Below are 113921 nucleotides of genomic sequence, written 5' to 3'. Positions count from 1 at the left end.
TGCTAGCCCATGACGGACCTCAATATCATACGTATTAAAACCATGGGTTGGTTGTGTAGGGTTTGTACAGCTACGTCGGTTAGAAATCCGAATGGAGGTAAATTTTTGATTTTATTTGGAGTAATATTGTCGAAGCGTTCGATTACAGCACGGGGTCTCGGAACGCGATACGGCACATCCCGCGGTGGGTAAACGCCGCTTACCTGCGTGGGCAAACTACTAATATCCGCGCCGGCGAACCGCCGGTATGGCAGGCTTCGAGCCCGCAACGCGTACCGACGGCGGACGTTTCGGGGGCGATCCATGACCGAGCCCGTGACGACGGACGCCCTCGAGGAGTATCTGGTCGGACGGTTCGGAACCGAGACGGTGGCCGTACGCGACCTGGTCAAACACCCCGAGGGGTGGTCCCGGAACACCTACTCCTTTACCGCGACGTGGGACGACGAGGGGGAGACCACGAACCGGTTCGTCCTGCGGTCGGAGGCCGAGGGCGGCGTGCTCGACACCGACCTCGAGAAGGAGTACCGGGTCATGGACGCGGCCCAGGAGACGGACGCTCCCGTTCCGCGGACGCACTGGTACGAGGCCGACCCGGACGTCATCGGGGCGCCGTTCTTCGTCGTCGATCACGTCTCCGGGGAGGCGCCGAATACGTGGCGCGGCTCCGACCGGGCGATGCTCGAGGACGCCTGGGAGACACGCAACGGGCTCCCCGAGGGGTTCGTCGACGCCGCCGCGGAGGTCCACTCGATGTCACCGGAGGACGTCCCGTTCATGGAGAACCCTGGCGTCGACGGCGTCGTCGAGCGGGAACTCGACCGCTGGGTCGGCAAGTACGAAAGCCACGACCTCCGTTCGGAGCCGATCGTCGACGAGGCGATCCGGTGGTTCCGGGAGAATCCTCCCGAAATCGACGAACTCACCGTCGTTCACGGCGACTTCCGCATCGGCAACATGCTCATCGACGACGGGGAGATAACGGCGCTTCTGGACTGGGAGATGGCCCGACTCGGGGACCCGATGTACGACCTCGGCTACTCGAGTATGCCGTATCTGGCGGGGAAGCTGATCGACGAACCGACGGAACTGGTCTGTGCCGTCGCCGACCGGGAGTGGTACTACGACCGGTACGAGGAGCTGACCGGGCGGACGGTCGACCGCTACGCCGTCGAGTACTGGCAGGCGTTCGCCATCTTCGTGATGATCACCATCCTGCTCACCGGGGTCGACCGGTACGACCGCGGCGAGAGCGACGACGTCCGGCAGGTGTGGCTCCAGTACCCGATCCCCGGACTCCTCGAGGACCTCCTCGAAATACTTCGGAACCACGTCGAGACCGCCTGAACGCCACCCCGAGCGACTACTCCGTTCGACCCAGAACGTGGAGTTGGCTCTCGACGCGGTGCTCGAACAGCTCGTAGAGGCGGGCCCGCGCCTCCGGCGTCTCCGCCCCGAAGGTCCCGTCGTCGACGGCGCGCTGCAGTTCGCCGAGCGTCTCCCGGACGGCGGTCTCGACATCGTCGGCGTTCCCGATGACGGGCTCGACCGCCTCGACCCGTTCGCGCTGGTCGGCCACGAAGGCGTCGGCGGCCGCCCCGCCGACCCCTTCGAGTTCGTCGAGCGCGTCGAGCAGCGCCCGGCGCCGTTCGAGGATCGACTCGTCGCGGTGCTCGACCTCGCGCGCGAGGAACCCGAGCGTACTCGACATCGACCCGACCTGAGCGCGGACGAACGTCGACTCCTCGCCGATGGCGTCGACGACCGTGTCGGCGGTGAACTCCGAGAGCCGACCGAGGACGGTCGACGGTGGAACGTATGGCATCCCGTCACGATACTGCGCCGAGAACGCCTTATAGGTTTCCCAGGGCGCCCGTCTCGCGGGTGCCCGACACCGCCCCTCGGTCGGCCGACGGCGGCGCAGTCCCGCCATTCGCCCCGACCCAACCATTATTACGCTGTGTCTCGAACCTCGCCGGTAATGGTTCGCATAGGCTACGCGTCCGGGTACTGGGGCGACGATCCGCAGGCCTTGGAGCGGCTGCTCGAGAACCCGCCCTCGCTCGACTACGTGGCGATGGACTACCTCGCGGAGACGACGATGGCGATCCTCAAACGGCAGTACGACGAGGACGACTCGCTGGGGTACGCCCGCGACTTCCCGGACCACGTCGCCGATTCGCTGGAACGGCTCGTCGAGGACGACGTGACGCTTTTGGCGAACGCCGGCGGCGTGAACCCGGAGGCGTGCCGCGATGCGGTCTTCGAGGTCGCCGAGTCAGTCGACGAGCCGGTGACCGTCGCCGCGGTCTCCGGGGACGACATCTACGACCGGGTGCCGGACCTCCGCCGGCAGGGTGTCTCTTTCGAGAACATGGACACCGGCGAGTCCTTCGAGACCATCGAGGGCGATCTGGTCTCGGCGAACGCGTACCTCGGGGCGTTCCCGCTCGTGGAGGCCCTCGAGGCCGACCCGGACCTCCTCGTCACCGGGCGATGCGTCGACGCGGCGCTGGTGATGGCGCCGCTCGTCCACGAGTTCGGCTGGGAGCCCGACGATATCAACCGACTGGCCAGCGGAGCGGTCGCGGGACACATCCTCGAGTGTGGGGTGCAGGCGACGGGCGGGGTCTTCACCGACTGGCAGGAGGTGGACTTCGACCGGATGGGGTTCCCGATAGCCGAGTTCGAGCCCGACGGCGAGTTCGTCGTCACGAAACCCGACGATACCGGCGGGATGGTGACGACCGAGACGGTCAAAGAACAGCTCGTCTACGAGATCAAGGACCCGAACGCCTACCAGTTGCCGGACGTCACCGTCGACTTCACGTCGCTCTCGCTCGAACAGGTCGGCGAGGATCGCGTCGCGGTCACGGGCTGTTCCGGGGCTGAACCGCCGGATTCGCTGAAGGTAACCGCCCTCTACACGGACGGGTACAAGGCGCAGTTGCTGGTCCTCTACTCGTGGCCGGAGGCCCTCGAGAAGGCCCGCAAGGCCGAGGAGATAATCGAACGGCGTCTCGAACGGGCCGGGGTCGATCCCGGTTCTGACCTCGAAATCGAGGCCGACTTCGTCGGCTACGACGGCGCCCATCCCGGCATCGCACCGGAGCCGGCCGACCCCAACGAGATCGTCCTCCGGATGGCCGTGAAGTCCGACGAGAAGGGTCCGATCTACGAGTTCGGCAAGCAGGCCATGGCGATCGGCACCGGCGGACCGCCGACGTGGGCACCCGTCGAAGCCGGGCGACCGAAGCCGAAAGACGTGCTCGCCTTCTGGCCGTGTACGGTCCCGAAGAGCGACGTCTCCCCGACCGTCACGGTCGACACGACGGCCCCCGAACTCTCCGTGGAGGCGGACGACTGACCATGGTCCTGCTCCGGGAGATCGCCCACGCTCGCTCCGGCGACAAGGGGAACGTCTCGAACGTCGGCGTCCTCGCCCGCGACCCCGCCTACTACGAGGTGATACGGGAGGAGGTGACCGAGGAACGGGTCGCCGACCACTTCGACGAGCTGTGTGACGGTGCGGTCACTCGCTACGAGATGCCGAACATCCACGGCTTCAACTTCGTCCTCGAGGAGGCGCTCGGGGGCGGCGGGATGAGTTCGCTACAGCTCGATCACCTCGGCAAGACCTACAGCGGCGCGATCCTCCGGATGGAGATCGACGCCGACCTGCCGTCGGAAGACGTCCCCGAGTGACCGGTCAGTAGCCCTCCCACTCCGGCTCCCGGTCCTCGAGGAACGCCGTGGCGCCCTCCTCGAGATCCCGGCTCTTGTAGATCGGGGCGCGGTAGGCGCTCATCGCGTCGATCGCCTTCGTCGTGTTCATGTCCTCCGTCTCGCGGAACGACCGCATCCCGACCCGGAGGGTGAGCGGGCTGAAAGACGCGACCTGTCGGGCGACCTCCCGCGCCCGGTCGGTGGGGTTCTCCGCGACCTCGGTCACCAGCCCGATCTCGGCGGCCCGTTCTGCGGAGATGAGCTCCCCCGTCAGCGCCAGCTCGAGCGCCCGCCCGTCGCCGAGCCGATCGCGCAACAGCGGGAGGATGGCGAACGGGAACATCCCGATGCGGATCTCGACGGTCCCGAAGCTTGCATCCGGGTCGGCGTACGAGAGGTGGCAGCCGGCGACGATGCCCGTCCCGCCGCCGACGGCGTCCCCGTTGACGCCCGCCACGATCGGCTTCCTGTACTCGGCGAGTCGCTTGAGGAGGTCCGTCGAGGCCTCTTCGAGGAGTTCGACCGGCGACTGCTCCCGCATCTCCTGGAACTCCTCGAGGTCGCCGCCCGAGCAGAAGGCGGGGTCCTCCCCGGTCAACAGCACCACCCGGACCTCGTCGTCGTCCGCGGCGCGGTCGAGCGCGTCGATCGTGTCGGCGATCAGCGCCTGGCTCAGCGCGTTCCGTTTGTCCGGCTGATCGAAGGTTACCTCCGCGACGTTCTCGCTGACGTCGTACTGGATCGCGTCGTATGCCATCGAAGTATCGTTTCCGTAGACTCTCCATAAACATTCGGGAGCAAGTTTCCGGGCGACCGAGGGACACCCGAGGCGCCGTCCGCTGACGAGTCGGCGATCTCGAGTCGCTCCGGTCGGCCCCGTCCCGCCGAATCCCCCGCCCCCGCCCAGTAGACATTTGCTGCTGAAGCGCGTGCTGGGTGACGTGACCGACATCGAAGCGATACGGCGCCGAATCGAGGACGATCCGTACTGCGAGCTGCTCGGGATCGAACTCGTCGATCTCGAGGCCGGCGTCGCCACGACGCGTCTGGAGGTGACCCCGGCGTTGACGAACTTCTACGGGATGCCCCACGGGGGAGCGATCTACTCGCTGGCCGATGCGGCGTTCGCGGCGGCCTCTAACTCCCACGGGGAGACGGCGGTCGCCATGGAGGCGAACGTCTCCTATCTCTCCGAGGTCGATACCGGCACCGTGCTCACCGCGACCGCACGGGAGACGCACGTCTCGGGTCGAACCGGGGAGTACGAGGTCGTGGTCTCCGAGGAGAGCGGAGGCCGGGTGGCGACGTTTCGGGGTCGCGCCTACCGGCCCGGATAGGGCCGAGGCCGTGGGTTCACAGCCGCGCCGTGAGACCGCTGTCGACGTGGAGAACCTGTCCGCTGACGTCGTGGCTGTCCTCGCTGCAGAGCATCGTGACCGCCGTCGCTATCGATTCCGGCGGCGTGATCTCACCGAGCGGCGTCTGGTCTACGAGCATGTCCATGAACTCCTGGGCGTCCTCCGAGGTGGTGGCGTAGTACTCCGAGGAGTCGGTCCGGGAGACCCCGACGTTTATCGAGTTCGCCCGGATCCCGTCCTCGCCGTGCTCGGCGGCGACGTACTTCGTGAGCTCCTCGAGTGCGGCCTTGGCGGCACCGAGGAGTCCGTGTCCCGGCATCGCGTAGGTGGCGTCGATCCCCGAGATCGAGACGATCCGTCCACCCTCGTCCATGAGTTCGACCGCCCGCTGGACCGAGAGAACGAACCCGTGCACGCTGAGGTCGAACGTCAGGTCGATCTCCTCTCTGGAGACGTCGGCGAGCGGCTTGAACGCGGTCACCGCAGCGTTGTGGACGAAGACGTCGATGCGTCCGAACTCCTCGTCGACGGCGTCGAACAGCGCGTCGACGCCGTCGGTCCGCGAGAGGTCCGCCTGCACGGCGGTCGCCGTCGCCTCCGGGTGCACCGCCTCGATCTCTTCGACGACTTCGGCGGCGGCCGCCTCGTTCGAGCGGTAGTTGACGACGACGTCCGCACCACGGCTCCCGAACTCGATGGCCGTGGCGCGCCCGATCCCCCGGCTACTTCCGGTGATGACGACCGTCTCGCCGAGGAACTGCTCGTCGTTTCCGGCCATGGTCAGCGGTCCCCCGTTCCGTGATCCGGTTCGCTGCCGGCAGTCAGGTCGGCTTTGCGGCTCCGCCGGGTCGCTGCTGTCCGTCGCATATAGTACGCTCTTTCATCCAATATCGTCATAAAGCTTCGGTCAACTTCGGGCGGCGCTGCCGCCGTCACGCCGACAGCGGGACGCTCACTCGGTGTCGAGACGGAACAGCGGATCGCCGGCGGTGACGCTGTCGCCCTTCTCGACGAACCGTTCGGCGACGACGCCCGTCCGGGTTGCCGTCACCTCGTTTTCCATCTTCATCGACTCCAGGGAACAGACGGTGTCGCCCGCCTCGACGGCGTCCCCCACGTCGACTCGCACGCCGATCAGCGTCCCGTCCATCTCCGCCGCGACGACGCCGTCGCCGTCGTCGACGTCGACGGGATCGGTGGTGTCGGCGCCCGTGTCGGCGCTTTCGGTCGTCCCGGCGGTGGCTCCCGCCGAGCCGTCCGTCGAGGGGTTCGCCGTCACCCGTTCGCTCGCCGCTCGACCCCCGGCGACTGGCTCTCCCTCGAGGCGGACGTCGAACTGCTTTCCGCCGACGGTGACGGTCAGGGTCCGCTCGGAGTCGGGGGAAGCCTCCTCGTCGTCTCCGCCGAACCGTTCGGTGCCCTCCGCGAGCCGTTCCCGGTCGATCCCGTCGAGGTACTTCGTCGTGTGCAACCCGTCGACGAAGGTGTCGTCGTCGAGCATCAGCCGGTGAAACGGGATCGTCGTCTGGACGCCGGCGAGGTCGAACTCCGCGAGCGCGCGGTCCGAGCGGGCCAGACACTCCTCGCGGTCGCCGGCGTGGACGATCAGCTTCCCGATCAGGGAGTCGTAGTCGCTCCCGATGTCGTCCCCCTGCCGGATCGCGTCGTCGAGACGGACCCCGATCCGACCGGGTGGGTCGTACCTGGTAACCGTCCCCGTGGTCGGCTCGAAGTCCTCCCCTGCGCTCTCGGCGTTGATGCGGTACTCGATTGCGTGGCCGTCGAGTTCGACGTCGTCCTGCGAGAAGTCCAGTTCCTCGCCCGCGGCGACCCGGATCTGCCACTTGACGATGTCGATGCCGGTCAACTCCTCGCTGACGGTGTGTTCGACCTGGATACGGGTGTTGACCTCCAGGAAGTAGAAGTCAGCGTCGGTGCCGAGCAACTCGTCCGGCCCTCGTTCGGGGTCGTCCTCGACGAGGAACTCGACCGTGCCGGCGTTGGTGTACCCCGTTTCGCCGATTCCCCGTCTTGCGGCCTCGCTGATCTCCTCGCGGAGTTCGTCGGTCAGGGCGGGTGACGGTCCCTCCTCGATGACCTTCTGGTGGCGGCGCTGCAGCGAGCAGTCCCGCTCGCCGAGGTGCCGGACGTTGCCGTGTTCGTCGGCCAGGATCTGGACCTCGACGTGGCGGGGGGTCTCGAGGTAGCGCTCGAGGTACACCGAGTCGTTGTCGAAGTAGGCCTCGCCCTCGCGTTTGGCGCTCTCGAGTTCGGCCTCGACGTCGTCGTCGCTCCGGACGACCTTCATGCCGCGGCCGCCGCCGCCGCCCTCGGCCTTGATGGCGACGGGGTAGCCGTGTTCCTCGCCGAACTCGTCGACCGCCTCGGCGGTCTCGACGGGGTCGGTCGTCCCCGGAACGATGGGGACGCCCGCCTCGTCCATGACCGTTCTGGCCTTCGTCTTCTCGCCGAGCAGTTCCATCGACTCGGCGGAGGGACCGATCCACGTCACCCCCTCGACGTCCTCGACTTTGCCGGCGAACTCGGCGTTCTCCGCGAGGAAGCCGTAGCCGGGGTGGATGGCGTCGGCGTCGGCCTCCTCGGCGGCCTCGATGACCGCCTCGTGGTCGAGATACGACTCGGCTGCACGCGCCGGCCCGATGTTGTAGGCCTCGTCGGCGTACCTGACGTGGCCGCCCTCCTCGTCGGCGTCGCTGTAGACGGCGACGGTGTCGACGCCGAGTTCCTCGCACGCGGCCATGACCCGGACGGCGATTTCGCCCCTGTTGGCGACTAACACCTTGTCGAACATGAGCCAACAATCGATTTGCGGGGTTGTTATACTTGTCCTTCCACCCGACGGCTCGGTCGGTCCCCGGATCGATCCGACGGTAGGTTATTTACCCCGGAACGCACTGTGTCAACCATGGAAGTCTCCGGCGCGTTCGGCGACACCACCGACCAGGAACGGGATGCGATAGCGGCGGCCCTCGCAAAGCACTTCGGCGCGAGCGTCCGACTCGTCGAGGAGTCCGACGGAAGCGTCGTCACGACCGAAGACCGGATCGGCCTCCCGAGACGGGACTTCGAGGGAGGGGCAGCGACCGAGCGCGAGCAGGCCGTCATCGACGAGATAGAGGATATCCTCCAGGGCGGTCCCGAGCGGGGCCACGAGAAGCTCGAACGGATCGGCAAGCTGTTCGTCAGAGAGCGGATCGACCGGATGTTCGACGAGATCCTCTTCGAGGACGGCACGTTCGCCCAGTACGAGGCCGAGGAGAACCTCGCGGGCGATGCGATCGTGACGGGCGCGGGGATGATCGACGGCCGGAAGGCCTTCTTCGCCGCCAACGACTACACGGTCAAGGCCGGCACCTTCGCGGACAAGTCCCTCGAGAAGCTCATCCGCATCCAGGAACAGGCGATCGAGACCGAGGCCCCGATCATCTACCTCATCGACTCCAGCGGGGGCCGGATCGACGTCCAGTCGACCTTCTATGCGAACCGGTACCACGGCGGCAAGCAGTTCTACAACCAGTGTGTCATGTCCGGTCGCGTGCCACAGATCGCGGTCATGTACGGGCCGAACTTCGCGGGGACGGCCTACCAGCCGGTCTTCAGCGACTACCTCATCATGGTCCGGGACATCAGCGCGATGGCGATCGCGAGCCCGCGGATGGTCGAGATGGTGACGGGCGCCGAAACCACGATCGAAGAGCTCGGTGGTCCCGAGATGCACGCCCGCAACACGGGGAGCGTCGACCTCGTCGTCGACGACGAAGCGGAGGCCAACAACGCCGTCCACCGGCTGCTCGATTACCTGCCCCAGAACTACACGGAGCGACCCGACCGAAGGCAGGCGACCCCGCCCGCGGGCGACCCCCGGGAGATAGACACCGTCGTTCCGAACGATCCGAACGAGGGGTACGACGTCACGGAGTTGATCGACCGGGTCGTCGACGAGGGCTCGTATCTCGAGCTCAAACCCGAGTTCGCCTCCGAGATGATAACGGCGCTGGCACGGATCAACGGGCGGACGGTCGGCATCGTCGCCAACCAGCCCGCCGTCAGGGCGGGAGCGATATACCCCGACTCCAGCGAGAAAGCCGCGGGATTCGTCTGGCAGTGTGACGCCTACAACATCCCGCTGCTGTACCTCTGTGATTCGCCCGGCTACATGGTCGGCGAGGAGGTCGAACGCGACGCGATCCTGCAGAAGGGGCGGAAGCTCATCTTTGCGACCTCGTGTGCGACCGTCCCCAAGGTGGCTGTATTCGTCCGGAAAGCCTACGGAGCGGCGACCTACGCGATGGCCGGCCCCGCCTTCGATACCGACGCGACGCTGGCGTTCCCGAGCGCCGAAATCGCCGTGATGGGTCCGAAGGCGGCGGTCAACGCCGTGTACGCGAACAAACTCTCCGACATCGACGACCCCGAAAAGCGAAAACAGCGCGAACAGGAACTCCGCGAGGAGTACCGCGAGGACATCGACATCCACAAACTCGCCTCCGAGATGGTCGTCGACGAACTCGTCCCGCCCCGCGACCTCCGGGCGGAGGTCGCAAACCGGCTGGAAGTGTACGACGGGAAGGAAAAGTACCGTCCGGGCCGGAAACACGGCGCGATGCTGTTCTGATCCCGATCTGGACGACTATCCCGTCCTCGACTGGAGTCCGTCCTGGCGCCCGGTCTTACCTTCCCGTCGCGGTTCCGCTCGGCGGAGCCGGGATGTGAGGCGGGACTACTCTCGATCCGGTACGGTGAGCACCGGGATTTCGGCGAGACGAACGACCCGATCCGAGACGCTACCGAGCAGTCGTCGCTCGAGTCCCGCCCGGCCACGGGTCCCCATGACGATCAGGTCGACGTCGTTCTCCTCGGCGTATTCCAGGATTCCTTCGGACGGACGGTCGTGCTCCACGTTCGTTTCGATCGTGTCCAGGCCCGCTCGTTCCGCCCGTTCGACGGCGTCTTCCAGCGCATCGTCGCCCCTGTTCTGTAGCTTCTCTATGACCGCTGCGGAATCGGCCAGCGCCGGCACGGCGCCAGTGTCGACGACGTAGAGGATGTGGAGGTTCGCCCCGTACTGGTCGGCAAGGCTGATGCCGCGTTCGATCGCGGTTTCGGTGCCCTCGTTCCCATCGACTGCCAGGAGTATGTCGTCCATCGTGTTATTCGGTAACAGGCGAAATATTTATATTTTCGGATGCCTCGAACTCGTTTCCTGACGTGTAGCCGGTGGTCGAAACGGTTAATTGGTAGTGTGATAGCACTACCCACTATGGATCGGCTCGATACCTGCTACTTCCACGAGGAGGACTGGGGGATGTGCGAGGACCTCTACGATGCGTTCGAGTGGGTGGTTCCCGAGACGCTGAACGTGGCCGATTACGTCTGTGATCGGTGGGCCGACGAGGCGGGCCGCGTCGCAGTGTTCTCCGAGGACGATGCGGGGACGGAGCGGACCTGCACGTTCGGGGCGATCAACGAGCGGGCCAACAGGCTCGCCAACTCCTTCGAGTGTTGGCTCGGCGACTCGGAGGCGAAGGCGTGTCTCCTCGGCGGCCGCGCCCCGAAGAACGCCCCCACGCGGTGGAGAGGTCGATAGCGATGACGAACGAGACGGCGGGTCCCGGACTCGACCTTCCCGTCGGTCCCGCCGACGAGGCCGCCGACTGGATCGGCCGGACGAGCGAGACGCGGTTCGCAAACGAACCGATCAACGCTCCGATGATCCGGCTCTACGCGTCGGTCCTCGAGGACGGAAACCCCTGCTACTGGGACGAGGGGTTCGCCGAGCGGACGTGGGGAGGGATGCCGGCCCCTCCGGGGATGTTGCTCACCTGGAAAATGCCGCCGCTGTGGACGCCGACGGACGACGATCACCCCACGCCCATCTACGGTCTCGACGTCCCGCTGCCGGCGGAGAAGGACATGCTGCTCTTCATCGAGTCCGAGACGACGTTCCAGCGGCCGATGGTCGTCGGCGACCGACTCAACTGGCAGGGGACCATCCTCGACGTCAGCGAAGAGAAGGAGACCGGCCTCGGGATCGGTCACTTCGTCACGAGCGAAGCGACGTTTCACGACGGCAGCGGCGACCGGATCGCCGAGAGCACGTCGACGATCTTCCGCTACGAGCAGCCCGAAGGCTCCGTCGGCGGCGAAGCGCCGTACGCGAGAGGGCGACGGAGCGTCGAGTCGGCCTCGGAGTCGCCGTCGGGCGAGCGGTACCGAAGCCGCAGCCCCGAGGAGGTGGCCGTCGGCGATTCGGTCGCGTCCTTCGAGTTCCCCGTCCCGTACGAACGCGTCATCCGGAACGTTGCGGCTACCCGCGAGTTCGTCCTTCCGGGGCTCTACGACCCCGAATACGCTCGCAGGCAGGGCAACGAGACGATATTCTTGAACGCCATCGGCCTCCACGGGCTGTTCGATCGTCTCGCGACCGACTGGGCGGGCCCGGAGTGGCGCGTCGTCGACCGCTCGATGCGGCTCCTGGGGTCGGCCGTCGCCGGCGAGTGTCTGGTCGTCGACGGCAGCGTGGCCGCCGTCGAGGACGGCAGGGTCACGATCGACGCGACGGTCGCCGAACGGGACGGCGACCCGGTCTGTGACGGCACCGTCGGTATCGAACGAGCCCCCGACGGCGGCTGAAAGACGGACGCCCCGGGATCTCGCCGGCCCCGATTGCGGCTGCCGGCGGGACGCCGCAGCGCCGGAGCGATCGACGACCCCTATCGCTGCGGGGCGTTGTTACGGACGTAGTCGATGGTCTCCTGCATCGAGACGCCGGGACCGAATATCTCGTCGACGCCTGCGGCGTACAGTTCCTCGCGGTCCCCGTCGGGAATGATGCCGCCGACGAGCACGAGCGTGTCCTCGAAGGCGTCGTACTCCTTCAGCCCGTCGATGATCTTGGGGACGAGCGTGTCGTGGGCCCCCGAGAGGATGGAGATGCCGAAGACGTCGACGTCCTCCTGGACGGCGGCCTGGACGACCTCCTCGGGGGAGTTGTGCAACCCCGAGTAGATGACCTCGAACCCGGCGTCCCGGAACGCCCGCGCGATGACGTGAGCGCCCCGGTCGTGGCCGTCGAGGCCGACCTTCCCTACCAGACACCTGATGGTCCGCTGTTCGTTCGAACTCATGTCGGTCTCGACCCTCCTCGGTAGAGGCCGTCGGGGTTCGCTCCGAACCGTGCGCGCTCTGCGAACGTCGTGTCGGTCCCGACGGCCACGGCCGGAGTGCCGGTCGCCGGGAGTGGGTCGAGCGTCTTCCCGCTTCGACGGTCCCGGTCGGCACCGGGCGCCGCCGGCTTTGTCTCGTCGAACATATCGAACCCAAGACGGGCGAGAATCAAATACTCTTCCCCCGGCGGTGCCGCGACCGAAACACGGTCCAGCGTTCGTACTTCGGCGATACAAGGCTTTATGAGCGCACGAGCCCATCCGCTGGATATGGTCGATTTCAGTGACTCAGAGATCGAGCGGATGATCCGTTCTTCGATTCAGGACCTGATGGAGAAGTACGACGAGTCCTACTGGGCGGAGATCCGGGCGAGCGACAGCTACCCGACCGAGGTGTGGCAGGACCTCGGCGAACACGGGTGGCTTGGCGTTGCGATCCCCGAGGAGTACGGCGGCCAGGGGATGGGAATGCAGGAACTCGCAATGGTGATCGAGGAGGTCGGCGCCAACGGGGGCTGGCCGATAACGATCCAGTTCGTCCTTTCGCCGCTGTTCGGCGGGGAGACGCTCGCCGCACACGGGACCGAAGCACAGAAAGAGCGGTGGCTCCCGCAGCTGGCGTCCGGCGACGCCCGGTGGGCGCTCGGCGTGACCGAGCCCGACTCGGGGTTGAACACGACGAGTATCTCGACGACCGCCGAGCGGGACGGCGACGAGTACGTCATCGACGGACAGAAGACCTGGTGTTCCGGTGCCGCGGAGGCCGAGCGGATCACCCTTCTTGCGAGGACGGTCCCCCCGGAGGAGGCCGAACGGCCGAGCCACGGGTTCTCGATCTTCCTCGTCGACCCGGATGACCCGAACGTCGAGTACGAGAACATCCCGCTGGACGGGTACTTCCCCGACAGGACGTACAACCTCCACCTCGACGGCGTCCGCGTCCACGAGGACGACATGGTCGGCGACGAGCACGAGGGGTTCCATCAAATATTCGATACTCTCAACACGGAGCGGATCACGACGGCGGCGTGTGCCGCCGGGACGGGCCGATACGCGATCGAGAAGGCCGCCGAGTACGCGAACGAACGCGAGGTCTTCGACGCCCCGATCGGCAGCCACCAGGGCATCCAGCACAAACTCGCCGAAGCCCACGCCGAGCTACAGGCGTCGAGACTGATGAATACCAAGGCAGCGTGGCTCTACGACAACGGCGAACCGGCCGGCGCCGCCTCGAACATCGGGAACTTCCTCTGTGCGAAAAGCGGGTGGGAGGCCTGCGAAGCGGCGACGACCACCTTCGGCGGGATGAGCCTGAGTCGGGAGATGGGCGTCGCGGCGATGACCTCCTACGTCCGCCATCTGCGCATCGCTCCCGTGAGCGAGGAGATGATCCTGAACCACGTCGCCGAGGAGGAACTGGGGCTCCCCAAGTCGTACTGACCCGCTCGCTTTCGGTCACGGCGGCGGCATAGCTTTTTGTGCTTTCCCGCGTCAGGTTGCGGTATGTCGCTGTACTCCACCGAGACTCTCGAATCGGTACGCCGACAGCTGGAGCGCGTCGCCGAGTACGACCTCTATGCGGATCTCTTCGAGGAGGCGGGCGTCGAGCCCGGTGCGGTCGACTCCTGGGAGGCGTTCCGCTCGATCCCCTACACCACCGCCGAGGAGTTCCTCCGCGACCGCGAAGCACACGGCCCCGAGGGATCGGTGGCGCCGGACGGGGTCATGCTCTCGTTTACGCCGGTCGGGGACGACCTCTTTCCGGTGTTCGATGCGGCCGAGGACCTCGACTACCAGACCGGGGTCCACGAACGCGTCTTCGAACGGATCGGGATCGGCCCCGGCGACCGGGTTCTGAACACGTTCGGCTACCACCTGTTCGGGACCGGCATCCTCCTCCACAGGGGACTCGAAGCGGTCGGCGCGGAGGTCATCCCCATCGGGCCGGGGGACTCCGAGCAAGCCGCGGCCGTCATCGACGAGTACGACGTGGACGTACTCGTGGGGAACCCGAGCTACGCGCTGAAGATCGGCGCCAACGGGGCGTCGGTCGACACGTTCGTCGGCGGCGGCGAACCGTTCACCTCGGTACCGGGGCTTCGAGCGGACGTCAAGGACGCCCTCGACTGTGAGACCGCCGTCGATTACTTCGCCACCCGTCGCGTCGCCCCGGTCGCCGTCGAGTGCCGCGGCGAGAACGGCCTGCACGTCGTCTCCGAGAACGCCGTCGTCGAGGTCATCGACCCCGACACCGAGGAGGTACTCCCGCCGGGGGAGCGCGGCGAACTCGTCGTCACGCACGTCAACAAGCGGGGATCGCCGCTGGTCCGATACCGGACGGGCGACCTCGCGGAGCTTCGAACCGAGACGTGTTCGACCTGCGGGGCGTCTTTGACACTCCCGCAGGGCGTCATCGGCAGGACCGACGACCGGATCAAGGTCAAGGGCGTCAAGATATATCCGGGCAGTATCGAGACGGTGCTGGCCGGAACCGACGGGCTGTCGGGCGAGTACCGGATCGAGGTCTCCCGGCCGGAATCGACCGATCACCTGCGTCTCGTCTGTGAGGGGACCCCCGAGGTTCCCGTCGACCGGTTGCAGGAAGCGATCGCCGAACGGTTGCTGGTCTCCCTTGACGACCTCGAGATCGTCGACGACCTTGAGGGCGAGACCGGGACGGTCGACGAGCGGTACTGACGTTCCCGAAACTGCAGGGTACTACTCGCCGGACCAGGCGCTCTCTTCGCGCCCCCCAACCTTGTAGACTCCCCGTCCGACGGCCACCGTCCCGTCGCTCCCCGTCGAGAGTTCGACGTCCACGGTTGCGACGTTCTTGCCCATCCGGGCGATTTCGGCGACGGCCTCGAGGTCGTCGGTCACCGGCCGGAGGTAGTCGATTCTCATGTCGATCGTCGGGGTCGGCCAGCCGTCGACCGACACGGCAGCCGCACCGCCCGTGTGGTCGGCGAGGGCGTACGGCACTCCGCCGTGTGCGACCGTGGTGTCCGGCGACGACGACAGCGCCGGACGCATCGGCAGGACCCCCCTCGCGTACCCGTCCTCCATCTCCACGATTCGCATCCCCAGCAGGTCGGCGAACGGGTCCGGATCCATCGGCGTCTCGTCGTCGGCCATGTCGGGACAGTGGACGATGCGACAATTAAAGATTGCGTGCGTTCCGGCATCCGTCCCCCGATTCGCGGCCGTCTATCGGTCGGACCGGGACCGTTACTCCTCGCCGCTATTCCTCGCCGCGTACGAACCCGCGGACGCGGCGCTCGAACTCCTCGGTCAGCACGATCTCGGCCATATCCTCGCGTTCCCGCTCGAGCTGTCCTTCGAGCGTCGCGTCGAGGCTCCCGTTGAGTAGCCGCTTGCTGCGGGCGATGGCCTCCGTCGGCCGATCCGCGAGCGTCCGGGCGCGTTCCCGGACGGTTTCTTCGAAGTCCTCCTCGACGACCTGGTTTACGACGCCCAGCTCGGCCATCCGGTCGGCGGAGAGCGGCTGTGGCGTGAAGACCAGCTCCTTGGCCTTCTGGAGTCCGACGAGCCGGGGCAGGAAGTAGGTGCTCCCGCCGTCGGAGGACGCGCCGATGTCGGTGTAGGCGTGCGTGAACTCGGCGTCGGCCGAGGCGATTATCTGGTCGGAGGCCAGCGCGATGCTGAACCCGCCGCCCGCTGCGAACCCGTTCACCGCAGCGATCACGGGACAGCCGACGGTGGCCATCTCGAGGATCGCCCCGTGGAACCGGTGGATCAACTCCCGAATCCGGCGCTGTCGTTCGACCTCGTCGCCTTCCGTCGCGTCGAAGATGTCGACGAACGTCGCTATATCGAGGCCGACACAGAACGCCGACGATCCGCCGGTGAGGAGGATGACCTCCACGTCATCCCGGTGGGGGAGCCGTCCGAGCATCTCGTGGAACTCCACCATCCCGCGCTCGTCGATGGCGTCCTTCTCGTGCCGTAACTCCACGGACGCGATCCCGTGGTCGCTCACCGAAACCGCCCACTCCTCGTAGCTGTCGGAACGAGCCATGCACGGACAACTCCGGGCTCGATAAAAAGTCTACTGTCGACCGGACGCCCGTCCGGGCCCCACGGTACTTCCCGTCCCGTTCGTCCCGATGCAACGACCGATGCGACCCCACCCGGACGGTCGAACCCGACCGGAAACGCGACCGCCGGTCGCCCAGGACGGTCGAAACGGTTAAGCGGCAGCGTGCGCACCTGTCTCGGTATGGATCGACTCGAGAGTTACTACTTCCACGAGGAGGAGTGGGCCAGTTACGAGGACCTCTACGAGGCGTTCGAGTGGGAGGTCCCCGAGACGCTGAACGTGGCCGATTACATCTGTGATCGGTGGGCCGACGACGAGGACCGCGTCGCGCTGTTCTTCGAGGACGATGCGGGGACGGAGCGGGCCTACACCTTCGGGGAGATCAACGAGCGGGCCAACAGGCTCGCCAACTACCTCGAGAGCAGGGGCGTAGAGCGCGGCGACCGGATCGGGATCAACCTGCCACAGCGGCCCGAGACGATCGTCGCTCACGTCGCCGCCTGGAAGATGGGTGCGGTGTCGGTGCCGCTGAGCACGCGCTTCGGCCCCGACGCCATCGAGTACCGGCTCGGCGACTCGGGGGCGAAGGCGTGTCTCGTCGGGGAGGCCAACGTCGACTCGTACCGTCGGGGGACGGACTCGCTCGACGCGCTGGAAACCACGCTCGTCGTCGGGGACGTGGATCCGCAGAACGACGAAATCGGGCTTTCGGACGCACTGGAGGGGAGTTCGCCGGCGTTCGACAACGTCAGAACCGGCCCCGACGACGACCTGATAATCGTCTACACGAGCGGGACCACGGGCGATCCGAAGGGGACGCGACACGGCCACCGGGTGGTGCTGGGCCACCTCCCGACGTTCCTTCTGGTGTGGTGCAATATGGAGCTCACCGAACAGGACGTGTTCTTCTCGCCGGCGGAGTGGGCGTGGATCCTCGTCTTCGACTACGTGTTCCCGGCGATGTTCTACGGGCAGCCGCAGGTGGCCTACAACGGCGGCGAGTTCGACCCCGTGAAGGCTTTCGAGCTGATCGAGAAGTACGACGTGACGAGCTACTTCGCGCCGCCGACGGCGCTCCGGATGATGCGGGCCTCGGGGGCGGAATCGCACTCGGCGGAGTCGGTGCGGGTCATCGCTACGGGCGGCGAAGCGGTCGGTGCCGACATCGTCGACTGGGTCGACGAGCGGTTCGGCGGCGCCGCGCTCAACGAAGCCTACGGCCAGACGGAGGCGAATCTGCTGGTCGGCTCCTGTGAGGCGCTGATGGACGTTCCGATCGGGAAGATCGGGCGGGCGATGCCGGGCCACGAGGTCCGGCTGGCCGACCAGCACGACCCCGCCGAGACTGTCGCCCCCGGCGAGATCGGCGAGTTCGCCGCGAAGTACGAGGGCGACCCCGTCTGTCTGAAGGAGTACTGGAACAAGCCGGACAAGACCGAGGCGAAGATCCGCGACGGGTGGGTGCTGACCGGCGACCTCGGCATCAAGGACGAGGACGGCTACTACTCGTTCCACAGCCGCAAGGACGACGTCATCATCTCCGCGGGCTACCGGATCGGGCCGACGGAGATCGAAGAGAGCCTCGCGGACCACGAGGCCGTCGCCAACGCCGGCGTGATCGGCGTTCCCGACGAGGAACGGGGCGAGGTCCCGAAGGCCTTCGTCGTCCTCCAGAACGGGTACGAACCGTCCGAGGAACTGAAAGACCAGCTGCGAGCCTACGTCAAGGACGCTCTCGCGATGTACGAGTACCCGCGGGAGATCGAGTTCATCGACGAGTTACCCAAGACCGTCACCGACAAGGTCCGGCGACGCGACCTCCGGGAGCGCGAGGGGATCTTGGACTAGCTCCCGGTCGTCTCCGGGTGAGACGGCGGGGGTCGTCGTCCGCTACTCGGCGAGTGCCGCCATCGTCTCGAGTTGGTTCTCGACCGACTGTCCGTCGAAGAACCCGACCCGGACGGCGTCGATGCCGTCGATGGCGGCGAACTCGGCGTACTTCTCTCTGACCTCCGCCGGCGTCCCGGCGGCCACGAGTTCGTCCAGCAGGGCGTCGGGCAGCGCGTCGGTCATCCGGTCCCGTTCGCCGCGCTCCCAGCGCTCCTGTAGCTCCGCCGTGACGTCGCCGTACCCCTGCCGTTCGATCGACTTCCTGTAGTAGGGGCCGTAGGCTCCGATGACGAACGCCAGGTGGTTTCGTGCGATCTCCCGTGCCCGCTCTCCGTCCTCCATCGCACAGCACCGGAGGATGAAGCTCGTCCGGACCGCATCGGGGTCGCGGTCCCCCAGGTCACTGCCGCGTTCGAGGTCCTCCAGCCGATCGCGGAGCCCGTCGGGGGTGAACATCTGCGGCACCCAGCCGTCGGCGAACCGACCGACCAGCTCGACGGTCTTCGGGCCGATCGTGGCCACGTCGATCGGTGGCGCGGTCTCCGGTGCGGGGTCTTCGAGCTGGAGCCCCTCGAGTTCGAAGATCTCGCCGTCGTAGCTGACGCGTTCGCCCGTGGTCACTCGCCGGACGATCTCGATCGTCTCGCGCAACCGCCTGAGGGGCCGGTCGAACGACAGCCCGTGCCAGTTCTCGACGAGCGCTGGCGAACTCGTCCCGAGACCGAGCCGGTAGCGGCCGTCGCTCAGCTGCTGGAGCATGGCAGCCGTCTGGCCGAGCAACGCGGGCGAGCGGGAGTACGGGGAGAACACGTCGTTCGTGAGGCCGATCTCGTCGGTCCGCTCGGCCCCGACCGCGAGCAGTCCGACGCGGTTCCACCCCGTCGCCTCCCCCATCGAGACGCGTCGATAGTCCAACTCCTCCGCCCGACTCATCTGCTGGAGCACCGACTCCATCGAGTCGTGGGCGCGAACGTGCAACAGGAGTTCGCGGTCGACGTCGCCCGTCATCGGTGCGCTACCTCGGAACCGGACGGGACGTCCGGGACCGCACACTGCCAGTCGAAGCCAGTACCACCGTCTCCGTGAACCATCGTGCGCCGTGTACGCTTACCGGGCACAAAAAGAGAGGGGGTACTCCGCTCGAGGGACCCCGACGGTCCTCGTTGGACGGCGCACGCGGTCCGCCGGACGGCAGCGCACGCGGCCGATTACGTCGGCCGACTCCCTATCGGGGAGCGCGTCCGGTCGGCCGTGAACCGGGGCGCTCTCGGCACCTGGATTTAAATATTCGACACCACACGATACAAGCGATAATATGAGCGTGCCAGAGGCGGACGACGTACGGAGAGTCACGGTGATCGGTGCGGGAACGATGGGACACGGCATCGCACAGGTGTCTGCCGTGGCCGGACTGGAGACCACCATCGTCGACGTCGAGGAGGAGGTCCTCGAGAACGCAGTCGAGAAGATCGAGGGGAGCCTCGGACAGATGGGCGTCGAGGACACCGACGCGGTCCTCGATCGGATCGAGACGACGACCGACCGGCGGGCCGGACTCGCCGACGCCGACGTGATGATCGAGGCCGTGCCGGAGAATCTCGACCTCAAGGAGGAGGTGTTCTCGGATGCCGACGACGTCATGCCCGAGGAGGCGGTGCTTGCGACCAACACCAGTACGCTCCCGATCACCGAGATCGCCGAGGCGACCGACCGTCCCGAGTCGGTCGTCGGGATGCACTTCTCGAACCCCGTCCAGCTGATGCCGATCGTCGAGGTGATCCGCGGCGAGGAGACGAGCGATCGGATCTTCGAGTTCGCCGAGCGGTTCGCCGAACGGCTGGAGAAGACGCCGGTCCTCGTCGAGAAGGACGTCCCCGGGTTCGTCCTGAACCGGATCAACTACGCGTTCTGGAGCGAGGCACTCCGGCGCGTCGACGAGGGCGAGCAGGAGCCGAAGGCGATCGACGCCTCCGTCAGGCGCCTCGGGTTCCCGATGGGGCCGTTCGAGATACTCGACTTCAGCGGCCTCGACATGTTCCTCCTGGCGGCGCGCGAGATGCGCGATCACGGCGTTTCGGTCAACGTTCCCGACGTCTTAGAGGAACTGGTCGACGCGGGCAAACACGGCATGAAGACGGGCGAGGGCTTCTACGAGTACCCCGAACCGGGCGAGTACTCGCGGGTGTCGATCCCCCGCGAGCGGCGCTTCGAGTTCAACCCGCTGTACATGATGGCGAGCGCCACGAACGAGGCCGCCTGGCTCATCGACAACGACGTGACCACGCGGGAGGACATCGACACGGCCATGCAGATCGGGATGAACTGGCCGCGAGGGCTCCTCGAGTTCGCCGACGAGTACGGCATCGACCGGATCGTCGAGACGCTCGAGGAGCTCCACGAGCGGACCGGATGGGACCAGTACGAGCCCCATCCGATGCTGGAGCGGATGGTCGAGGACGGGCGCCTCGGTCTGAAGGCCGGCGAGGGGTTCTACGACCACGAGTTCGAATCGGAGACGTTCGACACGATCACGTACGAACGACGGGACTTCGCGGCGATCATCACGCTGAACCGGCCGTCGAAGCTGAACGCGATGGACGAGACGAGCTGGCTGGGCCTCCGGGCGGCGCTCGAACACGCCGCCGAGGACGACGACGTGCGGGCGACCATCATCAGGGGTGCGGGCAACACCTTCTCGGCCGGCGATGACATCGCCGAGATGCAGGGCTGGGAGACCGCCGACGAGGGCTCGACCTACTTCGACGAGGTCGCCCTCCCGACGATCGAGACGCTGCGGGCCCACCCCAAACCGACGATCGCGCTCGTCGACGGCATCGCGACCGGCGCCGGGTGCGAGATGGTGCTGCTGTGTGACCTCGGCGTCGCCGCCGACGGGAGCCGGTTCGGCCAGCCCGAGGCCACGATCGGTGCCATTCCGCCGGCCTGGCTCACGTACGGCATCACGACCGCAAGCAAGAAGGAGATCATGGAACTGGCCATGACGGGCGATCTGCTGTCGGCCAGCGAGGCCGCGGACATCGGGCTGGTCAACTACGCGGTCGACGACGGACAGGCCGAAGACGTCGCCAGGGAACTGGCCCGGTCGACGACGGCCGCGGCGCCGCAGTCGATCGAGACCATCAAGGACACCTGGGTCGGCATGGAGAACGAGCTGTTCGACGCGTGGCTCGCCTACGCCGTGAGCGAACTCACGGCGCTGATCCAGACCGAGGAGGGACGACACGGGTTGGCGGCGTTCCTCGAAGACGACACGCCGCGCTGGGAGCGATAGACGCCTAGCTCGACCACCCGCTCTCGTCGGTCGCCTCGAGGGCCCGCTTTGCCACCGCCGGGACGCGCTCGTCCATGACCGCATACAGCGAGTCGTCGCTGTCGCCCTCGAGGTATCTGGCGTAGAACATCTCACACGCCGCCGCGACCTTGTAGAGGGCGAACGTCCGGTAGAACGCCTGGTTTTCGAAGGCGATGCCGGTCCGCTCCTCGTAGCGGTCGACGAGTTCGCCCCGGGTCGGATACCCCTCGTGTTCGGTGAACGACGGAACGACCTCCGGGATGGCCGGATCGGGGTCGGCCTCGTCGCGCCAGAAGACGAACAGCCAGCCCAGATCCGCCAGCGGATCGCCGAGCGTGCTGAGTTCCCAGTCGAAGGCCGCCACCAGTTCCGGCGGCGTTCCCGGGCCGAACATGACGTTGTCGAGCTTGTAGTCGCCGTGAACCAGCGTGTGCGTCGGGGAGTCGGGAACGTTCGCGGACAGCCACCGGCCGACCTCCTCGAGTTCGGGAACCGTCCGTTCCCGTTCGGTGCGTTCGGTCGCCCACTCGATCTGCTTCGTCATCCGGTCGACCTGCCGTTCGAGGTACCCCTCGGGCCGTCCGAAATCGCCCAGCCCGACCGCCTCGTAGTCGACGGTATGGATCTCGGTGAGCGTGTCGATCAGTTCCTCGCCGATCCGGCGTCGGTGCGCCGGCGCCGCGAACCGTTCGGGTTCGGTCTCGCGGATGACGTCGCCCTCGAGGAGTTCGGTGATGTAGAAGTCGCTGCCGACGACGGAGTGGTCGTCACAGCTCTCGACCGTCGGCGGAACCGGGAGTTCGCCCTGCAGGGCGTCGATAACCCGGTACTCCCGGAGGACGTCGTGTGCGGTGTCCGCCGTCTCGCCCGGCGGCGGTCGGCGGAGGGCGAACTCCTCTTGCCCCCATGTGATCCGCAGGGTCTCGTTCGAGTGGCCCTCGCCGAGGTGTTCCACCTCGAAGGCGTCCGCCGGGCCGAACACCGACTCGAGGTACGTCTCGAGGCGGTCCCGGTCGACGAGCCGGTCGAGGTAGCTCCCGTCGACGGGTTCGTCGCCGGTCATCTCACTCTCCCGGTCGTTTCGGGTCGCCGAACCGGGGAATGTCCTCGACTTCGGCGTCGACGATCTCCTCGAAGGCGGCGCGGGCGACGGTCCGTTTGTGGACCTCGTCGGGGCCGTCGGCGATGCGGAGCACGCGGACGTTCTCGTAGAAGTCCGCGATCGGGAGGTCCTTGCCGATGCCGTGGCCGCCGCACACCTGGAGCGCGGTGTCGACGACGTCCTGGAAGACGTTGGCACCGAAGACCTTGCAGGAGGCGGTCTCGACGCGGGCCTGCTCGCCGGCGGCGATCCGGCGGGCGGCGTGGCGGACCATCGACCGGACGGCGTACAGCTGCATCTCCGCGTCGGCGATGTCGTAGCGCGGCGCCTGCTTGTCGGCCACGCGCTCGCCGAAGGCCTCCCGTTCGGCCATGTACGCCTTGGCGACGTTCAGCGCCCGCTCGCACATCCCGGAGTACCGCATACAGTGGGTCAGCCGCGCCGGGCCCAGGCGTTGCTGGGCGAGCGTAAAGCCCTCGTTCAACTCGCCCAGCACGGCATCTTCCGGGACGCGGACGCCGTCGTAGCGGACCTCCGCGTGGGTCATCGGAAGGACCGAATCGCCCATGTGTGGGATGTTCCGCACGATGTCGACGCCGGCCTGGTCGGGGTCGACGAGGAACATCGAGGTGCCGCTGTAGGGGTGGGCGTCGGGGTCGGTCCGGGCCATGACGATCAGCAGGCTCGCCTCGGTTGCCTGGCTGGTCCACCACTTGTGGCCGTCGATGACCCACTCGTCGCCGTCCTTCTCGGCGGTCGTCTTGATCATCTTCGGGTCGGCGCCCCCGCCGTCGGTCGGCTCGGTCATCGAGAACGCCGACCGTATCTCCGCCTCGGCGAGCGGACGGAGCCACCGTTCCTTCTGTTCGTCCGTGCCGGCCAACTCCAGCAGGTGCATGTTCCCCTCGTCGGGTGCGTTGACACGCATGGCCGGCGGCCCCAGCAGGCTCCGCCCCGCCTGCTCGAAGACGGGGAGCATCGAGCGGAAGTCGAGCCCGTGCCCACCGTACTCCTCGGGGAGGTGGGGGCCGTAGACGTCGTACTCCCTGGCTCGCTCCTGCAGTTCCTGTACCTTCGCGTCCGATACCGGCTCGCCGCCCGGCAACTCGCGTTCGGCCGGGATGACGACCTCGTCCATGAACTCGCCCGTCCGCGCTGCCATCTCCTCGCCGCGTTCCGGATCCGTGTACTCGATCATGTGCTTCCCGAACCACTGGATTCCCCAGTATATTAGGTTTGTTCATGACCTACCCCCGTCCGCCGAGGAACCCGCCGAACACGTCGTACCAGTCGAGAAATCCGAGGGCGGACGCTCGAACAGCGACGGCGCCACCACCGCCACGGCACCGAGGACCACCTCTACTGGACGGCGTCCCCCGAATCGGTGGACCCGTCCACCACGACGTTTCTCCGTGCTCCGGTACCGTAACCGTTCGACGAGGCTCCCGGAAGTGATAAGTACCTCGCCTCGCATTCGCGGGTATGGCAGGAGATGGCAAGCAACACGTCTTGAGCGATAGGCGATCGATCGTGAAGTCGGCCGGTGCCCTCGGGGCCGTCGGCATGACGGGTATCGCCGGTTGTCTCGGCGGGAACGGCAACGGCGGCGGGAACGGCAACGGAAACGGTGGCGGGAACGGCAACGGCAATGGAGGCGGGGGCGGAAGCACGGAACTGACGGTCGCTCACTTCCTGCCGGAGTCACACCACATCCGCCAGGAGGCGCTGCTACCGTGGATGGAGAAGGTGCAGTCGAAGGCGGACTCGGAGGTCACCTTCGACGAGAAACCGGGGGGACAGCTCGGCAGCCCCGGTGACATGCTCTCGCTCATCAAGCAGGGGACCGCCGACATCAGCCTCGTGAGCCCGGCGTACCTCTCCGATCAGATCCCGCTGTCCGGGGTCGGGGAACTCCCCGACACTTTCTTCGAGGCCGAAGTCGGCTGTGAGGCGTACTGGAACCTCTCGCAGAACCAGCTCCACGAGAACGAGTACAGCGAGCAGGACATCCGGGTAGTGAACCTGAGTCTGGAGGCGCCCTACCAGATCGTGACGACGGAGCCGAAAGTCGTACAACTGGAGGACTGGGAGGGCGTCAACGTCCGTTCTCCGGGCGGGATCATGTCGATCACCATCGAGGCGCTCGGCGGGACCCCCGTCGAGATCCAGGCTCCGGAGATCAACACGAGCTGGGACCGGGGGACCATCGACGGGACCGCTATCGCGGAACCCAGCGTGACCGCGTACTCGCTGGTACCGTTCGCCAACTACGCCAGCACCAACGTGAACCTGGCCAGCTGGGTCGGGCTGTGGACCACCAGCGAGGACACCTTCCAGTCCGTCCCGGGCGACGTACAGGACGCGATGCTCGAAGCCGGCGCCGAAGCCTCCGCCGAGGCGGGTGCGGCCTTCGACAGCATGGTCTCGGACCTGCGCTCTGACTTCGAGGAACAGGGCGTGGAGCTGTACGAGGTCCCGGACGAGGAGTACGCCCGCTGGAGCGACCGGATGACGGAGTCGGTAGACTCCTGGACCTCCCAGATGAGCGACAGGGGCCTCCCGGGTCAGGACCTCGTCGACGCCTGGCAGTCCGAGATCGACTCGGTCCGTTCGTGAGCCTCCGGGAGACGAGACGCCCGAGAGGACCCGCGGCTCGAACTCCCGCGTGACCGCCGTTTGCGAGTACAGCGACGCGACCGCCCGACTCACAGCAACGCACGCACTTCATCAGAATCCCACGATGAACGGAGAACTATGACTGGAAACGAGCACAATGTCCGGTGAAACGGTCGAGGAAGCGGGCGACGAGCCGGGGGGCTACCTGGACACCGCGGCCGACGGCATCGAACGGATCTCCAGCGGGATCGAGCAGGGGTTCAACTACCTCGCACTGGTCGCGCTGTTTCTCATGATGGTGACCATCACCGCCAACGCCGTCAGCCGGTATCTGTTCGACAACCCATTCTCGGGGATCTACAGGTCGACCGAGCTGTTCTTCATGCCGATCGCGGTGTTCCTCACGGCCTCGTACCTCCAGAAGAACGAGGGCAACGTCGACGTCAACATCGTCTCGACGCGGTTCGGGGACCGCTCGAACAGGGTGATCCGGATCGTCTCCCTGCTGGCGACGCTCGTCATCTTCGGGTGGATCTCCCAACTCGCCGCCGTCCGGTCCTGGGAGGGGTACCTCGCGGGAGAGGTCACGACCGGCGTGATCAACTTCCCGACGTACCTCTCGTGGGCGGTCATGTCCGTCGGGTTCGCGCTGTTTTGCCTGCGGCTGACGATCCAGATCGGATCGGACCTCCGAACGCTGGTCACCGGGGGAGACGGTTCGGGGGCGACCCAAGAGGAGGTGGAGTCGGACGTCCCCTTCCAGACCGTCGACGGGACCGGCGTTATCGAGAACGTACAGGAGGCCATCGGGGGGGAGGCCGGTGACGCCGACGAGCCCCCGGAGCGAGGCGACGCCGCCACGGACGACCGGGGCGGGGCCGACGGGGGATCCGCGACCGGGAGTTCGGACGCCGGGGACGCGTCCGACGAGGCCGATACCACCCCGGAGGCGTCGCGTACCGGAGACGAGGACGAAGACGACGGTCGGGCGACCGACGGAGGGGACGAATGGTAGTCGAACTGGTCCTGCCGTCGGTTCTGCTGGTGGCGCTGATACTCCTCGGCGTGCCCGTGGCGTTCTCGCTGTCCATCGCCGGCGTCGTCGGCCTCGCCATGACGCTGGGGGTCGACAGGATGGCGGGGCTGATGTTGACAGTGCCCTACAGCAACGTGGCGTTCTTCCTCCTGGCGACGGTGCCGATGTTCATCCTGATGGCGGAGTTCCTCAACGAGAGCGACCTGACCGAGGTGATCTACGAGGCGGCCCACAAGTGGTTCGGGAACATCCCCGGCGGGGTCGCGATCACGACCACCCTCGCAAGCGGCGGGCTCGCCGCGCTCTCGGGGTCGAGCACGGCGACGGCGGCCACGATGTCGAAGATCGCGGTCCCCGAGATGCGCAGGTTCGGGTACGACGACCGGCTCTCCTTCGGTACCGTCAGCGCGGCCGGCACCTTCGCCGTGATGATCCCTCCGAGCCTCGGGCTGATAATCTACGGCATCCAGACCGAGACGTCGATCAGCGCGCTGTTCATCGGGGGGATCGTCCCGGGACTGCTGACGATCGGGAGCTACGTCGCCGTCATCTACGCCTGGGGGCTCCGGGAGCCGGACGTAATCGGTGGCGGGACAGTCAAGTACTCCTGGCCCGAGCGGTTCCGATCGTTGCTGACGATCTGGCCCGCGCTGATGATCGTCCTGCTGGTGATCGGCGGCCTCTATCTCGGCGTCGTCACGCCGACAGAGGCCGGTGCGCTCGGCGCGTTCGGGACGTTCGTCGTGGCGGTGGTCGTCTTCGGGATGCGGTTCGAGGGAACCGTCAAGGCCCTCCAGCGTACGGCGGAGACGACCACGATGATCTTCATGATCATCATCGGTGCGGTGTTCTTCGCCAGATACCTGACCGTCACCGGCGTCACGCCGGCGATCATCGACTTCGTCACGTCGCTGCCCATCGGGCCGCTCGGCATCCTGATGTTCGTCCTCGTGATCTACATCGCCCTGGGGACGATGATGGACCAGCTGGCGATCCTCCTGTTGACGCTGCCCATCACCTTTCCCCTCGCGACCTCCCTGGGGTTCGATCCGATCTGGTTCGGCATCCTGATCGCCAAGACCATCGAGATCGGACTGGTGACGCCGCCGCTGGGCCTGAACGTCTACATCGCCACGGGGCCGATGAACGTCGACGTCGACGTCGGGTTCCGCGGGGCGCTCCGGTTCATCGTCGCCGACATCATCGTGCTCGCACTCCTGATCTTCGTGCCCGAACTGACGCTTTTCCTCCCGAACCTGGCCGGGTGATACCGGCTTTTCGGGTGCTGTGGGGCGTCGGCGTTCTTCCCGACCGCACATCGGTACTCTCCATCCCCGTACCGTTCCGGACTCACGAAGTGACAGAAATTTATCAAAAGTGTAAAGTCCCCACTCTTCGGACCTGAACGTCCATGCAAGAACTGCCGAACTACGATCTCCACGAGCAGGAGTGGGACAGCTACGAGCAGCTTTACGGGGAGTTCGAGTGGGTGATACCGGACCAGTTCAATATGGCGGAGTGGGCCTGTGACCGGTGGGCGGACTCGGACGGCGAGCGGGATGCGGCGTACTTCGAGGACGCCGCGGGCAATCAGACGACGTACACGTTCTCCAGGCTCCAGACGGAGGCCAATCAGCTTGCGAACCTCCTCTCGGACCGGGGCGTCGGTCGGGGCGACCGGGTCGGCGTCGACGGGTCCCCGACACCGGAGGTACTGGTGACCCACGTCGCCATCCAGAAACTGGGTGCGGTCGTGGTTCCCCTGAGCGCCCGGTTCGGGCCGGACGGCCTCCAGTACCGGCTCGAGGACTCCGGCGCGAAAGCCTACGTCACGGGCCCCGGAAACATCGAAACGCTCCGGACGGTCCGCGACGACGTCGACGACCTGCAGGACGTCTTCGTCACGAGCGGGATCGAGCCGGCCGGCGACGAGATATCGTTGACCGAGGCGATGGAGGGCGCTTCCACCGACTTCGAGACCGTCGAGACCGAAGCCACCGACAACGCGCTAATCATCTACACCTCGGGAACGACGGGAGATCCGAAGGGCGTCGTGCACACGCACGAACTCCTCCTCGGACACTTGCCGCTGTTCAGCGCGGGGTTCTGTAACCTCGAACTCCACGAAGACGATGTCTTCAGAATCCCGACCGAGTGGTCGTGGCTCGGGTCGCTGTTCGCACTGGTAATGCCCGCCCTCTACTACGGACGGCCGGTGGTGGGCTACCACGGCGAGTTCGATCCGGAAGTGGAGTTCGAACTCATAGAGGAGTACGACGTGTCGGTGAACATCCTCCCGAACACGATACTCCGGATGATGGCCCAGGTCCCCGATGCCGAGGAACGGTTCGACCTCTCGAGTATCCGGACTATCCCGACCGGCGGGGAGGCGCTCGACCAGAGCGCCTGGGAGTGGGCCGTCGAGGTCTTCGGCGACGTCATCATACAGAGCTACGGCCAGACGGAAGCGAACATGCTGCTCGGGAACTTCCCGAGCCTCAAGGAGAACCGCCCCGAGACGCTGGGACTTCCGGCGCCCGGCCACGAGATCCGGATCGTCGACCCCGAGACGGCCGAACCGACGGTCGACACGGGTGAAATCGGGGAGATCGCCGTCCGCTACGGGGACGATCCCGTCTGCTTCAAGGAGTACTGGAAGAAACCCGACAAGACCGCGGGGAAGGTCAAGGACGGCTGGCTGATAACCGAGGACCTCGGGTTCCGCGACGAGGACGGCTACTTCCAGTTCAAGAGCCGCAAGGACGACGTGATCATCTCCTCGGGGTACCGGATCGGCCCCGACGAGGTCGAGGACTACCTCGGCGGACACGAGGCGGTCGCGGACGCCGGCGTCATCGGCGTCCCCCACGAGGAACGGAGCGAGGTCCCGAAGGCGTTCGTCGTGCTTCTCGACGGGTACGAGCCGTCCGAGGGGCTCCGGAAGGACCTCCAGTCGTACGTCAAGGACGGGCTGGCAGCCTACGAGTACCCGCGAGAACTCGAGTTCGTCGACGAACTCCCGCGGACCAGCACGGGGAAGCTCCGACGGACGGACCTCCGGGAACGCGAGGGAATCGAGGGCTGACCTCCCGGACTGACGGGAGCAGGTCCCGTCGTCCGACGAGCGCGGTTCGTACGACTACCAACAATCGACACACGATCAACGATGAACGAAAGATTCGACATAGACGGCCAGACGGCGATAATAACGGGTGCATCGCAAGGGATCGGAAAGCTAATCGCGGAACAGTTCGCCGACGAAGGCGCCGACGTGGTGGTCTGCTCGCGGGAACTGGACAACGTCGGCCCCGTCGCCGACGGGATCAACGAGACCGACGGTGGTGGGCGAGCAGTCGCGGTCGAGTGCGACATCCGCGACCGCGAGGCCGTCGAGGCGCTCGTCGAGACGACCGTCGAGGAGTTCGGCGGACTGGACACGCTCGTGAACAACGCCGGCGCGTCCTTCGTCGCCCCGTTCGAGGACATCAGCGAGAACGGCTGGAAGACCATCGTCGACATCAACCTCCACGGGACCTACCACTGCACGCAAGTGGCCGGCGAGTACATGCGCGACGACGGGGGCGGGTCGGTGATAAACTTCTCGTCGGTCGCCGGCGAACGGGGCTCGCCGCTGATGACCCACTACGGCGCCGCCAAGGCGGGCGTCATCAACCTCACCCGTTCGCTGGCCTACGAGTGGTCGGCGTACGACATCCGGATCAACTGCATCTCGCCGGGGATCGTCGCCACGCCCGGCGTCGAGGACCAGATGGGGTTCTCGGCCGAGGAGATCGACCGCTCGGAGGTTCGCCGCCGCGTCGGCAAGAGCGAGGAAGTGGCCGATCTCACCCAGTTCCTCGCCAGCCCCGCCTCCTCGTACATCATCGGCGAGAACATGTTCGTCCGGGGCGTCCCCCAGATGGAGGAGGACCACGAGGTCGGCACGCCGTACCGCTGGATGGCCGAATAGTTCCCGCCCCGTGGACCGTTCGAACGGGAACGAAACGTGGAACGATAACGTCGACGAACAAAACACCACAGTCGTCGGCGTTCGTTCCCTCACACCGGAATAGCTTTTAGTGGTATTGGGGCAATTCACTGCCGTATGTCCACACCAACGTACGACAACCTGATTCTGGATCGGGCGGACGGCGTCGCCAGAATAACGATGGACAGCACCTCGGAGTACAACGCGCTCAACGCCGAGTTGGCCGAGGAGTTGCTCGACGTGTCGTCTTACCTGGCGGAAGCCGACGTTCGCTGTATCGTGCTGACCGGCAGCGGCGACGCGTTCTGTGCCGGTGCGGACGTCGGTATGCTGGAAGGGACGGCCGACGACGCGGTGCTCATCCGACGGATCACGGCGATCGCACACGAGGCGATCGTACAGCTGCACCAGGCGTCCGCCCCGGTGATCGTCGGTGTCAACGGCGTCGCCGCCGGTGCCGGGTTCAGTTTCTCCCTGCTCGGGGACCTGACGGTCGTGAGTTCGGCGGCGCGTCTGGAGTACGCGTACCCGCAACTGGGGTTGACCGGCGACGCGGCGGCGACGTACTTCCTGCCCAGACGGGTGGGGCTGCAACGCGCCAAGAAAATCGTGTTGCTCAACGAACCCATCGATCCAGAACAGGCCGTCGACATGGGACTGGCAGCCGAGGTCGTGCCGGACGAGGAGTTCGAGACTCGCCTGACGTCGCTCGCCACCGACATCGCGTCGGGACCGACGGTGGCTCTCGACGCGCTCAGCGGGCTGCTCACTCGGAGCTTCGAACGGAGCCTCGAGGAGCAGCTCTCGTCCGAACTCGACGCCCTCGCTGCGGCGTTCAACACGGACGACTACGGCCGGGGCTTCGAGGCGTATCTCGCCGGCGAAGAACCGCAGTTCGCGGGCGAGTAGTCGACCGTATTCCGTCCCGGGGCGGCCAACACGGAGTAGCGGGACGACCAACTCGGGGGCCGAGCCCTGTCGATGGACGCGTTCGTTTTACCGTGAGAAATATTACCAATTAAAAAATAATATCTACCAAGATATTCCGACTATAACGGAAAAATCTGGATCTCCGGCCGGGTCGATGTACACGAAGCGTGCGGGCCGTTAAGTCGTCGTTAAAGCCGCAGGCCGTTCCTGCTGTACGTCGATCGTACTCCCCTCGCCCGCGGATACGATTCGATATGGTCGGACGATCGACGAGCACTCCGGTCCGAAACCATCTATTTCGGCGCGGAAACGCCCGGAAACGGCAATTTCGGAATGACCGGATGAACCTGAGCACCTCATCGTTTGATTCCCTCCGGACTCAACTAAACGATGATGATATTCCCGCATTCGCTTCAGCATAACAGAATTATTATTGTTATTGTCGGCCGAAAGCGTTGGCGACCGTGTCCGATCTACGGTACGAATCGATCGCCGTCTGGCGGAATTCGGGTCGCCTCTCGGACACGCGGACGCTCGCCGATATATGGGTATCTCCTTCGATTCGGTATTTTCGAATCGAAGTCCCCGGCGACAGCGCCGCGATTCGGCTTCGTATCCCTCGTTCGATCGTTCGTCACTGGGGAACACACGCTCCCGGTGGCCCGACGTTCGGTCGGTGAACGGCCGGGACACGGGCGGGGACCGACTCGCCAGGATATCCGTGAGCGAAGCGAACGAGAAGTCGGCGAGGACGGTCGACCCGGTTCACGAGTACTTGAGATTCAGTTCGAGTTCGTTGACCGTCCCGAGGAGCCGTCTCGGGATTTCGGTCCGGAGGAGGTCGTCTCGCAGGCGGTGGCTCGGCCCGGAAACGCTCAAGGCGCCACAGACGTCCGTCCCGTTGGGCGTAACCGCGACCCCGACCGCGTGGAGGCCGGGGACGTTCTCCTCGAGGTTGAACGCGTATCCCCGTTCTCGGATGGTAGCGAGTTCGGAGAATAGCTCCCCCCTTTCGGTGATGGTGTTCTCGGTGACGGCTTCGAGGCCTCGGGTTTCGACGATTTCTTCGGCCCGCGCTTCGGGCAGGTTGGCGAGGATTGCCTTTCCGGCCGCCGTCGAGTGCAGCGGGATCCGCTTGCCGATGCCGGGATCGGTGTGGACCGCTCGCTCGCCGACTTCCCGGTACAGATAGACGCCGCGGCCGTGCTCTTCGACGATGAACTGGGCCCGTTCCTGGGTTTCCTCTGCGAGTTCCTTTACTTTGGCCCGACTTATCGTGTACCCCTCCTTTCTCGTCCGGGCGAACTCCCCCAGCTCGAGGAACTGCAGACCGACGTGATACTGATCGCCTTCACGAACGACGTACTCCGCGTCCGTCAGCGTCCGGAGGTGCTTGTGGATCGTGCTCTTGGCCATGTCCAGTTCCGTTGCGACCGCCGAGACGCCGGCCCCATCGAGTTCGTACAGCGCGTTGATAACGGCAAACGTGGTCTCGACGGATTTCACTGCGTCCCTGTCGGGACTCTCATTGCCCATGCTGTCAGTACTGTGGGTTCGGGTGTATATAAAGTTCCTCCCTGACGAACGGACGGTTCCCTCCTGGTGAACGGCGTACCGGTCCGATATCCTTCCCCGTCTCGACCCTCCGGCACCCCATACGATGGCAACGTCGGTCCGTCGACGGGCCGTCGTACTCGTCGATTCGGACTCGACGGCCACGTCACCGTTCGCCACCGACGAACGGTTCTCGGATGACTTTGCCGGGGCTGGAGTAAATCCGTACTGTGTCCTGCGAATTCGTCGCCCGACGAACGGGTCGACCGACCGGCCCCCGCCCGGAACAGGGCGACGAACCGCCTCGAAAGGGCCCGGGATGACGTCCGAGATATTCGCAATCCATTCGACGACCGTAGCGTACGGCGGATGGGGCGGGAGTCGGCGTCTCCGAGCAGCCCTCGGCTCGCCGGCAGCGAACGCCGATGCGGTTGTCCACCCTCCGGGTGGTGGGTCGGGATCGACGGACGCATCCCGGGGCGTCGACCGGACACGGAGCCGGCGGCACCGGTCCGGCGGCGAAAGTTATTTGTACTCTCCAGCAGACCTTCTGCTCGAATTGGCGGTCGGCCACCGGCAGGCTCATCCATACAAATGACTATCGAAACTCCACCCGGACCCGAAGTCCCGCCCGACGAATACGAGACGGTAACCGACGTAATCGAGGACAAAGTCGCGAGGAAAGGCGACGATCCACTGATGCACTTCAAAGAGGAGGTGTACAGTTACGAGGACATCGACGCGAAGGCGAACGCGATAGCGGCGTCACTGCAGGGGCTCGGTATCGAGAAGGGCGACAAGGTGTGTACGTTCCTCTACAACTCGCCGGACTATCTGGCACTCTGGTTCGGTATCGCCAAGGCGGGCGCCGTCCTGGTACCGCTGAACGTGAGCCTCAAGGCCAACGGCCTCGCGTACAACATCAACGACTCGGATGCGGATACGGTCGTCCTCGAGGAGGGGACCCGCGAGAACTACGAGACCGCCCGGGACGACCTCGAGAACGTCGAACGGGAGTACCTGATGGGCGACGGTGCCGACGGGGAAGACGGCTATCGTTCCTTCGACACGCTTCTGGACGGCGACGCCGACGCGTCGCCGGACGTCTCGCTGGGGCCCGACGACCCGATGTGCATCCTGTACACGAGCGGCACGACCGGAATGCCGAAAGGCGTCGTGCTCCCGCACTACTCGTACGTGAACACGGGCTGGGAGTACTGCAACAACATGCTGACCATCACCGAGGACGACAGGCTGTTCACCCACCTGCCCCTCTTCCACGTCAACGCCCAGCAGACGACCGTTATGGGGGCGTTGCTGGCCGAAACCGACTTCGCCATGGAGACGTGGTTCAGCGCCTCGGAGTACTTCGACCAGATCCGGGAGTACGACGCGACGATCTTCAACTACATCGGGACGATGATACCCGTCCTCTTCAAGCAGGAAGAGCGGGAGGACGACGCCGACAACCCGGCCCGAGTCGGCATCGGCGCCGCGGCCCCGCCGGACATAATCGAGGACTTCGAGGAGCGGTTCGACGTCTTCCTCCGGGAGGGGTACGGCCTGACGGAGACCGGCACTTCGGCGTGTATCAATCCGGCCGACGAGCGACGGATCGGCAGCGTGGGCAAATCCCTCACGTACACCGAACTCGAGATCGTCGACGAACACGACCGGCCGCTGCCGCCCGGCGAGGAGGGGGAGATCGTCGTTCGGAACACGCGGCCGAACACCGTCATGCAGGAGTACTACAAGAAGCCCGAGAAGACGGCCGAAACCTTCCGCAACCTCTGGATCCACACGGGAGACATCGGCAAGAAGGACGAGGACGGCTTCTTCTACTTCGTCGACCGGAAGGCGTACGCGATCCGGAGACGCGGCGAGAACGTCTCGTCGTTCGAGGTCGAGGCCGCCATCGAGAGCCACCCCGACGTTCAGGAGGCGGCGGTGTTCGGGGTCCCGAGCGAGCTGGGCGAAGACGAGGTCACGGCAGCGATCATCCCAAAGAGCGGCGCCGACCTCGAACCGCTCGACATCGTGAAACACTGCGAGGAACGCCTGGCGTACTTCAAGGTCCCCCGGTACGTCCGGTTCGTCGACGACTTCCCGAAGACGGCGACCGAACGGGTCGAAAAGTACAAGCTCAAGGAGGAGGGCGTCGACGACGCCTGGGACCGAGAGGAAGCCGGATACGAACTGGAACGGTAGCGCCACACAGCCACTCGTACACGAAAGACAGGACTCACCATGGCAGTAGAAAACAGACAGAACGGTCGATCGATCCCGCGGTCGGTCCGACAGAAGCAGATCCTGGACGTGGCCGCGGAGCACCCGGACGCATCGCTCGAGACGATCGCTATGGAGGTTCAGAGCGCGACGGTCGATCTCGTAGAGCGGGTCCTCGAGGAGTACGGCGACCCGGCGACGGGACGGTCCGACCAGCCCGACACGGACCTTGCTGACAACTCGGGCGATCCGCCCGAAACGAACTCGACCGATACCCCGACCGACCGATCCGACCCGCCCGAAGCGGAACCACCGGCGCCCGAACCGGACGAGGACCTCCCGGATCACTCGTCGCTCACCGACGAGCAGTGGGAGACGCTCCGGGCTATCTACCGGAACCCCGAGGCGACTCAAAAGGAGATCGGGGAGCGTCTCGACGTGGCGAGGGCGACCGTGAGCAACCGCGTCAACGCTATCGATGGGTTCGACTGGGACGACCGGTACGCGATGGCGTCGGCGGTCTTCGACGCCTCCGCCGCCGGTTCACGGGACGTGAGGAACGGAACGACCGCCGACGTGCGGAACAGCGAACCGATGGTCGAACAGCTTTCGGCCCGGATCGAAGCGCTCGAACGGCAACTGGAAGATTCGGACGCGGGGAGCGACGCCGAGACACCGCTCGACGATCCACAACTCGCCCACAGAGTAATGCACGCCTGCCTGAAGTCCGACGCGATCACCGAACCCGAGGAGCTCCGGATCGTGAAGGCGTTGATCGAGTGAGACGTTCCGGTCGGACGGCCCCGTCACAGTCGCGCCGTCCGGGGTACCGGTTCGACGGATCGCTGGGACCCCCCGGACCGAAACAGCCATCCGTCGTGAGAGTCATCGACAGGTAATGGTTTCCGAAGGATCCACGGCGCCCGAGTTCACCCTGCCACTGGCCGGCGGGGCGTCCTACGACGACATCGAGACGTTCGCGCTTGCCGAGGAGGTGGGAGATGGCCCGATCATCCTGGCGTTCTACCCCGCGGCGTTCACGGGTGGGTGTACCGAGGAGATGTGCGCGTTCCGGGACGCCATGCCGGCGTTCGAGGACCTGAACGCGCGGGTGTACGGGGTCAGCGTCGATCTCCCGTTCGCACAGAACGTCTGGATCGAGCAACACGATCTCGGCTTCCCGATGCTCTCCGACTGGGACCACCGGGTGATACACGAGTACGACGTCGTTCGAGAGGGCCTGCGCGGGGCTCTCGAGGTGGCCCGGCGGAGTATCTTCGTCGTCGACGAGAACGGGACGGTCGCCTACAGGTGGGTCCGGCAGGGCGAGAACCCCGACTTCGACGCGCTGGTATCGACCGTTAGAGCCGAAATCGAGGCCATAACCTGACGCGGAGGCGATCGGCGGGCGGGCGCCGTTCTCACTCCGGGAGCAGTTCGTCGGCGATGATGCGTTTCTGGATCTCGCTCGTGCCCTCGAAGATCCGCGTGAGGCGAGCGTCACGCCAGTATCGCTCGACGTCGAAGTCGGTGGTGTACCCGTAGCCGCCGTGGACCTGGATCCCCTCGCTGGTCACCCACTCGGCGACCTCGCTGGCGAACAGCTTTGCCATGGCGGCCTCCGCGGCCGCGTTCTCGCCGGCCTCGACGGCCTCGGCCACCAGGAGCGTCAGCGCCCTGGCCGCCTCGGTCTTCGTCGCCATCTCGGCCAGTTTGAACCGGATCGCCTGGAACCGGTCGATCGACTGGTCGAACTGCTCGCGCTCGTGTGCGTACTGGATCGAGTCCTCCAGCGCACCTCGAGCGAGTCCGACCGCCCGGGCCGCGGTGTGGACCCGCCCCTCCTCGAAGAACTCCATGATCTGGTAGAACCCCTGTCCCTCCTCGCCGCCGACGAGCTTGTCCGCGTCGACGCGGACGTCGTCGAAGTTCACCGACCAGGTCTTCCAGCCGTGGTACCCGATCTTGTCGATCTCCTGGCCGCTCAACCCCGCCCGGTCGAAGGTCCCCCGGGGTTTCTCGACGATGAACCCGGAGATCCCCCGGTGTGCCGGTTCCGCGTCGGGATCGGTCACCGCGTACGTCAGGATGAAATCCGAGCCCTTTGCGAACGTCGTCCACATCTTCTGGCCGTTCAGGACGTACTCGTCGCCGTCCCGTTCGGCGCGGGTCTGCATGTTGGCGACGTCCGACCCGGCGCCCGACTCGCTTATAGCGATGCTCTTCAGCACCTCGCCGCGCGCCATCCTCGGGAGGTACTTTTCGCGCTGGGTCGGGGTCGCCCCCGGGAGGCTCTGTCCGCGGGCGATGATGCTGCCGACGCTCAGCCACCCCCGGGAGAGCTCCTCGGCGATGACCGCGTACGCCCGCAGATCCAGCCCGAGTCCGTCGTACTCCTCGTCGATCAGGATGCCGAAGAACCCCATCTCGGCGAGCGCGTCGACGAGTTCCCGCGACATCGTCTCCCGCTCGGGGTCGCGCTCCCGGGCCTCCGGGAGCACTTCGGCGTCGACGAACCTGCGGGTCTCGTCCCGAAGCATTCGCTGTTCGTCGGTGAGGACGGCGTCGGCGATCTCGTTAGTCGATCGGTTCATTCGTGGCGTGTATCCTGGCGGTCGGGTGGGTCATTCGTGGTATGTGTTCCGGGTGAACTACCGGTTTCGTCTCGGTTCTGACGGGGCTCGATTGGCATCACGCAATCGACGGCAGGCCCTCGTCGAGCAACACGTCCGCGATGGTGTTCTTCGTGATCTCGTCCGTCCCGGCGGCGATCCGGCGCCCGCGCTGGAGGCGGTAGAGGTACTCCAGGGGGTGTTCGCGCTGGTACCCGGCCGCGCCGAACAGCTGTAGCGCCTCGCTGACGACTCGCTCTACGGTTTCGCTCGCGTAGAGCTTTGCGACGTTCGCCGTGAGCCGATCCGGGACCCTGCTCTGCGATTGGGCACCGATCGCGGCCCGGTAGGTGAGCGACCTGGCCGCCTCGAGTTCCTTGACCGCGTCCGCCAGCTTCCAGCGTAGCCCCTGGAAGTCGGCGATCCGCTGGTCGAACTGTTCTCGCTCCTGTGCGTACTCCAGGGCGTGATCGAGCGCACACCGACTCATCGCGTTTGCGTACGCCGCACTGCCGACCCGCTCCCAGTTGAGCGCCTTGAGCTGCTGTTTGAACGCCTCGCGTCCCCGAACGAGTACGTTCTCCTCGGGGATACGGACGTCCTCCATGAAGAAGTGCGTCTGCGTGTCCCCGGCCATGTTCGTGTAGTGTTCGCCGATCTCGACCCCGTCGGCGTCGAGGTCGACGACCACGGTGCCCAGGTTGTCGTCGGGGAAGCGCGTCCAGACGACGGCCGCGTCCGCGTCGGGAACCCAGCTGACCCAGATCTTCTCGCCGGTGATTCGCAGGCCAGCGTCGGTCCGCTCGACCCGCGTGTTCATCGAGCCGACGTCGCTGCCGGCGTGGGGCTCGCTGATAGCGATAGCGATCACCGACTCCCCGTTACAGACGGGCGGGAGGTACTCCTCTTTGGCCGTTTCGGTCCCGAACATCTCGATCGCCCGGGGGGCGACCATGGTCTGTCCGTACAGTGCGTTCGCGGTGTCGGGACACACCGTCCCGACGGTCTCGATGGCCAGAATCGCCTCGAGTTCCGTCATGCCGCCGCCCCCGTACGCTTCGGCGATGTTGAGGCCGAACAGCCCCTGATCCGCGAGCAGTCGAACGTTCTTCCAGGGGAACTCCCCCTCCCAGGTGAATGCCCGGTCGGCGAACTCCCGTTCGGCGATGTCCGCCAGCACGCTCACGAGCATTTCCTGCTCGTCGTCCAGAGCCAACATGGTCACCGATTGGGCGACCCGCGAATTAACCTTTTGGATCGGTGAACCCCGGACGGCTCGCCGGAACGGTGGATCGACCCGACCCGTCGAGGTCGCCCGTGGACCGTCCGGGGGCGGTATCTCGATCGCTCTCCCCTGAGCACAAACGTTTATAGTGGAGAGGAGAGAATCGAAGATACCATGGGAACCAGTGGCAAGACATTGCGGATCGGCTGTGGGAGCGCAGGACACGGCCAGCGGGAGGACGTCGCGATCAAGGTCGTCGAGGACGGGGACGTCGAGTACCTCTGCTGTGACAGGTTGGCCGAGCGCACGCTCGCAAACGCACGGCGGCGAATGCTCACGGGGACCGGCCCGGGATACGACCCCCGGCTCGAACCCTGGTTCGAGGCGCTGATCCCGCGGTGTGTACGCCAGGACATCACGATAATCGGCAGTTTCGGCGCCGCGGACACGCAGGGAGCCGGGGAGAAGATCGCCGAGATTGCCGCGGAGTTGGGATACGACGATCTCACGATAGCTACGATAACCGGCGACGACATCGTCGACGCGATCGAGGACGACGCGGTCGATATGGAACACGCCGTAACCGGCGAGTCGGTGCAGTTCGAGGAGTCGCCGCTGATGGCCCACGCGTACATCGGCTCCGAGCCCATCGTCGACGCGCTCGCCCAGGGCGCCGACGTCGTCATCGGGGGGCGTCTCACTGACCTCTCGCTGTTCCTGGCGCCGATGATACACGAGTTCGGGTGGGACGGGGACGATCTGGAGACGCTCGCCAACGGCGCGACCGTCGCCCACCTGCTGGAGTGTGGCGCCGCGGCGACGGGCGCGAGCATCCACCAGCCGGGGTACGTCGAAGTGCCGGGACTCGGGGACATCGGGCTACCGCTCGCGGAGGTCGAAGCGAACGGGGAGGCCGTCGTGAGCCAGCCCGCCGACTCCGGGGGCGTCGCAAACGAGCTGAGCTTCGGCGTCAAACTCGGCTACGAGGTCCACGATCCGACGGCGTACAAGACGCCGGAGCTGACGCTCGACGTGAGCGGGGTCGAACTGGAACAGGTCGACGAGAACCGGGTCCGGGTGTCCGGGGCGGCCGGCGAGCCGGCGCCCGACACGCTGAAGGCGCTGGTCGGGTTCCAGAACGGCTTCATCGCCGACGTCCAGGGTAGCTGGGCCGGACCGGACTCCTACGAGAAGGCGAAGGTGGTCCGGGACACGGTGCTCAAACCGAAACTCGAGGCGTGGGAACACGCCGACGAGGTCGTCGAAACGCGGTTCGACATCATCGGCGTCGACGCGGTTCACGGGCCCGCCGCAGGGGAACCGGACTGCGATCCCAACGAGGTCCGGCTCCGCGTCGCGGCGAAGGTCGAAACCGAGGCGGCGGCGAAGGACCTGGCTCACCTGACGGCCGTGAACATCTATCCGACGTGTGCGGGGGCCGGCGGCGTCGGCATGGACGTCAACCCGAACCTCACTATCCATCCGACCCTCGTCTCCCCCGAGGCAGTCTCGACCGACGTCAACATCGTACCCGTCCCGGCGACCGAACCGGAGGCGATGTAACCATGAGATCGATCAAGGTCAAGGAGATCGCGTTCTCCCGGAGCGGTGACAAGGGCGACATCTCCAACGTCCACGTCGTTCCCTACCGCACCGACGACTACGAGCTCCTGATGGAGGAACTGACCGTCGACCGGGTGGCCGAGGCCTACGACGGGCTCGTCGACGGGCCGATCGAGCGGTACCCGTTCGACGGCATCTCCGCGATCAACTTCGTGATGCACGAGGCGCTCGACGGGGGCGTCATCGGTCGGAGTCTGAACATGGACATCCACGGCAAGTCCCGGGGCAACATCATGATGGACATCGACATCGAGGTGCCGGACGACTTCGAACTGCCGGAGACCCCGAGCGACGAGGATCGACGCGGACGGCTCCACCCGGCCGTCGAGTAACTCGCGTTTCGACCGACCGAGCGGTCGGTGGCTCTTCCCTTTCCGTATCGCCGACCGTGGGACTGGGTATCAACCGACAATCATGACAACAGTAAATATGTTATGCGTGAGGTATTCCCTGTCAAATGGGGGTCCTCGAGACGCCACCGGCCCGACCGGGTCGCGGTCCCGTCGACGCCGGACCGTGCGGCACGGCGTCGGTCGCCGGCGGCCCCCGCCAATTTATCCGTGGCCGCAAACCAGGTGACACATGGTGCGACTCGTGAACGTCGTCGGGTCCGGTCGACTGAACCAGTACGTCGACCTGGATCGCATCGAGCGGGCGGCCCGGGGACGGTACGACTGTACCCGCCACCCCGGACGCCTGAGCCTCCGGACCACAGACGACGGGCCGGTGGTGACCGTCCACCGGACCGGGAAGTACTCGGTCCGGAACGCGGGATCCGACGAGGAACTCGAGGCGACGAACGAGGCCGTACTGGCGTTTCTCTCGGGGAACGTCGACGAGGACATCGCCGCGAAGAACCCCCTGTCGATCGACAACCGGGTCTGGGTAGCGGAGCGGTCCGGGGGGGTCGATCTCGACGCGCTCAACGAGCGCCTCGGCGAGAACGCGATCCTCCCGGAGCGATCCGGGGCCGCCCTCGTCTACCGGTACCCGGATCGGGATGTCGTCGTCTTCGTCACGCGGGCGGGAACCGTGACCGTCTCGGGGGTCGTAGCGGAGGACCCCGCCGAGCGGATTCTCGAGGAAGTAGCGTCGGCGATGGAGTGATCGTCAGGCGCTGCGGAACTCCTCGACGGACTCGACGGCCGTTCCGTCCTCGAGCGTTATCGGGACCGTCTCCGTCTGCCACTGGCTGAAGTCGGGGAAGAAAAACGAGTGCCGACCTTCGCCACCGGTCACGGTCACGATGACGTCCTCGGGCGTCGGACACATGCCGATCCGCCCGTCGGGGTGTCCGACGTCGAAGTGCTTCGGCCACGAGGCCGCGACGTCGCCCGGATCGGGTCGGTGGAGCCCCCGGCCTTCCCACTCGGATTTCGGCACCCGGGCCTGGTCGTAGATGTACCGCTTGATGTCGATCTTGTCCCAGCCGTCGGCGGCCAGCATGTCCGCGTGCTCGGGACAGAGCGACAGGTGCGGTTCGCCCAGCCGGCTCAGGTACATCATGTTCGTCCCGACCGTCGCCATCGTCTTCGCACAGGTCGAGAGGATGCTCGCGCTGTCCGTCGAGATGTGGTCGTTGATCTGTCTGGGGCCGACCTCGGCGCCGAAGACGGTCACCGTCGACGTCGACTCGTCGAAGCCGCGCTCGACATGCAGCGGGGTCCAGGGGTTACGCTTCTCGTTCTCCGCCCAGCAGAGGCCGTACTTGTGTGGGCCGCCGTAGGTGGCCTCGTCCGTGTCGCCCGGGACCGCCCCCCCGACGTTCATGCAGATGAGGGTGATCGCTCGCCCGATCGTGGCGTTGGACTGAAAGCCCGGCCCCAGGGCGTTGCGACCGTAGTTCACCTCCAACTCCTCGACGACCGGCCCGTTTATCATCACGACCGGCCACCCCGGGAACGTCGTGGTGAGGATGTTGTGCAGCGCCTCCTCGTCGTGGAGCATCCCCTCGACTGCCGCCAAGATCAGGGGGAAGTACCGCGGCTGACAGCCGGCGACGACGGCGTTGATCGCGAGTTTCTCGACCGTCGCCTCCCCGAACTTCGGCGGGATCGCCCCCAGCGAGTGGTCGGGCGCGAGGTCGGTGTACTCGAGGAACTCGTCGACCCGCTCGCGCGTCGGCGAAACGCCGGGCAACCCGTCTATCGCGGTGTCGCTCATTCTAGTATGTCCAGAGTACACCGATCGTAGCTGGGTCGCTCGGCGAAGTCGTCGAGTTCGTACCGGCTCTCGAACTCGGCCCGCACCGTCTCCGGTGGGTTGGTCAGTGCGAATATCGTGTCCTCGACGAGTTCGTCCGTGACGCGTTCGGGCACGGTCTCGGGATCGATCTGGGCGACGGGGTGTTCGATGGGGACGACTGCGAGCCCCGATGCCCCGAGGTGGTGGCCGTCGAAGACCCCGAGCGGGTAGAACTCCTCGGTGACGAAGGCGACGGCGGGAATGTCGCGCTCTTCGAGGGCGACCACGTCCTTGATCGTGTTCGTCGTACAGGACCCGCAGTGTCCGTACGCCATCAACACGACGTCGCTTACGGGTGCGACTTTCTCCTCGACGGTTCCCCAGTATGAACCCGGCCGGATCGCCTGCGGCTTCATCACGAGGTCGTTGAACTCGGCCTCCGAGAACCGTTCCCCGAGGGCGTCGGTGAGCGCCTCGAGGAACTCGACGGAGTTCGGGAACCCGTTGCTGTACGGCGTTACTCGCACCCCGTCGAGCGTGCTGGGACGTTCCGCCATCTCGATTTCGGTGATGTCCGGTTCGCCCGTGGGGTCCAGCGTCTTCTGTGTGTGTTTCTGTGCCACAGTAGCAAAGGGGTCGGTACGCAAAGAAGTAAACCTATCGGAACGTGTAAGCGTTTTTATTCTTGCTCCGCACGTCGTTCCTAAAACGTTTCTCGGGCGCCGGGTCCGTCAGCGTGGGGTCTTCAGGAACTCCCGTAGTTCCGTCTCGAGCGCCTTCTCGCCCTGTGGTCCGACGTGTCGGACTTCGACGCGGCCGTTCAGCGTGTACAGGGTCGTCGGGGCGACTGCGGCGTCGAACTCCTCTCTGAGGACGGTCGCACAGTCCGGGCCGTACACGGCGAGTCGGGCGACCGAATCCGGGATGTCGACGGCTTCCAGTGACTCCTTCATGGCGTCACAGGGGGGGCAGTCCTCGCGCCAGGCGTAGACGATCGTTCGACGATACAGCTCGACGAGGGTCAGGAGGCGCTGGCAGTCGACGGGCAAGAACCCCTCCGGGAGAGCGTCCGATGGCTCCGGTCGTCCGGTGAACCGGTCGACGACCGGCGCCAGCCGGAGGAGTTCCTCGTGACCGAGTTCGGTCCTGTCCCGCAGGGCGAGAAAGGACGCCACGAACTCCGGGTCGCTCGATGCGACGTCCGCAAGCGAGGCCGGGAGTTCGGAACCGAGCGGTTCGGCCGACGGGTCCGACCCACCGTTCCTCGCCGCCGAAACGTACCCCTCGTAGTCCCGTCGGAACGGCTCGGTGACGGTAATCCCGTCGCCGTCCGCCGACAGGACGCCGTCGTCGAGAAGCCGGTCTACGAGTTCTGACCGTTCCATAGTGGTTCGCACGACCGCCCTGGAATTGAATGTGTCGGTGAGCCGGACCTAGGATTCGACGCTCACCCGGGGGTCTATGACCCCGTACATGATATCGACGAGGTAGTTGCCGATGATCACGAAGGCGGCGATCAGGAAGAACACGAACTGGATCACCGGCAGGTCCCGGGCCAGCACCGCCTGAATCAGCGCACGACCCATCCCCGGCCAGTTGAAGACGACCTCGAGCAGGACCAGCCCTCCCATGCTCGCTGCGAGGGAGATCGGGTACAGCGTGATGACCGGCAGGCTCGCGTGCTTCGCCAGGTGCTTCGTTCGCTTCCAGCCCGGGACGCCGGTGACCCGGTGGTAGAAGAAGAAGTCCTGGTTCCGCACTTCGACGCTGCTCGTCCGCATTATCAGCAGCGGGAGATACAGGTACTTGATCACGATCACCGAGAACGGCAGGATGTAGTGGCGGACGAACTCGCCCGTCACGTAGTGGGCCCACCAGGGCGCCGAATCCGGGTACGTCGTTCCCGGCGACCGGATCCCGGAGGTCGGGAGCAGATCGAACCACCCGGCGAAGACGATGATGCCCAGGATGCCCAGGAAGAATATCGGCGACGTACCGGTCATGAGCGCCGGGATGAAGCCGTACTTTTCCAGCTTCGAACCGCGGTTGCTACCCATGATCGCGCCGATGACCGACCCCAGGACGTACGCCACCGTCAGCGCGGGCGCGATGAGGATAAACGAGTTGAAGATACGGAGTTTGACGGCGTCCCAGACCGGCCGCTGACTCTGCGTGGAGAACCCGTACTCCAGCGTCAGGAAGTTGGTGAGGTAGTTCCAGTACTGGACGTACAGGGGGTCGTTGAGCCCCCACGCTTCCCGGAACTGATCGACCGTCTCGGGTGAGGCCCCTTGCCACAGCATCAGGTCCGCGTAGTCGCCCGGCATCATCCGGAAGAGGACGAACAACACGGTCATGGCCAGCCACAGCAGGAATATCGTCTGCACGGTTCGGGCCAGGAAGTATCGGGTTCGGCTCATCGCGTCTCACTCACCTCCGGTGACTGGGCCACGCTGTCCTCCGTCGTCTCGTGGTCCGTCCGCGCTTCGTGATCGTAGTGCAGGTGACACGCCGTGTACTGCTCCTCGCCGACCTCGACGAACTCCGGCGTCTTCTCGCAGACGTCCATCCGCTCGGGACACCGGTCCCTGAACCGGCACCCCTCTCCCAGTCCGATGGGATCCGGCGCGGAGCCTTCCATGCTCGTTCTCGAGCGGTCGGTGTGCGGGTCGGGGATCGGAATCGCGTTGAGCAGCGCCTTCGTGTAGGGGTGTTTCGGGTCATTGACGAGGTCGATTGTCGGGGCGCTTTCGACGATCCGCCCCAGATACATCACGTTCACTCGGTCACAGATGTGGCCGACCGTCGAGAGGTCGTGGGAGATGTACACCATCGAGACCCCGAACTCGTCGGTCAGCTCGGAAAGGAGGTTCAAGATCGCGGCCTGCGTCGAGACGTCCAGCATCGAGACCGGCTCGTCGGCCAGCAGGATGTCGGGTTCCAAGATCAGTGCCCGGGCGATCGCCACGCGCTGTTTTTCGCCCCCGCTCAGCTGCCGCGGGAGCTGGTCGAGGAACTTCTCGGGGGGCGATAGCTCGACGGTTTCGAGCGTCTCACGGACCCGCCGATCCCGGTCCTCGAACCCGTGGATGTAGAGCGGTTCGCGCAACGTCTCCTCGACGGTCATCTTGGGGTCCAGCGAGTTGAACGGGTCCTGGAAGATGATCTGTACGTTGCTTCGGAAATCCTTCCAGTCGCTTCGGTCGAACGAGGACAGGGCCCGCCCCTGGTACAGTATCTCCCCGCCCGTCGGGTCCTGCAGCCCCATCAGCGCCTTCACTAGCGTGGTCTTGCCGCATCCGGACTCGCCGATCACCGCCGTCACCTCGTTTTCGGCCAGCTCCATCGATACCCCGTCGACCGCCCGTACCATCTCCTCGTCCCTGAAGGGCGTCATCATCATCTCGGTGATGCTCTTGCTCTGAGAGAAGTGAACGCTCAGATCGCGTGCCTCCAGTACGGGCGTCGAATCACTCACGGTTGTCCACCTCGGTTGCCTGGGCACGGTCGCCGGCCGTCTTCGAGCGGGCGTACTCCGCGTTCAGATCCTCGTCCTTCCGAATGCAGGCGGCGACGTGGTCGCTCGACCGGTCGCTCTCGGTCGGTTCCAGCGCGGGTGCGGCTTCGTGGCACTCCTCTATCGCCCACGGACACCGATCGGCGAACGTACAGCTGTTTACGTCACCGTAGAGTTCGGGGGGATAGCCCTCCACGACGCCCAGGTCCTGACTCGGGTACCGGATGTCCGGGAAGGCGTCCTGTAACATGATCGAATAGGGGTGCAGCGGCGAGTCGTACACGTCGGTCGTACCTCCGACTTCGGCCACCTGTCCGGCGTGGAGAATCGCCATCCGGTGGCAGCTTTCGAACACGACGCTGATGTCGTGTGTGATGAGGACGATGCTGATGTCGAACTCGTCTTGGACCTCCTCCAGGTACTCGAACACCTGGTCCTGCATGATCACGTCCAGCGCCGTCGTGGGCTCGTCGGCGATGATGAGCTTCGGCTCCAGGAGGAGCGCGAGCGCGATGACCGCGCGTTGCTGCATCCCGCCCGATAGCTCGTGGGGATACGCGGCGATCCGGTCTTCCTGGAGACCCAGGATAGTGAAAAGCTCCCGAAGCCGGTCCATGGCCTCACTTTTCCCCATGTCCGTGTGGATGTCGGCGATCTCCCACGCTTTCTCCTTTATCCGCTGTAACGGATCGAGCCCGTCGAGGGCGTTCTGTGGGATGTAGGACACCTCCTTCCACCTGATCTTCTCGTTGAGCTGTCGCTCCGAGAACGACTGTATCTCCTCGCCGCGGTATTTGATCCGGCCCGACGTGACCCGGCCGTTCTCGTCGAGTGCCCCGATGATCGAATGGGCGAGCGTCGTCTTCCCACAGCCGGATTCACCGACGAGTCCGAAGAACTCGCCGGTTTCGATCGTCAGCGATGCGTCGGACACCGCGGTGAGGTCCCCGTCGGTCGTCCCGTACTTGATCGTCACGTCCTCGATTTCCAGCAACGGTTCGCTCATTGCATACCCTCCATTTCCGAACTTCCGATCTCGCCGCTGACTATCGACTCGTACCGCCGGCCGATGATGTACACCGACAGGACGGTGAACGATATGAACAGCCCCGGCGCGAGCGCCCACCACCAGTTCGACCGCATCGCTCCCGATCGGTGGGCGTTACGGAGCATCACCCCCCAGTCCGGAATGAAGGGGTCCGATACACCGAGGAACGCCAGCCCCGCGTAGGCGAGGATCGAGGTCCCCATCCCGAGCGCCAAGAAGAGGACGATCATGCTCGCTATGTTCGGCAGGATGTGTTTGTATATGATGTAGGGCGTGCTGGCACCCGTCGCCCGCGCGGAGACGACGAACGGCCGTTCCTTGATCTGCAGCACCTGGGACCGTAACACCCGGGCACTGCCCCGCCACAGGACCAGTCCGATCAGGAGGATAGACGACCAGAACCCGATCCCGAACAGCGTTATGATCACGATAGCGAACGGGATGAACGGGATGATGTACCAGAAGTCGGTCAGACGCATCAACACGTTCTCGACGTACCCCCCCACGTACGCCGCTGTGACGCCTACTGTCATCCCGATTGTGATCATCGTCGTTCCTCCCAAGAACCCGATCAGGACCGTCGGCTGTGCGCCGAAGACGAGCCTCGCCAGGATGTCACGCCCGCCGTCGGTCGTCCCGAGGGGGTGCTCGAGGGAGGGCGACTCCCCTCGCAGGAGTTCCCCCTCGTCGCTCCAGACCCGTTCGTCGTACTCGTAGGCGGTGAACTGCGGTCCGACGGCCGCGAGCAGCAGTATGAACAGGAGCCAGAGCAGCGCTACCCGCGACAGTCGGTCGTTCCAGATCGCACGGAAGAAGAAAACGGTGTTTTCGACGACGAAACTCTCCCGAATCGTAGCTACGTCCATCTCTCTGACGGTCGAGATTGCTCGTGAATTTTGAAGCTTGCTTTTCATGCGGTGGTCAGTGCGGTCGCGGGGTCGTGATCAGTGATAGGACGTCCATCCACTTCGGGGCCTATCCGGACTGCCCGATGTACTCGCCACTTTCGTCGTCGAGGCAGGGGAACTCCGTCGGATCCGGCGTCGACTCTGCGGGCCATCTCGGCTCGAGGTCGGCCCCCGACGGGTAGTAGAGCCGTCCGTCGCCGTCCCAGCTGAACCCGCCCTCGGCGAGGGCTTCCCTCGCCCCCTCGACGTCGCCGCTCGGGTCGTCCGTGAAGTGGGGCAGGTCGTCGGGGAAGAACGGGTGGGTCGGCACCATCTCGCCGACGGCCGCCTCCGTGATGACGTTCCCCATCCCGCCGTTGGTCAGTTCGTTGATCAGCCGTCGGTTGGGCACCTTCGCGACTGCCTCCCGGAACGCCTTGAAGAATCCCGGCGCCTCCGCCAGTTGTAACCGTATCTGGTAGCCGGTCCAGCCCTGCTGGGTGGCCGTGGCCAGGTTGTCGGTGTTCATGTCGGACTCGATCTGCGAGAGCAGCGCCGGACGGATCGAGGTCGAGACGTTTATTTCGCCGGCGGTGAACGCCTGAATCTTCGTCTGGTCGTCGCTGAACGGGACGAACACGATGTCGTGATCCGGCGTCGCAAGCGGGTGGTTCCCGTCGGAACGACCCGTCAGCCGGGCCGCACTGTTGGGCTCGAAGGTCTCCAGCTCGAACGGCCCGGAACCGATGACCGTATCCGGGATGAACTGCTCGGGGTTGTCCCGGGCGCCCTCCCACGTGTCCGGGTGAAGGATCCCCCACTGAGCCATGCTCGCCAGCGTAAACGTCAGGTTCGGGCTCTCGAAGTCGAACCGGACCGTCAGGTCGTCGACCACCTCGGCGGACTGGAACTCGACCCGCGACTGCTGAACCAGGGTCTTCAGGTCCCTGACCAGTTCGTACGTGAACTTCACTTCCTCCGCCGTGATGGGGTCGCCGTTGTGGAAGGTCAGCCCCTCCTTGAGCGTGACGGTGACCGACCACGAGTCGCCCTCGTCGGACGTCTCCCAGCTGTCGGCCAGCACGTTCACCCGCTCGAGGGACTCGGGGTCGTACATTATCAGCGGGGAGAAGACGAGATTGTTGTACATCACGGTCGTGTCCATCCCCAGGCTGCCGATGAGCTCCCGCTTGGAACTCAGCCCTTCCTGGGAGAAGTCCGAGATGATCTCGTTGTTCTCGTTGGTCGGCGACGATGTCATGTAGAACAGCGGGTTGTTCCGCGAGTAGCCGAGCTCTCCCGCCGTCCCCGGCTCGACCGCGTCGGTGCGGACTGCACCGAGTTCGACGACGTTCGTCGCCGCACACTGCTGGTAGTCCTCTGCCAGCAGCTGCATCGCCTCCGTGACGTGTTCCTGAAGCTCCTCGCGGCTGGTGGCCGTCCTGGCCTCGTCGATCGCCGCCGACACGTCACAGGCCGTGTAGTTGTTCGTGGACGTTCCGGGGGCGGCACCCGCACGCTCGATGTGTTCCCGCTCCAGCTGGCGCAGGGGGTCGAGGCGGTCGGGCGTGGGGTTCCCGTACATGTAGGTGATGTCGTAGTGGCGCTGGTCCTTGGAGTTCGCCACGACGTACGTCAGCCCGTCCATCGGGTTCGTCTCCGCCCGGACACCTATCTTCTCGAGGTCCTGCACCAGTACGTCGATTCCCGCCTCGAGTTCCGTCGTCCTGGGTGCGTTCCCCATGTAGGAGAACTCCAGTACGGGTACCCGTTCGGCATCGTCGTCGGGCGTCGGTTCGGTGTCCTCACCGTTGCCGTTGCCGTTCCCGTTGCCGTTCCCGTTGCCGTTGCCGTTCCCGTTGCCGTTACCATTGCCGTTGCCGTCGCCGTTGCCGAACGAGCAACCTGCCAGCCCGACGGCACCGACGGCACCGACGGTCTGGAGAACTCTACGCCTCTCGACGGATCGCTTGCCATTGCCGACCATTGCTTCGCAAGATAGCTTCTGACTACTTAAATATTAGGGGGCGAAAGTACGCGCTATCCCACAGGTCGCGGCCGGTTTCCGCCGCGAGACCGCCCCGAAGAACGCTGCCTCGGCCGCCGTCGGTAAATAACAGGCGACTGTCACGCGCTTCGGGGAACGGCCGAACGTAGATTTTTGTACGGTCCAGCGAGACGTACGCTCGTATGTTCGAAAGCGTTCGAGAGATGCGAGGGGCTCGCACCATCGTCGAGGAGAGTGCGGCTCTACAACCGGACGAGGACGTGGTGATCGTCACCGACTGGGAGGCTGCCGAGGTCGCCGAACGGATCGCTGCGGCAGCGAGGGAGCGCGACGCGAACGTGACCATGACGCTCATGGACCCGCGGGAACACGAGGGCAACGAGCCGCCCGATTCGGTCGCCGCGGCGATGTACGAGGCGACCGTCGTCTTCGTGATCGTTTCGCGGTCGATCTCACACTCCGATGCCGTCGAAGCCGGACTCGACAGTGATCGGCGGTGGATCATGATGACGCAGTTCGCCCCCGAACAGCTGATCGACGGTGCGATCTACGCGGATTTCGAGGCGATGCAGCCGAAGATCGAGGCGATGGCCGACCGCTTCTCCGAAGCCGACTCGGCGACCGTCACCTCTCCCCAGGGAACGGAGGTCCACGTCGGGCTCTCGGGACGGGAGGGAAACGCGGTCAACGGACTCGCCCGAGAGCCCGGAGGCGCCGGCGGTCCGGGGGCGATGGAGGCGAACGTCGCTCCGGTCGAGGGGACGACCGAGGGGACGGTCGTCGTCGACGGGGCGATCCCCGACTTCGACATCGGCGCGCTTTCGGAGCCGATAACCCTCGAAATCGAGGACGGAGCCGTCACGGACGTCGAAGGGGGCGTCGTGGCCGAAAAGCTCCGGCGCGTCTGGGAGGGGTACGACGACCCGGGCGTCTACAACGTGGCACAGCTAGCCGTCGGAATGAACCCCGAGGTGACGGCGTTCGACGACCACTTCATCACGGCCCACTGCCGGTACGGCAACGTCCACTTCGGTATCGGGAAGAGCACGGTGCTCGGCGGCACCGTCGAGGCGCCCGTCCACTTCGACGTCATGCTCGGTGAGGCCGACCTGGAACTCGACGGGGAACTGGTCGTCGAGAACGGACGGACGATTCACGTATAGCCGCGAGCCCCGGACGCCCCGCGGGGGACCTGTCCCTCGTTCGATCGGCGCGGTCACCGCTATCGTTCGATCGGCGCGGTCACCGACGTCGTCTCGCCGAAGGAGTGCAACACCATCGAGTGCTTTCCCGCGCCCCCGGCCACGAGAACCGTGATGTCCTCGGGCCGTTTCACCAGCGGGAGACGGGCGTCGCCGTCGGGAGTGTGGAACCGCTTCTCCCAGATGTCGATCGTGTCCCAGTCGTAGAGCCCCTCCGGTCCGTTGTCCCGTATCTTCCCCACGCGGTTCCGGGCGTAGTCGTAGAGGAACCACCGAACGTCCTCCCGCGAGAACCCGTCGTTTGCGATGGTCTCGGCGTGTTCGGGGCTGAAGACACAGACGAGTTCCCCTCTCGTTCCGATCGCGTTGTTGTTCCCGACCGTGGCGAGGACGTCGGCCATGACGCTCAACACGCCCCCGCCGTCCTGGCTGATGTGGTCGTTGACCTCGTGTGGCCCCTCCGTCCCGAAGACGGTCACGGTCGACGTCGATTCGTCGAAGCCACGCTCGACGTGCAGCGGCGCCCAGGGAGTCTTCCGCTCGTTTTCGGCGATACAGAAGGAGAACTTCCCCGGCTGACCGTGTGTCGCACGGTCCATCTTTCCGGGCGTGCCGCCGCCGACGTTGAGCAACACGAGGCGGAGTGCCCGCCCGATGGTCGCGTTCGCACGCCATCCCGGCCCGAAGACGTTGTACCCGTAGTTGAGGTTGAGTTCCTCGACGATGGGCCCGTTCACGACGAGCAGCGGCGCGACGGGGTGGGTCGTGGTGTTGATGCCGTAGAGGTTGAACTCCTCCCGTAGCATCGCCTCGACCGCGGCGATCACGACGGGGAGGTAGGCCGGCTTACAGCCGGCCATCACGGCGTTGACCGCGACCTTCTCGACCGTGGCCGCCCCGTACTTCGGCGGGACCTCCCCGAGGCTCTCGGTCGGCTCGCGGTCGGTCGCCCCGAGCATCCGGTCGACCCGGTCGCGGGACGGCGGAATGATCGGGAGCCCGTCGGTCATCTCCTCCTCGTAGAACCGCTCGTAAACCTCCTCGACGTCACCCTCGACGTCGAGGGGTTCGGATCGCTCGCTCATCTGTCACAGCGGGCAGTAGAGGTCCTCGTCGGTGAGTTCCTCGTTCTCGCCGAGGAACTTCCCCCGGTACTCGTCGTCGAGTTCCGTTCGGGACGTCGTGAGGACAGCGGCGATCTCGGCGATGGTGTCGCGGGCACGGCTGCGAACCACGTCCGGCGAGACGTCGCCCATCGGGTGCGGGACCGTGACGAGCGGCAGCCCCGGAAGCCCCAGCGCCCGCGCGTCCGACTGTCCGAGTCGGACGAACTCGTCGCTGTTGATCGTGGCCGTCGGGACGCCCTGTAACTCCAGCGTCGCGCTGTCGTGAACACACCACGACGTACACGATCCGCAGTCGCCGTAGGCGTTGACGACGGCGTCACACTCGGCCCGCAACTCGGGCAACAGCGACCCACCGGAGACGGCGGCGGCGTGTTTGCTCGCCCGTTCGACCGCCTCGACACCGTACTCGTCGACAAGCATCTCGCCGACGGCGTCGAGGAAGCGATCGGCGTTCGGCTTGGCGTTGTCGAGCAGTCCGACCGTCGTTCCCTCGAGTGACTCCAGGCGGGGGGCCAGCCCCTTCTCCTCGACTTCGACGCGCCCGCGTGGGTCAAGTAGTTGCCCGCCGGCCCCCGGCCGTGTTTCGCTCTGACTCTTACCCATGATACGGAATCACGCAGAGATCACATAAATGTGGCGTCGGCGCCGGAACGCGGACCGGTTCAGATGCCGAAGACGTCCTCGGCGTTGCCGTGCAGGATCGCCGCCCGCGTGTCCTCGTCGATGCCCGGACGGTCGAGCCACTCCGCGCCGTCGACCTCCCCGTCCGGCCAGTTCGTCGAGTACATGAACGTCTCGTCGGCGTAGGTCACCTTCAGCGCGTGTTCCAGCATCTCCTCGGACGGCGGCAGCCCGATCGAGCAGTTGGTCACGTAGAAGTTGTCGTGGACGTACTCGCTGGGGCGCCGCGGCAGGTACTCGTACTCGCCGTCGTACATCCGGTTGGTCAGCTGGTAGTCCCCGGAGTTCACCTGGTAGATCTCGTCGCCACGGTCGGCCGCAAAGGGAATCCACATGCCACCGAACCCCTGGATCACCACCTCGAGGTCGGTGTGGGCGTCGAAGACCCCGGTGTAGATCATGTTCATGACGGCGCCGAGCATCGTCTTGTTCTCGGTCGTCATCTTGTTCTCGACGAAGGTCTGGAGGTTCCGGTCCATCGTATGGTAGAACTCCGAACTCGGCCCCCGGTGGAGCAACAGCGGCAGGTCGTGCCCGGCGAGCTTCTCCAGAACACCGTCGTACTCGATGACGCCGAACGGCCGGTCCAGCGTCAGCCAGTTGACGCCCGCGACGATCCCCTCTTCGGCCCCGATCCGCTCGACCTCGGCTTCGGCGAACGGCGGGTCCCAGAACGGAAGGATCATCGCGGCGTAGATACCCTCCGAGGGGTCCACGATCCGGTCGAGGACGTAATCGTTGTACGCCCTGGCCACCTGGTTCATCATCTTGGGTGTCCGGCTGTCCACCAGCGGGAAGTCGTCGGGCGGGTTCACGACCACCGCGTCGAGGCCCAGCTCCGTCATCGTCTCCCGGACGTCCTCGCTCGTGATCCGCTCTTCGGCCGACGGGACGCTGAGCAGTTCCTCCATGAAGGAGTACCCGGCCATCTCCTCGTTGGCGTACGGTTCCCACCAGCCGCTCGTCGCGGGCAGCGGCGGACCGAGTTCCTCGAACCACTCCCGTGCCTTCGGATCGTCGACGTACTCGTAGACGGAGGGTGCCGTTATCGGAACGTGGAACTCGGCGTCGACGACGCGTTCGTCCTGGAACGTCCCGATGGAGCGAACTCCCTCCTCTTCGGTAGTGCTCATACTGTATGGACTGTCCGCACTCGGCCTTAATGTTTCTGAACGACGAATGACATGTCGAGAACGACGCGTTCGGCGCCCCCGGAGCGAACGGGGACGGACGTTACAGCGTCACGAAGACGTCGTCTTCGTCGATGGTGACGTTGTACGTCGGGAGCCGGTAGTCGAAGACGGGGCTCTTGCCCGTCTCCAGGCTCCACTCCATGTAGTGATACGGGCAGGAGACGGTGAGGTTCGTCTCGTCGATCTCGCCCAGCGTGAACCTCGCCTTCTTGCTACAGAGGCTCTCGTCGCTGACCGCGTCGTCCCCGATCTTGCTGAGCGGCAGGTTCTTGTGGAGACAGTTGTCGACGATGGCGTACAGCTCTCCGTCGACGTTGAAGATGGCGAGCTGAATACCGTCGACGCTCACGGGCGTTGCTTTCCCCTCGGGGAACTCGTCGATCGTTCCGATCTGGTGTTTCGTCATTTATATGCGAGGTGTAGAGAGTCAGGCTGCCGTGTAGTCGAAGACTTCCTGGGCGTTCTTGTGGAGGATGTGCTCCCGGAGGTCGTCGTCGATCTGGGAGTGGTTGACCCAGTCGGGCGTGTCGACCGTCGAGTGGGGCCAGTCGGTGGAGAACAGGAACATCTCCTTGGCCCGCCGGATCTCGAGGGCCGATTTGACATGGTCGCCCCGCCTGGGGAGCGCGATCGGCTGTGTCGTCACGTAGACGTTGTCGTAGAGGTACTCGCTTGGGTTCCGCTTCAGCGACCGCTGTTCGAGGTCGGCGTACATCCGCTCGGTCAGTGCGACGTCCTCGGAGTACTCCTCGTACAGCTGATCGGCGTGGTTCGCCATGTACGGTATCCAGGCGGTCCCCTGTTCCTGGATCAGGACATCGAGGTCGGGGTACTTGTCGAAGACGCCCGTCATTATCATGTTCATGATGTTCCCCGACACCTGGTAGAACTGCCCGGAGATCAGCCGTTCGGCCGACTCGTAGTGCTTCTCGTAGGGGTCCCACCGGCCGCCGCCCGACCCCTGGTGGAAGACGATCGGCATGTCCCGCGCGTCCAGTACGTCCCAGATGGCGTCGTTCTCGGCGAGACCCATCGGCGGATCGTTGTTCACCCAGTTCGTCGCCCCGACGATGCCGTCCTCGGCGCCGATCCGGTCGAGTTCCTCGGCCGTCCACTCGGCGTCGAAGTCGTTGGCGATCGCCAGCGCGTAGATGCCCGCCTCGGGATCGACGACCCTGTCGAGGAGGTACTCGTGATACGCCCGGATACAGGCCTTCTGGATCCGCGGGTACCGGCCGTTCGCCATGAAGGTGTTCGGAAGCGGGCTCACCGTGGCGATGTCGAGCCCCCAGTCGTCCATCACGCCCGAGATCTCCTCTTTCGTCACTGCCGCGCCTTGCGTCGTCGCCTTCGACTTCCGGCTCTCCCAGCTGTAGAACGGGTTCCCGCCCATGTAGGGTATCGGCGGCGTCCCGTCGGACTCCAGCCGCTTTCGCAGGTAGTCGTCCTCGACGTAGTCGTAGAGCAGTTCGTGATCGATCTGGAGGTGAAAGTCCGTGTCGATCGTGTAATGCTCCTCGACCGGACTTGGCTCTTTGACAACGGAACTCATACCACGGAATAGTGAGCGCGGAATATTTAGAGGTTGTGGTAACATCCATTCACGCGTGCGAGACGGCCGAAATCGCGCGATCGGAACAAACTACTTGGCGGTCTAGCGTGTTCGAGCCCCATGGTCGACTTCAGTCAGACGACCGACGTGCGACTCATCAAGGACGGACTGGACTCCTTTCTCGAACAGGAGGTAGAGCCCATAGAGGAGGCCCACCGTGACCTCCTCGTCCCGGATTTCAGGCGGCTGCGAGACGACGGCCGGCTCAAGGACGAGGTCGTCGACGCCATCGACACCGTCAGACGGAAGTCGGGCGAGGCGGGATACTACGGGATCGATATGCCCGAGTCGGTCGGTGGCGGCGGCGCGAGTGCGGTAGAGCTGGTTCGGGTGCTCTTTCACCTCTACTCGAAGGGCCTCGGCCTGAAGATGTACGTGATCGAGGGGGCGGCGGGCCCTCACTCCACGTTGCTCGAACTCGACGACGAGCTGAAAGAGGAGTATCTCGTTCCCGCGGTCGCCGGCCGCAAGAGCGGGTGTTTCGTTCTCACGGAGAGCACGTCGGGATCGGACGCCCTCGACATGGCGACGACCGCCGAGAAGGACGGCGACGAGTGGGTCATCGACGGCACCAAGATGTGGATAACCAACAGCCCCTACGCCGACTACGGACAGGTGTTCGCCGTCACCGATCCGGAAAAGGAGGGGCCGGACCGCGTGTCGGCGTTCCTGTTCGACACGGACAACCCCGGCTTCTCGGTCGAGCGCATCAACCAGACCCTGTTCAACGACGGGATGCAGGCCGAAGTCGAGTTCGATAACTGTCGCGTACCGGAGTCCCACCTGATCGGCGAGCGGGGCGAGGGGTTCTACAACGCGATGCGGTTCCTCAACGAGGGCCGGCTACGGATAGCCGCCCGGTGTGCGGGCCTCATGTCGTACCTCCTCGAGGAGGTCGTCGACTACGCCACCCAGCGGACGGCGTGGGGCGAACCCATCGGCAAGCGACAGCACGTTCGCCGCATGATAGCCGACATCGCTACCTGGCAGGAGACGGCGGAGAACCTCGTGTTGAAGACTGCCTGGCGCGTCGACCAGGGCGAGGACCCGGCCAAACAGAGCGCCATCGCCAAGTACTACGCGACCGAGAAGCTGTTCGAGGCGGCCGACAACGCGGTGCAGGTGTTCGGGGCGAACGGGCTGAGCTACGAGTACCCGATCCAGCGGGTGTTCCGGTACGCTCGCCTGCTCCGCATCCCGGAGGGGACCTCCGAGATCCAACTGGAGACTATCGCGTCGGAAGTCGGCCTCTGAGGTCGGACGGCTTCGGCTCCGGGAGGCTCACCCGTCGGCCGGGGGTTCGGTGTTCCCGTCGACGTACTGCCAGATGTCGACCGCCATCGGGTTCTCCTGCTCTTCGAGGACCTCCCCGGTGACGCCGGTCGCCCGGCTGATCACTGCGAGCCCCCGGGCCGCCGTCGGGGACATCCCCAGGTCCGAGGTCACGGCCGCGATGGCCCCGGTCGCGTTTATCGGCAGGGCCTCGCCGGTGGCGTTCTCGAACGCCTCTCGAACGTCCCGGACGGCGTCGACGTGATCCCCCGCGACGCCCTCCGTGTCGGCCAGTTCGAACAGCCGTTCCGCCCGCGGATCGACCGGTTCGAGGTGCGGGTGTCCGATGCCCGGGAACGGGGTTCCGTCCCGCTGGTACTCGGCCACCAACTCCGTTATCGCGGCGTCGCCGTCTTCCGCCTTGACGACGGCCTGGAGCTCCTCCGAGCAGTTCTTCATCGTCCCGATGAACTGGGAGCCGACGCCGAGGATACCGCTCGCTATCGCCGCCTGTACGGCGTCGGGCTCCGACATGGCCGTGAGCCGACTCGCGATCGCCGACGGCGTCGTCCCGTGTACCATCAGCGACGACAACACCGCATCGAGGAGCCGCCGTTCGCCGGCGGTCGGGACGTCGCCGGTCCAGAGGTAGTACAGCGCCGCCGTGAATTCCATCTCGCCCATGACCTCCGTCGAGAGGTCCTTCTCGCGGACCGATATCGAGCGTTCGTCGTGACTCGACAGGGCCGTTTCGAATCGGTTTCCCATACCGCCGGGACGACCCGCCGTCTAATAAGTATCGGGCCCCGTCGTCCCGGCGGTGTTCGGATACGCGGTCGTCGAAACGACGGAGCACCGAGCGCCCTCGCGCTTTCGGCGTCACAAGCTCCACGTTCGCGGTCCTCTCCGAACGGTACCGGCGAGTGCCCCCGGTGATTAATACGAGAGCGGCCCGTACCCGAAAGGAGCGATGGAAGCACCGCTGGACGGGATCACCGTACTGGACATCTCACAGAGCGCCGCGGCCCCGTCGGCCACCCAGGCGCTCGCCGAGCTGGGTGCGGAGGTCCTCTCGGTCGAACCGCCGGGCGGCGGCGCACAGCGGCGGCTGATCGGCGGAACTTTCTTTCCCAACCTCTGTCGGGACAAGCTATCGATCGCGGTCGATCTGAAGAGCGAGGACGGCGACCGGATACTCCGGCGACTGATCGAGGAGGTCGACGTCTTCGTCCACAACTACCGGAACGAGACGATAGAGCGACTCGGCTACGACTACGAGACGGTCCGGTCGTACAACGAGGGGATCGTCTACTGTTCGGTCACGGGGTTCGGCGAGGACGGACCGTACAGCGACCGTCCGGCGCTCGATCCGCTCGCCCAGGCCATGTCGGGGCTGATGGACGTGACGGGCGAACCCGACCGGAAACCGTCCAGAGTCGGCTCCTCGGTGATCGACGTCTCGACGGGGTTCGTCGCGGCCCTCGGGATCGTGGTCGGCCTCTTCGCCCGCGAACGGACGGGCGAGGGACGACACGTCGAGGCGTCGCTCGTCGATACGGCGGCGGCGTTCATGGGCTACTGGTACACCCACTACAGCAAGACGGGCGAGTCGCCCGTTCGAAGCGGCCACACCTACGACGGGTACGCCCCGGTCGGCGTCTTCGAGACGGCGGACGATCCGGTGTACCTCTCCGTCCCCTACCAGCCAATCTGGCGGCGGTTCTGCGAGGCCATCGACCGGGCCGGGTGGATCGACGACCCGCGCTTCGAGACCGACGACGACAGGCTGGAACACAGGGACGCGCTGTACGCGGCGATCGAGGAGGTGTTCGGGCAGTACACGCGGGAGGAACTCATGTCGGTACTGCTGGCCAACGACGTCCCGGTTTCGGAGGTCAACTCCGTCCCCGAGGCCCACCGGGACGAACACCTCAGGCGTCGCGGGACCGTCACGGAGATCGACGATACCGACGGGGAGAAAGTGACGGTCTCGACGACGCCGTTGCGGGTGCACGGGACCGAACGGTCCCCGGGGCCCCTCCCCGAAGTCGGCGAGCACACGGAGGCGGTCCTTCGCTCCCTCGACTTCTCGGACGACGAGATAGCGGTGTTCCACGAGCGGGGTACGATCGAGAGCCCGGATGCCCCGTTCGAGAAGTGAGCGGAGGACGCGACACGGGGAGTCGGACCGTCCCCGGCGACGTCAGCGTCAGCCCCGGATGTAGCCGCCGTTGACGCTCAGCACCTGCCCGGTGATCCAGTCGGCGGCGTCGCTGGCGAGGAAGACGACCGCGTCGGCGATGTCCTCGGGCTCGCCGAGCCGATCCAAGGCGTAGGCGTCGACGACCGAATCGCCGTACTCGTCGAGCCAGTCTTCCGTCGCCGGCGTTCGGGTCGTCCCGGGGGAGACGCAGTTGACACGGACGCCGTGTTCTCCCACCTCCTTTGCGATCGTACTCGTCGCCGAGACGTTCGCCGCCTTGACGCCGCCGTATATCGAGAGCCCGGGGTCGTTCCCCTTGTAGGAGTCGCTGGCGAAGTTGATGATGGCGCCCGACCCCCGATCGGTCATGTGTGGCAACGCTGCGTGGCTGCAGTTCAGCGTGCCGTAGTAACAGAGGTCGATTACGTGATCCCAGTCGGCCGGGTCGGTCTCGGCGAACGGTTCGGTCAGTCCACCGCCCGCGTTGTTCACGAGCACGTCCAGCCGTCCCAGTTCCTCGAGGACCGTCTCTACCATCGCTTCGGCCTGCTCGTACTCCTTGACGTTGCACTCCACGGCGGCCGCCTCGACGCCGTACTCGGTACCGATCTCGGAGGCGGTCTCGGCGGCCTTCCCCTCGTCGATGTCGACGACTGCGACGTCGCCACCGAGCGCGGCGAACGCCTCACAGACGCCCCTGCCGATACCGCGTGCGCCGCCCGTAACTGCCGCAACCTGCCCCTCGAAGTCGATCTTCTCTGCCGTACTTTCGGTTCGCATGGGTGGACCTCTCGGGGCAGAAGGTTATAAAACGATACCCTCGGCCGGTGCCGTCCCGTCGAACGGTCGTCTCGCCCGAACGGGAGCCGGCCTCAGTGACCGCAAACCCTTAGGAGTCGGACTCCAGTGTCGTTCCCCACGATGCAACTGTCCGAAGAGCAAGAACGGGTCCGTGACGCCGCCGAGACGTTCACGGACGAAACCATCGTTCCGAGAGCCGAGGAGATAGACCGGGAGGACCGGCCCCCGCTGGGGATACTCGACGAGATGGCCGACCTCGGGTATCTCGGAATGCTCCTCCCGGAGGAGTACGGCGGCTCGGACATGGATTTCACGAGCTACGCGCTGGCGGTCGAGGAGTTCGCCCGCGGCCTTCACGCCGTCGCCAGCGCGCTGAACGTACACGTCATCTCCTCGTACATGTTGTACCAGTACGGCCGCGATCCGCTGAAAGAGCGGGTCCTCCCGTCGATGGCTGCCGGCGAATCGCTCGGGGCGTTCGGGTTGACGGAACCGAACGCCGGTAGCGACAACGCCTCGATGGAGACGACGGCCGAAAAGCGGGGCGACGAGTACGTCCTCGACGGCACGAAGCGGCTGATAACGAACGTCGACAACGCCGATTACCTCCTCACGTTCGGCAAGACCGACCCCGACGGCGAACGGTATCACGACATCACGGCGTTCTTCGTCGAGACGGACAGCGAGGGGCTCGAGATCGGCCAGAAGTGGGAGACGATGGGGCTGAACGGCCTCGGTTCCTTCGACGTCCACTACGACGGGCTACGCGTTCCCGAGGAGAACGTCATCGGTGACGTGAACGAGGGGTTCGTCCAGGCGATGAAGGCGCTCGTCGTCGGCCGGATAAACGTCAGCGCACGCTGCGTCGGGATCGCCAGGGCCGCCTACGAGGCCGCCCGCGACTACGCCCGAACGCGAGAGCAGTTCGATCGGCCGATCGGCGAGTTCCAGGCGATCCGGCACAAGCTCGCCGACATGGCGACGAAGATCGAGGCGGCCCGGCTGCTGTCGAGGAACCTGGCGGCACGAGCCGACCGCGACGACTCGACGAGACAGGCGGCAGCGATGGCGAAACTGTACGCCAGCGAGGTCTGCGAGGAGGTCTGTTCGGAGGCCGTACAGATCCACGGCGGCGTCGGATACACGAAGGAGTACCCGGTCGAGCGGTACTATCGGGACGCCAAACTCCTCACCATCGGCGAGGGAACCAGCGAGATACAGCGGAACGTCATCGCCGATCGGATACTCGAACAGTAGCAGCCGACCGGTTCGAGCGGGGCGTGATCCACCGTCGGGTGCGCACTCGAACCGATGAAAGAGGACCAGAGGAACCGAGCCGAGTCAGGGCCGCTCGAGGACCGTCACACAGCTGACCGAGCCGGTCGAGTTGCGCCCGATCCCGAGGTTGTGCTGGAGGCCGACCTCCGCGTCATCCACCTGGATGTCGCCGGCCTCCCCGCGGAGCTGTTCGTAGATCTCGGAGATCTGTGCGACGCCCGTGGCCCCGATGGGGTGGCCCTTCGACAGCAGGCCGCCGCTGGGATTGACCGCCACCTCGCCGTCGAGGCGGCTCTTGCCCTCGGCGGCGAACTGGCCGCCCTCGCCTTCCTTGCAGAACCCGAGGTCCTCGTAGGTGATCAGCTCGGCGATCGAGAAGCAGTCGTGGACCTCGGCGACGTCGACGTCCTCGGGGCTGATCCCCGCGGACTCGTAGGCGCCGCTGGAGGCGTTCCGGGTCGCGGGGAAGTGCGTCAGCGCCGTGTCCCCGGCCCGCTGGAAGGAGTCGGTCGAGAGGCTGGTCGCGGCGACGCGAACGGGGTCGTCGGTGAACTCGTCGACCCGATCCTCGCTGACGACCAGTACGGCGCTGGCGCCGTCGGTTATCGGACAGCAGTCGTAGAGGTTCAGCGGGTAGCTGACGGTCGGCGAGTTCTCGACGTCGTCGACGGAGCACTCGAACTGGTAGTGGGCGTGCGGGTACTTCGCCCCGTTTGCGTGGTTCTTGACGCTGACCTCCGAGATCTGCTCGCGGGTGGTCCCGTACTCCTCCATGTGCCGGGTCGCTCGCATCCCGAAGAAGGCGGGCATCGTCACGCCGCGGCCGCGCCAGACGCGCTCCTCCGCGGCGAGTTCGATGAGGCCGCCCGTGTCGTCCGTCATCTTCTCGCCGCCGATCACCAGCGCGACGTCCGCCCGGCCGCCCTCGACCGCGATCGTGGCGTTCCGGAACGAGTCGCTTCCGGTCGCACACGCGTTGACAACCTGCGTGGCGGGCTTCTCGAACAGTCCGGTCGCGTGCCCGACGGTGGCCCCGGAGTGGCCCTCCTCGGCCAGGTCGACGCTCCCGTACCAGATCGCGTCGATGTCCGCTCTCGGATCGACGCCCTTGTCCACGTCGTCCAGCAGCGAGAGGTACGCTTCCTCGAGGAGGTCGTCGAAGGAGTCCCCGTAGCGCGTCCCGAAGTCGACCATGCCCGCCCCGACCACGTAGGCGTCCCGTGTCATGCTTTCTCCTCCCGCGGAACGCTGAACTTGAAGGAGTTGATCGGACGGTCACCGTCGTCGAACAGCTCCCGGAAGCGTGCGTCGACCTGGCTGCCGACCTCGATCTCTTCTCGCTCGGTCTCGGTGAACAGCCCGTAGACCCGGGCGGGCTCCCCGTCACCCACCTGCGGGATGTCGATCATCCCGAGCAACTGCGGCGACTCGAAGTCGTCGGGGAGGTACACCTGTTCGACGAAGGACAGCACCTCGCCCTGCTCCTGTAGTTGCACGCGCTCGTAGGTCGCCGGTGCCGCCGCGCACTTCTTGCACGTTCGTTTCTCCTCGGGGTACGATACCCAGCCGCATTCCTGGCACTCGAACGCCACGAGGCGCTGGTCCTGTTCTCTCGTCCGTCGGTAGCGTGGTCCGCTCATACTCCTGATGCTCCCTGGTATTCGGTCCGTTCGCGGTACTGCAGATGCTTCCCGTAGGAGACGTACTCCTTGGCATCGATCTGGGCGGCGACGGTCGATCCCTCGGCTCCGACGCCGTCGTCGGTTTCGAGTACGACCACGTCCGCACCGCCGGCGCCGTAGGCCGCCGCGACGGCGCCGTCACCGGCTGATGCGGTCTCGAGTAACGACGCCAGATCGAGGAAGAACGATGCCGTCCCGGCGTAGCCCACGTCGTCGAACGTCGAAACCATGGACACCTCTCCCGGCACCGACTCGACGGCGCCGCGCGCCATCCTGTGGTCGGACGCCGTAACGATGGCGTGATCGAACTCGACGTCGGTCTCGGCGAGTGCCGACCCGGTGGCCGACTCTATGGCCTCGCCGAAGCCGTACTCGCCCTCGAAGGCGCCGTCGCCGTGAACGGCGGGTTCGTCGTGGAGCCGGTGCCGTTCGACGAATCCGGTGGTGCTCTGCCCGACGGCGTCGATCCGACCGCCCGGATCGTCCGCATCGGTCCGCAACACGACTGCCCCGGCGCCCGCACCCGCGTACGGTTCGTCCTCGCTGTCCGGTTCGGCGGGCATGACGTCGACGCCGACGACGAGTGCCGGCTCGTCGGTCGCGGCGACGAACTGTCGGGCGAAACACAGCGCGTCCGTCGCAGCCCGTCCCGTCGACCGGAAGTCGCCGGTCCGAACGGACTGCGGGGCACCGAGCCGAAACGCCACATTGGCGGCGATGCCGTGTTCCGCGAACGGGTCGGTGATACTCGCCGTACAGACGGCACCGAGATCCTCGGCGCTCACGCCGGCTCGATCCAGCGCGACCCCGGCCGCCTCGCTGGCCATCGTGACGTGGTTCTCGTCGTGGCCGGGGACGGCGCTCTCGCCGGATCCCGAGCCACCGTACTGGGAGTAAATCTCGTCGCGCTCGATGCGATACAGCGGGACGTACCCCCCGTATCCGTCGATCAGGACCATCGTGGTCGTGCTCCTTCAGTGAGGAGTTTGTCATGCGATACCATGTATCTGAACCGGCTCCCGACGACAATAAAACGTTTGGTCCCCGGCTTTCGGCCCGGAGCGCAGCCGATCCGAGCGCGCCGACGGTGGCTTCGAGACGGCGTGAAGCCGACGAGGAGTGTCGGTATCCGGTGTAGATTTATAACCCGCCTGTCGCTATCGGAAGACGGACGGAAAGAATGACCAACGAAGGCCTGCAGATCGTGCTGACGAACGACGACGGAATCGAGAGTCCGGGACTCGTTGCGCTCTACGAGGCGCTCTCGTCGCTCGGGGACGTCACCGTCGTCGCACCCGCGACCGGGCAAAGCGGGATCGGCCGGGCGGTCTCGGTCGGCCGGGGGAGGGGACACCAGGAACGAGGCGAAAACGGCGTGGACGTCACCACAGGCCGGTTTTCGTGTACGGTCCCGCACCGAGAACACGACCTCGGGTACGCCGTCGACGGGACGCCCTGTGACTGTGTAATGCTCGGCATCCACGCGCTCGACGAACCGCCGGACGTCGTCGTCGCGGGCTGTAATCCGGGCCCGAACGTCGGCCACGACACCCTCTCGCGGTCGGGAACGACGAGTGCCGCCATGGAGGCCGCCTACGCGGGCGTTCCGGCCGTGGCCACGTCGGTCAACACCATCAACTACGATCGAACGATCACCGAAGAGACCTTCGAGCGGGCCGCCCGGGTCGTGGCCGACCTCGTGGAACGGACGCTGGATGCGGGCGCCTTCGAGGAGATCGACTACCTGAACGTGAACAGTCCACGACCGGATCGGCCGATTAAGTCCATTGAGATGACCCGACCGACGCCGAAGTACGGCATGGACGCGGAGGTGACCGACGGCGAGTTCCGGCTCCGGTTCGATAGCCTCGAACGGTTCGGATACGGCGACCAGGTCGACCCGCCGGGGTCGGACCTCCGGGCGGTCGCCGAAGGCCGGATCAGCATCTCGCCGCTGGACCTCCCGGCCGAATACCAACGGAGCGACCGACTGGGGGCCGTCGTCGACGAACTCGTCTGACCGACGAACCGGGCGCACTGTCGCCCCCGAACGACGGTGACTTTATTAGATCCGTATCCGGAATTGCGTGTATGCGCCTGGACAACGTCCGCGTACTCGACCTCAGCCGACTGCTCCCGGGACCGTACGCCACGCACCTGCTGGCCGAGGCCGGGGCCGACGTCATAAAGATCGAGGACACCGAGATGGGTGATTACGCCCGTCACACCCCGCCGACGACCGACGAGGGGTTCGGCCTCATTTACGACGCGATCAACCGTGGCAAACGAAGCGTCAGCCTGGATCTGAGTTCGGAGGACGGACGGGAGGTGTTCTTCGAACTGGTCGAGGACGCGGACGTGGTCTTCGAACAGTTCCGACCCGGCGTCGTCGAACGGCTGGGCGTCGACTACGAGGCGGTCCAAGAGTACAACGACGAGATCGTCTACTGTTCGCTGTCGGGGTACGGACAGAACGGGCCGTACCGCGACCGGGTCGGCCACGACCTGAACTACGCGGCGACGGCCGGGCTGTTGGATATGACGCGCCGCGACCGCGACGAAAAGCCCCGGATCCCGGGAATCCCCGTCGGCGACATGAGCGGCGGGCTGTTCGCCGCGTTCTCGATGATCAGCGGCGTCGTGTCCCGAGAACTGGGCGGTACCGGCGGCGAGTACATCGACGTCTCGATGACCGACGCCGTGGTCTCGTTCTCGCAGGCGCTGGCGCCGGAGGTACTGGCTGGTCGGGACGTGGCGCCGGGCGAGACGCGACTGACGGGGAAGTATCCCTGTTACGGCGTCTACGAGACGGCGGACGGACGGTACGTGACGCTGGCGGCGCTGGAGCCGAAGTTCTGGAAGGAGTTCTGCGAGCGCGTCGGCCGCGAGGACCTCCTCGACAAGCACATGTCCGAGTCGGCCGACGAGCGTGCGGCCGTCCGCGAGGCGATCGAGGAGGTGTTCGCCGCGAAGACCCGCGACGAGTGGGAAGCCGAGATCGGCGGCGAGGAGACCATGTTCGCGGCCGTCAACACCGTCTCGGAGGCCCTCGAGCACCCCCAGATCGACGCGAGGGACATGGTCGTTGAGGACGGAGCCCCACGGGTCGGATCGCCGGTACGGGGATCCGAGGGTGTCCCGGGTGCCGAGGGGCCGGCACCTGAACACGGCGAACACACGGACGACGTGCTCCGGGAGGCCGGCTACACCGACGACGAACTCGCACGTCTCCGTGAGGACGGCGTCGTCCGGTAGGTCGTTACGAACGCCCGCAAACTACTCCGGAACCGCCCGCGACGCGGCGTGGTAATTTTTAATAGAGAGGAATATATCTAGCCATGTCATAGCATGCCATACAGAATCGGTTGCGACATCGGTGGGACGTTCACCGACATCATCGTACTCGACGAAAACGGAGTAGAGTGGCAGCACAAAACGGACACGGTGCCCGAGAACCTGGTCGAGGGGGTGAGAAACGCCGTTCTCGGCGTCGCCGACGAGGTCGGGATACCGCCGGGCGAACTGCTGGCCGACACCGAGCGCTTCGTCAACGGCACCACGATCGTCACCAACGACATCGTCGAACTCGACGGGGCGAACGTCGGGCTGTTGACCACGGCGGGGTTCCGCGACACACTCAGGATCGCACGCTCCCCGCGGGGTCCGGAACGTGACCCGATCGAACAGGTGAACGTTCCGGACATCGTCTCCCGGAACTGCATCAGGGGGATTCCGGAACGGGTCGACTACGAGGGGAACGTCGTGGTCGAACTCGACGAGGAGGCGGTCGAAGAAGCGGCGCGCGATCTCGTCGAGAACGAGGGGGTTGAGGCGATCGCCACATGTTACCTCTGGAGCTTCCAGAACCCGGACCACGAGGTCCGAACGAAGGAACTGATCGAGGACCTCTATCCGGACCTGTACGTGACCGCGTCGGCGGACGTCTACCCGAAGGTCCAGGAGTACGAACGGATGGTGGCCACGGCGCTCAACGCGTACACGGCGCCGGACGTCGCCGAATACGTCGACGAGATGGAACGGGAACTCGGGGAGATGGGGCTCGACACGTCGGTCATCTCGCTCATGCAGGCCGCCGGCGGGAGTACGACGCCGGCGGAGGCCAAGGAGACCCCGATCCAGCTCACGGACTCGGGCCCGGTCGGAGGAGTGATCGGATCGCGCGAACTCGGGCGGCAGTTGGACGTCGAGAACGTCATCGCAGCCGACATGGGCGGAACGAGCTTCGAGTGTTCGATCATCGAGGACGACGAGTTGCCGATCACCGAGCAGATGGAGGTCGTTCGCGAGATACAGACCGGGATAATGAAAGTCGACACCCACACCATCGGCGCCGGGGGCGGCTCTATCGCCTGGGTCGACGAGCGAGGCGCGCCGCAGATCGGTCCGATGAGCGTCGGCGCCGATCCCGGCCCGGCCTGCTACGGCCAGGGGGGAACGGACCCGACGCTGACCGATGCGGCGCTGGTGCTCGGGTTGATCCGCCCGAACGCGTTCCTCGGTGGCCGCCGCCAGCTGGACGTCGAGGCCGCCGAGAGCGCGCTCCGGGAGAACGTGGCCGAACCGCTCGGTCGGAGCGTCGAGGACGCCGCTGCCGCGATCTACAGTATAGCGATCAACTCCATGAGCAACGCCGTCCGGAGCGTCACCGTCCAGGAGGGCCGTGACCCGACCGGGTTCACGATGTTCTCCTACGGCGGTGCGCTGCCGATGTTCGCGGCGGACATCTGCTCGACGCTGGGGATCGACGAGATCGTCATCCCCAACACCGCGTCCATCTTTTCCGCCTACGGGCTCCTCCAGGCCGACGACATGCGTACCTACAGCGAGTCGCTGTTCTGGAACCCGGGCGAGCCGGTCGACCGGGTCAACGAGGCGCTCGAGGAAACCGAGACCCGGATCCGCGACCGGCTCACGGCGGCCGGGTTCGAGGAGGACGAGATAGAGATCGAACGGCAGGGACGGTTCAAGTTCAAGGGACAGCTGTTCGACTATCCGGTGACGCTCCCCGACGGCGACCTGACCGAGGCGGACATGGAGGACATCCAGTCGCGGTTCCCGGACCTCTACGAGGAGGAGTACGGCCCGGGAACGGCGTGGGTGGAGTCGCCGATAGTGTTGCGCGGGGTGCGGGTCACCGGCACCAGCACCGTCTCCAAGCGGTCGCTGAAAGAACAGGAACTGACCGGCGGAGAGAGCCCACCTCCCTCCCGTTCGCGCGAGGTGTACCTCCCCTTCGAGCGTGATCGGCGGGAGGTCGACGTGTACGATCCCGGTGCGGTCCCCCCTGGATCGTCGGTCGTCGGGCCCGCGATCATCGAGGAGGACACGACGACGGTGTTCGTGCCGGACGGGTTCGAGATGTCGGTGGACAGGTACTACAACTACGCGCTCTCGCGGACGGAGGCCGAGACGGACCGCCACGCGGTCACCCGTCTCGGGGAGGTATGACCAATGAGCAAGACACCACGATCCGGTACGACCCGGAGCACGAGTCACGGCGGCACCGCGGGCGAATCGATATCCATAGACGAGGAGTACGATCCGGTTCTCGCCGAGATCCTCCGCAGTCGGCTGTACAACATCGCCAACGAGATGGGGACCGTGATGATACAGACGTCGGGGAACCCGGTCATCACCGAGTCGATGGACTTCTCGACGTTCGTGGCCGACGCGGACGGCGAGATCATCGGCTACTCCGGGTACCTGATGGAGCACGCCGCTCCCGCACGGCTAGCGGTCGAGTACATCATAGAGAACCAGGACGACGTTCAGCCTGGCGATCAGTACATCTGCAACGACCCGTTCCGGACGGGTGTCGCCCACCAGCCGGACACCGGCATCGTCAAACCGATCTTCCACGAGGACGAACTCGTCGCCTGGTGCTGGGCCGAGTCACACCTCCTGGACATCGGCGGCGTCGCTCCGGGGGGTTTCGCTCCGCAGGCTGAAGAGACGTACGCCGAGGCCATCCGGTGGCCAGGCGTCAAGATCGTCGAGGACGGCGAGATTCGCGAGGACATCCAGCGGACGATTACGACCAACGTTCGAATCCCGATCCGGGTGTTCAACGACATCCGCGCGCTGATAGCGGCCAACAACCGGTGTGAGGAGCGACTGACGGACACCATCGCGGAGTTCGGGCTCGAGACGTTCGAACACTACCTGGATGTGAACAAGCGACTGAGCGAGCAGGCGCTGCGCAAGCGGATCGAGGAACTCCCCGACGGCACCTACCGCAACACCGAGTACGTCGAGCACGACGGTCACGAGAACGAACTGTACGAGGTCGATGCGACGTTGACCGTCGACGGCGACGAGCTGACGATCGACTTTTCGGGCTCGGACGAGCAGGCCCCCGGGTTCATCAACGCGGGGATCGGCGCCACCACGGGAACCGCGTTCACGCCCATCGCGAACCAGCTCGCCCCGGAGGTCCCCGTCACCGAGGGGATGTTCGAGCCGTTCGAGATCGAGGCCCCCGAGGGAACGATCACGAACCCGGTAGAGCCGGCGCCGACGTCGTCCGGGCACATGGAGACGGGGCTCGCCGTGCTCGCAGCGGTCCACAACCTGATCGCTCGCGTGATGCGGCAGTCGGACAGCGAGTTCGTCCGCGAGCACGCCTGCGCGCCGTTCCACGAGACGTTCCCCGCGGCGATTTATTTCGGGATGAACCAGTTCGGCGAACCGGATGTCTTCCTAGACATGCACGGGGGTGGTGCCGGTGGCGGTGCGACTGCGGTCCACGATGGACAGGACTCCGGCGGCGCATCGAGCACGCAGATCAACGCGGGCATCCCGAACATCGAGACGAACGAGGCCGACCATCCGGTTCTCTACCTGTGGCGGCGGCTCAACCGCAACTCGAGCGGTCCCGGCGAGTACCGGGGCGGCCAGGGCATCGAGTACGCGTGGCTGCTGCACGGGTCCGAACAGGGCAAAGAGACCGTCACGTCGGCGACTACACAGGTACCAACCGAGGGTCTCATGGGCGGCTATCCGCCGGGAACGACAGTCTTCGAAACCGTGCAGGGATCGAACGTGCGGGCGGCTCTCGACCGGAACGAACTCCCCGACGACCTCGCGGACCTCGGCGGCGAACACGAGCAGCTTCCCGCCAAGGACGTCGGTATCCCGATCGACGCCGACACGGTGTTCGCCAACCGGCTCGGCGGCGGCAGCGGGCTCGGTGATCCGCTCGAGCGGGACCTCGATCGGGTCGCCTCCGACCTCCGTGACGGGTACGTCTCCGAAGCGCAGGCCGAGAACACCTACGGGGTCGTCGTCTCGGACGGCCGGGTCGACGAGGAGCAGTCCCGCGAACGGCGCCGGGCGATGCGCGACGAACGAACCTCGTGGGGGGCCGACCGGACGCTGGCGGACGAACCCGCGTCGGTCTCCGCCCGGACAGAGTTCCACCGCTACGTGGACGTCGTCGAGGACGCGTACCTCCAGTGTTCGGAGTGCGAGGAGGTGTTCGCGCCCTACGGCGGGCCCGACGACGAGGAGTGGCTCGCGTACACTGCCACGAACGACTCGCCGATCGAGGAGCGGTACGAAGAGCTGTCGCTGTTCGTTCAGGAACGGGAGGAGGAACCGGACGTCCGGCTCCGGGAACACGCCTGTCCGGGGTGTGGCGTGATGCTTCAGGTCGACGTCGTCGTCGAGTAGGTGGCTTTCCTGCCGGAACGGCACGCTACTCGTCGGTTTCGTGTCCGTACACCTCCCGGGCCCGCTCTTCGGTGATGTAGCCGTAGCGAACGTCCCGCTCGATCAGGTCCTCGTCGCGGTTCTCGGGGTCCCCGTATCCCCCCGAGGAGGCGGGGCTGAACGTGAGCGTCTCGCCGGGCTCGAGTTCGATCCGACCGTCGACTGGGACGTCTCTCCCCTCGACGGAGGAGGACACGGTGTCGGTTTTCCCCTCGAGGCCACCCTCGAACCCGGCCGGGTTGTGATCGGCGTTCTCGGCGACGGAGACGATGACGACCGTCACGTCGGAGGGGTTGTGGACCGAAAACTCCACCGCAGGGGCCGAGCGGTACTCGCCGGCACCCTCCGTGTCCGGCGCGAACGTGTTCCGTTCGACCCGCACCGGGCAGTACTGCTCGAAGACCTCGATCGGGACCCACCGGCCGCCGTACGGGAAGAAGACGCCCGGTTCACCGTCCTTCCCCTTGCTCGGCGGGATGTCGGACGCAAGCGGGAACAGCGAGACGAACTCCTGTCCGTTCTCGTCGACGCCCGTGAACGTGTTGACGTGGACGCCGCCGAACTCGCTGATGGCCTGGTCCGGGACGAACCGTCCCAGCAACTTCATCAGCAACGCCTCGTAGCGCCCGAACGTGACGTGTCGGGACAGCGTCGGGAACGGGCGTTCGCAGTTGAGGATCGATCCCTCGGGGGCGACGATCTCGATCGGTTCGAACACGCCCTCTGTCTTGGCCACGTCGGAGCCGATCAGCATGCTGGTGACGACGTACTCGGTGACGGACCGCGTGTTCGTGAAGGGGATGTTGATGCCGGCTTCGACCTGCTCGGAGGAGCCGGTCGTATCGACGACGATATCGCTCCCGTCGACCGTGAGGTCGACCTCGAAGATCAGGTCGTGTCCCGCAAGTGAGAACGATATCTCGCCGGATTCCGTCCCGTCGTCGAGTTCGCGGATCCTGTTCCGCAGGCGTTCCTCGGATCGCTGGAGGTGTTCTTCGGTCACCTCGACGAAGGCGTCGACGCTGGCCTCCTCGACGGTCTCGCGGATCCGCTCGGCACCGACGGCGTTGCCCGAGCGCATCGCCTCGATGTCCCCCATGACCGTGTCCGGAATCCGAACGTTCCCGCGAATCATGGTCTCGACCGCGTCGTTGCGCTCGCCGCGCTCGTAGAGCTTGGTCGGCGGGACCAGCACGCCCTCGGAGTAGAACTGCGTCGAATCGGTCGACCAGCCGCCGGGGCTCCCGCCGATGTCCTGGAGGTGTCCGGTCGTCCCCGCGAAGCCGGCGAGTTCGCCGTCGTGGAAGATGGGCGTGATCACGCTCATGTCCGGCAGGTGCCCGCTCCCGATCCACGGATCGTTGGTGACGATCACGTCGCCGGGGTCGATGTCCTCGGGCGGGATGTGCTCTTCGAGGATGATCCGCGTCGTCCGCGAGACGTTCCCCGAGAGCGCGGGCACGTTCCGCTGTGACCAGCCGATGGCCGTCCCGTCCGGCGTCATCACGCTCGTCGAGGCGTCCTTCATGTCCCGCATCGCTATCGAGAAGGCGAGTCGCGTGGTCGCGTCCCATATCTCCTCGGCGGCCGTCTGCAGACGCGTTCCGATTATTTCCTTCTCGAGGCTGCTCACGCCGGGTCGATCGTCGGTCGGTCGGTCGTTCATCGGGAATCACCTGTATCGATGAGGAGGTCCTTGCCGGGTTTCACTTCGAGCGTCGAATCCGGGCCGACGACGGCGGTCGTCTCGGTCGCCTCCACCACCACCGGTCCGTCGATCCGCTCGCCGGCATCGAGGTCGTTCCACGCGTGGACGGGCGCCTCGAGTCGCCCGGTTCGCTGGAAGTACATCTCGCGGTCACTGGGGGAGGGGGTCGATCCCCCCACCCCCGTCAGCTTCGGGAGGCCGGCCTCGGTCGGTTCCGACAGCTGGAGGTGGTAGTTCCGCACCTCGATCGGGTGATCGAGCACGTCGCGGTTGAACTGCTCGCGGTACACCTCGGCGAACCGCTCGCTGGCGATCTCGGGCGTTACTTCCTCGAGGTCGTGCTCCGGGAACGGGACCTTTATCTCGTAGCCCTGCTGGACGTGTCGCATATCCATACTGATCGAGGTCTCGGTGTCGTCGATGTCGGCGTTGGTCTTCGCCAGCGCCGCCTCGGCCTCCTCGCGTAGCGCGCGGAACTCCGCTCGGATCGTTTCGGCGTCCAGCGCGGCCACCACGCCGTGCCGACTCGAACTCGCCTCGTAGAGCTTCGGCGCTTCGGTCAGCCCGATCGACGACCCGACGCCGGCACCGTACGGACAGACGATCTCGTCGATACCGATCGCGTCGGCGATCCGGTGGGCGTGGGTCGGCCCTGCCCCCCCGGTCGCCACCATCCGGAGACCGCTGATGTCGATCCCCCTGCTGGAGGTGTACCGGCGGAAGGCCGACGCCATGTTCGTGCTCACCAGGTCGTAGACGTGCCACGCCGCTTCGGGCACGGAGATGTCGAGCGGATCGGCGAGTCGATCCGAAAAGACCTCTTCGGCCTTTCCCTCGGCGAGGTCGATCCGACCGCCCAGGAAGTTCTCGGGGTTGAGATAGCCGAGCAACAGCAGTGCGTCCGTAACCGTCGGTTCGGTTCCGCCCTGGTCGTAACAGACCGGGCCGGGCTCGGCGCCCGCGCTCTCGGGACCGACCTCGATGGTGCCGTGTTCGGTGACGCTGGCGATGCTCCCGCCGCCGGCGCCGATCTCCGTGAGGTCGATCAGCGGGGAGACGACGTGGTAGCCGCTGCCCTCCTCGAAGCGGTATTCGCGGGCGACGTCGTCCTGGTAGTTTATCAGCACCTCGTCGTCCTGTACGGCGGATCCCTTCGCGGTCGTCCCGCCCATGTCGAACGAGAAGACGTCGTCCCAGCCGTACTCCCGGGCGTAGAACTTGCTCGCGAGGACGCCCGCCGCCGGCCCGGACTCGATCAGCCTGACGGGTTCGGCGGTTGCGACCGCCGTCCCCACGACCCCGCCCGTCGAGGTCATCATGTAGAGGTTCCCGTCGAACCCTTCGGTCCGGAGGTCGCTCTCCAGCGTCTCGACGTAGTTTTCGACGACCGGTGCGACGTAGGCGTTCAGCACCGTCGTCGAGGTCCGGAGGTACTCGCCGACGACGGGAGCCACCTCCGAGGACAGCGAAACGTGTACGTCGGGGTAGTGCTCCTCGACGACCTCCGCGACGGCACGTTCGTGCTCCCCCGAGAGGTACGAGTGGAGAAACGAGACGGCGATGGCGTCGACGCCGTGGTCCTCCACGAGGGTCGAGACCCGTTCGTACACCGCCTCCCGGTCGATCGACTCGACGACGTTCCCGGCGGCGTCGATCCGTTCGTCCACCTCGAGGCGACGGTGCCGGGGGACCAGCGGCTCCGGATACGTGATCTTCCAGTCGGACATGTCGTACCGGAGCCCCGTACGAAGCTCCAGCGAATCCCGGGTGCCGGCGGTAGCGAGCAGCCCCGTTTTCGCCCCCGTCCGTTCGATGACGGTGTTCGACACGAGCGTCGTTCCGTGAAGCACGGACTCGAGGTCCTCGAACCGGGCGTCGTTCTCCGAGAGGATGCGTTTCGCTCCCCGCAGCGCACCCCGTTCCGGTTGGGCTTCCGTCGTCGGCTCCTTGTCGATCGTGGCCTCGTCGGTCGAGGGGTCTATCAGCGTGAAGTCGGTGAACGTACCACCGATGTCTATGCCAAGCCGTAGCATGCTATGAATTCACAGATAAGGTCCGATAGTAAAAATCCAACCGATTCGTGGTTTCCGCTCCGACGCGAACGCCGACGCCACGCGGCAGCGGAGTTCAGACCAGCGACTCGACGTCGGGATCGTCCTCCAGAAGGTGGTAGGTCCCGTCCCGGTCCTCGACGATCCCGTACTGGCGGAGGTGCTCCAGGTGGGCGAAGGCCTCGCCGGGCCCCTCGAGGAGGTGAATCCCCTCCAGCGAACCGAAGAGGTGATCGCTGACCGTCCAGGCGTCGGCCGGCCCGTGCTCCTCGAGGACGGTTATCACCCGCTCGATCCGTGTCCGGTGGTGGTCGCGGATCTCGCGGGCGCGTTCGGCGGGCGCTTCGACGACGCCCCGATGGCCGGGGTGGACGCGTGTGAATCCCCGCTCAGCGAGCAAGGTGAGCGTTTCGAGGTATCGTTTCAGCGGACGGTCCAGACGGCCGTCGCCCCCGCCGACGTTCGGTGTGTAGACCGGGAGCAACGCGTCACCGACGAACGCTTCCGTATCGCCGGCCCCCTCCAGGGCGAAACAGCAGTGGCCCGCGGTGTGGCCCGGAGTGTGGATCGCCTCCAGCGTCATTTCGCCGAACTGCAACCGATCGCCGTCCGACACGGTGTCGACGACCGGCGGCGTCCCCGACACCTCGGGGCTTTCCTCCTCGAACAGCCGCCTGAGCCGCCCGATGGCCCGCTCGGGCATGCCCCACTCGTGGAAGCGTCGGAACTGACGGGTCCTGAAGTCGGTCATTGCTTCGCGTTCTTGCCGGATCAACGGCGCGTCGACCTCGTGGCTGTAGACCGTCGCCCCGCTTGCCTTCTGGACGACGCCGGCGAGACCGGCGTGGTCGTAGTGCCAGTGAGTCAGTACGACGGCGTCGATGTCCTCGATCCCGCACCCGGCGCTCTCGAGGCCGCCCTCGAGGTCCCGTCTGACGGTCGCCCTGTCTATGCCCGTGTCGACGAGGACCCGCTCGTCACCCGTAGACAGGAGATAGGCGTTGTTCTCCCCCTCGAATTCGTCGTTTCCGAGCTTGATCGTTCGCATCCGTCTCCCCGCTTTCGTGGTCTCTTTCGTTCCCCGCGGGAGGCCGCCGTTCGGCCCACACCGAAACGGGAGGGTCGATACCCGGCGATCGCCGGTCGCTCAGAGCCCGCCGCCCTCCTGCAGCAGCTTTGCGATGGTGTTGCGCTGGATCTCGTCGGTCCCGCCGCCGATCCGGTACCCGCGGACCAGCCTGTAGAGGTACTCCAGGGGGTGACCCTGCTGGTAGCCGTTGCCGCCGTGGATCTGTAGCGACTCGTCGATGACCTCCTGGGCGACGTTCGGCGAGTACAGTTTGACGATGGAGCTACGCATCGGGTCGGGGACGCGCCCCGCCTCGAGCGCCTGACGCCCGGACTCGTAGACCAGCGCCCGGGAGGTCTCGATCTTCGTCGCCATGTCGGCGAGCTTCCACTGTATCCCCTGGAACTCCCCGATATCGCGTCCGAACTGCGAGCGCTGGTCGGCGTAGTCGAGGGCCTTGTCGAGCGCACACAGCGCGATACCGTTCGAGAGGGCACCGACCGAGAGCCGCTCCCAGTTGAGCGCCTTCAGCTGTTCGTCGAAGGCCTCGCGGCCGCGGGTCAGCACGTTCGTCTCGGGAACGGTGACCTCGTCGATGACGAAGTGCGTCTGGGTGTGACCGACCATGTTCACGTAGTGGTTCTGGACCTCGATGCCAGGCGCATCCAGGGGCAACAGGATCGTCCCGAGCCCCTCGGGGTACTTCACCCACGTCACGGCGGTGCTACACTCCGGGAAGAGGCTCACCCAGGTCTTCTCGCCGTCGACGACCAGCGTCCCGTCGCCGTTGTCCTCGACGGTCGTGTTCATGGCTTTCACGTCCGATCCCGCCTCGGGTTCGGAGATGGCGATGGCGATCCCGTCTTCGCCCGCGGTCACCGGCGGGAGGTACTCCTCCTTGGCCGTTTCGGTGCCGAACATCTCGAGGGCTCGCGGCCCCAGCAGTTCCTGCTGGGAGTAGTAGTGCGCGGTGTCGGGGCAGATCCGACCGATCGCTTCGATGGCGAGGATGGATTCGAACTCGGTCATCCCCCCGCCGCCGTACTCCTCGGAGATGTTGATCCCGAAGAACCCCCGGTCGGCCAGCACGTCCACGTTCTCGAGGGGGATCTCCCCCTCCCAGTCGAACGCCCGTTCCGCGAACTCGTTTTCGGCCAGTTCCTCCAGCGAATCGACGAGCATACGTTGCTCTTCGGTGCGACCCTGCATCGTATGCCTTCGTAGGGAGACTCCGTATTAAGAGTGGGTACTCCGCGACGGGTGGCTGGAGCCGACGAGCCCGGCTCCCGACGCCCCCGAACGGTAGAAGTATTAAGCGGGTCGCGGCCGTTGGGAGTAGCGCGATCGAGTATGAAAACCACGAACAAGGTGAAGGAGAAACTGGAGGACGGCGAGGTCGTGATCGGGGCGACGACGGTCGCAAACCACCCGACAGAGATCGAGTTGCTGGGCGGGGTCGGGTTCGACTTCGTCTGGCTCGACACGGAACACGTCAACGGGAGCCCGTACGATTCCGACCTGCTGGAACACAAGGCGCGGGCGGCCGACTGCGCCGACACCGAGATACTGATCCGGGTTCCGACGACCGACCCCGTCATGATCCGGAAGATCCTCGATACGGGCATCCGCAATATCACCCTCCCGCGCGTCCAGACGGCCGAGGAGGTCGCGGAAGTCGCCAGGGCGGCCTCGTTCAAGTACGTCGAGGAACTGGACTGGGATCACGGCGGGGCGGTGACGCCCCCTGATCGCGGCACCCGGGGCGCCAGCCACGCCCGCGTGACCGAGTTCGGCGCCCGAGAGGGCTCCGTCGCCCTCGAGAGCGACGAGAACGTCATGCTCGGCGTCGTCATCGAGGACTACGAGGCGATCCCGAACATCGACGAGATACTGTCGGTCCCGGGGGTGGGCTACACCATCTTCGGGCCCTACTGTATGTCTATCTCGATCGGAAAGCCCGGCGAGTACGACCACCCGAAGATACAGGACGCTCGGGAAACGTTCGTCGAGGCCGCGACGAAACACGACGTGCCGATCCTGCAGTCCGTAGCCGGTATGGAGCCGGAGGGCGGGGGCGACGTCGACTACGGAGAGCTGGAAACGGCCAAGGAGTACATCGACCGCGGGAAGCCGTATCAGATGTTCCGCGTCCAGAGCGGCTCCGGGCTCGTACGGCGGGGGACCGGCGAACAACTGGCGACGCTGCAGGCACACCTCGAAGAGACGTAGCGTCCCGCCGTGTCGTGCTCCGGTCGGGACCGCGTTCTCCCGAAGCTATTTCATAGAGGGATGCATCCAACCCCCATGGAAGAAACCGACGTAGAGGCGGACGAGCCGCCGTCATTCGAGATCACGAGACCCGACGAGCGACCGGCCAGCCGGATGATCAAACGGCTCTGCAAGACGGACCTGCTGAGCGGGACGGTACAGGTCCTCGAGCCGGGTGCGGGGAACGTGATGCACAGCCACAGCGGCCAGGACGGGTTCTGGATGGTGCTGGAGGGGCAGGCCAGGTTCTACGGTGACGGCGACGAGGTCGTCGAGGAGCTCGAAGCGCACGAGGGCGTCGTGATTCCGCGAGAGACGAAGTACTGGTTCGACAACCCCGGCGACGAGGACCTCGTGCTGTTGCACGTCGCAGCCTACTCCGAGACCACGCAGGATCAGGCGGAGTACTACGGTCCGCGGGACGAACTCGACTTCGCGGTGTACGACACCGACGAGTCCCTCCTGGGTCGATAACGGAGCGGGGCGGCGGCGCGACCGAGCGGGTCGGGTCCCGCGTCGATCCACCGTTCCGGGGGCGCGGCGGAAGAATCATATCACCGGCTGTAGACCACTACCTATGGAGGAGGAATTCCAGACGACGAGGGCTCGGTTCGACGAGACGACGGGCATCGGTCACCTGACGCTGAATCGACCAGAGGCGCTGAACGCACTCAGCGAGCAGCTTCGAACGGACATCGTCGACGGGCTCCGGTGGCTGGAAAGCCACAACGAGGACGCCGACGGCATCGCGTTGCGCGCCGTCGTCGTCGAGGGCGCCGAGGGGAACTTCTGTGCCGGCGCGGACATAACGGAGTTCGGCGACGACTCCCCGGGAGCGAGTTCCGAACGGTACCACTACGACTTCGTCATGGACTTTCCCGTCCCGATCGTGGCGAAGATCCGGGGCTACTGTCTCGGCGGCGGGCTCGAGACCGCGATGGCCTGTGACTTCCGGTTCGCCGACGCGGACGCGAGGCTCGGGTTGCCCGAAGTTGATCTCGGGCTCATCCCGGGGGCCGGCGGCGTGCAGTTCATCAGCCGGTTGGCCAACCCGTCGGTCGCCAAGGAGATAGCGATGACCGGCGAACACATCGGGGCCGAACGGGCACGGGAACTCGGCATCGTGAACCGCGTTCCCGACGACCTCGATGCGACGACGGCGGAGTTCGCCGAGACGATCGCGTCGAAGCCGCCGCTGGCGATACAGGCGCTCAAGGACGCCGCGAACACGGCCGTCCAGACGGGGCTCCGGGAGGGCTGTCGGTACGACCGGCGGCTGTTCGAGCCCTTGATCGAAACCGAGGACTTCCAGGAAGGCGCTCGCGCGTTCACCGAGGACGATTACGAGCCGGAGTTCGTGGGCCGCTAGAGCGGCGCCACGTATTCTCGTCGGAGATCGAACCGACCGCAGGTACTATATCATCAGGTGACAAACACAAACGAGTAGATGAGCAACAACGGGTTCCACGGCTACCGTGGTGAGGAACTCCCGCTGTCGGGGATCACGGTCGTCGATCTCACACAGATCGTCGCCGGGCCGTTTGCGACGATGACGTTCGGCGATCTCGGCGCCGAGGTGATCAAAGTCGAGGCGGTCGGGCGGGGCGACCGATGCCGGAACATCGATCCGATCCCGGAGTACTTCGACGCCGTCAACCGGAACAAGCGGAGCGTCGGGATCGACCTCAAGTCCGAGGCGGGACAGCGGATCGTCCGGGAGATGGTCAGCGACGCCGACGTGTTCGTCGAATCGACGAAACCGGGCCGGATAGAGTCGTACAACCTCTCCTACGAGGAGCTCCGTGAGGTCAACCCGGAACTCGTCTACTGTTCTATCACCGGGTTCGGGACGGACAGTCCCTACGAGAACCTGCCCGCCTGGGACATGCTCGTCCAGGCGATGAGCGGGGCCATGAGCATGACCGGCGAGGAGGACGGCCCCCCCGTCTGGTCGGGACTTCCGAGCGGCGACCTGATCGCGTCGATGTACGCCGTACAGAGCGTTCTCGCCGCGCTCTTTGCGAGGGAACGCGGATCGATACGGACCGAGTGGATCGAGGTGCCGATGCTGGACGCGGCGATATCCTGGCTCACCGTCCGTGCCGGCTACACGTTCGGGACGGGAGAGCCGTTCCCGCGGTCCGGCGATCACCACCCCTCGCTGGCCCCGTTCGGTGTGTTCGACTGCAACGGCGACCGGCTGGTGATCGCCGCGGGGACGCCCTCCCTGTGGCGGGACTTCTGTTCGGTCATCGGCCGGGAGGACCTGCTGGCGGACGATCGGTTCTCGACGATGAGCGACCGGGGCGAAAACGTCGAGGTACTGACCGAGATCATCGAGGCCGAACTCGCAACCGACAGCAGCGAGCGGTGGGTCGAACGCCTCCAGGCTGCCGACGTTCCCGCCGGCCCGATCCACGACACCGAGACCGTCTGGGAGGACCCCCACGTCCGGAAACGCAATCTCCACCGCGTGATGGAACGGCCCGACCGACAGGACGCCGACGTCATCGACCATCCGGTCCACTTCTCCGCGCTTGCGACCCAGCTTGCGACGCCGCCGGAGCGACTCGGCGAGAGCAGCGCCGAACTGCTGGCCCGCTACGGGTACGACGGTGAGGACATCGAACGGCTCGTCGAGGAAGGCGTCGTCGAGTGACCTCGCCCCCGGCCGCGAGCACGGCACCCCTCCCGTTCCCGAAAGGTCCCCCTCCGTCGTCGATCAGGAACGCTTAATGGCGCCGTTCGAGACGTCGTTCCCATGGGGTACTCGAAGATACACCTCGACGAGGCCGAAGACAGGGCCCGAACGCCGGCGGAACCCGTGGTACGAGCCATCGGCTACGAGTTGCGCGACGCGGGCGACTCCCGGCCGCGGGAGATGCGTTTCAATTACTTCTACTACGAGGAGGGCGATACCGCTCGGCGACACCGGCAGGAAAAACAGGAAGAGCTGCTGTTCGTGGTCGACGGGCGGATCGAAGTCGAGGTCGACGACGAGGTGTTTACGGCGAGCACGGGGGACTTCGTCGTGATCGATCCCGACTCGTGGCGACAGGTCCGGGCACTCGCTGATACGGAACTCCTCGCCGTCGGTGCCCCGAACGTCGCCGACGATCACGTAATCGACGAGAGCACCGACCCCGCCTGACGATCGGGGACACACCACCGTTCGAGAACGTTCGGGGGTGAGTGACGATAGTATTCGCGCCGAAACGCCCGAATACCCCCTTTCGGCCCTGGTACTCGGCCGTTCCCGAGTCGTCGGATCGGAACGTATAACGTGGTAGGTTAACAACGGCCGTGTATGGATATCGGGCCCAGCCAAGAGCATCGACTACTCGTCGACTCGGCGAAGGACATCATCGACGGCTTCGGTGAGACGTACTTCCGGGACAAGCGGATGGAGGGCGAAGAGCCCGAGGAGTTCGTCGACGCCATCGCCGACGCGGGGTTTTTCGGTATCCCGCTACCCACCGAGTACGGCGGAGAGGGGATGGGGATGCTCGATCTGGTGTACGCGATCGAGGCCCTCGGCGAGGCCGGCGGGTGGGATGCCCTGGGCCAGTTCACGCTGAACACGGTCTTCGGGGGGCTGGTGACGGCGAAGTACGGGACCGAGGCGCAAAAGGAGGAGTACCTCCCCGGTATCGCGTCGGGCGACGTCAACTGGGCGCTGGGCGTGACCGAGCCGAACACGGGGCTGAACATGCTTCGAACGTCCACCGTCGCGGACCGCGACGGCGAGGAGTTCGTCGTCAACGGCGAGAAGGTGTTTACGTCGGGGCTGGACAAGGCGGACGGATACACGCTCCTCGCGCGCACCACCGACGTTTCCGAGGTGGACCGGCGTTCGGATGGCCTCACGGTATTCATCGTCGACCCGGACGACCCGGCCATCGAGTACGAGGAGATCGACCTCGACATGTACTGGCCGGCGGGCGAAGGGACCTACACGGTCCACATCGACGATCTGCGCGTCCACGAGTCCAACGTCATGGGGGAGGTCGATGGCGGGTTCGCCCCGATATTCGATGTCCTGAACCCCGAACGGATAAGCACGGCCGCCGAACACCTCGGGCGCGGAAAGTGGGCACTGTCGGAGGCGGTCGACCGGGCCAAGGAACGGGAGGTGTGGGGCGAACCGATCGGCTCTCATCAGGGCGTCCAGTTCCCGCTCGCGGAGTCGTACGCCGACCTCGAGTCGGCCAGTACCATGGTGAAGCGAGCGGCAGCCGCCTACGATACCGGCGCCGACCGCATCGAGGAACTGACGAACATCGCCCACCTGAAGGCCGGACGCGCCGGCTACCAGGCGGCGGACGCCGCCGTCGAAACCTTCGGCGGGAGCAGTTTCGTCTCCGAGTACGGCATCGCCGCGGTGTGGAGCCTCTCGCGCCACCAGAAGATCGCCCCGATACCGGACAACATGAAGCTCAACTCCATCGCGAACAACGTCTTGGGCCTCCCGCGGTCCTACGGGATCTGACCCGGTCTCCGATGCGAGCGGGCGGACTCCCGGCCGTCGGACCGACACGGCCCGTCGAACCGACCGACGCCGGCCGACCGATGCCGACGAGGGGTCGGAACCGACCGGCACAAGAACTAATATCGGATATACTCGCTGTTTTCGTATGGGTTCCGGAGACGAACACCTCTCGACGGAGGAACGGGAACTGAAAGAGGCGTTCATCGAACGGTGCGGCTACTGGCACGACGGCTTCGACGACCTGCTACGGCTGGACCCGGAGTTTCTCGGTATCCTGGCGGACATCACCGCACACCCGCTGGAGGGTGACGCCCTCGACAGGAAGACGAAGGAACTCGTCCACGTCGCGGTGAACACCTCGACGACGCACCTCTACGAGGACGCCATCCGCCGCCACATCGGGAACGCCCTGGACCACGGCGCGAGCGTCGAGGAGGTCCTCGAGGTGATCCAGATGGCGAGCGTCCTCGGCGTCCACACCTTCGGCGACGGGGTTCCGATCGTCGCGGAGACGCTGGGGCTGCCCGAGGAGTTCACCGACGAGGAGCTGGCCGAACACGCCCGACTGAAGGAGCAGTTCGAGGAGTTGCGCGGGTTCTGGGCCGAGCAGTGGGAGCCGATCATGGTGCTCGATCCGGGGTTCTTCGACCACTACACCCGGTACTCGGCCCACCCGGCGCAGGACGGCGAACTCGACGCGAAGACGCGGGAGCTGATATTCACCTCGATCGACGTGGCGACCACGCACCTCTACGAACCGGGCGCGGCGATCCACATCAACAACGCCATCGAACACGGGGCGACGAGGGACGAGATCGTCGAGGTGCTACAGCTCGCGTTCACGATCGGCACGCACACGATAGAGCGGGGCGTTCCCGCCCTCGTCGAGGAGGCCGAAAAGCGCGACCTCCTCGAGGGGGACTGAACGGCCTCGTCGGGCGTCCGGTGGACCACTCAACGGATTCGTCTCTTCGACTGGATCGACCGGCTACGCCTCCCGCGTCCAGGTGACGTCCACCGCGAGGTCGTCCCGCAGCAGGTCCGACACGTAGCACGCTCGTTCGCTGGCCTCGACCACGCGCTCGACCGTGTCGTCGTCGGCGTCCGTTCGCACGGTTATCGTGACCGCGAGGTCCTCGATGCGTCCCGTCTCGGGGCCCGCCTCGACCTCGACGGCCGTCGACGTTAGCTCCTCGTCGTACTTGTCGGCCTGGAGCCGACATGTGACGGCCAGACAGGACGCGAGCGACCCGAGGAAGTGGTCGACCGGCGTCGGGGCCGTTCCGGTCCCGCCGACCGTCTCCGGTTCGTCGAACCGCCACGAGCCGTTCGCCACCCGCGCCGTCCCGGAGAGTCCGTCCTCGACGCGGGCCGTTGCGGTTCGGTGCGGGAGCGCCTCCTCGCCGTCGGCCGCGGTGGGTTCGGCGCCGGTGTCGTCACCGAGAGCGTCGACCTCGACGCCCTCGGGCAGCACCGAGGCGGGGTCGCCCACGAGGTTGGCGAGCGTCTCGAGGAACCGCGCCGCGTCGGCGCCGTCGACCGCACGGTGATCGAACGAGAGCGAGAACGTGACGTGTCTGCGGGTCCGAGAGTCGGCGCCGTCGCCGACGACCTCGCCGTGGGGTCGGCCGACGCCGAGTATGGCGACCTGCGGCGGGTTGATGATCGGGGTAAACGAGTCGACGCCCAGGACGCCGAGGTTGGAGACGGTGAACGTCCCGCCGGTGAGGTCCTCTGGTGCGTACTCCCCGTTCTGCGCGGACTCGGTGACGTCCCTGCGCGACTCGGCCAGTTCCGTCAGCGACTTGCTCCCCACCTCGCGTATCACGGGCGCGACCAGTCCGGCGTCGGTATCGACGGCGACGCAGACGTTCACGTCGTCGTAGAGGACGTGCGTGTCGTCCTCCAGCGTGGCGTTGAACTCCGGGTGCTCCGTCAGCGTCTCGGCGACCGCGGCGACGAGCAGGTCGACGAGCGAGAGGTCCGGGTCGTACTCCTCGCGGCACGCCTCCAGCGCCGCCAGCATCGGCTCCACGTCGACGTCCCGGTGTTCGGTTACGTGTGGGGCCTCCCGGTGGCTTCGCTGGAGGCGTTCGGCTATCGTGCGCCGGACGCCGACCAGTTGCCGCCGTTCCCGGACCGCCGGCCCGCTCGTTCCTGTCGGGGCCTCGTCTCCACCTTCCTCGCCGGATTCGACGCCGGCTTCCTCGCTTGCGGCCGTGGCGGCGTCGATGTCGTCGGCGGTCACGGCGCCGTCGGGACCGCTACCCTCGACCGCGGCCAGGTCCACGCCGAGTTCACGGGCCCGTTTCTTGGCCCGTGGCGTCGCCCTCACGTCGGATGCGTCCCCGGTCTCACCACTCGGCTCATCCCCGGAAGCGTCCTCGGCGCCCGCCGCGGACGGGTCTGCGTCGACCGACTCCCGGAGTTCGTCGATGTCCTCTCCGGCCGGTGCGACGATCGCCAGCGCCGCGCCGGGTTCGGCGGCTTCGCCCTCGCGGAGGTAGCGCACGCGGACGACGCCGGCCGACTGGGCGCGGATTTCGCCGACCGACTTTTCGGATTCGATCTCGGCGAGGAGGTCGTCGGCGTCGACGGCGTCCCCCGTCGAGACGTGCCACTCGATCAGCGTCCCCTGCTGCATCTGCATGCCAAGCCGGGGCATCCGAATGATGTCTCCCATCGCCGCGTTCTACACGGAAACGGACTAAAACCGTTTGGGGACCACCAGCGGAACGGCGGCCGCCTCCCCCCGACGACCCGGGAGCCGTGGGCCGCCAGCCGTCGTTTTCGACCCGGGGCAAGCAAGAATTTATATGGCCCGACTAAGACGGTTTCCGTACACATGGAAAAGCAGTTAGTATCGCAAATCGGTGATCGAGACGAGGATCTGCTGGTGGAGATGTACCGACAGATGAAGCAGATCCGCGAGTTCGAGATCGCCGCCGGCGAGCTGGTCCGGGCGGGCGAGATTCCGGGGCCGATACACCCCTACATCGGACAGGAGGCCATCGCCGTCGGGACGTGTACCGCACTCGACGACGAGGACATCATCGGCAGCACCCACCGCGGACACGGGCACGTCCTGGCGAAGGGCGCCGACCTCGATGGGATGATGGCGGAGCTGACGGCCAGGGAGGCGGGGTTGAACCGGGGACGCGGCGGCTCGATGCACATGGTCGACTTCTCTTTGGGGATATTCGGGTGCAACGCGATCGTCGGTGCCAGCGTCCCACACGTCGCCGGTGGCATGCTCAGCGGCCGGATCGACGGGGACGACCGCGTCGGGGTCTCCTTCTTCGGCGAGGGCGCGATAAACCAGGGCGTCGTCCACGAGACGATGAACATGGCCGCCATCTGGGATCTGCCCGTGATCTTCGTCTGCGAGAACAACAAGTACGCCGTCAGCACCGACGTCGAGTACGCCGCCGCCGGCGACAGCCTGGCCAGCCGGGGCGAGGCCTACGGGATCGAGAGCCGGACCATCACCGGCCAGAACGTCCTGACGGTTCACGAGACGATCTCCGAGGCCGTCGACGACGCGAGAGCGGGCGAGGGCCCGCAGTTCGTCGAGTGCGAGACCTACCGGTACAAGGGCCACTTCTCCGGCGAGGAGGCTATCCTGAGCGACCGGAGCTATCGGTCCGACGAGGAGATACGCGACTGGAAGGAGAACCGCGACCCGATAGAGACGTTCGGCGAGGCCCTCGTCGAATCCGGTCGCGTCGACGCGGAGACGCTGCGCGAGATCGACGACGAGATCGACGAGGAGGTATCGAGCGCCGTCGACCTCGCAACCGAGAGCGACCTTCCGAGCGGGGATCGAGCGCCCGAGAACGCCTACGCCGACCAGGAGTACCCGGCCTTTCCGGCCCCGAAATACAGATAACGATGAGCGATACCAGCTACGTCGGCGCGATCGTCGAATCGTATCACGAGGTGCTCGCGGAGTTCCCAGAGGCGTTCGTCATGGGCGAGGACGTGCGTCTGGCGCTGATGGGAACGACCCACGACCTCGTCGACGAGTACGGCGAGGACCGGGTCGTCGACGTCCCCATCTCCGAGCAAGGTTTCCACGGGCTGGCCGTCGGCGCCGCCATGGACGGCAAGCGACCCATCGTCGAACACCAGATAAACACGATGAGCTACCTGGCGATGGACCAGCTCGCCAACAACGCCCAGCGGCTCCGACACATGACCGACGGACAGGTCTCGATACCGATCACCATCACGATCCCGTCGGCGGGTGCCCCCGGCAGTGCCTCGGCCCAGCACTCGGACTACACCTACCCCGTCCTCATGCACCTGGGGGTGAAGGTCGTCGTTCCGACGACGCCGACCGACGTGAAGGGGCTGTTGCACAGCGCCGTCGCCGAGGACGACCCGGTGGTCGTCTACTGGCCGGCGAAACTCCAGAGCACCCGCGAGGAGGTCCCCGAGGAGACCCCCGAGATCCCCCTCGGCGAGGCGGACGTCAAGCGCGAGGGCGACGACGTCACGGTCGTCGCCGTCGGCGAGACCGTCCGCATGGCCCGGTCGGTCGCCGACGACCTCGACGGGGTGAGCGTCGAGGTCGTCGATCCCCGGACCCTCCTGCCCCTCGACGAGCAGACGATCTTCGAGAGCGTCGAGAAGACCGGCCGGGCCGTCGTCGTCGACGGTGGCTACCGGACGTGTGGCGCCGCGGCCGAGATAGCGAGCCGGATCAGCAACGAGGCGTTCTGGAGCCTCGACGCACCCGTAAAGCGGGTCACGAGGGCCGACGTCCCGATATCGTACAGCCCGCCGGAGGAGGAGTACACGCTCCCGGACGAGGAGACCATCTCGCGGGCCATCTCCGACGTGGTTCCCTGACGCCGCCTCTCGCGGTGCGGGAAAGCCGTTGGGGAACGACGTAGAGAGCCGTTCGGTGCGGGCCTCGAGGCGCCCGACCAAACAGTCATATGCCCTCCCCCAGAGGAACGATAGTATGGCCGCTCCGATACTCTCGGTCCACAACCTCAAAAAGAAGTTCGAGGGGGTGACGGCCGTAGACGGGTTGACGCTCGACTTCTCGCCGGACGAGATTCACGCGATAATCGGGCCGAACGGCGCGGGGAAGACGACGACGTTCAACCTCATCACCGGGGACCTCCCGCCCACGGACGGAACGGTCGAGTTCAAGGGCGACGACATCACGGCCGAGTCGGCCCACGAGATATCCGGCCGGGGGCTGGTACGTTCGTTCCAGATCACGTCCGTCTTCGAGAACCTCCCCGTCCTGACGAACGTCAACATCGCCACCCAGTCGAACTACAACCCCTACAACTTCTGGCGACGGGCGGACTCCAATCAGGAGGTACGCGAACGGTCGATGGAGATCCTCGAGCGGTTGAACCTGGCGGACAAGGCCGACTCGTTGGCCGCCAACCTGAGTCACGGCGAACAGCGGGTCCTCGAGATCGCGCTCGCGCTCGGCACCGATCCGGACATGTTGCTCTTCGACGAGCCGACCGCGGGGATGAGTCCCGAGGAGACGATGGAGATGATAGACCTCATCAACCAGCTCGGGGAATCGATCCCCGTCGCGCTCACCGAACACAAGATGTCGGTCGTGATGTCGGTCGCCGACCGCATAACCGTCCTCCACAACGGCCGACGGCTCGTGAGCGGGCCGCCCGACGAGGTGCGCCAGGACGGCGAGGTCCAGCGCGTCTATCTGGGAGGTGCACGGACGTGAGCCGCCTCGAACTGCAGGACGTCGACGCCCACTACGGGAAGAGTCACGTACTGTACGACGTGTCGATGACCCTCGAGGCGGGCAGTCTGGTGACGCTGGTCGGACGGAACGGCGCCGGGAAGACGACGTGCCTGAAGTCGATAATGGGGCTCCTCACTCCAACGGACGGCCGGGTTACGTTCGACGGCGAGGACGTGACCGAACTCTCCCCGGACGAGACGGCTCGCCGAGGGATCGCCCTCATCCCGGAGGAACGGCGCCTCGTCCCGGAACTGACCGTCCGCGAGAACGTACGCCTCGGCTACATCGCCCACGACGTCGACGAGCCGTTCGACGCGGCGTTTCAGCGCGTCGGTGCGGACTTCCCCATCCTGACCGAGCGCGGGAGCCAGCGTGCGGGGACGCTCAGCGGCGGCGAACAGCAGATGCTCGCCATCGCCAGGGCGCTGGTCTCGAAGCCGGACCTGCTCCTGATAGACGAACCGACGGAGGGGCTGATGCCGTCGCTCGTCGAGAAGGTGCGGGACCGGCTCGTGAAGATCCACGACGACGGGATCACCGTCCTCCTGGTCGAACAGAACGTCAACCTCGCGCTGGACGTGAGCGATTACGGCTACGTGATCGACGAGGGGGTCATTCAGGAGGAAGGCCCGACGGAGCAGTTACGGGAGAACGAGGAGATCCAGCGGCGGTATCTCACGCTCTGAGGCTCCGGGGTTCGTATCCGACCGCCCCGCAGGGGTACTCGAGAACATCGTTCGCCCAGTCTCACGACCCACGCCACCGTAAGTCACAACACCGCCGTCGCCGTTACGGGCGCATGGAGATCGGAACCGGTCTGCCCACGCAGTATCCGGCAGGCGAGTCCCCGCGGGCCGCGGCCGCGTCGATACGGCGTATCGCAAGCGTCGTCGAGGAGTCCGGCTTCGACTCGGTGTGGGTCGGCGAACACCACGTAACGTCGGAGTTTCACTACTTCCACAACGTTCCCGTACTCGGGATGCTCGCAAGTGCCACCGAATCGGTCGACATCGGCGCCGGGGCGATACTGCTGCCCCTCCACAACCCGGTAAACGTCGCGGAGATGGGCGCGACCATCGATGTCCTGAGCGGCGGCAGGTTCCGGGCCGCGTTCGGCCTCGGGTACCGCGAGGCGGAGTACGACGCCTTCGGCGTCGACATCGCCGACAGGGTCGGTCGCCTCGAGGAGGGGATCGAGGTCGTGAAACGGCTGTGGACGGACGGCGAGACGTCGTTCGACGGCGAGCACTACCAGCTGTCCGGGGTCGAAACCAACCCGCGACCGCTGCAGGAGCCCGCACCGCCGGTGTACGTGGCGGGGTTCGTCGACGCGGCCTGCGAACGCGCCGGACGGCTCGGCGATTCGTGGCTCGCCGGGCCCCTGGCCGAACGGACCGAACTCGCCCGCCAGATGGACGTCTACGAGCGAGCGGTCGCCGACCACGACCGGCGGGACGCGTGTCTCCCGCCGACGGTCGTCCGGGAGGGGTTCGTCCTCCCCGACGGCGAGGCGGCGTTCGAGACCGTTCGGCCGTACCTGCAGGACAAATACGAGAGCTACTCGGCGTGGGGGCTCGAGGACGCCGACTTCGAGGAGGGGTTCCGCGAGGTCGCGGCCGACCGGTTCCTCATCGGCTCGCCGTCGGACGTTCTCGAGGAGCTCGAGGCGTACGCGGACCTCGGCATCGAGAACGTCGTCTTCCGGGTTCACTACCCCGGTATGGACGTCGACGACGTGGTTCGGTGTTTGCACACGCTCGGTGACGACGTGCTCCCCGACGTGTGAACGGTACGTTCGCCGCTGCGACATATCGTGCTCACCCCGAACGTCGCTCGGGTGTGCCGGGCGTCCTCCGTCGTACCGGCCCCGCACTGCTGGCGAACCGTATCACTCCCCCGTCGGATGCTCCGAACCGTCTCCCGTGGCCGAAAACGACGACGATCACCTCGAAACGTATCCGGACCCTGACCGCCTCGGTGGTATAAACCACTCAACATATATCCGAGCCTTCCGTCGGTATGTTTAATATACTCGCCTCGGGATGAGGTCGGTATGAGAACGATTAACGTAGATAGTGTGTCTCGACGGACGGCACTGAAATCCGTGCCCGCCGGCCTCGCAACGGCGAGCCTGGCTGGCTGTCTCGGGAACTCGGGAGGCGAGGAGCTTCGGATCGGCTCGACGCTCCCGCTGAGCGGTCCCTACGGCTTCGTCGGCGAAAACTGTCGGGACGGGATCGAACTGGCCGTCGCCCACGCGAACGAGGACGGCGACGCCGGGCGGGACGTCTCGGTGGAGTTCGCCGATACGGAGACCCAGCCGGGGACGGGTCGGACGCGGGCACAGGAACTCATCAACGACGGCGTGGATCTCCTCGTCGGCAACTTCTCCAGCGCCGTTGGGCTCTCGATTTCCGACCTCGCCAACCAGGAGGACGTCCCGTACGGATGTATCGGGGGGAACCTCCGGCTGACCGGCGCGGACTGTCGTCCCGGCGTGTACAACTTCGGGAACAGCACGCTCCAGCAGGCCAGCTCCGGGCTGCGGTACGTCCTCGACGAGAACGGCGGCGAGATCGGTAGCATCTACGAGATCGCGTTCGACTACTCGTGGGGGCAGAACGTCGCATCGTACCACGACAACACGTTGCTGGAGGAGTACGACGTCGAGTTGCTGGGTCGGGACTTCGTCCCGCTGGGGACACAGGACTTCTCGGCCCAGCTGACGTCCGCCGCGGACTCCGGGGCCGACGCCGTGAGTTTCGTCGCCAGTACGGCCCAGCTCATAAACCAGGCCCAGGAGTTCGGCATCTACGAGGACTTCATCGCCTCCTACATCACGACCCCGATAATCTCCATGGGGGCCGTAAACGATGGAATCCTCGGACACGAGAACTTCTACCCCGGCGGCCTCTCGTGGTACTGGCAGATAGACACCGAGCCATCCAACCGGTTCGGCGCGGACTTCCGGGAGGAGTACGAGACGGTCCCGCTGAGTTACGCGGCGAACCTCTACGTCGGCACGCGGACGATGCTCAGCGCCGTCGCGGAGGCGGGCAGCGCGGAGACGGCGGATCTCCAGCCGGTACTCGAAGGAACGGAGCTGTTCCCACAGATGTGGGGGCACGGCGAGACGATGCGCGCCTGTGACCATCGAGCGAAGTTCCCGACGCCGGTGGTCCGGAGCCGTCCCGCCGATGAAGTCGACTCGGAGGAACAGAACTGGTTCGAGATCGTCGAGGTCCCCACGCCGCTGGAGGACGCCATGCGTCCGTGTGGGGAGACCGGCTGCGATCTGTCGTGAACTACGGGGCACAGATGAGAGACGACAACCGTGTCGCTCGGGCGGCCGTTCGGTTCCACAGGCAGGGTGAACGGACGGGTGAACGGGGACGCGACGCCCCTGGCCGTCGCCCGCGAGCCACTACTCGCGCTGTCGGCCGGCCGATACGGCGGCCGACCACGACCGAAGGGCAGCCCCCCTCGACCGGACTCCGAACCGAGGATGTCGGCCGATGACCGCCGTGAGCGTCGATTTTTGGGCCACGCAGTTCCTGAACGGAGTGACCCTCGGGATGATCTTCGTGCTGGTCGCGCTGGGGCTGTCGCTGATATTCGGGATCATGCACGTCGTGAACTTCGCCCACGGCGACCTGTTGCTGGTCGGCACGTACGTCTCCCTGAGCGTGTTTCTCCTGACCGAGAGTCTGCTACTGGGGGTCATCGTCGCCATGCTGGCGGTCGGCGTCCTGGGCTTCGTACTGGAGTATTTCATACTGCGACGCGTCGATCACGAGAACGTACTGCTCCAGTTGCTGGTGACGTTCGGCGTCGCGGAGATCATCCGCGAACTCGTCCAGTTGCGCTGGGGGCCGGTCGGTATGAACTACCCCGTCCCGGACTGGGGCCGCGGAAACGTGGACCTGCTCGTGACGGGATACCCGCTGTACCGGACGTTCGTCATCGTCGCCGGCATCGTCTGTGTGGCCGCCGTCTACCTGTTTCTCACGCGGACGGATTACGGGCTCGTCGTCCGGGCCGGGAGCCACGACCGGGACCTCGTCAGGACGCTCGGTATCGACATCAGGCGGATATTCACGCTGGTGTTCGTCATCGGGTGTCTGCTCGCCGCCGTCGCCGGCACGCTCGTGGGGCCGCTCCGGAGCGCCAACCCGGAACTGGGCGTCGAACTGCTCATACCGGCCTTCGTGGTGGTCATCGTCGGCGGGATGGGGAGCTTCACGGGGAGTATCGTCGCGGGGCTGTTCATCGGCCTGGTCATCACGCTCACCGGCGTGGTCTTCCCGCCCGCCCAGGACGCCGTGATATACGCGTTCATGGCGGTCGTACTGCTCGTCCGACCACACGGACTGTTCGGTACTCCCCAGGAGGCCCACTGATGACAGCGGTCACGACCCGGGGAAACCGAGCCGGTCGACCCGTTTCCGACCGGCGGGACGCTCGGACGGTGGTGCGGTGACATGACCCCGGATACGTCGACCCGTGCGCCGACGGGGATACGGGGCGTGACGACGGCACGGATAAAGTGGCTCGTGGCCACCGTGGTCTTCGTCTCGCTCCCGTTCCTGTTTTCGGAGCTGCTCGTCGGCCAGGTGCTGATATTCGCCATCTTTGCGATGGGGTACAACCTCCTTTTGGGATACGGCGGTGAGCCGTCGTTCGGCCACGCTGCCTACTTCGGGCTCAGCGCCTACGGCACCGTGCTGTTCCTCCAGTACGTAGCTCGATCCCTCTACGTCGCCATGCTGTTCGGTATCGTCGTTGCCGTCCTCGCAAGCGTCGTCTTCGGGTGGCTCAGCCTGCGCCGCCGTGGACTCTACTTCGCCATGATCACGCTGGCGTTCGCACAGATGATCTTCTACATAAACCTCCAGTGGACGGACGTGACCGGCGGGAACAACGGCCTGATAATGCCGAACGTCGACGGCAGCATCGGCCCGCTCGACCCGGCCAGCGGCGGACTCGAGTTCTACGTCTTCTGTCTGTTCTTCCTGGTCGTCTGCTGGTTCGGCATCCGACGCGTGGTCAACTCCCCGTTCGGCCGCAGCCTCCAGGCGATCCGCGAAAACGAGGTCCGGGCCGAGAACCTCGGCTACAACACCGAGCGGTACCTCCTCATCGCGTTCGTCTTCTCCGGGCTCGTGTCCGGGCTCGCGGGGGCGCTGTACGCGCTTCTGTTCTCCTTCGTCGGTCCGGAGCTGTACAACTTCTTCATGTCGGGAGACATCGTCATCATGACGATCATCGGCGGCGTCGGAACGCTCGGGGGGCCGCTCGTCGGCGCCTTCGTCTACGTTCTGATCTCCGATCTCCTGGCTGAGTTTACCTCCCTGTGGCCGCTACTTCTGGGGGCGTTCTTCGTGGCCGTGGTGATCTACACGCCGCAGGGACTGTACGGCGTCGTTCAGGAGTTGCTCGGCGAACGCGAGGCGTCGTTCGACAGACAGCGGCTACTGGAACTGTTCGGACTCGACGAACTGCAGCGGGAGGACTGACCGGCGGGACCGTCTCCCCGGTGCGGGTCGAATCAGTCGTTCTCGAAGAGCCGGACCGACGCGGCCCCCTCGGCGCACCGTTCCCGTTCGGTGCGGGTGCTGACCTCGAAGTCGATACGATTCGCCTCGCGGTCGACGTCGGTCACCTCGGCTTCGACGATCAGCACCTGCTCGCTCGTCGCCCGACCGACGTTTCGCCACGACAGCGAACACAGCTCGCCGTCGGTCCCGAGCCAATCGAGGAGCAACTGCTGGACGACCGCCCCGTGCATGTGCTGCTGGACGAGGACGTCAGGGTGGCCCTCTTCGCGTGCGTACTCGGTGTCGTAGTGGATGCGATGGGGGTTCCACGTAACGGCACTGTACCGGAACAGCTGTGGCTTCGTGAACTCCTTCTCCAGCGGCGGGAGTTCGTCCCCGACCGCGACGTCGTCCAGCGAGGTCACGGCGCGTCCCCCACGATGAGCGTCTTGTCGCACTCGATACACGGCGCCGCCTCGTCGGCGACGTACTCGGACGTCCGTTCGACGAACGTCAGTGTCCCGAACTCCGCGTCCTTCTGGTAGATGTCGGTGAACGTCTCCTCCTCGGTGATGGACTCGCCGGCCGTCACGTACCTGTTGATCGTGATGTCCTGTCCGCCGCCCATGAGCATCGCGTCCTCCGGGATCGTCACCGGGATCGAGTCCGGCGCGGTTCCGTCCCGCCGGAGCTCGTCGGCCGGCTTTCCCGCGCCGGGGTCGATGACCGCCGAGAGGAAGTTCGGCGGCACCACCAGGTCGTCGTACCCCTGCTCGCGGGCGAACTCGACGTCGGTGTACAGCGGGTTGTCGTCCTCGACCGCTCGGGCGTACCGGCGAACCTGCCGTCGGGTGATCTCTCCGAACTCCCGCGAACTGACGGTGCCGATATCGTCCTCGTAGGCCGCCGGGTCGATCCGGGAACTCATTCGGCGCCCTCTTGCTCTCGAAGCGTCACCTTCTCCACCTTGCCGATGCTCGTCCGCGGGAACTCCTCGACGAACTCCACCTCCTCGGGGACCTTGAACTCGGCGAGGTTCTCCTCGGCGTACTCGACGACCTCCTCCGGCGTCAGTTCGGGGTCAGCCGGCAGGACGTAGGCCTTCACCACCTCGTCGTACACCTCGTGAGGGGCGCCGACGACCGCCACCTCGCCGATCTTCGGGTGCTCCTCCAGGGCGTTCTCCACCTGGCTCTCGCTTACGTTCTCGCCGCGCGTCTTGATGATGTTCTTCTTCCGGTCGACGAAGTAGACGTAGCCGAGCTCGTCGAATCGACCGATGTCACCCGTGAGGAACCAGCCCTCGTCGGTGAAGGCCTCCTCGGTCTTTTCGGGCATCTGGTAGTACTCCTTGAATATCGTCCGGCCGCGAACGCCCTCGACCGCGATCTCCCCGCGTTCGCCGTCGGGGACCTCGTTCCCGTCGTCGTCGACGAGGTGGATGACCCGCTCGCTCTGGGGCACGCCGATCGATGGGTACCGCCGGTCGCTGTACGGGGGCGTCATCGTGACCCCCGTCACCGTCTCGGTGAGCCCGTAGCCGTTCATCAACGAGACGTCGAACCGTTCCACGAAGGTCTCCTTCTCGTCTTCGGTGATGTTGATAGCGAAGAAGACCTCCCGGAGGTCGTTCGATCCGTCGGCCGGCTGTTCGGGCGTCATCAGCAGCGCACGAACCTGGGTCCCGATCAGGCTCGTCAGCGTCGCCTCGTACTCGCGTACCTTCCCCATGTAGGTCCCGGTGTCGTACGTCTCGAGGAGGACGAGCGACCCGCCGACGCCGAGCATCGACAGCAGGCTGACGATCTGGCCGTTGACGTGAAACAGCGGCAGGGCCGTCAGGTTCCGGTCGTCCGGACGGGCGTGTGCGGACTGCCCGATCCGCATGCTGGCGTTCACCAGGTTGGCGTGGGTGTGGACGACGCCCTTGGGGGCGGACGTGGTTCCCGAGGTGAACATGATCTGGGCCGTGTCGTCGGCACGCAGGTCGACGTCGGGCGGGTCCGTGCTCGCACCGTCGATCAGGTCGTCGAAGACGTGCTTGTCCCCCTCCGCCTCGTCCGTCCGAACGAGTATCTTCGTGTCGACGGCCGTTCCCTCGGCCGCCTCGTCGACGACCGCCTCGAAGCCGGGCTGGGTGATGGCCGCGACCGAGTCGGAGTTGTCGATCGTGTAGTTCACCTCGCCGGCGGTGTGGTTCGCGTTCGAGTGAACGACGACGGCCCCGGCCCGCATCGCCCCGAACCAGGTAAGCAGGTACTCGGGGGAGTTCGTGAGGTGGATCGTTACCTTGTCCCCCTCGCCGATACCGAGCTCGTCCCGGAGGGCGTTCGCCGTCCGATTGATCCCGTCGTTTAGTTCGGCGTAGGTGAACCGACTCGTTTCGCCGTCGGCGTCCTCGAAGACGAGGAACTCCTTGTCGGGTGTGAGTTTCTGTCGGTCCTTCCAGATGTCGTGGGTGGTCCTATTGCCAGCTCGATCCATAACGCCCCGGAGTTCTCGAGCAACGATATTAAATCTACGCTCCCTGGAGTCGGGTACTCCCCGCGTCGGGCAGGGTCGTCCTACGCTGGGAGCGGGCCAGCGGAACCGTTCGGTCATATAACCAGCTCAGCCCCGGGGATGGAGAGGATTCCGACCCCCCGCCAGCAGTGATCGATGTCACCGAACACACGCGTCTCCACGTCCGTGAGACCACACAAACGTCCTTGGTGTGCCCGTGTCGACACCACGAACCTCTTGGTATCACCACAAATTATAAACGACGATAGAATGAAGAGGCTACGATATGCCCCCTCGGACAGATATAGAAATATTTCGACATCAACTGAAGAGTGTCGTCGAGGAAATGGAGGTCACACTCCAGCGTACCGCCTATTCGACCAATATCAAGACGAGAAAGGATTTCACCTGTGCGGTGTTCGACGCCGATTTCAATCTGGTGGCACAGCCGCAGGCACCCCACCACATCGGCTCGCTCGTGTCGTCTGTCCCCCGGAACATGAAGCCGCTCGTCGACGAGCTAGAGACCGGCGACGGCGTCCTGGTGAACGACCCCTATCGAGGCGGTACACATCTCCCCGACATCACTCTGATCTCCCCGATATTTCACCGAGAGGAGATCGTCGGCTACGCGGCCAATATTGCCCACCATGTGGATATCGGTGGTGCGATCGCCGGCAGTCTTCCGACGGACGAAACCGAAATATATCCGGAAGGGCTCATCATCCCCGGCACGAAAGCGGTCGAGAACTGGGAGTACGACGACAATATAATGGATCTTATCCTTCGCAACGTCCGTGCCCCGGAGAAGCGCGAGGGCGACTACCACGCTCAATTGGGGACGAACAGGATCGGAACGGAACGGTACCTCGAACTTCTCGAGGAATACGGTCGAGAATCCTTCGAAGCCCGTTTAGGTGAGCTGGTCGACTACACGGAGGAACTCGTCCGGGCCGCGATCGAGGAACTCCCCGACGGGCGGTACGAAGCCGAGGATTATCTCGACGGGGACGGTGTCGTCAACGAGCCGGTGAAACTCGCGCTGGCGGTCGTCATCGAGGACGACGAAATCAAGGTCGACTTCGAGGGGACGGCGGATCAAAACAAGGGCCCCCTGAACGCGCCGGAGGCGATCACGCTGGCCGGCTGTCTCCCGGTGATTATGTCGTTTTTGGGCGGCGGTGAGCTCCCCAAAAACGAGGGGTTCTACCGGCCGTTCAGCATGCATCTGCCCGAAGGGTCGATGGTAAATCCGGGGGAAAACGCGCCGATAGTTGGGTGTATGGAGGTCGGGATGCGCATCAGTGATCTGATCACGAAAGCCATGGCCGAAGTCATGCCGGATCGCACGATCGCCTCCTCAAAGGGTGTGGCGTGTATAGTAACCTACGGCGGGATGGATCCTCGCGACGATCAGTTCAAGGTGTTCATGGAGTCGCTCGCTGGCGGATACGGTGCTCGTCCGACCAAAGACGGCTTGGAGGCGGTTCAGCCGCACGCACAAAACACCGCCAACAGCCCAATAGAGGAGCTAGAAACCGAGGTACCGGTGTACGTCCGACGGTACGAACTACGCCAAGACTCCCAGGGTCCTGGCCGATACCGGGGCGGGATGGGACTTCGCCGGGATCTGGAATTTTACGCCCCCGAAACGGAGTTCTCGGTGCTTTCCGACCGGAAGGAGAGCCAACCCTGGGGGTTGTTCGGAGGGGGATCGGCGAGCAGTGCGAGATACGTGATCAACCCGGAAAGCGACGATCCGGACATCCTCGATTCGAAGGACAACGTCACGCTCGGCCAGAACGATATCGCCAGCGTCCAGACCCCCGGTGGTGGCGGCTACGGTCCCCCACTACAGCGCGACCCCGAGAGCGTCCTGCGGGACGTGATCGACGGGAAAGTGTCCGAGGAACGGGCCTACGAGGTCTATGGGGTCGTTCTTGACCTCGAACGGCGGGCCGTCGACTGGGAGAAGACGGAAGAACGCCGCGAAGAACTGGAGCAAGCCGAGGCGGCGACCGGAGGTGGTGGCAAATGAGCGTCCGAATCGGCGTCGACACCGGTGGCACGTTCACGGACGTGATCATCTACGACGAGGCGAGTGGACAGTATCATGTAACCAAGGTCGATTCGACGCCTCCAGAACTCGAAGACGGCGTTCTGGCAGGAGTCGAGAAGGTGTTGAAGACCACGGGAGTGGACGCGGTCGACGTGTCGTTCTTTTCACACGGGACCACGATAGGGACGAACGCGGTCCTCGAAGAGCGGCTACCCGAAATGGGGCTCATCACGAACCAGGGACTGCGGGACATAATCGAGATCGGTGATCAGACGCGGCCCGAAGAGGAGATATTCAATTTCTTCGTCGACAGCCCGCAAACGCTCGTTCCCCGTCACCTCCGAAAAGAGGTCTCCGGACGGATCGACTCGAACGGAGCGGTTCTCGAGGACGTGGACGAAACGGAGGTGGTCGAGGCAGTCGAGGAACTGACCGGCGAGGGCGTCGAGTCGATAGTCGTGTCCATGCTGTTCTCGTATCTGAACGGGGACCACGAGCGTCAGGTCGGTGAGGTAATCGAGCGCGTCGATCCGGAGATGGATTTCGCGCTCTCCTCGGAGGTATTCCCCGAGATCCGCGAATACGACCGCACGGTCACGACGGTGCTCAACCAGGGGCTCAAAACCACTATCCGTGATTACATATACAATATCGACAGCGGAATAGGCGAACTCGGTGTCGACGCGCCGCTGAACGTGATGCATTCTGGCGGGGGACTCTTCGGGAGCCAGGAGGCGGTGAACAACGCCGTCCGTACGTTCGTCTCCGGGCCGGCGGCGGGTGCGGTGGCCGTCAAACGGTTGAGCGATGAGATCGGGAAGACAAACATGATCGGGATGGACGTGGGCGGGACCAGCGCGGACGTCAGCGTCGTCCACGACGGGGAAATAGTTCGGACCACGGAAGGGGAGATAAATCAGTTGCCGCTGAAGACGACTATGATCGACGTCGTTACTGTCGGGGCCGGTGGTGGGAGCGTCGCCTGGATAGATGAAGGAGAGGCGTTACGAGTGGGTCCGGAGAGTGCCGGTGCGGACCCGGGACCGATCTGTTACGGTCGAGGAGGCACCGAGCCGACGGTGACGGACGCGAACCTCCTCCTCGGCCGAATTAACGACGATACGTTCTTGGGAGGGGAGATGGACCTGGACGTAGCAGCGACGAAGCACCGGTTCGAGGAAACGATCGCGGAACCGCTGGACCAGTCCGTCCCCGAAGCGGCCCTCAGCACTATCAAGATAGCGAACGCCAGTCTGGCGCGTAACATTCGCAAGGTGACGCTGAAGCGGGGGGAAGACCCCCGGAAGTTCCGCCTCGTCGCTTTCGGCGGGGCAGGCCCGCTCCACGCGGCTAACGTCGCAAGGGAGATGGACATCGAGGAGGTGATCGTCCCGCGTGACCCCGGCGTCTTTTCCGCGAAGGGGCTCCTCGTGGCGCCGATTCGGCTGGACGAGTCTCGGTCCTACAGGGGCCGGGAGCCAGACGAAGGGCTCCTGAGAGAGCAGTTCGAGGAACTCGAGAGTAAACTGTTCTCCCGGATACGGGACCAGGGACTGGCCGAGGAGCGAGCGACGCTCGATTACAAGGCCGACGTCCGGTACGTGGGACAATCCTACGAACTTACCGTCCCCGTCCCGAATCCCACATCCAACGATGGGATGCTGGAGGACATCCGCGAGGAGTTCAACGATCGACACGAGCGGATTTACGGCTATGCGCGGGCCGACGAACCGTTCGAAATCGTGATACTACGTGCGAACGCACGCATTCCCACGTCAGCACTCGAACGCGAGGGGTCGACGAGCGATCGGGATGCACACCGTGGAACCCGGGAGGTCTACTTCGAGCGGACGGGGTTCACCGAGACTGAGATCTACGAGCGTCCGCTCCCGCATGCGACATCAGTAGAGGGGCCTGCTATTCTTGAGGAAACCGTCTCCACGACCGTCGTCCCCCCCGAAAGCACTGCGAAGATCTCCGGACAGGGCTACATCACCCTCTCGTTGTAATACTCCTGGCGGGGGGAATTACTGCCCTGTCCTCCCTGCGGGATGCGCCGATCAATCGACTACGCGCCACCACTCGCTTCCTTCAGGCGGGCGCCCGTATCAACATCTGCCTGACCGGGAGGTTTACGTAAACCAGTGCGAACAGCGTGAGCAGACAGCCGACGGCGAGGAGGCGTCCGAGCATCGGACCGAACATGCCGACAATCGCGAGCACGCCGTACGTGCTCCGGCCGAAAAGGTTCAGATCGTCCTTCCAGTCGTAGGCGGTCAGGGCGACCGCAAGACCCAGGAGACTAACCGTGACGATGCCCAACTGAAGTATCGTTTCGGGATACGACCAGAACAGCAAACTGGTGTTTCTGACGAAAACGTACGGAACGATGAACCCCACCAGTCCGATACGTAACGACTGTTTGGCGGTGCTGATAAAGCTACTTCTCGCGATCTCAGTCGCTATTACGACCGAGATAGCAACTGGGGGCGTGATGGCGGACAGCATCCCGAAGTAGAACACGAACAGGTGAGTGACGACGGGCTCTACACCGACCTCAACGAGCGCGGGAGTAACCAAGACGACCATAAGGAGGTACGCGGCGATGGTCGGCATCCCCATCCCGAACAGGAGACTGATGACCATCGTCAGAAAGAGGGTCAGCAGCAACCCGCCGCCCGCGAGTCCGATTATATTGACGCTGATTTTCTGTGTGACGCCGGTCTGATTGAGCATACCGATCGCGAGACCGAGCGACCCGAGGACGCCCACGAACGGGGCGAGTTCGAGCGCCCCCTGTTTGAAACCTCTGAACACGTCGCCAATCCCGGTTTTGGCGGTTCCCAGAGAGACTCCCTCAGTGGTGACCTTCTTCAGGAGCATGACGACGAGGAGTGAAACAACAGCCCACTTTCCCGCGGCCATCGGCGTGTATCGAAGCCAGAGCAAGGTGTAGATGAGGACGCCGAACGGAACGACGAAGTGGGCGCCACTGGAGATGACGGTGAGGTCGAACCGACCCTCCGGCTCCGTATCCCAGCCGAACTTGTAGACGGCGAGGTGGATCGTTACTGCCACGGTGAAGTAAAACAGGAGCGCGGGGAAAAGCGCGTACTGGACGATTCGGAAGTAGGAGATGTTCAGGATGTCCGCCATGAGGAAGGCGGCCAGTCCCATCACTGGCGGGAGCATCTGCCCCCCACTCGACGCGACGGCTTCGACCGCACCAGCGTAGTCGCTTCTGACGCCTTGCCGTTTCATCATCGGTATCGTGAAACTCCCGGTAGTTGCAGTGTTGGCAGCGGCACTTCCGTTGATCGAGCCCATTATCATGCTGCTCACTACCGCCACATGGACGACCCCCGTTCGAAAGACGTTGGTCAGCTCTTGTCCGATGTCGGAGATGTAGTCGATGGCACCGTACTCTCGAGCCATGCCCGCGAATATTATGAACAACGATAGCCACCGGGCACCGACACTGAGTATGAACCCATAGATACCGCTCAACTGCATCGCGCCGACGATAGTCATCTCTCGTGGGGTGACGCCGGGATGTCGGAGCACCCCCGGCATGATCGGTCCAAGATACGCGAAGATGAGGGACCCGACGACAACGCCGGCGAGCACCCACCCGTACGCGAGATACGTCGCGTACGTAACCAGAAAAATAGCGAGGGCGCCGGCGGTGATATCCATCGACGTGTACCCGACGGCAGGCGCGGTATCAAGCAGTCGATCGAAGTTCAACTCAACGTAGAGACTGAGTCCGAGTGACGCGAGTGCGAACAGAACGTACGCGACCGACCACTGCCCTTCGATTCGAGACCGGAACGCGGCGAGGTCGAGGCCCACCGTCCGCCGTACCCACTCCGAGATTCGGGAACGGAACCGCGCGTTGCGGGGTTCCGTACCGGGGGCCGTGGCTTCGGCCCCTTCGTTGGTTTCGGGTGGAACCATATCCGTCGACGCCGATTCCGTCGCGGATTCGGACGATCGAATCTGCCACAAGAAATGGAGCGCGAGACCGATTCCGAGGAATCCGTTTGCGAACCGAGTGGCGGCGATGGGCGTAAAGAACGCATAGTAGAGACAGTAGAGCGACAGTCCGACGGCCAGTACGTACACCGTGGCCACCAGCGTACGCTCCCGCGAAATCGATAGTGACACGCCCGATGGAAGCCAGCCGACTCGAGTCATGTGCTGTTCAATTGTTATCACACCACAAAACTTTTGCTCGATAGTTATTATGTGGCAATATGGAACGACGAACGTACGTTCAAACCGCGGGAAGCATCGCAGCCGGTGGTGCAATAGGGCTGTCCGGGTGTATCGGGGCCCTGGATTCGGGGCCCGACTCGCTCGTGTTCGGCTTCACACCGAACACTAGCTTCTACTCGTTCCTTCAGGGGTTCGCGGCGATGGTCAACGAGAACACCGATCAGGTTGAGGTGAGCGTCCAGCCCGTTGAGGCAAACAACGCCGCGCCTCGGATGCTCGCCGAAGACGACATCGATATCGGGACGGTCAGCAACTGGACGATCCAGCGGATAATCAACGGAGAGGAGCCCTTCGGGGACATCGACGCCGAGTACTACCAGCTGTTCAACGTATTCGACCTGATGTGGACGTACATGACGAATCACGGCGAGTGGGAAACCATCGAGGACATCGAATCCGGCAGTCAGGTGTCCCCCGGTCCGCGTGGCAGTTCGAGTGCGACCATGCTGCTGTACGTCCTCGAAGAGTACGGCGGTCTGTCGGACTACGTCCGAGCGAACGTCGGATTCACGGAGCAGGCGACCGCGTTTTCCGAGGACCGGCTTGACATCGGTTCGTTCTCGTTTACGAACGGACCGTTCCTCCCCGCCTGGATGCAGGAGGCTACCAGCGCTGTCGACGTCACCGTCCTCGATATCCCCGATTCGATCGTTAGTCAGCTCGAAAGCGACGAGCGGGTCCGGATGTTCTCGATCGAGCCTCCGTCCGACATGCGGGAGAGCTTCGCGAACATCCCCGAATCGGTTCCCACGCCGACCGGCGTGTTCAATTTCATCGCGACCAGCGAAGAGAGCTACGAACCGCTCCGCGAGTTCCTGACTGTCGGGTTCGAAAACCGAAGTGGACTAGCCGACGTTCACCAGATGGGTAATTTCTACAGCAGCGAGGGGTACTGGGTCAAAAACCCCTTCAACAACGTCCCGTTCCATCCGGCCGCTGCGGATCTCTACGAGGAGAAAGGCCTCTGGAAAGACGAGTACGAGCGCGGAGATCAGTGATATACAGCGACTGATCGAGAGGTCTGGATTCACGGGGTTAGACTACGCTCTCGCTATCTCCGTCCAGCCCGAACGAACTCCACGGGACGCGAACGGGTGGGTTAAAGCCGGGAGCGGCGAAACCGACCACATCCGATGACGACCATCGATACCGTCGGCGTGCTGGGATACGGGGAGGCGGGAGAGACCTTCGCCGACGCGTTCCTGGACGCCGGCTACGACGTCGCCGTGACCAACCGCTCGCCGGCGGCGCTGCGGGAACGACTGGCCGACGGCCCGCCGGCAGTTGCGGATTCACCGGCGGCGCTGGCCCGGCGAAGCGATCTGATCGTCTCGTGTGTGTGGCCGGCGACGGCCGTCGACGTCGCCGAGGCGGCGCTCGACGGGGTCGGGGACGGCCGCGAACGGTGGTTCTACGACGTGAACTCGGTCTCCCCGAGGTCGACGGCCCGGATCGACCGAACGTTCGAGGGGACGAACACCACGTTTCTGAACGGCGCGATAATGGGGGGCGCCTCGGGGCCCCCGGAGACGGTCCGTCTGACCGTCGCGGGCGTCGGTCGGGAACCGGTCGCCGACCGCCTCCTGGCCGTCGGCTTCGACGTCGCCTCGATGGGCGATGACCTCCGGGGGCCCGCGGTGCTCAAACTGAGCCGTAGCGCGATCACGAAAGGGATACTCCCGCTGATCGTCGACGCGACGTTGCTCGCGAGACACTACGGACTGGAGGAGGAGCTCTTCGAGGGCCTCGATCCCGCCTTCGCCACGGACGCCTTCGACGAGTACGTCCACCGGGCGTTCCGCGCGCTCGCGGCGGGGTCGGAGTCCGAACGGCGGCTGGGAGAGGCACGCGAGATGCTGGAGACGGCGGCCGACGCGGGCTACCGTGCGCCGACCATCGACGCCACCCACGAACTGTTTCGGATCGCACACGCGGCGGAGTTGTCGGGCGAGACCCGCGAGGGGACGCTCGCACGCCTGGCCGAGGCGTATCGGCTGTCCGAAGCCGATGACGGCGACCGACCGGACGCCTGAGACGGGTCGAAGCGCGCCACCCCTCGGGTGAGTCGGAACCCGCGGCGCCGACGGCGGCGCTCAGGCGTAGTCCCGGTCGTACTCCGGTTCGCGGTCGTCGGCGAAGGCATCGATCGCCTCGTGGTGTTCGGCGTCGTTGACACACTCCCACTGGTACTCGATCGCTCGCTCGCAGTAGGCCTCGAACTCGCGTTCCGGGTCGACGAGGCTGTTCGTCCGTCGGACCGCGTGTGCCGGCAGACTCAGGACGTCCTCCCCGAGAGCGCGTGCCGACGCGAGCGGGTCGTCGGCCTCCTCGACGGCGAGTCCGAGGTCCACCGCCGCCTCCGGCGTGATGTCCTTTCCGGTCAGGAGGTACTCCTTGGCCTTCGATTCGCCGATGAGGCGGGGGAGGAGCCAGGCGCCGCCGTCCCCGGGGATGAGGCCGACGCGAACGAACCCCTCCCGAAGGACGGCCTCGGGCCCGACGACGCGGAGGTCACACGCCAGCGCGAAGTCACAGCCGGCACCGATCGCCGGCCCGGGCACCGCGGCGATGGTCGGCTTCTCCATTCCCCTGAGCTGGCGAACCACGTTCTGGACGCCCCAGAGGTAGCCGGCGTACGCCTCTTTGGTCATCTCGTGCCAGTCCGGCATCTCGGTCACGTCCGCCCCGGCACAGAAGCTCCCCCCGGCGCCCGTCAGCACGGCGACGTACTCGCCGTCGGCGTTCCCGAAGGCGCGAAGCGCGTCGTTGAGGTCCCGGATCGTCTCCGCGCGGAACGCGTTGTGGACGTCCGGGCGGTCGATCGTTATCGTGGTTATTCCGTTCGACGTCTCGTACCGGAGGTCGTCGTACATCGTCGGAGACAGGCGCCGGGGTTACTACCTTCTTACGGAGCCCCAGTGCCCCGGGCGCGGGCCCGACCCTCGTGGCTGGACCCGACGGGGGGGGACGTCCCGTTTTCCACACGGATTTATCCCTGGCGCCCCGGTGGTGAACACGGATGACCGACACCGAACGCGACCGGCGGCTCGTCTCGGGGTGGCAGGGACGCTACTTCGAGGACTTCGCCGTCGGGGACGTCTACAAGCACCCGTACGGACGGACCGTCACGGAGACGGACAACGTGTGGCTGACGAACCTGACGATGAACCTCAACCCGATGCACTTCACGGAGCCCTACGCCGAGGAAACGGAGTTCGGCGAGCGACTCGTCAACGGGCTCGTGGTGATCGCGATCTCCGTCGGCATGAGCGTCATCGACATCTCCCAGAACGCGACGGCCAACCTCGGGTACGACGAGGTCCGTCACCACGCGCCGGTGTTTCACGGCGACACGCTCTTCGTCGAATCCGAAGTGCTGCAGAAACGCGACTCCGAGTCGCGCGACCACGTCGGAATCGTCGAGACGGAACTGCGAACCTACAACCAGAACGACGAACTCGTGCTGTCGTTGAAACGGACGCCCATGGTGCTCAGGCGCGATGCCGTCGAGCCGTCCGCGAGCAGGCCGATCGGGTGGCCCGAGGGAGTCGGGACACAGCCCGAAGACCTCTGAGTCGGCCGCCGACGGACGCGCGCTCTGGCTTCCCGATTCCGCGGGCGCGACGAGCCCCGTGACGCGCTCGCCGACCGGCGATCACCCGGAGGAGGTCCCCTCGCCCACCTCCAAGTCGACCGAGTAATCGTCGGTCCCTAGATATCCCTCTTCGAGTCCGCGAACCAGATCGGTTATCACCCGATTGTAGGGGACGTCGACGTCCGTTTCGGCAGCCATCTCGACGATCGCTCCGTTCATCTCGTCGATCTCGGTCCGTTTGCCGGCCTCGAGGGCCTGCAGCATGCTCGATTTGTGCCCCGACGCCTCCCGACACCGCCGCAGTATCGACTGCAGGAGTCGGTCCTTCGAGTCGACCTCGAGTGGTACCTCCCGGGCCTCTGCGACCGACAGCGCCTCCTCCAGGAGACGTTCCATCACGCCGACGAGGTGATCCGACTCCGCTAGCTCCGGGGTGGGGAGTCGAGTGAGACTCGACAGCGGGGCCAGCGTCACCTTGACGAACTGCCGTTGCCACAGCGCCGGCCGTGGGTCATCGACGATCTCGTACGGGAAGCCCGCCTCGTCGAAGAGTTCGCCGATCCGGGCCGCGAACTCGCGGTCCGGGCCGCCGAACACCGACGTCTTCATCCCGGTGTGTCTGACGACGCCGGGAGCCTCCAGCACGCCACCCTGGGTCGCGATCCCGGCGAGCACCCGCTCGGGGTCGACCAGTTCCCGAAGGTGCGGGTAGTTCCGGACGCCGTTCTGCAGGGAGAGCACTCGCGTCTCGGGGCCGATACAGTCCCGGTGTTCCTCGACCGCCTCGTGGGTTCGGTGTGCCCCGACCAGCACGATCACCAGGTCGGCAGGTCCGACCTCGGCCGCGTCGGTCGTGATCGGTACGTCCACCGATATCGGGGCGTCCTCCAGAACGTCACTGTGAACGTGAACCCCGTTGTCGGCGACGTGTTCCACGTACTCGGGGCGGTGGTGGAGCAGGCGGACGTCCTCGCCGTTGGCCGCGAAGACCCCACCGAACAGACAGCCGAGCGCACCGGCACCGATGACGGCGATCTTCATGACGAACGTTCGTATCTCGCCGTTCGACGGTAAGTGTACCGGCACGTCGACCGAGCGACCCCGACGACCGAATCCCTTTTACCGGATGGTTTGGGAGTTTGTGACATGGAAGTCGGAATCCTGGCGGACCAGCGGGCGCCCGAGACGATGCGCCGGTGGACCGCCGCCGTGGAAGCCGCGAACATCGACATCTTCGCGCAGGGCGATTCCCAGTGCATGAAGCGGGAAGTGTACTCGACGATGGCCCTCGTCGCCGAAAACAGCTCCTCGGTCCGCCTGCCGGTCGTCTGTACGAACCCGGTGACGAGACACCCGACCGTCACCGCGGGCGCCATAGCGACGGTCGACGAGATCTCCGACGGACGGGCGATCCTCGGGATGGGTACCGGGGACAGCGCGGTGCGGAACACCGAGCTAACGCCGGCCACGGTGTCGGAGGTCCACGACTCGATGCGGATGATCCGGGAACTCCTGCGGACCGGGCGGGCCGAGCGGAAGGGCGAAGAACTCACCTTCTCGTGGTGGGACGCCGAACGGACGCCGCCGATCTTCCTCGTCGGTGGCGGGCCGAAGATGCTCGCGCTGGGCGGCGAGATCGCCGACGGGGTCGTGTACGGCGGGGCGGTGACCCCCGAGAAGATAGCGTGGGCCCGCTCGAAGGTCCGGCAGGGAGCCGACGACGCCGGGAGGGACCCGGACGGGATCGAGTTCTGGACGACCGCCCCGTTCCAGGTGGCCGATACGAGAGAGGAGGCGCTGGACGAACTCCACCACATCTTCGCCGCGGCCGCCCACATACTCTCGAACATCGAGGGCGAGCTGGACGACCTTCCGGAGGACACCGCCCGCTCGATACGGCAACTGGGCGAGGAGTACCGCCCCGACGTGCACAACACGCTGGACGAGCCCCACAACGCGGAACTGATCGAGAAGTACGACCTGCTGGAGTTCATGTCCGACCGGATCGGTATCGCCGGGACGGCCGAGCAGGTGGTCGACCAGCTTCACGAACTCCGGGAGATGGGCGTCGACGGGGTGCTGCTGGCACCCAGGGTTTCGGATCCGATCGAGACGACCGAACGGCTGGGCCGCGAGGTCGTCCCGGAGGTGTGAGCGTCGGTCCGTTCCGACCCACCGACGGGCCGACCGGTCGGTGAGGGGACGAGGGGGCCAGACGGGACGGAACGAGACGCCCGATACCGGGCCGTCACGAGTGGACGACGCGTCCCGCCGGCAGTAACGCTTATGCCCGAACTGTCCGGTACCCGAAGCGGGTGAGCAACACTGAGTGAACTCTACTTCGAGGACATAGACGTCGGAATGACCCGCGACTGCGGGAGCGTGGCCGTCCAGCGCGACGAGATGGTCGAGTTCGCGCGCAACTACGATCCACAGCCGATGCACGTCGACGAGGCGGCCGCCGAGGAGTCGGTGTTCGGGGAACTCATCGCCAGCGGGTGGTTCACCGCCGCGCTGACCTCCCGGCTCGCCGTCGAGGGGTTCCTCAACGACATCAGGAACGTCGGCGGGCGCGGGACGGACGACCTCCGCTGGCCGGCCCCGGTTCGCGCCGGGGACACGCTGTCGGTGACGCTTGAGGTCACCGACGCCGAACCCGCCGAGACCAACCCGTACGGCCTCGTCGAGACGGCCTTCGAGGCAACGAACCAGCACGACGAGACGGTCCTGTCGATGGTCGGGCTGCTCTACGTCCTGCGGCGCGAGGAGTGAGACGCGACCGGGCGCCGGAGACGCCCTGCCGTCACGGCTGCTCTCTTTCGATCGTGACCGAACAGGGGCAGATGTTCTCCTCGTCCCGCAGTATCCGTCCCTCGATCTCGACCGTGGCGTTTTCGCCGCCGGTATCGACGCCGACCACGTCGCCCTCGACGGTGAGACGACTCCCTGCCGGGGCCGCGCCCCGGATCTGAACGCTCCGATCCCGGACGCGCCATCGCGGCCCGGCCCACTCGAGGGCCAGGCGGTCGGCGAGCCCCTGGAACGCGATGTTGTTGAGGAAGATCGTCTCGTTGCCCTGTGCGCGTGCGAACTCCGGATCGTTGTGTCCCGGGTAGAAATCCCGCGTCGCGGCCACGTCGTAGATCACTTTCTCGTAGGAGACGGGGAACCGATAGGACGGGACCGGATCGCCCTCCGAGAGCGTCTCGAGCGAGAGCGATCCCGCCCTGTCCGGCGATTCCTCGACGGTGACGTCCCGTCGACCGCGCGCGAATGACCCCCCTGCTTCGACATCGTCGTCGGTGTCGCCGGCGTCGTACCGGAAGATCGTCTTCGTGTTCGTGGCGACCGCCCGCCCGCGCTGGTCCCGGTAGGCCGTCTCGATCGTGATGAAGTGTCCGCGGCCGATATCGGTGTCCTTCTCGTCGGTCACGTCGACGATCTCGTCGCGCCAGTTCAGCCACTCTCCCGCCAGGATCTGCCGTTCGAACGTCGTGTCGACGGCCACGGTGAGGATCGTGTCCATCTCGGCCGGGAACGGTATCTCGGCGAACAGTTCCTCCTCCTCGGCCCGCCGCTCGTCGGGGCGCCACAGCAGCGGTCGTCGCCAGACGGTCAGCATGCCCGGCGGCGACGGGACGCCGCCCCAGACCCGTTCGGCCGTCTCCGGCTCCCAGTACGCCGGATAGCCGTCCTCGACCATCGACGCGTACAGTCGGATCATCGCCCCGTTGACCGGTTCGTGAGCGAAGGTCGTCTCGCCGGTCGCCCCGACCCACTCCTGGGCGGCACCCTCCGGCCCCGTCGCCAGCGTCAGTCCGGGAGTGAACTCCGAGTCGCTCACGGCGATATCACCCTGGTTGGCCCGACCGCAGTCGTCGCACTGTCGACCGCCGGATGGCGTTCGTACATCTTCCCTGTATCCTGTACACCCGTCGGTATAAATTGAGGGGCCCCCGATCACGAACGTCGATCGGCGTTCGTCACCGACGTTCGAACTCGGGATCGCGGCCCCCCATCCAGGCCTCGAAGCCCTCGATCCGATCCTGGGTGGAGAACAGTTCCTTCGAGAGGTAGCGTTCGACCTCCAGCCCCCTGTTGAGCGGGTCGTCGAACGCGTGCTGGAAGGCCTCGAGGGCCCGTTCCATCCCGAGCGGCGCCCGTTCGGTCAACTCGTCGGCGAACTCCCGGGTTCGCTCGTCGACCTCGCCGCTCGGACACGCCTCGGTCACGAGCCCGATTCGTTCGGCCTCCTCGGGGTCGATGAAGTCCCCGCGCAGCACGATCTCCTTCGCTTTGCCGAGTCCAACGAGTCTGGGAAGCCGCTGGGTCGACCCGCCGCCGGGGTAGATCCCCATCTTGATCTCCGTGACGCCGTACTTGGCGTCCTCGCCGAGGATGCGGAAGTCGGCCGGGAGCGTGAGTTCGAACGCCCCCGCGATCGCCGCCTTCTTGATGCCGACGACCACCGGCGTGGTCATCGCCCCGATGGTGTCGAACAGTTCGTGCACCTTCTGGTGGAGCTCCCAGTGCTGGTCGGCGTCGTACTCGTACATCATGTCGATGTCCATCCCCGCACAGAAGACATCGCCCTTGCCGAGGAACGCGACCGCCCACACGTCGTCGTTGGCGTCGACCTCCCTGAACGCCTGGGTCAGGTCGGCAAGCACGTCCTCACTCATCGCGTTTCGCTTCTCGGGTCGGTTGACGTAGACGTCCGCCCGGTTCCCCTCGATCTCGATCGCTGCCTTGCCGGTACCGACTTCTCGCATGCGAAGACGAACCCGCGTCCGAGATATAAACGTTGCTGGTGTCCCGGCCTCGGGCCGATTGGAGAGCGCGTGCCGACCGGTCGGTTCGGGAACTCCTCGCCGTCAGCCCAGGAACTCCGCCCAGTGGTCCTCCCCGCGGAACGGCGTGTAGACCCACGCCCGGTCGACCCGGTCGTACCGCTCTTCGATCCGGTCGCGGAGTTCGTCCCACGGGCCCGACACGGAGAAGGTGTCGACCATCTCGTCGGTGACCACCTCGGCCATCTCGTCCCAGCGGTCCTCGGTCGACAGTTCGTGGAGCTCCTCGCCGATGTCCTCCCACCCGTGGGCCTCCAGCACCTTGCGGTAGGTCGGTGTCGACGCGTAGAACGATAGCTCGCGCCGGACCTCCTCGCGCCGTTCGGCTCGGTCCGCGGGCGTCTCGCCCGGAATCGCAAACACCGAGGCGACGATGGAGACGTCCTCGGGGTCGCTCCCCGACCGCTCGGCGCCGGCCTCGAGGTTCGGCACGATCTCGTCGCGGACGTACGTCGGCGAGTGGAAGGTGTGGAGGTGGAGCCCGTCGCCGATCGCCCCGGCGAGCTGGAGGTTGAACTCGTTGACGCCGCCGAGGAAGACCGGCACGGCTGGCTCCTCGGAGGCGTCGGGCCTGAACTTCGGCGGACAGAGGTCCAGCGAGTAGTACTCGCCGTCGTAGTCGAGTTCGGAACGCGTCTCCCAGGCCTCCCAGATCGCCCGCAGCGCGCGGATGTAATCCCGGAATCGCGGTCCCGGCGAGCCCCACTCCATGCCGAACCGCCGTTCGATGTGTGCCTTCACCTGCGTCCCGAGGCCGAGCGTGAACCGGCCGCCGTAATCGGACTGGAGGTTCCAGGCGCTGTAGGCCGTCACCATCGGGCTCCGCGGGAACGCCAGCGCGATGGCGCTGCCGACCTCGACCGTCGAGGTCGCCTCGAGTGCCAGCGCCATCGTCGAGAAGGGGTTGTTCTCGATCTCGGTCAGCCAGATGCCGTCGAAGCCGGTCTCCTCGGCCGCCTTGCTCAACTCTCCGACGCGGTTCAGGGGGACGTCGCCGAGGGTCGTATCGATCTTCATACGTACTCGCTTGTCGTCGGTCGCGCACTCACATTAAACGACGGGTGTCGGAAGCGCCCGACAGTATTATGCGCCGTGCTGCGATACCCCACACGGCGAGATTCATGGACGCGCTACTGACCGGACGGACGGCAGTCGTGACGGGCGCAGCGAGCGGGAACGGGCGAGCGATCGCCCGGCGGTTCGCGGAAGAGGGGGCCGACGTCGTCGTCGCCGACGTGCGCGAGGAGCCCCGACTCGACGAGGGGCCCCCGACACACGACCTCGTCGAGTCCGAGACCGACGCCCGGTCGGCGTTCGTCGAATGCGACGTCTCCTCGAAGTCCGACGTCGAGGCGGCGATGGAGGCAGCGGCGGCGTTCGGCGGGATCGACATCATGGTCAACAACGCGGCGATTTACCGTCGGGAGGCGTTCCTCGAGGTGTCCGAAGCGGAGTTCGACCGAATGATCGACGTCAACGTGAAGGGAACGTTCCTGGGCACGCAGGCGGCCGCCGAACGGATGGTCGACGGGGAGGGGGGCGCCATCGTCAACCTCTCGAGCGTCGCCGGACTGGAGGGAAGCGGCGACTTCGTGACCTACTGTACGAGCAAGGGCGCGGTTCGACTGCTGACGAACGCGGCGGCCGACGCCCTGGGGCCGGAGGGGATCCGGGTCAACGCGATCCACCCCGGCGTCATCGAGACGGCGATGACGACGGACGACGTCCCGATCGTCGACAGCGAGGTCGAAGAGGCGTTCCGACGATCGATCCCGAGCCGTCACTTCGGGACGCCGGACGACATCGCCGACGCCGCCCTGTACCTCGCGAGCGACCTGAGTCGGTTCGTGAACGGCGAGTCGCTCGTCGTCGACGGTGGAATGACCAACACCGGATAGTCGACCTGGCGGTGATCGACTATCGGTGACGAAACCGGGATCGCCTGCGAGGAGACCGTCGGCGGACGGGGTTACTCTTCGCCGTACTCCTCGCGGAGCTTGAAGCGCTGGATCTTCTCGGAGGCGGTCTTGGGGAGTTCCTCGACGAAGTGGATCGCACGGGGGTACTCGTGTTTCGAGAGGTTGTCGCTGACCGACTGGCGGAGCCGGTCGGCGAGGTCGTCGCCGCCCTCGTACCCCTCGGTCGGCACGACGAAGGCCGCGACGATCTCGCCGCGCTCGTCGTCGGGCAGTCCGACGACCGCCACCTCGCTGACCGCGTCGTGCTCCATCAGGGCGTTCTCGACCTCGGTGGGGCCGATGCGGTAGCCGGCCGAGAGGATCACGTCGTCGGACCGTCCCTCGAACCAGAAGTAGCCGTCCTCGTCGACCCTGGCGAGGTCGTCGCTCCTGACCCAGTCGCCGCCCCACTTCTCCTCGGACCGTTCGGGCTGGTTCAGGTATCCCTCGGCGCCCAGCGGCGCGTCGGTGCCGAAGACGATCTCGCCGACCTCTCCCTGGGGGACCTCCTCGTCCTCCTCGAGGTCGAACACCCGCACGTCGAACCCCGGCGTCGGCTTGCCCATGCTGCCCGGCTTTATCTCCCAGTCGTCGAAGACGTAGTTGTTGACGAGCATGGTGCCGCTCTCGGTGAACCCGTAGTGGTCGACGATCTTGGAGTCGAAGGTTCCCCGCACCCACTCGACGGTGCCCGGGTCGAGCGGTTCGCCGGCCGTGACGACGATCCGCAGGTCGTGATCGACGCTCTCGAAGTCGATGTCCAGTGCCGAGAGCTGCCGGAGCAGCGTCGGCGGAGCGAAGAGGTTCGTGATGTCGTGTTCCTCGAGCACGTCGACGAACGGCCCCGGACGGAACTCCCCGCGGTAGGAGGTCGTCCCCATCCCGGAGTGGAGCGCGTAGACGGTACACCCGAACAGCCCGTAGGACCACGCCGGCGGCGCCGCG

103 protein-coding genes (2 of these 103 running past the window's edge) are annotated in these 113921 nt (G+C 65.7%); 54 read left to right on the top strand and 49 right to left on the bottom strand.

Annotation, left to right across the window (positions count from 1 at the left end; all coding sequences use genetic code 11):
- Nucleotide 1 carries a 1-nt sliver of a hypothetical protein gene (locus NLF94_RS15660; RefSeq protein WP_254838569.1) on the bottom strand. The gene continues 155 nt to the left of window position 1, outside the view, so only 1 of the gene's 156 nt is visible here; the start codon is cut by the window's left edge — 1 of its three bases falls inside, at nucleotide 1; the stop codon falls past the left edge of the window.
- A 302-nt stretch (nucleotides 2-303) separates the two neighbouring features.
- Here NLF94_RS15660 and NLF94_RS15655 point away from each other — a divergent pair, with 302 nt between their 5' ends.
- Nucleotides 304-1347, top strand: a complete 1044-nt coding sequence (locus tag NLF94_RS15655; protein WP_254838568.1) for a phosphotransferase family protein — start codon at nucleotides 304-306, stop codon at nucleotides 1345-1347.
- Nucleotides 1348-1363: 16 nt separating this feature from the next.
- On the opposite strand, the gene NLF94_RS15650 is transcribed toward NLF94_RS15655, so the two are convergent.
- The gene (locus NLF94_RS15650) at nucleotides 1364-1825 is read right to left on the bottom strand and encodes a hypothetical protein (RefSeq protein ID WP_254838567.1); all 462 of its coding nucleotides are present in this window, start codon (nucleotides 1823-1825) and stop codon (nucleotides 1364-1366) included.
- 156 nt (nucleotides 1826-1981) lie between these two features.
- Here NLF94_RS15650 and NLF94_RS15645 point away from each other — a divergent pair, with 156 nt between their 5' ends.
- Nucleotides 1982-3367, top strand: a complete 1386-nt coding sequence (locus tag NLF94_RS15645; protein ID WP_254838566.1) for an acyclic terpene utilization AtuA family protein — start codon at nucleotides 1982-1984, stop codon at nucleotides 3365-3367.
- 2 nt (nucleotides 3368-3369) lie between these two features.
- Nucleotides 3370-3705 (top strand): AtuA-related protein, encoded by a 336-nt coding sequence (locus NLF94_RS15640; RefSeq protein ID WP_254838565.1) that lies wholly within the window; start codon nucleotides 3370-3372, stop codon nucleotides 3703-3705.
- Nucleotides 3706-3709: 4 nt separating this feature from the next.
- On the opposite strand, the gene NLF94_RS15635 is transcribed toward NLF94_RS15640, so the two are convergent.
- Nucleotides 3710-4483, bottom strand: coding sequence for an enoyl-CoA hydratase/isomerase family protein (locus NLF94_RS15635; protein ID WP_254838564.1), 774 nt, complete (start codon nucleotides 4481-4483; stop codon nucleotides 3710-3712).
- Nucleotides 4484-4667: 184 nt separating this feature from the next.
- On the opposite strand from NLF94_RS15635, the gene NLF94_RS15630 reads away from it, so the two are divergent.
- Nucleotides 4668-5063, top strand: a complete 396-nt coding sequence (locus NLF94_RS15630) for a PaaI family thioesterase (RefSeq protein WP_254838563.1) — start codon at nucleotides 4668-4670, stop codon at nucleotides 5061-5063.
- Nucleotides 5064-5079: 16 nt separating this feature from the next.
- Here the strand turns inward: NLF94_RS15630 and NLF94_RS15625 are convergent, their stop codons facing one another.
- Nucleotides 5080-5862 (bottom strand): SDR family oxidoreductase, encoded by a 783-nt coding sequence (locus NLF94_RS15625; RefSeq protein WP_254838562.1) that lies wholly within the window; start codon nucleotides 5860-5862, stop codon nucleotides 5080-5082.
- A gap of 174 nt (nucleotides 5863-6036) precedes the next feature.
- A complete protein-coding gene (locus NLF94_RS15620) occupies nucleotides 6037-7896 on the bottom strand; it encodes an acetyl-CoA carboxylase biotin carboxylase subunit (RefSeq protein WP_254838561.1) in 1860 nt (619 codons plus the stop codon).
- A gap of 114 nt (nucleotides 7897-8010) precedes the next feature.
- Here NLF94_RS15620 and NLF94_RS15615 point away from each other — a divergent pair, with 114 nt between their 5' ends.
- Nucleotides 8011-9720: an acyl-CoA carboxylase subunit beta gene (locus tag NLF94_RS15615; RefSeq protein ID WP_254838560.1), complete on the top strand. Its 1710-nt coding sequence runs from the start codon at nucleotides 8011-8013 to the stop codon at nucleotides 9718-9720.
- Nucleotides 9721-9825: 105 nt separating this feature from the next.
- On the opposite strand, the gene NLF94_RS15610 is transcribed toward NLF94_RS15615, so the two are convergent.
- Complete coding sequence (locus tag NLF94_RS15610) at nucleotides 9826-10251, bottom strand: universal stress protein (RefSeq protein ID WP_254838559.1); 426 nt, start codon at nucleotides 10249-10251, stop codon at nucleotides 9826-9828.
- Nucleotides 10252-10365: 114 nt separating this feature from the next.
- On the opposite strand from NLF94_RS15610, the gene NLF94_RS15605 reads away from it, so the two are divergent.
- Entirely contained in the window at nucleotides 10366-10692 is a 327-nt protein-coding gene (locus NLF94_RS15605; protein WP_254838558.1) for a hypothetical protein, read from the top strand.
- 2 nt (nucleotides 10693-10694) lie between these two features.
- On the top strand, nucleotides 10695-11738 hold the full coding sequence (locus NLF94_RS15600; RefSeq protein ID WP_254838557.1) for an FAS1-like dehydratase domain-containing protein: 1044 nt from the start codon (nucleotides 10695-10697) through the stop codon (nucleotides 11736-11738).
- A gap of 80 nt (nucleotides 11739-11818) precedes the next feature.
- Here the strand turns inward: NLF94_RS15600 and NLF94_RS15595 are convergent, their stop codons facing one another.
- Together NLF94_RS15595 and NLF94_RS15590 are read right to left on the bottom strand one after the other, a co-directional pair.
- Nucleotides 11819-12232, bottom strand: a complete 414-nt coding sequence (locus NLF94_RS15595) for a cobalamin B12-binding domain-containing protein (protein WP_254838556.1) — start codon at nucleotides 12230-12232, stop codon at nucleotides 11819-11821.
- Nucleotides 12229-12417, bottom strand: a complete 189-nt coding sequence (locus tag NLF94_RS15590; RefSeq protein ID WP_254838555.1) for a hypothetical protein — start codon at nucleotides 12415-12417, stop codon at nucleotides 12229-12231. The genes NLF94_RS15595 and NLF94_RS15590 overlap by 4 nt, the downstream gene beginning before the upstream one ends.
- 124 nt (nucleotides 12418-12541) lie before the next feature.
- On the opposite strand from NLF94_RS15590, the gene NLF94_RS15585 reads away from it, so the two are divergent.
- Complete coding sequence (locus NLF94_RS15585) at nucleotides 12542-13711, top strand: acyl-CoA dehydrogenase family protein (protein ID WP_254838554.1); 1170 nt, start codon at nucleotides 12542-12544, stop codon at nucleotides 13709-13711.
- A 63-nt stretch (nucleotides 13712-13774) separates the two neighbouring features.
- Nucleotides 13775-14968 carry a phenylacetate--CoA ligase family protein gene (locus NLF94_RS15580; protein ID WP_254838553.1) on the top strand — a complete coding sequence of 398 codons (1194 nt, stop codon included), beginning with the start codon at nucleotides 13775-13777 and terminating at the stop codon, nucleotides 14966-14968.
- Between the two features lie 21 nt (nucleotides 14969-14989).
- On the opposite strand, the gene NLF94_RS15575 is transcribed toward NLF94_RS15580, so the two are convergent.
- A complete protein-coding gene (locus tag NLF94_RS15575; RefSeq protein ID WP_254838552.1) occupies nucleotides 14990-15406 on the bottom strand; it encodes a PaaI family thioesterase in 417 nt (138 codons plus the stop codon).
- A gap of 106 nt (nucleotides 15407-15512) precedes the next feature.
- Entirely contained in the window at nucleotides 15513-16310 is a 798-nt protein-coding gene (locus tag NLF94_RS15570) for an enoyl-CoA hydratase/isomerase family protein (protein ID WP_254838551.1), read from the bottom strand.
- Between the two features lie 201 nt (nucleotides 16311-16511).
- Between NLF94_RS15570 and NLF94_RS15565 the strand changes: the two genes are divergently transcribed.
- Nucleotides 16512-18179: an acetate--CoA ligase gene (locus NLF94_RS15565; RefSeq protein ID WP_254838550.1), complete on the top strand. Its 1668-nt coding sequence runs from the start codon at nucleotides 16512-16514 to the stop codon at nucleotides 18177-18179.
- 42 nt (nucleotides 18180-18221) lie between these two features.
- Here NLF94_RS15565 and NLF94_RS15560 read toward each other — a convergent pair whose 3' ends face one another.
- Complete coding sequence (locus NLF94_RS15560; RefSeq protein WP_254838549.1) at nucleotides 18222-19229, bottom strand: TIGR04024 family LLM class F420-dependent oxidoreductase; 1008 nt, start codon at nucleotides 19227-19229, stop codon at nucleotides 18222-18224.
- Nucleotides 19230-19536: 307 nt separating this feature from the next.
- Here NLF94_RS15560 and NLF94_RS15555 point away from each other — a divergent pair, with 307 nt between their 5' ends.
- On the top strand, nucleotides 19537-21513 hold the full coding sequence (locus NLF94_RS15555; RefSeq protein WP_254838548.1) for a 3-hydroxyacyl-CoA dehydrogenase/enoyl-CoA hydratase family protein: 1977 nt from the start codon (nucleotides 19537-19539) through the stop codon (nucleotides 21511-21513).
- Between the two features lie 4 nt (nucleotides 21514-21517).
- Here NLF94_RS15555 and NLF94_RS15550 read toward each other — a convergent pair whose 3' ends face one another.
- Nucleotides 21518-22597, bottom strand: coding sequence for a phosphotransferase family protein (locus NLF94_RS15550; RefSeq protein ID WP_254838547.1), 1080 nt, complete (start codon nucleotides 22595-22597; stop codon nucleotides 21518-21520).
- A 1-nt stretch (nucleotide 22598) separates the two neighbouring features.
- The gene (locus tag NLF94_RS15545) at nucleotides 22599-23831 is read right to left on the bottom strand and encodes an acyl-CoA dehydrogenase family protein (protein ID WP_350355883.1); all 1233 of its coding nucleotides are present in this window, start codon (nucleotides 23829-23831) and stop codon (nucleotides 22599-22601) included.
- A 287-nt stretch (nucleotides 23832-24118) separates the two neighbouring features.
- On the opposite strand from NLF94_RS15545, the gene dctP reads away from it, so the two are divergent.
- From dctP to NLF94_RS15515, 6 genes are all read left to right on the top strand, one after another.
- Complete coding sequence (gene dctP, locus NLF94_RS15540) at nucleotides 24119-25252, top strand: TRAP transporter substrate-binding protein DctP (RefSeq protein ID WP_254838545.1); 1134 nt, start codon at nucleotides 24119-24121, stop codon at nucleotides 25250-25252.
- Between the two features lie 157 nt (nucleotides 25253-25409).
- Nucleotides 25410-26267, top strand: a complete 858-nt coding sequence (locus tag NLF94_RS15535) for a TRAP transporter small permease subunit (RefSeq protein ID WP_254838544.1) — start codon at nucleotides 25410-25412, stop codon at nucleotides 26265-26267.
- The gene (locus NLF94_RS15530; RefSeq protein ID WP_254838543.1) at nucleotides 26261-27556 is read left to right on the top strand and encodes a TRAP transporter large permease; all 1296 of its coding nucleotides are present in this window, start codon (nucleotides 26261-26263) and stop codon (nucleotides 27554-27556) included. The genes NLF94_RS15535 and NLF94_RS15530 overlap by 7 nt, the downstream gene beginning before the upstream one ends.
- Nucleotides 27557-27699: 143 nt before the next feature.
- Nucleotides 27700-29373, top strand: coding sequence for an acetate--CoA ligase (locus tag NLF94_RS15525; RefSeq protein ID WP_254838542.1), 1674 nt, complete (start codon nucleotides 27700-27702; stop codon nucleotides 29371-29373).
- 81 nt (nucleotides 29374-29454) lie between these two features.
- Complete coding sequence (locus NLF94_RS15520) at nucleotides 29455-30258, top strand: SDR family NAD(P)-dependent oxidoreductase (protein ID WP_254838541.1); 804 nt, start codon at nucleotides 29455-29457, stop codon at nucleotides 30256-30258.
- A 135-nt stretch (nucleotides 30259-30393) separates the two neighbouring features.
- Nucleotides 30394-31185 (top strand): enoyl-CoA hydratase/isomerase family protein, encoded by a 792-nt coding sequence (locus NLF94_RS15515; RefSeq protein ID WP_254838540.1) that lies wholly within the window; start codon nucleotides 30394-30396, stop codon nucleotides 31183-31185.
- Between the two features lie 786 nt (nucleotides 31186-31971).
- On the opposite strand, the gene NLF94_RS15510 is transcribed toward NLF94_RS15515, so the two are convergent.
- Complete coding sequence (locus tag NLF94_RS15510) at nucleotides 31972-32940, bottom strand: IclR family transcriptional regulator (protein ID WP_254838539.1); 969 nt, start codon at nucleotides 32938-32940, stop codon at nucleotides 31972-31974.
- 189 nt (nucleotides 32941-33129) lie between these two features.
- Between NLF94_RS15510 and NLF94_RS15505 the strand changes: the two genes are divergently transcribed.
- The 3 genes from NLF94_RS15505 to NLF94_RS15495 all read left to right on the top strand — a co-directional run bounded on the left by NLF94_RS15505 (nucleotide 33130) and on the right by NLF94_RS15495 (nucleotide 36376).
- A complete protein-coding gene (locus NLF94_RS15505) occupies nucleotides 33130-34968 on the top strand; it encodes an AMP-binding protein (RefSeq protein ID WP_350355831.1) in 1839 nt (612 codons plus the stop codon).
- Between the two features lie 39 nt (nucleotides 34969-35007).
- The gene (locus NLF94_RS15500; protein WP_254838537.1) at nucleotides 35008-35769 is read left to right on the top strand and encodes a MarR family transcriptional regulator; all 762 of its coding nucleotides are present in this window, start codon (nucleotides 35008-35010) and stop codon (nucleotides 35767-35769) included.
- Nucleotides 35770-35884: 115 nt separating this feature from the next.
- Nucleotides 35885-36376 (top strand): redoxin domain-containing protein, encoded by a 492-nt coding sequence (locus tag NLF94_RS15495; RefSeq protein ID WP_254838536.1) that lies wholly within the window; start codon nucleotides 35885-35887, stop codon nucleotides 36374-36376.
- A gap of 31 nt (nucleotides 36377-36407) precedes the next feature.
- On the opposite strand, the gene NLF94_RS15490 is transcribed toward NLF94_RS15495, so the two are convergent.
- Both NLF94_RS15490 and NLF94_RS15485 read right to left on the bottom strand, forming a co-directional pair.
- Nucleotides 36408-37580 (bottom strand): acyl-CoA dehydrogenase family protein, encoded by a 1173-nt coding sequence (locus NLF94_RS15490; RefSeq protein ID WP_254838535.1) that lies wholly within the window; start codon nucleotides 37578-37580, stop codon nucleotides 36408-36410.
- Between the two features lie 97 nt (nucleotides 37581-37677).
- Complete coding sequence (locus tag NLF94_RS15485) at nucleotides 37678-38817, bottom strand: acyl-CoA dehydrogenase family protein (protein ID WP_254838534.1); 1140 nt, start codon at nucleotides 38815-38817, stop codon at nucleotides 37678-37680.
- Between the two features lie 180 nt (nucleotides 38818-38997).
- Here NLF94_RS15485 and NLF94_RS15480 point away from each other — a divergent pair, with 180 nt between their 5' ends.
- From NLF94_RS15480 to NLF94_RS15470, 3 genes are all read left to right on the top strand, one after another.
- Nucleotides 38998-40386, top strand: a complete 1389-nt coding sequence (locus tag NLF94_RS15480) for an acyclic terpene utilization AtuA family protein (RefSeq protein WP_254838533.1) — start codon at nucleotides 38998-39000, stop codon at nucleotides 40384-40386.
- 2 nt (nucleotides 40387-40388) lie between these two features.
- The gene (locus NLF94_RS15475) at nucleotides 40389-40778 is read left to right on the top strand and encodes an AtuA-related protein (RefSeq protein WP_254838532.1); all 390 of its coding nucleotides are present in this window, start codon (nucleotides 40389-40391) and stop codon (nucleotides 40776-40778) included.
- A 250-nt stretch (nucleotides 40779-41028) separates the two neighbouring features.
- Nucleotides 41029-41553, top strand: a complete 525-nt coding sequence (locus NLF94_RS15470; RefSeq protein ID WP_254838531.1) for a TBP family protein — start codon at nucleotides 41029-41031, stop codon at nucleotides 41551-41553.
- 3 nt (nucleotides 41554-41556) lie between these two features.
- On the opposite strand, the gene NLF94_RS15465 is transcribed toward NLF94_RS15470, so the two are convergent.
- The 8 genes from NLF94_RS15465 to NLF94_RS15430 all read right to left on the bottom strand — a co-directional run bounded on the left by NLF94_RS15465 (nucleotide 41557) and on the right by NLF94_RS15430 (nucleotide 50069).
- Nucleotides 41557-42609 carry a hypothetical protein gene (locus NLF94_RS15465; protein WP_254838530.1) on the bottom strand — a complete coding sequence of 351 codons (1053 nt, stop codon included), beginning with the start codon at nucleotides 42607-42609 and terminating at the stop codon, nucleotides 41557-41559.
- Nucleotides 42606-43253 (bottom strand): UGSC family (seleno)protein, encoded by a 648-nt coding sequence (locus NLF94_RS15460; protein ID WP_254838529.1) that lies wholly within the window; start codon nucleotides 43251-43253, stop codon nucleotides 42606-42608. Before NLF94_RS15460 ends, NLF94_RS15465 begins: the two co-directional genes overlap by 4 nt.
- A 108-nt stretch (nucleotides 43254-43361) precedes the next feature.
- Nucleotides 43362-44015, bottom strand: a complete 654-nt coding sequence (locus tag NLF94_RS15455) for a TlpA family protein disulfide reductase (RefSeq protein ID WP_254838528.1) — start codon at nucleotides 44013-44015, stop codon at nucleotides 43362-43364.
- A 48-nt stretch (nucleotides 44016-44063) separates the two neighbouring features.
- On the bottom strand, nucleotides 44064-45050 hold the full coding sequence (locus tag NLF94_RS15450; protein WP_254838527.1) for an ABC transporter permease: 987 nt from the start codon (nucleotides 45048-45050) through the stop codon (nucleotides 44064-44066).
- Complete coding sequence (locus NLF94_RS15445) at nucleotides 45047-46108, bottom strand: ABC transporter ATP-binding protein (protein WP_254838526.1); 1062 nt, start codon at nucleotides 46106-46108, stop codon at nucleotides 45047-45049. The genes NLF94_RS15450 and NLF94_RS15445 overlap by 4 nt, the downstream gene beginning before the upstream one ends.
- The gene (locus tag NLF94_RS15440; protein ID WP_254838525.1) at nucleotides 46101-47153 is read right to left on the bottom strand and encodes an ABC transporter ATP-binding protein; all 1053 of its coding nucleotides are present in this window, start codon (nucleotides 47151-47153) and stop codon (nucleotides 46101-46103) included. The genes NLF94_RS15445 and NLF94_RS15440 overlap by 8 nt, the downstream gene beginning before the upstream one ends.
- Nucleotides 47150-48061: an ABC transporter permease gene (locus NLF94_RS15435; RefSeq protein WP_254838524.1), complete on the bottom strand. Its 912-nt coding sequence runs from the start codon at nucleotides 48059-48061 to the stop codon at nucleotides 47150-47152. Before NLF94_RS15435 ends, NLF94_RS15440 begins: the two co-directional genes overlap by 4 nt.
- Before the next feature lie 109 nt (nucleotides 48062-48170).
- Entirely contained in the window at nucleotides 48171-50069 is a 1899-nt protein-coding gene (locus tag NLF94_RS15430; RefSeq protein WP_254838523.1) for an ABC transporter substrate-binding protein, read from the bottom strand.
- 203 nt (nucleotides 50070-50272) lie between these two features.
- Here NLF94_RS15430 and NLF94_RS15425 point away from each other — a divergent pair, with 203 nt between their 5' ends.
- A complete protein-coding gene (locus tag NLF94_RS15425) occupies nucleotides 50273-51253 on the top strand; it encodes an aminopeptidase (protein WP_254838522.1) in 981 nt (326 codons plus the stop codon).
- A 59-nt stretch (nucleotides 51254-51312) separates the two neighbouring features.
- Here the strand turns inward: NLF94_RS15425 and NLF94_RS15420 are convergent, their stop codons facing one another.
- The 5 genes from NLF94_RS15420 to NLF94_RS15400 all read right to left on the bottom strand — a co-directional run bounded on the left by NLF94_RS15420 (nucleotide 51313) and on the right by NLF94_RS15400 (nucleotide 55845).
- Nucleotides 51313-52377 (bottom strand): hypothetical protein, encoded by a 1065-nt coding sequence (locus NLF94_RS15420; protein WP_254838521.1) that lies wholly within the window; start codon nucleotides 52375-52377, stop codon nucleotides 51313-51315.
- 3 nt (nucleotides 52378-52380) lie between these two features.
- A complete protein-coding gene (locus NLF94_RS15415) occupies nucleotides 52381-53022 on the bottom strand; it encodes a UGSC family (seleno)protein (RefSeq protein ID WP_254838520.1) in 642 nt (213 codons plus the stop codon).
- Nucleotides 53023-53081: 59 nt separating this feature from the next.
- Nucleotides 53082-54233 carry an amidohydrolase family protein gene (locus NLF94_RS15410; RefSeq protein WP_254838519.1) on the bottom strand — a complete coding sequence of 384 codons (1152 nt, stop codon included), beginning with the start codon at nucleotides 54231-54233 and terminating at the stop codon, nucleotides 53082-53084.
- Nucleotides 54234-54333: 100 nt separating this feature from the next.
- Nucleotides 54334-54699: a Rieske (2Fe-2S) protein gene (locus NLF94_RS15405; protein ID WP_254838518.1), complete on the bottom strand. Its 366-nt coding sequence runs from the start codon at nucleotides 54697-54699 to the stop codon at nucleotides 54334-54336.
- Nucleotides 54700-54720: 21 nt separating this feature from the next.
- Entirely contained in the window at nucleotides 54721-55845 is a 1125-nt protein-coding gene (locus tag NLF94_RS15400) for an amidohydrolase family protein (protein ID WP_254838517.1), read from the bottom strand.
- A gap of 120 nt (nucleotides 55846-55965) precedes the next feature.
- On the opposite strand from NLF94_RS15400, the gene NLF94_RS15395 reads away from it, so the two are divergent.
- Entirely contained in the window at nucleotides 55966-57159 is a 1194-nt protein-coding gene (locus tag NLF94_RS15395) for an acyl-CoA dehydrogenase family protein (RefSeq protein ID WP_254838516.1), read from the top strand.
- A gap of 27 nt (nucleotides 57160-57186) precedes the next feature.
- Here the strand turns inward: NLF94_RS15395 and NLF94_RS15390 are convergent, their stop codons facing one another.
- Nucleotides 57187-57945, bottom strand: coding sequence for a citryl-CoA lyase (locus NLF94_RS15390; protein ID WP_254838515.1), 759 nt, complete (start codon nucleotides 57943-57945; stop codon nucleotides 57187-57189).
- 202 nt (nucleotides 57946-58147) lie between these two features.
- Between NLF94_RS15390 and NLF94_RS15385 the strand changes: the two genes are divergently transcribed.
- The gene (locus NLF94_RS15385) at nucleotides 58148-59338 is read left to right on the top strand and encodes a CaiB/BaiF CoA transferase family protein (RefSeq protein WP_254838514.1); all 1191 of its coding nucleotides are present in this window, start codon (nucleotides 58148-58150) and stop codon (nucleotides 59336-59338) included.
- Between the two features lie 48 nt (nucleotides 59339-59386).
- On the opposite strand, the gene NLF94_RS15380 is transcribed toward NLF94_RS15385, so the two are convergent.
- Nucleotides 59387-60160, bottom strand: a complete 774-nt coding sequence (locus tag NLF94_RS15380) for an SDR family NAD(P)-dependent oxidoreductase (protein ID WP_254838513.1) — start codon at nucleotides 60158-60160, stop codon at nucleotides 59387-59389.
- Between the two features lie 141 nt (nucleotides 60161-60301).
- Here NLF94_RS15380 and NLF94_RS15375 point away from each other — a divergent pair, with 141 nt between their 5' ends.
- The gene (locus NLF94_RS15375) at nucleotides 60302-61438 is read left to right on the top strand and encodes an acyl-CoA dehydrogenase family protein (RefSeq protein ID WP_254838512.1); all 1137 of its coding nucleotides are present in this window, start codon (nucleotides 60302-60304) and stop codon (nucleotides 61436-61438) included.
- Nucleotides 61439-61522: 84 nt separating this feature from the next.
- Here the strand turns inward: NLF94_RS15375 and NLF94_RS15370 are convergent, their stop codons facing one another.
- Genes NLF94_RS15370 through NLF94_RS15360 form a run of 3 tightly spaced genes read right to left on the bottom strand, consistent with a single transcriptional unit; the run spans nucleotide 61523 to nucleotide 64100 of the window.
- The gene (locus tag NLF94_RS15370) at nucleotides 61523-62686 is read right to left on the bottom strand and encodes a thiolase C-terminal domain-containing protein (RefSeq protein ID WP_254838511.1); all 1164 of its coding nucleotides are present in this window, start codon (nucleotides 62684-62686) and stop codon (nucleotides 61523-61525) included.
- Nucleotides 62683-63099, bottom strand: coding sequence for a PhlB family protein (locus NLF94_RS15365; protein WP_254838510.1), 417 nt, complete (start codon nucleotides 63097-63099; stop codon nucleotides 62683-62685). The genes NLF94_RS15370 and NLF94_RS15365 overlap by 4 nt, the downstream gene beginning before the upstream one ends.
- Nucleotides 63096-64100, bottom strand: coding sequence for a hypothetical protein (locus NLF94_RS15360; protein WP_254838509.1), 1005 nt, complete (start codon nucleotides 64098-64100; stop codon nucleotides 63096-63098). The genes NLF94_RS15365 and NLF94_RS15360 overlap by 4 nt, the downstream gene beginning before the upstream one ends.
- 221 nt (nucleotides 64101-64321) lie before the next feature.
- On the opposite strand from NLF94_RS15360, the gene surE reads away from it, so the two are divergent.
- From surE to NLF94_RS15340, 4 genes are all read left to right on the top strand, one after another.
- Entirely contained in the window at nucleotides 64322-65161 is an 840-nt protein-coding gene (gene surE, locus NLF94_RS15355; protein WP_254838508.1) for a 5'/3'-nucleotidase SurE, read from the top strand.
- A gap of 71 nt (nucleotides 65162-65232) precedes the next feature.
- The gene (locus NLF94_RS15350; RefSeq protein ID WP_254838507.1) at nucleotides 65233-66396 is read left to right on the top strand and encodes a CaiB/BaiF CoA transferase family protein; all 1164 of its coding nucleotides are present in this window, start codon (nucleotides 65233-65235) and stop codon (nucleotides 66394-66396) included.
- 93 nt (nucleotides 66397-66489) lie between these two features.
- Nucleotides 66490-68610 carry a hydantoinase/oxoprolinase family protein gene (locus NLF94_RS15345; RefSeq protein WP_254838506.1) on the top strand — a complete coding sequence of 707 codons (2121 nt, stop codon included), beginning with the start codon at nucleotides 66490-66492 and terminating at the stop codon, nucleotides 68608-68610.
- A gap of 3 nt (nucleotides 68611-68613) precedes the next feature.
- Nucleotides 68614-70833 (top strand): hydantoinase B/oxoprolinase family protein, encoded by a 2220-nt coding sequence (locus tag NLF94_RS15340; protein WP_254838505.1) that lies wholly within the window; start codon nucleotides 68614-68616, stop codon nucleotides 70831-70833.
- 25 nt (nucleotides 70834-70858) lie between these two features.
- Here the strand turns inward: NLF94_RS15340 and NLF94_RS15335 are convergent, their stop codons facing one another.
- The 4 genes from NLF94_RS15335 to NLF94_RS15320 all read right to left on the bottom strand — a co-directional run bounded on the left by NLF94_RS15335 (nucleotide 70859) and on the right by NLF94_RS15320 (nucleotide 76909).
- Nucleotides 70859-72538 (bottom strand): hydantoinase B/oxoprolinase family protein, encoded by a 1680-nt coding sequence (locus NLF94_RS15335; protein WP_254838504.1) that lies wholly within the window; start codon nucleotides 72536-72538, stop codon nucleotides 70859-70861.
- Nucleotides 72535-74613 (bottom strand): hydantoinase/oxoprolinase family protein, encoded by a 2079-nt coding sequence (locus NLF94_RS15330; RefSeq protein WP_254838503.1) that lies wholly within the window; start codon nucleotides 74611-74613, stop codon nucleotides 72535-72537. The genes NLF94_RS15335 and NLF94_RS15330 overlap by 4 nt, the downstream gene beginning before the upstream one ends.
- 94 nt (nucleotides 74614-74707) lie before the next feature.
- Entirely contained in the window at nucleotides 74708-75679 is a 972-nt protein-coding gene (locus NLF94_RS15325; RefSeq protein WP_254838502.1) for an MBL fold metallo-hydrolase, read from the bottom strand.
- Between the two features lie 99 nt (nucleotides 75680-75778).
- Nucleotides 75779-76909, bottom strand: coding sequence for an acyl-CoA dehydrogenase family protein (locus NLF94_RS15320; protein WP_254838501.1), 1131 nt, complete (start codon nucleotides 76907-76909; stop codon nucleotides 75779-75781).
- 141 nt (nucleotides 76910-77050) lie between these two features.
- On the opposite strand from NLF94_RS15320, the gene NLF94_RS15315 reads away from it, so the two are divergent.
- From NLF94_RS15315 to NLF94_RS15285, 7 genes are all read left to right on the top strand, one after another.
- On the top strand, nucleotides 77051-77929 hold the full coding sequence (locus NLF94_RS15315; protein ID WP_254838500.1) for an HpcH/HpaI aldolase family protein: 879 nt from the start codon (nucleotides 77051-77053) through the stop codon (nucleotides 77927-77929).
- Nucleotides 77930-78004: 75 nt separating this feature from the next.
- Nucleotides 78005-78442: a cupin domain-containing protein gene (locus NLF94_RS15310; protein ID WP_254838499.1), complete on the top strand. Its 438-nt coding sequence runs from the start codon at nucleotides 78005-78007 to the stop codon at nucleotides 78440-78442.
- 103 nt (nucleotides 78443-78545) lie between these two features.
- On the top strand, nucleotides 78546-79337 hold the full coding sequence (locus NLF94_RS15305) for an enoyl-CoA hydratase/isomerase family protein (RefSeq protein WP_254838498.1): 792 nt from the start codon (nucleotides 78546-78548) through the stop codon (nucleotides 79335-79337).
- 78 nt (nucleotides 79338-79415) lie between these two features.
- A complete protein-coding gene (locus NLF94_RS15300) occupies nucleotides 79416-80627 on the top strand; it encodes a CaiB/BaiF CoA transferase family protein (protein WP_254838497.1) in 1212 nt (403 codons plus the stop codon).
- Between the two features lie 102 nt (nucleotides 80628-80729).
- Complete coding sequence (locus tag NLF94_RS15295; RefSeq protein ID WP_254838496.1) at nucleotides 80730-81119, top strand: cupin domain-containing protein; 390 nt, start codon at nucleotides 80730-80732, stop codon at nucleotides 81117-81119.
- 156 nt (nucleotides 81120-81275) lie between these two features.
- Nucleotides 81276-82457, top strand: coding sequence for an acyl-CoA dehydrogenase family protein (locus NLF94_RS15290; RefSeq protein ID WP_254838495.1), 1182 nt, complete (start codon nucleotides 81276-81278; stop codon nucleotides 82455-82457).
- 145 nt (nucleotides 82458-82602) lie between these two features.
- The gene (locus tag NLF94_RS15285; protein ID WP_254838494.1) at nucleotides 82603-83382 is read left to right on the top strand and encodes a carboxymuconolactone decarboxylase family protein; all 780 of its coding nucleotides are present in this window, start codon (nucleotides 82603-82605) and stop codon (nucleotides 83380-83382) included.
- 63 nt (nucleotides 83383-83445) lie between these two features.
- On the opposite strand, the gene NLF94_RS15280 is transcribed toward NLF94_RS15285, so the two are convergent.
- Nucleotides 83446-85140, bottom strand: a complete 1695-nt coding sequence (locus tag NLF94_RS15280) for a 2-oxo acid dehydrogenase subunit E2 (RefSeq protein ID WP_254838493.1) — start codon at nucleotides 85138-85140, stop codon at nucleotides 83446-83448.
- 162 nt (nucleotides 85141-85302) lie between these two features.
- On the opposite strand from NLF94_RS15280, the gene NLF94_RS15275 reads away from it, so the two are divergent.
- The 8 genes from NLF94_RS15275 (at nucleotide 85303) to NLF94_RS15240 (ending at nucleotide 93713) form a co-directional block, all read left to right on the top strand.
- Entirely contained in the window at nucleotides 85303-86346 is a 1044-nt protein-coding gene (locus NLF94_RS15275; protein WP_254838492.1) for a thiamine pyrophosphate-dependent dehydrogenase E1 component subunit alpha, read from the top strand.
- Between the two features lie 2 nt (nucleotides 86347-86348).
- Complete coding sequence (locus NLF94_RS15270) at nucleotides 86349-87311, top strand: alpha-ketoacid dehydrogenase subunit beta (RefSeq protein WP_254838491.1); 963 nt, start codon at nucleotides 86349-86351, stop codon at nucleotides 87309-87311.
- A 115-nt stretch (nucleotides 87312-87426) separates the two neighbouring features.
- A complete protein-coding gene (locus tag NLF94_RS15265; RefSeq protein ID WP_254838490.1) occupies nucleotides 87427-88176 on the top strand; it encodes an ABC transporter ATP-binding protein in 750 nt (249 codons plus the stop codon).
- Nucleotides 88173-88883: an ABC transporter ATP-binding protein gene (locus NLF94_RS15260; protein ID WP_254838489.1), complete on the top strand. Its 711-nt coding sequence runs from the start codon at nucleotides 88173-88175 to the stop codon at nucleotides 88881-88883. Before NLF94_RS15265 ends, NLF94_RS15260 begins: the two co-directional genes overlap by 4 nt.
- 113 nt (nucleotides 88884-88996) lie before the next feature.
- Entirely contained in the window at nucleotides 88997-89983 is a 987-nt protein-coding gene (locus tag NLF94_RS15255) for an LLM class flavin-dependent oxidoreductase (RefSeq protein ID WP_254838488.1), read from the top strand.
- A 267-nt stretch (nucleotides 89984-90250) separates the two neighbouring features.
- The gene (locus NLF94_RS15250; protein ID WP_254838487.1) at nucleotides 90251-91501 is read left to right on the top strand and encodes an ABC transporter substrate-binding protein; all 1251 of its coding nucleotides are present in this window, start codon (nucleotides 90251-90253) and stop codon (nucleotides 91499-91501) included.
- A gap of 220 nt (nucleotides 91502-91721) precedes the next feature.
- Nucleotides 91722-92597, top strand: coding sequence for a branched-chain amino acid ABC transporter permease (locus NLF94_RS15245; protein ID WP_254838486.1), 876 nt, complete (start codon nucleotides 91722-91724; stop codon nucleotides 92595-92597).
- A gap of 81 nt (nucleotides 92598-92678) precedes the next feature.
- A complete protein-coding gene (locus NLF94_RS15240; RefSeq protein WP_254838485.1) occupies nucleotides 92679-93713 on the top strand; it encodes a branched-chain amino acid ABC transporter permease in 1035 nt (344 codons plus the stop codon).
- Nucleotides 93714-93745: 32 nt separating this feature from the next.
- Here the strand turns inward: NLF94_RS15240 and NLF94_RS15235 are convergent, their stop codons facing one another.
- The 3 genes from NLF94_RS15235 to NLF94_RS15225 are packed head-to-tail and all read right to left on the bottom strand — an operon-like array spanning nucleotide 93746 to nucleotide 96218.
- Entirely contained in the window at nucleotides 93746-94159 is a 414-nt protein-coding gene (locus NLF94_RS15235) for a hotdog family protein (protein ID WP_254838484.1), read from the bottom strand.
- A complete protein-coding gene (locus NLF94_RS15230) occupies nucleotides 94156-94662 on the bottom strand; it encodes an FAS1-like dehydratase domain-containing protein (RefSeq protein WP_254838483.1) in 507 nt (168 codons plus the stop codon). The genes NLF94_RS15235 and NLF94_RS15230 overlap by 4 nt, the downstream gene beginning before the upstream one ends.
- Nucleotides 94659-96218: an AMP-binding protein gene (locus NLF94_RS15225; RefSeq protein WP_254838482.1), complete on the bottom strand. Its 1560-nt coding sequence runs from the start codon at nucleotides 96216-96218 to the stop codon at nucleotides 94659-94661. Before NLF94_RS15225 ends, NLF94_RS15230 begins: the two co-directional genes overlap by 4 nt.
- A 304-nt stretch (nucleotides 96219-96522) precedes the next feature.
- Here NLF94_RS15225 and NLF94_RS15220 point away from each other — a divergent pair, with 304 nt between their 5' ends.
- Both NLF94_RS15220 and NLF94_RS15215 read left to right on the top strand, forming a co-directional pair.
- Nucleotides 96523-98274, top strand: coding sequence for a hydantoinase B/oxoprolinase family protein (locus NLF94_RS15220; protein WP_256558632.1), 1752 nt, complete (start codon nucleotides 96523-96525; stop codon nucleotides 98272-98274).
- Nucleotides 98271-100304 (top strand): hydantoinase/oxoprolinase family protein, encoded by a 2034-nt coding sequence (locus NLF94_RS15215; protein ID WP_254838480.1) that lies wholly within the window; start codon nucleotides 98271-98273, stop codon nucleotides 100302-100304. The genes NLF94_RS15220 and NLF94_RS15215 overlap by 4 nt, the downstream gene beginning before the upstream one ends.
- 82 nt (nucleotides 100305-100386) lie before the next feature.
- On the opposite strand, the gene NLF94_RS15210 is transcribed toward NLF94_RS15215, so the two are convergent.
- Nucleotides 100387-102492 carry a TRAP transporter permease gene (locus tag NLF94_RS15210; RefSeq protein ID WP_254838479.1) on the bottom strand — a complete coding sequence of 702 codons (2106 nt, stop codon included), beginning with the start codon at nucleotides 102490-102492 and terminating at the stop codon, nucleotides 100387-100389.
- 59 nt (nucleotides 102493-102551) lie between these two features.
- On the opposite strand from NLF94_RS15210, the gene NLF94_RS15205 reads away from it, so the two are divergent.
- Together NLF94_RS15205 and NLF94_RS15200 are read left to right on the top strand one after the other, a co-directional pair.
- Nucleotides 102552-103571: a TAXI family TRAP transporter solute-binding subunit gene (locus NLF94_RS15205; protein WP_254838478.1), complete on the top strand. Its 1020-nt coding sequence runs from the start codon at nucleotides 102552-102554 to the stop codon at nucleotides 103569-103571.
- A 135-nt stretch (nucleotides 103572-103706) separates the two neighbouring features.
- Nucleotides 103707-104606 (top strand): NAD(P)-binding domain-containing protein, encoded by a 900-nt coding sequence (locus tag NLF94_RS15200; RefSeq protein ID WP_254838477.1) that lies wholly within the window; start codon nucleotides 103707-103709, stop codon nucleotides 104604-104606.
- A 60-nt stretch (nucleotides 104607-104666) separates the two neighbouring features.
- On the opposite strand, the gene NLF94_RS15195 is transcribed toward NLF94_RS15200, so the two are convergent.
- Complete coding sequence (locus NLF94_RS15195; protein WP_254838476.1) at nucleotides 104667-105446, bottom strand: enoyl-CoA hydratase/isomerase family protein; 780 nt, start codon at nucleotides 105444-105446, stop codon at nucleotides 104667-104669.
- 146 nt (nucleotides 105447-105592) lie between these two features.
- Between NLF94_RS15195 and NLF94_RS15190 the strand changes: the two genes are divergently transcribed.
- Nucleotides 105593-106147, top strand: a complete 555-nt coding sequence (locus tag NLF94_RS15190; protein WP_254838475.1) for a MaoC family dehydratase — start codon at nucleotides 105593-105595, stop codon at nucleotides 106145-106147.
- Nucleotides 106148-106228: 81 nt separating this feature from the next.
- On the opposite strand, the gene NLF94_RS15185 is transcribed toward NLF94_RS15190, so the two are convergent.
- Complete coding sequence (locus NLF94_RS15185; protein ID WP_254838474.1) at nucleotides 106229-107254, bottom strand: ketopantoate reductase family protein; 1026 nt, start codon at nucleotides 107252-107254, stop codon at nucleotides 106229-106231.
- Between the two features lie 60 nt (nucleotides 107255-107314).
- Between NLF94_RS15185 and NLF94_RS15180 the strand changes: the two genes are divergently transcribed.
- Nucleotides 107315-108322, top strand: a complete 1008-nt coding sequence (locus NLF94_RS15180) for an LLM class flavin-dependent oxidoreductase (RefSeq protein WP_254838473.1) — start codon at nucleotides 107315-107317, stop codon at nucleotides 108320-108322.
- A 207-nt stretch (nucleotides 108323-108529) separates the two neighbouring features.
- Nucleotides 108530-108940, top strand: coding sequence for a MaoC/PaaZ C-terminal domain-containing protein (locus tag NLF94_RS15175; RefSeq protein WP_254838472.1), 411 nt, complete (start codon nucleotides 108530-108532; stop codon nucleotides 108938-108940).
- A 31-nt stretch (nucleotides 108941-108971) separates the two neighbouring features.
- On the opposite strand, the gene NLF94_RS15170 is transcribed toward NLF94_RS15175, so the two are convergent.
- From NLF94_RS15170 to NLF94_RS15160, 3 genes are all read right to left on the bottom strand, one after another.
- On the bottom strand, nucleotides 108972-110012 hold the full coding sequence (locus NLF94_RS15170) for an FAS1-like dehydratase domain-containing protein (RefSeq protein WP_254838471.1): 1041 nt from the start codon (nucleotides 110010-110012) through the stop codon (nucleotides 108972-108974).
- Nucleotides 110013-110151: 139 nt separating this feature from the next.
- Nucleotides 110152-110940, bottom strand: a complete 789-nt coding sequence (locus NLF94_RS15165; protein ID WP_254838470.1) for an enoyl-CoA hydratase/isomerase family protein — start codon at nucleotides 110938-110940, stop codon at nucleotides 110152-110154.
- 102 nt (nucleotides 110941-111042) lie between these two features.
- Entirely contained in the window at nucleotides 111043-112035 is a 993-nt protein-coding gene (locus NLF94_RS15160) for a TIGR03617 family F420-dependent LLM class oxidoreductase (protein ID WP_254838469.1), read from the bottom strand.
- A gap of 104 nt (nucleotides 112036-112139) precedes the next feature.
- Here NLF94_RS15160 and NLF94_RS15155 point away from each other — a divergent pair, with 104 nt between their 5' ends.
- The gene (locus NLF94_RS15155; protein ID WP_254838468.1) at nucleotides 112140-112916 is read left to right on the top strand and encodes an SDR family oxidoreductase; all 777 of its coding nucleotides are present in this window, start codon (nucleotides 112140-112142) and stop codon (nucleotides 112914-112916) included.
- A gap of 71 nt (nucleotides 112917-112987) precedes the next feature.
- Here the strand turns inward: NLF94_RS15155 and NLF94_RS15150 are convergent, their stop codons facing one another.
- On the bottom strand, nucleotides 112988-113921 hold the 3' portion of the coding sequence (locus NLF94_RS15150) for an acetate--CoA ligase (protein ID WP_254838467.1). It continues 713 nt past the right edge of the window; only the last 934 of its 1647 coding nucleotides appear in the window; its start codon lies off the right edge, out of view; the stop codon is at nucleotides 112988-112990.

It is taken from the genome of Natronomonas marina, assembly GCF_024298905.1.
Classification (GTDB): Archaea; Halobacteriota; Halobacteria; order Halobacteriales; family Haloarculaceae; genus Natronomonas; species Natronomonas marina.
The sequence above is the reverse complement of the archived record's forward strand: the minus strand, read 5'-3'. Positions and strand labels throughout refer to the sequence as shown.

Excerpts from the sequence above, each read along its gene's own strand:
- NLF94_RS15655 (WP_254838568.1), top strand. The coding sequence starts at position 304 with ATGACCGAGCCCGTGACGACGGACGCCCTCGAGGAGTATCTGGTCGGA.
- NLF94_RS15650 (WP_254838567.1), bottom strand. The coding sequence starts at position 1,825 with ATGCCATACGTTCCACCGTCGACCGTCCTCGGTCGGCTCTCGGAGTTC.
- NLF94_RS15645 (WP_254838566.1), top strand. The coding sequence starts at position 1,982 with ATGGTTCGCATAGGCTACGCGTCCGGGTACTGGGGCGACGATCCGCAG.
- NLF94_RS15640 (WP_254838565.1), top strand. The coding sequence starts at position 3,370 with ATGGTCCTGCTCCGGGAGATCGCCCACGCTCGCTCCGGCGACAAGGGG.
- NLF94_RS15635 (WP_254838564.1), bottom strand. The coding sequence starts at position 4,483 with ATGGCATACGACGCGATCCAGTACGACGTCAGCGAGAACGTCGCGGAG.
- NLF94_RS15625 (WP_254838562.1), bottom strand. The coding sequence starts at position 5,862 with ATGGCCGGAAACGACGAGCAGTTCCTCGGCGAGACGGTCGTCATCACC.
- NLF94_RS15620 (WP_254838561.1), bottom strand. The coding sequence starts at position 7,896 with ATGTTCGACAAGGTGTTAGTCGCCAACAGGGGCGAAATCGCCGTCCGG.
- NLF94_RS15615 (WP_254838560.1), top strand. The coding sequence starts at position 8,011 with ATGGAAGTCTCCGGCGCGTTCGGCGACACCACCGACCAGGAACGGGAT.
- NLF94_RS15610 (WP_254838559.1), bottom strand. The coding sequence starts at position 10,251 with ATGGACGACATACTCCTGGCAGTCGATGGGAACGAGGGCACCGAAACC.
- NLF94_RS15605 (WP_254838558.1), top strand. The coding sequence starts at position 10,366 with ATGGATCGGCTCGATACCTGCTACTTCCACGAGGAGGACTGGGGGATG.
- NLF94_RS15600 (WP_254838557.1), top strand. The coding sequence starts at position 10,695 with ATGACGAACGAGACGGCGGGTCCCGGACTCGACCTTCCCGTCGGTCCC.
- NLF94_RS15595 (WP_254838556.1), bottom strand. The coding sequence starts at position 12,232 with ATGAGTTCGAACGAACAGCGGACCATCAGGTGTCTGGTAGGGAAGGTC.
- NLF94_RS15590 (WP_254838555.1), bottom strand. The coding sequence starts at position 12,417 with ATGTTCGACGAGACAAAGCCGGCGGCGCCCGGTGCCGACCGGGACCGT.
- NLF94_RS15585 (WP_254838554.1), top strand. The coding sequence starts at position 12,542 with ATGGTCGATTTCAGTGACTCAGAGATCGAGCGGATGATCCGTTCTTCG.
- NLF94_RS15580 (WP_254838553.1), top strand. The coding sequence starts at position 13,775 with ATGTCGCTGTACTCCACCGAGACTCTCGAATCGGTACGCCGACAGCTG.
- NLF94_RS15575 (WP_254838552.1), bottom strand. The coding sequence starts at position 15,406 with ATGGCCGACGACGAGACGCCGATGGATCCGGACCCGTTCGCCGACCTG.
- NLF94_RS15570 (WP_254838551.1), bottom strand. The coding sequence starts at position 16,310 with ATGGCTCGTTCCGACAGCTACGAGGAGTGGGCGGTTTCGGTGAGCGAC.
- NLF94_RS15565 (WP_254838550.1), top strand. The coding sequence starts at position 16,512 with ATGGATCGACTCGAGAGTTACTACTTCCACGAGGAGGAGTGGGCCAGT.
- NLF94_RS15560 (WP_254838549.1), bottom strand. The coding sequence starts at position 19,229 with ATGACGGGCGACGTCGACCGCGAACTCCTGTTGCACGTTCGCGCCCAC.
- NLF94_RS15555 (WP_254838548.1), top strand. The coding sequence starts at position 19,537 with ATGAGCGTGCCAGAGGCGGACGACGTACGGAGAGTCACGGTGATCGGT.
- NLF94_RS15550 (WP_254838547.1), bottom strand. The coding sequence starts at position 22,597 with ATGACCGGCGACGAACCCGTCGACGGGAGCTACCTCGACCGGCTCGTC.
- dctP (WP_254838545.1), top strand. The coding sequence starts at position 24,119 with ATGGCAGGAGATGGCAAGCAACACGTCTTGAGCGATAGGCGATCGATC.
- NLF94_RS15535 (WP_254838544.1), top strand. The coding sequence starts at position 25,410 with ATGTCCGGTGAAACGGTCGAGGAAGCGGGCGACGAGCCGGGGGGCTAC.
- NLF94_RS15530 (WP_254838543.1), top strand. The coding sequence starts at position 26,261 with ATGGTAGTCGAACTGGTCCTGCCGTCGGTTCTGCTGGTGGCGCTGATA.
- NLF94_RS15525 (WP_254838542.1), top strand. The coding sequence starts at position 27,700 with ATGCAAGAACTGCCGAACTACGATCTCCACGAGCAGGAGTGGGACAGC.
- NLF94_RS15520 (WP_254838541.1), top strand. The coding sequence starts at position 29,455 with ATGAACGAAAGATTCGACATAGACGGCCAGACGGCGATAATAACGGGT.
- NLF94_RS15515 (WP_254838540.1), top strand. The coding sequence starts at position 30,394 with ATGTCCACACCAACGTACGACAACCTGATTCTGGATCGGGCGGACGGC.
- NLF94_RS15505 (WP_350355831.1), top strand. The coding sequence starts at position 33,130 with ATGGGGCGGGAGTCGGCGTCTCCGAGCAGCCCTCGGCTCGCCGGCAGC.
- NLF94_RS15500 (WP_254838537.1), top strand. The coding sequence starts at position 35,008 with ATGGCAGTAGAAAACAGACAGAACGGTCGATCGATCCCGCGGTCGGTC.
- NLF94_RS15495 (WP_254838536.1), top strand. The coding sequence starts at position 35,885 with ATGGTTTCCGAAGGATCCACGGCGCCCGAGTTCACCCTGCCACTGGCC.
- NLF94_RS15490 (WP_254838535.1), bottom strand. The coding sequence starts at position 37,580 with ATGAACCGATCGACTAACGAGATCGCCGACGCCGTCCTCACCGACGAA.
- NLF94_RS15485 (WP_254838534.1), bottom strand. The coding sequence starts at position 38,817 with ATGTTGGCTCTGGACGACGAGCAGGAAATGCTCGTGAGCGTGCTGGCG.
- NLF94_RS15480 (WP_254838533.1), top strand. The coding sequence starts at position 38,998 with ATGGGAACCAGTGGCAAGACATTGCGGATCGGCTGTGGGAGCGCAGGA.
- NLF94_RS15475 (WP_254838532.1), top strand. The coding sequence starts at position 40,389 with ATGAGATCGATCAAGGTCAAGGAGATCGCGTTCTCCCGGAGCGGTGAC.
- NLF94_RS15470 (WP_254838531.1), top strand. The coding sequence starts at position 41,029 with ATGGTGCGACTCGTGAACGTCGTCGGGTCCGGTCGACTGAACCAGTAC.
- NLF94_RS15465 (WP_254838530.1), bottom strand. The coding sequence starts at position 42,609 with ATGAGCGACACCGCGATAGACGGGTTGCCCGGCGTTTCGCCGACGCGC.
- NLF94_RS15455 (WP_254838528.1), bottom strand. The coding sequence starts at position 44,015 with ATGGAACGGTCAGAACTCGTAGACCGGCTTCTCGACGACGGCGTCCTG.
- NLF94_RS15450 (WP_254838527.1), bottom strand. The coding sequence starts at position 45,050 with ATGAGCCGAACCCGATACTTCCTGGCCCGAACCGTGCAGACGATATTC.
- NLF94_RS15440 (WP_254838525.1), bottom strand. The coding sequence starts at position 47,153 with ATGAGCGAACCGTTGCTGGAAATCGAGGACGTGACGATCAAGTACGGG.
- NLF94_RS15435 (WP_254838524.1), bottom strand. The coding sequence starts at position 48,061 with ATGGACGTAGCTACGATTCGGGAGAGTTTCGTCGTCGAAAACACCGTT.
- NLF94_RS15430 (WP_254838523.1), bottom strand. The coding sequence starts at position 50,069 with ATGGTCGGCAATGGCAAGCGATCCGTCGAGAGGCGTAGAGTTCTCCAG.
- NLF94_RS15425 (WP_254838522.1), top strand. The coding sequence starts at position 50,273 with ATGTTCGAAAGCGTTCGAGAGATGCGAGGGGCTCGCACCATCGTCGAG.
- NLF94_RS15420 (WP_254838521.1), bottom strand. The coding sequence starts at position 52,377 with ATGAGCGAGCGATCCGAACCCCTCGACGTCGAGGGTGACGTCGAGGAG.
- NLF94_RS15415 (WP_254838520.1), bottom strand. The coding sequence starts at position 53,022 with ATGGGTAAGAGTCAGAGCGAAACACGGCCGGGGGCCGGCGGGCAACTA.
- NLF94_RS15410 (WP_254838519.1), bottom strand. The coding sequence starts at position 54,233 with ATGAGCACTACCGAAGAGGAGGGAGTTCGCTCCATCGGGACGTTCCAG.
- NLF94_RS15405 (WP_254838518.1), bottom strand. The coding sequence starts at position 54,699 with ATGACGAAACACCAGATCGGAACGATCGACGAGTTCCCCGAGGGGAAA.
- NLF94_RS15400 (WP_254838517.1), bottom strand. The coding sequence starts at position 55,845 with ATGAGTTCCGTTGTCAAAGAGCCAAGTCCGGTCGAGGAGCATTACACG.
- NLF94_RS15395 (WP_254838516.1), top strand. The coding sequence starts at position 55,966 with ATGGTCGACTTCAGTCAGACGACCGACGTGCGACTCATCAAGGACGGA.
- NLF94_RS15390 (WP_254838515.1), bottom strand. The coding sequence starts at position 57,945 with ATGGGAAACCGATTCGAAACGGCCCTGTCGAGTCACGACGAACGCTCG.
- NLF94_RS15385 (WP_254838514.1), top strand. The coding sequence starts at position 58,148 with ATGGAAGCACCGCTGGACGGGATCACCGTACTGGACATCTCACAGAGC.
- NLF94_RS15380 (WP_254838513.1), bottom strand. The coding sequence starts at position 60,160 with ATGCGAACCGAAAGTACGGCAGAGAAGATCGACTTCGAGGGGCAGGTT.
- NLF94_RS15375 (WP_254838512.1), top strand. The coding sequence starts at position 60,302 with ATGCAACTGTCCGAAGAGCAAGAACGGGTCCGTGACGCCGCCGAGACG.
- NLF94_RS15370 (WP_254838511.1), bottom strand. The coding sequence starts at position 62,686 with ATGACACGGGACGCCTACGTGGTCGGGGCGGGCATGGTCGACTTCGGG.
- NLF94_RS15365 (WP_254838510.1), bottom strand. The coding sequence starts at position 63,099 with ATGAGCGGACCACGCTACCGACGGACGAGAGAACAGGACCAGCGCCTC.
- NLF94_RS15360 (WP_254838509.1), bottom strand. The coding sequence starts at position 64,100 with ATGGTCCTGATCGACGGATACGGGGGGTACGTCCCGCTGTATCGCATC.
- surE (WP_254838508.1), top strand. The coding sequence starts at position 64,322 with ATGACCAACGAAGGCCTGCAGATCGTGCTGACGAACGACGACGGAATC.
- NLF94_RS15350 (WP_254838507.1), top strand. The coding sequence starts at position 65,233 with ATGCGCCTGGACAACGTCCGCGTACTCGACCTCAGCCGACTGCTCCCG.
- NLF94_RS15345 (WP_254838506.1), top strand. The coding sequence starts at position 66,490 with ATGCCATACAGAATCGGTTGCGACATCGGTGGGACGTTCACCGACATC.
- NLF94_RS15340 (WP_254838505.1), top strand. The coding sequence starts at position 68,614 with ATGAGCAAGACACCACGATCCGGTACGACCCGGAGCACGAGTCACGGC.
- NLF94_RS15335 (WP_254838504.1), bottom strand. The coding sequence starts at position 72,538 with ATGAACGACCGACCGACCGACGATCGACCCGGCGTGAGCAGCCTCGAG.
- NLF94_RS15330 (WP_254838503.1), bottom strand. The coding sequence starts at position 74,613 with ATGCTACGGCTTGGCATAGACATCGGTGGTACGTTCACCGACTTCACG.
- NLF94_RS15325 (WP_254838502.1), bottom strand. The coding sequence starts at position 75,679 with ATGCGAACGATCAAGCTCGGAAACGACGAATTCGAGGGGGAGAACAAC.
- NLF94_RS15320 (WP_254838501.1), bottom strand. The coding sequence starts at position 76,909 with ATGCAGGGTCGCACCGAAGAGCAACGTATGCTCGTCGATTCGCTGGAG.
- NLF94_RS15315 (WP_254838500.1), top strand. The coding sequence starts at position 77,051 with ATGAAAACCACGAACAAGGTGAAGGAGAAACTGGAGGACGGCGAGGTC.
- NLF94_RS15310 (WP_254838499.1), top strand. The coding sequence starts at position 78,005 with ATGGAAGAAACCGACGTAGAGGCGGACGAGCCGCCGTCATTCGAGATC.
- NLF94_RS15305 (WP_254838498.1), top strand. The coding sequence starts at position 78,546 with ATGGAGGAGGAATTCCAGACGACGAGGGCTCGGTTCGACGAGACGACG.
- NLF94_RS15300 (WP_254838497.1), top strand. The coding sequence starts at position 79,416 with ATGAGCAACAACGGGTTCCACGGCTACCGTGGTGAGGAACTCCCGCTG.
- NLF94_RS15295 (WP_254838496.1), top strand. The coding sequence starts at position 80,730 with ATGGGGTACTCGAAGATACACCTCGACGAGGCCGAAGACAGGGCCCGA.
- NLF94_RS15290 (WP_254838495.1), top strand. The coding sequence starts at position 81,276 with ATGGATATCGGGCCCAGCCAAGAGCATCGACTACTCGTCGACTCGGCG.
- NLF94_RS15285 (WP_254838494.1), top strand. The coding sequence starts at position 82,603 with ATGGGTTCCGGAGACGAACACCTCTCGACGGAGGAACGGGAACTGAAA.
- NLF94_RS15280 (WP_254838493.1), bottom strand. The coding sequence starts at position 85,140 with ATGGGAGACATCATTCGGATGCCCCGGCTTGGCATGCAGATGCAGCAG.
- NLF94_RS15275 (WP_254838492.1), top strand. The coding sequence starts at position 85,303 with ATGGAAAAGCAGTTAGTATCGCAAATCGGTGATCGAGACGAGGATCTG.
- NLF94_RS15270 (WP_254838491.1), top strand. The coding sequence starts at position 86,349 with ATGAGCGATACCAGCTACGTCGGCGCGATCGTCGAATCGTATCACGAG.
- NLF94_RS15265 (WP_254838490.1), top strand. The coding sequence starts at position 87,427 with ATGGCCGCTCCGATACTCTCGGTCCACAACCTCAAAAAGAAGTTCGAG.
- NLF94_RS15255 (WP_254838488.1), top strand. The coding sequence starts at position 88,997 with ATGGAGATCGGAACCGGTCTGCCCACGCAGTATCCGGCAGGCGAGTCC.
- NLF94_RS15250 (WP_254838487.1), top strand. The coding sequence starts at position 90,251 with ATGAGAACGATTAACGTAGATAGTGTGTCTCGACGGACGGCACTGAAA.
- NLF94_RS15240 (WP_254838485.1), top strand. The coding sequence starts at position 92,679 with ATGACCCCGGATACGTCGACCCGTGCGCCGACGGGGATACGGGGCGTG.
- NLF94_RS15230 (WP_254838483.1), bottom strand. The coding sequence starts at position 94,662 with ATGAGTTCCCGGATCGACCCGGCGGCCTACGAGGACGATATCGGCACC.
- NLF94_RS15225 (WP_254838482.1), bottom strand. The coding sequence starts at position 96,218 with ATGGATCGAGCTGGCAATAGGACCACCCACGACATCTGGAAGGACCGA.
- NLF94_RS15220 (WP_256558632.1), top strand. The coding sequence starts at position 96,523 with ATGCCCCCTCGGACAGATATAGAAATATTTCGACATCAACTGAAGAGT.
- NLF94_RS15215 (WP_254838480.1), top strand. The coding sequence starts at position 98,271 with ATGAGCGTCCGAATCGGCGTCGACACCGGTGGCACGTTCACGGACGTG.
- NLF94_RS15210 (WP_254838479.1), bottom strand. The coding sequence starts at position 102,492 with ATGACTCGAGTCGGCTGGCTTCCATCGGGCGTGTCACTATCGATTTCG.
- NLF94_RS15205 (WP_254838478.1), top strand. The coding sequence starts at position 102,552 with ATGGAACGACGAACGTACGTTCAAACCGCGGGAAGCATCGCAGCCGGT.
- NLF94_RS15200 (WP_254838477.1), top strand. The coding sequence starts at position 103,707 with ATGACGACCATCGATACCGTCGGCGTGCTGGGATACGGGGAGGCGGGA.
- NLF94_RS15195 (WP_254838476.1), bottom strand. The coding sequence starts at position 105,446 with ATGTACGACGACCTCCGGTACGAGACGTCGAACGGAATAACCACGATA.
- NLF94_RS15190 (WP_254838475.1), top strand. The coding sequence starts at position 105,593 with ATGACCGACACCGAACGCGACCGGCGGCTCGTCTCGGGGTGGCAGGGA.
- NLF94_RS15180 (WP_254838473.1), top strand. The coding sequence starts at position 107,315 with ATGGAAGTCGGAATCCTGGCGGACCAGCGGGCGCCCGAGACGATGCGC.
- NLF94_RS15175 (WP_254838472.1), top strand. The coding sequence starts at position 108,530 with ATGACCCGCGACTGCGGGAGCGTGGCCGTCCAGCGCGACGAGATGGTC.
- NLF94_RS15165 (WP_254838470.1), bottom strand. The coding sequence starts at position 110,940 with ATGCGAGAAGTCGGTACCGGCAAGGCAGCGATCGAGATCGAGGGGAAC.
- NLF94_RS15160 (WP_254838469.1), bottom strand. The coding sequence starts at position 112,035 with ATGAAGATCGATACGACCCTCGGCGACGTCCCCCTGAACCGCGTCGGA.
- NLF94_RS15155 (WP_254838468.1), top strand. The coding sequence starts at position 112,140 with ATGGACGCGCTACTGACCGGACGGACGGCAGTCGTGACGGGCGCAGCG.